Annotated in this window: 96 protein-coding genes and 6 pseudogenes (1 of these 102 running past the window's edge); 55 read left to right on the top strand and 47 right to left on the bottom strand. The window is 69.9% G+C overall.

Annotation, left to right across the window (positions count from 1 at the left end):
• Both ACN28I_RS45790 and ACN28I_RS45785 read right to left on the bottom strand, forming a co-directional pair.
• On the bottom strand, nt 1-99 hold the 5' portion of the coding sequence (locus tag ACN28I_RS45790) for a hypothetical protein (RefSeq protein WP_420948164.1). 381 nt of this gene lie to the left of the window's left edge; the window shows 99 of its 480 coding nt (coding positions 1-99); its start codon is at nt 97-99; its stop codon lies beyond the left edge, outside the window.
• Nucleotides 78-2,039: a PilZ domain-containing protein gene (locus ACN28I_RS45785; RefSeq protein ID WP_420948163.1), complete on the bottom strand. Its 1,962-nt coding sequence runs from the start codon at nt 2,037-2,039 to the stop codon at nt 78-80. The genes ACN28I_RS45790 and ACN28I_RS45785 overlap by 22 nt, the downstream gene beginning before the upstream one ends.
• A gap of 374 nt (nt 2,040-2,413) precedes the next feature.
• Between ACN28I_RS45785 and nadA the strand changes: the two genes are divergently transcribed.
• The 3 genes from nadA (at nt 2,414) to ACN28I_RS45770 (ending at nt 4,951) form a co-directional block, all read left to right on the top strand.
• Nucleotides 2,414-3,346, top strand: a complete 933-nt coding sequence (gene nadA, locus ACN28I_RS45780) for a quinolinate synthase NadA (protein WP_420948162.1) — start codon at nt 2,414-2,416, stop codon at nt 3,344-3,346.
• Nucleotides 3,347-3,446: 100 nt separating this feature from the next.
• Nucleotides 3,447-4,028, top strand: coding sequence for a hypothetical protein (locus ACN28I_RS45775; protein WP_420948161.1), 582 nt, complete (start codon nt 3,447-3,449; stop codon nt 4,026-4,028).
• Between the two features lie 122 nt (nt 4,029-4,150).
• A complete protein-coding gene (locus tag ACN28I_RS45770; RefSeq protein WP_420948160.1) occupies nt 4,151-4,951 on the top strand; it encodes a methyltransferase domain-containing protein in 801 nt (266 codons plus the stop codon).
• Here the strand turns inward: ACN28I_RS45770 and ACN28I_RS45765 are convergent.
• Nucleotides 4,944-5,312: a metallothionein gene (locus tag ACN28I_RS45765; protein WP_420948159.1), complete on the bottom strand. Its 369-nt coding sequence runs from the start codon at nt 5,310-5,312 to the stop codon at nt 4,944-4,946. The two genes, ACN28I_RS45770 and ACN28I_RS45765, sit on opposite strands and share 8 nt — an antisense overlap.
• A gap of 463 nt (nt 5,313-5,775) precedes the next feature.
• Here ACN28I_RS45765 and ACN28I_RS45760 point away from each other — a divergent pair, with 463 nt between their 5' ends.
• The gene (locus ACN28I_RS45760) at nt 5,776-7,062 is read left to right on the top strand and encodes a hypothetical protein (RefSeq protein WP_420948158.1); all 1,287 of its coding nucleotides are present in this window, start codon (nt 5,776-5,778) and stop codon (nt 7,060-7,062) included.
• Nucleotides 7,063-7,424: 362 nt separating this feature from the next.
• Here ACN28I_RS45760 and ACN28I_RS45755 read toward each other — a convergent pair whose 3' ends face one another.
• Nucleotides 7,425-7,607 (bottom strand): hypothetical protein, encoded by a 183-nt coding sequence (locus ACN28I_RS45755; RefSeq protein WP_420948157.1) that lies wholly within the window; start codon nt 7,605-7,607, stop codon nt 7,425-7,427.
• 107 nt (nt 7,608-7,714) lie between these two features.
• On the opposite strand from ACN28I_RS45755, the gene ACN28I_RS45750 reads away from it, so the two are divergent.
• A complete protein-coding gene (locus ACN28I_RS45750; protein WP_420948156.1) occupies nt 7,715-8,398 on the top strand; it encodes a hypothetical protein in 684 nt (227 codons plus the stop codon).
• Between the two features lie 31 nt (nt 8,399-8,429).
• Here the strand turns inward: ACN28I_RS45750 and ACN28I_RS45745 are convergent, their stop codons facing one another.
• The 3 genes from ACN28I_RS45745 to ACN28I_RS45735 all read right to left on the bottom strand — a co-directional run bounded on the left by ACN28I_RS45745 (nt 8,430) and on the right by ACN28I_RS45735 (nt 12,879).
• On the bottom strand, nt 8,430-9,113 hold the full coding sequence (locus tag ACN28I_RS45745; RefSeq protein WP_420948155.1) for a hypothetical protein: 684 nt from the start codon (nt 9,111-9,113) through the stop codon (nt 8,430-8,432).
• 278 nt (nt 9,114-9,391) lie between these two features.
• Nucleotides 9,392-11,569 carry a protein kinase domain-containing protein gene (locus ACN28I_RS45740; RefSeq protein WP_420948846.1) on the bottom strand — a complete coding sequence of 726 codons (2,178 nt, stop codon included), beginning with the start codon at nt 11,567-11,569 and terminating at the stop codon, nt 9,392-9,394.
• 245 nt (nt 11,570-11,814) lie between these two features.
• Nucleotides 11,815-12,879, bottom strand: a complete 1,065-nt coding sequence (locus tag ACN28I_RS45735; RefSeq protein ID WP_420948154.1) for a hypothetical protein — start codon at nt 12,877-12,879, stop codon at nt 11,815-11,817.
• Between the two features lie 100 nt (nt 12,880-12,979).
• Here ACN28I_RS45735 and ACN28I_RS45730 point away from each other — a divergent pair, with 100 nt between their 5' ends.
• From ACN28I_RS45730 to ACN28I_RS45715, 4 genes are all read left to right on the top strand, one after another.
• Nucleotides 12,980-13,801: a glycerophosphodiester phosphodiesterase gene (locus tag ACN28I_RS45730; RefSeq protein ID WP_420948153.1), complete on the top strand. Its 822-nt coding sequence runs from the start codon at nt 12,980-12,982 to the stop codon at nt 13,799-13,801.
• Nucleotides 13,802-13,814: 13 nt separating this feature from the next.
• Complete coding sequence (locus ACN28I_RS45725) at nt 13,815-14,588, top strand: deoxynucleoside kinase (RefSeq protein ID WP_420948152.1); 774 nt, start codon at nt 13,815-13,817, stop codon at nt 14,586-14,588.
• Between the two features lie 63 nt (nt 14,589-14,651).
• A complete protein-coding gene (locus tag ACN28I_RS45720; protein ID WP_420948845.1) occupies nt 14,652-15,125 on the top strand; it encodes an acyl-CoA thioesterase in 474 nt (157 codons plus the stop codon).
• Nucleotides 15,126-15,480: 355 nt separating this feature from the next.
• Complete coding sequence (locus ACN28I_RS45715; protein ID WP_420948151.1) at nt 15,481-17,358, top strand: ATP-binding protein; 1,878 nt, start codon at nt 15,481-15,483, stop codon at nt 17,356-17,358.
• Nucleotides 17,359-17,410: 52 nt separating this feature from the next.
• Here ACN28I_RS45715 and ACN28I_RS45710 read toward each other — a convergent pair whose 3' ends face one another.
• Nucleotides 17,411-17,797 carry a HesB/IscA family protein gene (locus ACN28I_RS45710; RefSeq protein ID WP_420948150.1) on the bottom strand — a complete coding sequence of 129 codons (387 nt, stop codon included), beginning with the start codon at nt 17,795-17,797 and terminating at the stop codon, nt 17,411-17,413.
• A gap of 217 nt (nt 17,798-18,014) precedes the next feature.
• On the opposite strand from ACN28I_RS45710, the gene moeB reads away from it, so the two are divergent.
• Both moeB and ACN28I_RS45700 read left to right on the top strand, forming a co-directional pair.
• Complete coding sequence (gene moeB, locus ACN28I_RS45705) at nt 18,015-19,175, top strand: molybdopterin-synthase adenylyltransferase MoeB (protein WP_420948149.1); 1,161 nt, start codon at nt 18,015-18,017, stop codon at nt 19,173-19,175.
• An 11-nt stretch (nt 19,176-19,186) separates the two neighbouring features.
• Nucleotides 19,187-19,519 (top strand): rhodanese-like domain-containing protein, encoded by a 333-nt coding sequence (locus ACN28I_RS45700; protein ID WP_420948148.1) that lies wholly within the window; start codon nt 19,187-19,189, stop codon nt 19,517-19,519.
• 6 nt (nt 19,520-19,525) lie between these two features.
• Here ACN28I_RS45700 and ACN28I_RS45695 read toward each other — a convergent pair whose 3' ends face one another.
• On the bottom strand, nt 19,526-21,889 hold the full coding sequence (locus tag ACN28I_RS45695) for a protein kinase domain-containing protein (protein ID WP_420948147.1): 2,364 nt from the start codon (nt 21,887-21,889) through the stop codon (nt 19,526-19,528).
• Nucleotides 21,890-22,006: 117 nt separating this feature from the next.
• On the opposite strand from ACN28I_RS45695, the gene ACN28I_RS45690 reads away from it, so the two are divergent.
• Nucleotides 22,007-22,720, top strand: a complete 714-nt coding sequence (locus ACN28I_RS45690) for a hypothetical protein (protein WP_420948146.1) — start codon at nt 22,007-22,009, stop codon at nt 22,718-22,720.
• Between the two features lie 66 nt (nt 22,721-22,786).
• On the opposite strand, the gene ACN28I_RS45685 is transcribed toward ACN28I_RS45690, so the two are convergent.
• The 10 genes from ACN28I_RS45685 to ACN28I_RS45640 form a co-directional block, all read right to left on the bottom strand.
• Nucleotides 22,787-23,590: a hypothetical protein gene (locus ACN28I_RS45685; protein WP_420948145.1), complete on the bottom strand. Its 804-nt coding sequence runs from the start codon at nt 23,588-23,590 to the stop codon at nt 22,787-22,789.
• Between the two features lie 91 nt (nt 23,591-23,681).
• The gene (locus tag ACN28I_RS45680; RefSeq protein WP_420948144.1) at nt 23,682-24,521 is read right to left on the bottom strand and encodes a hypothetical protein; all 840 of its coding nucleotides are present in this window, start codon (nt 24,519-24,521) and stop codon (nt 23,682-23,684) included.
• Nucleotides 24,518-25,018, bottom strand: a complete 501-nt coding sequence (locus tag ACN28I_RS45675) for a hypothetical protein (RefSeq protein WP_420948143.1) — start codon at nt 25,016-25,018, stop codon at nt 24,518-24,520. The genes ACN28I_RS45680 and ACN28I_RS45675 overlap by 4 nt, the downstream gene beginning before the upstream one ends.
• 211 nt (nt 25,019-25,229) lie before the next feature.
• Nucleotides 25,230-26,729 carry an N-6 DNA methylase gene (locus ACN28I_RS45670; protein WP_420948142.1) on the bottom strand — a complete coding sequence of 500 codons (1,500 nt, stop codon included), beginning with the start codon at nt 26,727-26,729 and terminating at the stop codon, nt 25,230-25,232.
• Entirely contained in the window at nt 26,726-28,291 is a 1,566-nt protein-coding gene (locus tag ACN28I_RS45665; RefSeq protein WP_420948141.1) for a restriction endonuclease subunit S, read from the bottom strand. The genes ACN28I_RS45670 and ACN28I_RS45665 overlap by 4 nt, the downstream gene beginning before the upstream one ends.
• Nucleotides 28,288-31,194 carry a type I restriction-modification enzyme R subunit C-terminal domain-containing protein gene (locus ACN28I_RS45660; RefSeq protein ID WP_420948140.1) on the bottom strand — a complete coding sequence of 969 codons (2,907 nt, stop codon included), beginning with the start codon at nt 31,192-31,194 and terminating at the stop codon, nt 28,288-28,290. Before ACN28I_RS45660 ends, ACN28I_RS45665 begins: the two co-directional genes overlap by 4 nt.
• 516 nt (nt 31,195-31,710) lie before the next feature.
• The gene (locus ACN28I_RS45655; RefSeq protein ID WP_420948139.1) at nt 31,711-32,364 is read right to left on the bottom strand and encodes a hypothetical protein; all 654 of its coding nucleotides are present in this window, start codon (nt 32,362-32,364) and stop codon (nt 31,711-31,713) included.
• A gap of 11 nt (nt 32,365-32,375) precedes the next feature.
• Nucleotides 32,376-34,034, bottom strand: coding sequence for a hypothetical protein (locus ACN28I_RS45650; RefSeq protein ID WP_420948138.1), 1,659 nt, complete (start codon nt 34,032-34,034; stop codon nt 32,376-32,378).
• A 136-nt stretch (nt 34,035-34,170) separates the two neighbouring features.
• Nucleotides 34,171-35,118 (bottom strand): DUF2381 family protein, encoded by a 948-nt coding sequence (locus tag ACN28I_RS45645; protein WP_420948137.1) that lies wholly within the window; start codon nt 35,116-35,118, stop codon nt 34,171-34,173.
• An 85-nt stretch (nt 35,119-35,203) separates the two neighbouring features.
• On the bottom strand, nt 35,204-37,240 hold the full coding sequence (locus ACN28I_RS45640; RefSeq protein ID WP_420948136.1) for a serine/threonine protein kinase: 2,037 nt from the start codon (nt 37,238-37,240) through the stop codon (nt 35,204-35,206).
• Nucleotides 37,241-37,664: 424 nt separating this feature from the next.
• Between ACN28I_RS45640 and ACN28I_RS45635 the strand changes: the two genes are divergently transcribed.
• The 8 genes and pseudogenes from ACN28I_RS45635 to ACN28I_RS45600 all read left to right on the top strand — a co-directional run bounded on the left by ACN28I_RS45635 (nt 37,665) and on the right by ACN28I_RS45600 (nt 47,910).
• Nucleotides 37,665-38,894 carry a hypothetical protein gene (locus ACN28I_RS45635; protein ID WP_420948135.1) on the top strand — a complete coding sequence of 410 codons (1,230 nt, stop codon included), beginning with the start codon at nt 37,665-37,667 and terminating at the stop codon, nt 38,892-38,894.
• A gap of 15 nt (nt 38,895-38,909) precedes the next feature.
• Nucleotides 38,910-39,623, top strand: a complete 714-nt coding sequence (locus ACN28I_RS45630; protein ID WP_420948134.1) for a VTC domain-containing protein — start codon at nt 38,910-38,912, stop codon at nt 39,621-39,623.
• Between the two features lie 6 nt (nt 39,624-39,629).
• On the top strand, nt 39,630-41,336 hold the full coding sequence (gene tmk / locus ACN28I_RS45625) for a dTMP kinase (RefSeq protein WP_420948133.1): 1,707 nt from the start codon (nt 39,630-39,632) through the stop codon (nt 41,334-41,336).
• Nucleotides 41,337-41,352: 16 nt separating this feature from the next.
• Nucleotides 41,353-42,064, top strand: a pseudogene (locus ACN28I_RS45620) (DUF4956 domain-containing protein).
• On the top strand, nt 42,061-42,828 hold the full coding sequence (locus tag ACN28I_RS45615) for a hypothetical protein (RefSeq protein ID WP_420948132.1): 768 nt from the start codon (nt 42,061-42,063) through the stop codon (nt 42,826-42,828). Before ACN28I_RS45620 ends, ACN28I_RS45615 begins: the two are co-directional and overlap by 4 nt.
• 268 nt (nt 42,829-43,096) lie before the next feature.
• Nucleotides 43,097-44,527 (top strand): metallophosphoesterase, encoded by a 1,431-nt coding sequence (locus ACN28I_RS45610; protein ID WP_420948131.1) that lies wholly within the window; start codon nt 43,097-43,099, stop codon nt 44,525-44,527.
• Between the two features lie 138 nt (nt 44,528-44,665).
• On the top strand, nt 44,666-46,072 hold the full coding sequence (locus ACN28I_RS45605) for an RsmB/NOP family class I SAM-dependent RNA methyltransferase (protein WP_420948130.1): 1,407 nt from the start codon (nt 44,666-44,668) through the stop codon (nt 46,070-46,072).
• A gap of 71 nt (nt 46,073-46,143) precedes the next feature.
• Nucleotides 46,144-47,910, top strand: coding sequence for a M61 family metallopeptidase (locus ACN28I_RS45600; RefSeq protein ID WP_420948129.1), 1,767 nt, complete (start codon nt 46,144-46,146; stop codon nt 47,908-47,910).
• Nucleotides 47,911-47,918: 8 nt separating this feature from the next.
• Here ACN28I_RS45600 and ACN28I_RS45595 read toward each other — a convergent pair whose 3' ends face one another.
• Nucleotides 47,919-48,284, bottom strand: coding sequence for a hypothetical protein (locus ACN28I_RS45595; protein ID WP_420948128.1), 366 nt, complete (start codon nt 48,282-48,284; stop codon nt 47,919-47,921).
• A 91-nt stretch (nt 48,285-48,375) separates the two neighbouring features.
• Here ACN28I_RS45595 and ACN28I_RS45590 point away from each other — a divergent pair, with 91 nt between their 5' ends.
• The 3 genes and pseudogenes from ACN28I_RS45590 to ACN28I_RS45580 form a co-directional block, all read left to right on the top strand.
• A complete protein-coding gene (locus tag ACN28I_RS45590) occupies nt 48,376-49,833 on the top strand; it encodes a hypothetical protein (RefSeq protein ID WP_420948127.1) in 1,458 nt (485 codons plus the stop codon).
• A 44-nt stretch (nt 49,834-49,877) separates the two neighbouring features.
• On the top strand, nt 49,878-50,261 hold the full coding sequence (locus tag ACN28I_RS45585) for a carboxypeptidase regulatory-like domain-containing protein (protein WP_420948126.1): 384 nt from the start codon (nt 49,878-49,880) through the stop codon (nt 50,259-50,261).
• Nucleotides 50,262-50,332: 71 nt separating this feature from the next.
• Nucleotides 50,333-51,130: pseudogene (locus ACN28I_RS45580) on the top strand (ribonuclease HII); the annotation flags it as partial.
• 714 nt (nt 51,131-51,844) lie between these two features.
• Here ACN28I_RS45580 and ACN28I_RS45575 read toward each other — a convergent pair.
• Nucleotides 51,845-52,363: a hypothetical protein gene (locus ACN28I_RS45575; protein ID WP_420948125.1), complete on the bottom strand. Its 519-nt coding sequence runs from the start codon at nt 52,361-52,363 to the stop codon at nt 51,845-51,847.
• A 74-nt stretch (nt 52,364-52,437) separates the two neighbouring features.
• Between ACN28I_RS45575 and ACN28I_RS45570 the strand changes: the two genes are divergently transcribed.
• From ACN28I_RS45570 to ACN28I_RS45560, 3 genes are all read left to right on the top strand, one after another.
• Entirely contained in the window at nt 52,438-52,860 is a 423-nt protein-coding gene (locus ACN28I_RS45570) for an NUDIX domain-containing protein (protein ID WP_420948124.1), read from the top strand.
• A 16-nt stretch (nt 52,861-52,876) separates the two neighbouring features.
• Nucleotides 52,877-54,004, top strand: a complete 1,128-nt coding sequence (locus ACN28I_RS45565; RefSeq protein ID WP_420948123.1) for a M50 family metallopeptidase — start codon at nt 52,877-52,879, stop codon at nt 54,002-54,004.
• Nucleotides 54,005-54,116: 112 nt separating this feature from the next.
• Nucleotides 54,117-54,770: a hypothetical protein gene (locus tag ACN28I_RS45560; protein ID WP_420948122.1), complete on the top strand. Its 654-nt coding sequence runs from the start codon at nt 54,117-54,119 to the stop codon at nt 54,768-54,770.
• 69 nt (nt 54,771-54,839) lie between these two features.
• Here the strand turns inward: ACN28I_RS45560 and ACN28I_RS45555 are convergent, their stop codons facing one another.
• From ACN28I_RS45555 to ACN28I_RS45540, 4 genes are all read right to left on the bottom strand, one after another.
• The gene (locus ACN28I_RS45555) at nt 54,840-55,508 is read right to left on the bottom strand and encodes a molybdenum cofactor biosynthesis protein (RefSeq protein ID WP_420948121.1); all 669 of its coding nucleotides are present in this window, start codon (nt 55,506-55,508) and stop codon (nt 54,840-54,842) included.
• Between the two features lie 6 nt (nt 55,509-55,514).
• Nucleotides 55,515-57,365, bottom strand: coding sequence for a PKD domain-containing protein (locus ACN28I_RS45550; RefSeq protein ID WP_420948120.1), 1,851 nt, complete (start codon nt 57,363-57,365; stop codon nt 55,515-55,517).
• Between the two features lie 7 nt (nt 57,366-57,372).
• Nucleotides 57,373-59,010: an MXAN_2561 family MXYO-CTERM-anchored protein gene (locus tag ACN28I_RS45545; RefSeq protein WP_420948119.1), complete on the bottom strand. Its 1,638-nt coding sequence runs from the start codon at nt 59,008-59,010 to the stop codon at nt 57,373-57,375.
• Between the two features lie 128 nt (nt 59,011-59,138).
• Nucleotides 59,139-60,167 carry an aspartate-semialdehyde dehydrogenase gene (locus ACN28I_RS45540; protein WP_420948118.1) on the bottom strand — a complete coding sequence of 343 codons (1,029 nt, stop codon included), beginning with the start codon at nt 60,165-60,167 and terminating at the stop codon, nt 59,139-59,141.
• A 252-nt stretch (nt 60,168-60,419) separates the two neighbouring features.
• Here ACN28I_RS45540 and ACN28I_RS45535 point away from each other — a divergent pair, with 252 nt between their 5' ends.
• The 6 genes from ACN28I_RS45535 to ACN28I_RS45510 all read left to right on the top strand — a co-directional run bounded on the left by ACN28I_RS45535 (nt 60,420) and on the right by ACN28I_RS45510 (nt 67,201).
• Nucleotides 60,420-60,965 (top strand): hypothetical protein, encoded by a 546-nt coding sequence (locus tag ACN28I_RS45535; protein WP_420948117.1) that lies wholly within the window; start codon nt 60,420-60,422, stop codon nt 60,963-60,965.
• A 4-nt stretch (nt 60,966-60,969) separates the two neighbouring features.
• Nucleotides 60,970-62,865, top strand: a complete 1,896-nt coding sequence (locus tag ACN28I_RS45530) for a methyl-accepting chemotaxis protein (RefSeq protein WP_420948116.1) — start codon at nt 60,970-60,972, stop codon at nt 62,863-62,865.
• A gap of 225 nt (nt 62,866-63,090) precedes the next feature.
• Nucleotides 63,091-63,672 (top strand): hypothetical protein, encoded by a 582-nt coding sequence (locus tag ACN28I_RS45525; protein ID WP_420948115.1) that lies wholly within the window; start codon nt 63,091-63,093, stop codon nt 63,670-63,672.
• Nucleotides 63,673-63,680: 8 nt separating this feature from the next.
• Nucleotides 63,681-64,703: a type VI immunity family protein gene (locus ACN28I_RS45520; protein ID WP_420948114.1), complete on the top strand. Its 1,023-nt coding sequence runs from the start codon at nt 63,681-63,683 to the stop codon at nt 64,701-64,703.
• Nucleotides 64,704-64,928: 225 nt separating this feature from the next.
• On the top strand, nt 64,929-66,098 hold the full coding sequence (locus tag ACN28I_RS45515) for a hypothetical protein (RefSeq protein WP_420948113.1): 1,170 nt from the start codon (nt 64,929-64,931) through the stop codon (nt 66,096-66,098).
• A gap of 38 nt (nt 66,099-66,136) precedes the next feature.
• Complete coding sequence (locus tag ACN28I_RS45510) at nt 66,137-67,201, top strand: peptidylprolyl isomerase (protein ID WP_420948112.1); 1,065 nt, start codon at nt 66,137-66,139, stop codon at nt 67,199-67,201.
• A gap of 21 nt (nt 67,202-67,222) precedes the next feature.
• Here ACN28I_RS45510 and ACN28I_RS45505 read toward each other — a convergent pair whose 3' ends face one another.
• From ACN28I_RS45505 to ACN28I_RS45475, 7 genes and pseudogenes are all read right to left on the bottom strand, one after another.
• On the bottom strand, nt 67,223-69,232 hold the full coding sequence (locus ACN28I_RS45505; protein WP_420948111.1) for a protein kinase domain-containing protein: 2,010 nt from the start codon (nt 69,230-69,232) through the stop codon (nt 67,223-67,225).
• A gap of 114 nt (nt 69,233-69,346) precedes the next feature.
• The gene (locus tag ACN28I_RS45500) at nt 69,347-71,593 is read right to left on the bottom strand and encodes a protein kinase domain-containing protein (protein ID WP_420948110.1); all 2,247 of its coding nucleotides are present in this window, start codon (nt 71,591-71,593) and stop codon (nt 69,347-69,349) included.
• Nucleotides 71,594-71,729: 136 nt separating this feature from the next.
• Nucleotides 71,730-72,464, bottom strand: a complete 735-nt coding sequence (gene tsaB, locus ACN28I_RS45495; RefSeq protein WP_420948109.1) for a tRNA (adenosine(37)-N6)-threonylcarbamoyltransferase complex dimerization subunit type 1 TsaB — start codon at nt 72,462-72,464, stop codon at nt 71,730-71,732.
• A 10-nt stretch (nt 72,465-72,474) separates the two neighbouring features.
• Nucleotides 72,475-72,882 (bottom strand): septal ring lytic transglycosylase RlpA family protein, encoded by a 408-nt coding sequence (locus ACN28I_RS45490; protein WP_420948108.1) that lies wholly within the window; start codon nt 72,880-72,882, stop codon nt 72,475-72,477.
• 9 nt (nt 72,883-72,891) lie between these two features.
• Nucleotides 72,892-74,523 (bottom strand): RIP metalloprotease RseP, encoded by a 1,632-nt coding sequence (gene rseP, locus ACN28I_RS45485; RefSeq protein WP_420948107.1) that lies wholly within the window; start codon nt 74,521-74,523, stop codon nt 72,892-72,894.
• 82 nt (nt 74,524-74,605) lie between these two features.
• Nucleotides 74,606-75,433, bottom strand: a complete 828-nt coding sequence (locus tag ACN28I_RS45480) for a phosphatidate cytidylyltransferase (RefSeq protein WP_420948106.1) — start codon at nt 75,431-75,433, stop codon at nt 74,606-74,608.
• Nucleotides 75,430-76,228 (bottom strand): annotated as a pseudogene (locus tag ACN28I_RS45475) (isoprenyl transferase). The gene ACN28I_RS45480 and the pseudogene ACN28I_RS45475 overlap by 4 nt, the downstream one beginning before the upstream one ends.
• A gap of 274 nt (nt 76,229-76,502) precedes the next feature.
• On the opposite strand from ACN28I_RS45475, the gene ACN28I_RS45470 reads away from it, so the two are divergent.
• From ACN28I_RS45470 to ACN28I_RS45460, 3 genes are read left to right on the top strand one after another with little or no spacing between them, the layout of a single operon-like run.
• The gene (locus ACN28I_RS45470; RefSeq protein WP_420948844.1) at nt 76,503-77,648 is read left to right on the top strand and encodes a serine/threonine-protein kinase; all 1,146 of its coding nucleotides are present in this window, start codon (nt 76,503-76,505) and stop codon (nt 77,646-77,648) included.
• Entirely contained in the window at nt 77,645-78,619 is a 975-nt protein-coding gene (locus tag ACN28I_RS45465) for an RluA family pseudouridine synthase (RefSeq protein ID WP_420948105.1), read from the top strand. The genes ACN28I_RS45470 and ACN28I_RS45465 overlap by 4 nt, the downstream gene beginning before the upstream one ends.
• 39 nt (nt 78,620-78,658) lie before the next feature.
• Nucleotides 78,659-79,873, top strand: coding sequence for a DNA polymerase IV (locus ACN28I_RS45460; RefSeq protein ID WP_420948843.1), 1,215 nt, complete (start codon nt 78,659-78,661; stop codon nt 79,871-79,873).
• A gap of 21 nt (nt 79,874-79,894) precedes the next feature.
• Here ACN28I_RS45460 and ACN28I_RS45455 read toward each other — a convergent pair whose 3' ends face one another.
• Nucleotides 79,895-80,887, bottom strand: coding sequence for a hypothetical protein (locus tag ACN28I_RS45455; protein ID WP_420948104.1), 993 nt, complete (start codon nt 80,885-80,887; stop codon nt 79,895-79,897).
• Nucleotides 80,888-81,033: 146 nt separating this feature from the next.
• Nucleotides 81,034-82,734 (bottom strand): polynucleotide adenylyltransferase PcnB, encoded by a 1,701-nt coding sequence (gene pcnB / locus ACN28I_RS45450; RefSeq protein WP_420948842.1) that lies wholly within the window; start codon nt 82,732-82,734, stop codon nt 81,034-81,036.
• A 75-nt stretch (nt 82,735-82,809) separates the two neighbouring features.
• On the opposite strand from pcnB, the gene ACN28I_RS45445 reads away from it, so the two are divergent.
• Both ACN28I_RS45445 and yjjX read left to right on the top strand, forming a co-directional pair.
• Nucleotides 82,810-83,829 carry an NAD-dependent epimerase/dehydratase family protein gene (locus ACN28I_RS45445; protein ID WP_420948103.1) on the top strand — a complete coding sequence of 340 codons (1,020 nt, stop codon included), beginning with the start codon at nt 82,810-82,812 and terminating at the stop codon, nt 83,827-83,829.
• Nucleotides 83,830-83,934: 105 nt separating this feature from the next.
• Nucleotides 83,935-84,471, top strand: coding sequence for an inosine/xanthosine triphosphatase (gene yjjX / locus ACN28I_RS45440; RefSeq protein WP_420948102.1), 537 nt, complete (start codon nt 83,935-83,937; stop codon nt 84,469-84,471).
• Between the two features lie 21 nt (nt 84,472-84,492).
• Here the strand turns inward: yjjX and ACN28I_RS45435 are convergent, their stop codons facing one another.
• On the bottom strand, nt 84,493-85,113 hold the full coding sequence (locus tag ACN28I_RS45435; RefSeq protein WP_420948101.1) for a hypothetical protein: 621 nt from the start codon (nt 85,111-85,113) through the stop codon (nt 84,493-84,495).
• A 135-nt stretch (nt 85,114-85,248) separates the two neighbouring features.
• Here ACN28I_RS45435 and ACN28I_RS45430 point away from each other — a divergent pair, with 135 nt between their 5' ends.
• From ACN28I_RS45430 to ACN28I_RS45420, 3 genes are all read left to right on the top strand, one after another.
• Nucleotides 85,249-85,677 (top strand): hypothetical protein, encoded by a 429-nt coding sequence (locus tag ACN28I_RS45430; RefSeq protein WP_420948100.1) that lies wholly within the window; start codon nt 85,249-85,251, stop codon nt 85,675-85,677.
• Nucleotides 85,674-86,009 (top strand): hypothetical protein, encoded by a 336-nt coding sequence (locus ACN28I_RS45425; RefSeq protein WP_420948099.1) that lies wholly within the window; start codon nt 85,674-85,676, stop codon nt 86,007-86,009. Before ACN28I_RS45430 ends, ACN28I_RS45425 begins: the two co-directional genes overlap by 4 nt.
• Before the next feature lie 130 nt (nt 86,010-86,139).
• Entirely contained in the window at nt 86,140-87,240 is a 1,101-nt protein-coding gene (locus tag ACN28I_RS45420) for a citrate synthase (protein ID WP_420948098.1), read from the top strand.
• Between the two features lie 54 nt (nt 87,241-87,294).
• Here ACN28I_RS45420 and ACN28I_RS45415 read toward each other — a convergent pair whose 3' ends face one another.
• From ACN28I_RS45415 to ACN28I_RS45395, 5 genes are read right to left on the bottom strand one after another with little or no spacing between them, the layout of a single operon-like run.
• Nucleotides 87,295-87,630 carry a hypothetical protein gene (locus tag ACN28I_RS45415; RefSeq protein ID WP_420948097.1) on the bottom strand — a complete coding sequence of 112 codons (336 nt, stop codon included), beginning with the start codon at nt 87,628-87,630 and terminating at the stop codon, nt 87,295-87,297.
• The gene (locus ACN28I_RS45410) at nt 87,627-88,067 is read right to left on the bottom strand and encodes a 4Fe-4S dicluster domain-containing protein (protein WP_420948096.1); all 441 of its coding nucleotides are present in this window, start codon (nt 88,065-88,067) and stop codon (nt 87,627-87,629) included. The genes ACN28I_RS45415 and ACN28I_RS45410 overlap by 4 nt, the downstream gene beginning before the upstream one ends.
• Nucleotides 88,064-88,852 carry a nitrate reductase cytochrome c-type subunit gene (locus ACN28I_RS45405; protein WP_420948095.1) on the bottom strand — a complete coding sequence of 263 codons (789 nt, stop codon included), beginning with the start codon at nt 88,850-88,852 and terminating at the stop codon, nt 88,064-88,066. The genes ACN28I_RS45410 and ACN28I_RS45405 overlap by 4 nt, the downstream gene beginning before the upstream one ends.
• Entirely contained in the window at nt 88,849-91,260 is a 2,412-nt protein-coding gene (locus tag ACN28I_RS45400; RefSeq protein WP_420948094.1) for a molybdopterin-dependent oxidoreductase, read from the bottom strand. The genes ACN28I_RS45405 and ACN28I_RS45400 overlap by 4 nt, the downstream gene beginning before the upstream one ends.
• A gap of 2 nt (nt 91,261-91,262) precedes the next feature.
• Nucleotides 91,263-91,508 (bottom strand): hypothetical protein, encoded by a 246-nt coding sequence (locus ACN28I_RS45395; RefSeq protein WP_047859129.1) that lies wholly within the window; start codon nt 91,506-91,508, stop codon nt 91,263-91,265.
• A 237-nt stretch (nt 91,509-91,745) separates the two neighbouring features.
• On the opposite strand from ACN28I_RS45395, the gene ACN28I_RS45390 reads away from it, so the two are divergent.
• The 9 genes and pseudogenes from ACN28I_RS45390 (at nt 91,746) to ACN28I_RS45350 (ending at nt 101,740) form a co-directional block, all read left to right on the top strand.
• Nucleotides 91,746-92,342, top strand: coding sequence for a hypothetical protein (locus tag ACN28I_RS45390; protein ID WP_420948093.1), 597 nt, complete (start codon nt 91,746-91,748; stop codon nt 92,340-92,342).
• Nucleotides 92,335-93,240, top strand: coding sequence for a 4Fe-4S dicluster domain-containing protein (locus ACN28I_RS45385; RefSeq protein WP_420948092.1), 906 nt, complete (start codon nt 92,335-92,337; stop codon nt 93,238-93,240). Before ACN28I_RS45390 ends, ACN28I_RS45385 begins: the two co-directional genes overlap by 8 nt.
• A 3-nt stretch (nt 93,241-93,243) precedes the next feature.
• The gene (gene dsrP, locus ACN28I_RS45380) at nt 93,244-94,521 is read left to right on the top strand and encodes a sulfate reduction electron transfer complex DsrMKJOP subunit DsrP (protein ID WP_420948091.1); all 1,278 of its coding nucleotides are present in this window, start codon (nt 93,244-93,246) and stop codon (nt 94,519-94,521) included.
• A gap of 155 nt (nt 94,522-94,676) precedes the next feature.
• The gene (locus ACN28I_RS45375) at nt 94,677-95,552 is read left to right on the top strand and encodes a hypothetical protein (RefSeq protein WP_420948090.1); all 876 of its coding nucleotides are present in this window, start codon (nt 94,677-94,679) and stop codon (nt 95,550-95,552) included.
• Between the two features lie 167 nt (nt 95,553-95,719).
• On the top strand, nt 95,720-97,570 hold the full coding sequence (locus ACN28I_RS45370; protein WP_420948089.1) for a M48 family metallopeptidase: 1,851 nt from the start codon (nt 95,720-95,722) through the stop codon (nt 97,568-97,570).
• Nucleotides 97,571-97,782: 212 nt separating this feature from the next.
• Nucleotides 97,783-99,990, top strand: a pseudogene (locus tag ACN28I_RS45365) (PAS domain-containing protein); the annotation flags it as partial.
• Between the two features lie 94 nt (nt 99,991-100,084).
• Nucleotides 100,085-100,204, top strand: coding sequence for a hypothetical protein (locus ACN28I_RS45360; RefSeq protein WP_420948841.1), 120 nt, complete (start codon nt 100,085-100,087; stop codon nt 100,202-100,204).
• Nucleotides 100,205-100,292: 88 nt separating this feature from the next.
• Nucleotides 100,293-100,841 carry a hypothetical protein gene (locus tag ACN28I_RS45355; RefSeq protein ID WP_420948088.1) on the top strand — a complete coding sequence of 183 codons (549 nt, stop codon included), beginning with the start codon at nt 100,293-100,295 and terminating at the stop codon, nt 100,839-100,841.
• Between the two features lie 137 nt (nt 100,842-100,978).
• The gene (locus ACN28I_RS45350) at nt 100,979-101,740 is read left to right on the top strand and encodes a hypothetical protein (RefSeq protein WP_420948087.1); all 762 of its coding nucleotides are present in this window, start codon (nt 100,979-100,981) and stop codon (nt 101,738-101,740) included.
• A gap of 32 nt (nt 101,741-101,772) precedes the next feature.
• Here ACN28I_RS45350 and ACN28I_RS45345 read toward each other — a convergent pair whose 3' ends face one another.
• From ACN28I_RS45345 to ACN28I_RS45315, 7 genes are all read right to left on the bottom strand, one after another.
• Entirely contained in the window at nt 101,773-102,555 is a 783-nt protein-coding gene (locus ACN28I_RS45345; RefSeq protein WP_420948086.1) for a sugar nucleotide-binding protein, read from the bottom strand.
• Nucleotides 102,552-103,589 (bottom strand): phosphatase domain-containing protein, encoded by a 1,038-nt coding sequence (locus ACN28I_RS45340; RefSeq protein ID WP_420948085.1) that lies wholly within the window; start codon nt 103,587-103,589, stop codon nt 102,552-102,554. Before ACN28I_RS45340 ends, ACN28I_RS45345 begins: the two co-directional genes overlap by 4 nt.
• Nucleotides 103,586-104,614: a phosphate acyltransferase PlsX gene (plsX, locus tag ACN28I_RS45335; protein WP_420948084.1), complete on the bottom strand. Its 1,029-nt coding sequence runs from the start codon at nt 104,612-104,614 to the stop codon at nt 103,586-103,588. Before plsX ends, ACN28I_RS45340 begins: the two co-directional genes overlap by 4 nt.
• 122 nt (nt 104,615-104,736) lie before the next feature.
• Nucleotides 104,737-106,722, bottom strand: a complete 1,986-nt coding sequence (gene gltC, locus ACN28I_RS45330) for an adventurous gliding motility protein GltC (protein ID WP_420948083.1) — start codon at nt 106,720-106,722, stop codon at nt 104,737-104,739.
• Nucleotides 106,719-106,877 (bottom strand): hypothetical protein, encoded by a 159-nt coding sequence (locus tag ACN28I_RS45325; RefSeq protein WP_420948082.1) that lies wholly within the window; start codon nt 106,875-106,877, stop codon nt 106,719-106,721. Before ACN28I_RS45325 ends, gltC begins: the two co-directional genes overlap by 4 nt.
• Nucleotides 106,850-107,518 (bottom strand): outer membrane beta-barrel domain-containing protein, encoded by a 669-nt coding sequence (locus tag ACN28I_RS45320; protein ID WP_420948081.1) that lies wholly within the window; start codon nt 107,516-107,518, stop codon nt 106,850-106,852. The genes ACN28I_RS45325 and ACN28I_RS45320 overlap by 28 nt, the downstream gene beginning before the upstream one ends.
• Entirely contained in the window at nt 107,515-108,357 is an 843-nt protein-coding gene (locus ACN28I_RS45315) for an outer membrane beta-barrel domain-containing protein (RefSeq protein WP_420948080.1), read from the bottom strand. Before ACN28I_RS45315 ends, ACN28I_RS45320 begins: the two co-directional genes overlap by 4 nt.
• Nucleotides 108,358-108,657: 300 nt before the next feature.
• Here ACN28I_RS45315 and cglC point away from each other — a divergent pair, with 300 nt between their 5' ends.
• The 6 genes and pseudogenes from cglC (at nt 108,658) to ybaK (ending at nt 112,911) form a co-directional block, all read left to right on the top strand.
• Nucleotides 108,658-109,134 (top strand): adventurous gliding motility lipoprotein CglC, encoded by a 477-nt coding sequence (cglC, locus tag ACN28I_RS45310; RefSeq protein ID WP_420948079.1) that lies wholly within the window; start codon nt 108,658-108,660, stop codon nt 109,132-109,134.
• Nucleotides 109,135-109,204: 70 nt separating this feature from the next.
• Nucleotides 109,205-110,605 carry a vWA domain-containing protein gene (locus tag ACN28I_RS45305; RefSeq protein ID WP_420948078.1) on the top strand — a complete coding sequence of 467 codons (1,401 nt, stop codon included), beginning with the start codon at nt 109,205-109,207 and terminating at the stop codon, nt 110,603-110,605.
• A 210-nt stretch (nt 110,606-110,815) separates the two neighbouring features.
• Nucleotides 110,816-111,278: pseudogene (gene purE / locus ACN28I_RS45300) on the top strand (5-(carboxyamino)imidazole ribonucleotide mutase).
• Nucleotides 111,275-111,928 (top strand): annotated as a pseudogene (locus ACN28I_RS45295) (ATP-grasp domain-containing protein); the annotation flags it as partial. The pseudogenes purE and ACN28I_RS45295, both read left to right, overlap by 4 nt.
• A 73-nt stretch (nt 111,929-112,001) precedes the next feature.
• On the top strand, nt 112,002-112,418 hold the full coding sequence (locus ACN28I_RS45290; RefSeq protein ID WP_420948077.1) for an ATP-grasp domain-containing protein: 417 nt from the start codon (nt 112,002-112,004) through the stop codon (nt 112,416-112,418).
• A 4-nt stretch (nt 112,419-112,422) separates the two neighbouring features.
• Nucleotides 112,423-112,911, top strand: a complete 489-nt coding sequence (gene ybaK, locus ACN28I_RS45285; protein ID WP_420948076.1) for a Cys-tRNA(Pro) deacylase — start codon at nt 112,423-112,425, stop codon at nt 112,909-112,911.
• Nucleotides 112,912-112,930 lie beyond the last annotated feature (19 nt).

Raw genomic sequence — 112,930 nt, 5'->3', positions numbered from 1 at the left:
GACGAAGACGCGGCGGCGGCGGTGCAGCCCGTGAGCGGCGTAGCGCGCGCTCAACCCGCTCAGGTCCACCTCGTCCGTCAGCAGATCCTCGCACAGCACCCGGACGAGCTGCCCCGGTCGCGCAGGTGCAGCTCGATCCACACGTAGTCGGTGCGCACCCCGTCGCGCACGCGCGGCAGCCCCTGGGGCGCCGGAGGTGTCTCGGGAGTCAGCGGCAGGCGCAGGTAGCTGAAGTGCCGCAGCATGCTCAGCCCCGGCGTCTCCATGGCGCGGGCCAGCCAGCCCATGCGGCGGCTCGGCCAGCGGTTGTCCTTGCGCCAGGAGTAGCGGATGAACTCGACGTCCTGCTGCACCTCGCCCAGCTCGACGACGAGGTTGCTCAAGTCGTAGGAGATCTGCTCGTTGCGGCGCACCCCGGGGCGTACGGCGAGGTGCTGGACGAGCCAGGTGCGCGAGTGGATGCGCAGGGCGGCGATGTTGCCCTGCATGCCCTTGGCGCCGGTGTAGACGAGGCTGCGGCCCAGGTCCCCCGAGCCGTACACCTTGCGGTGGGTGTCCTCCAGCATGGGCAGGGGCGAGTCATCGCCGAAGGGGTAGTCCGGGTGGAAGCGGTAGCGGGCCTCCTCCATGAGGCGCCAGATCTCCTGGAAGGGGACATGGCTGCCGTCGGAGATGGCCTCGCAGCGCGAGCGCATGAAGGCGCGGAGGATGGCGTCCCGGGCGGACTGGGCGAGGCCCGAGTAGCGGACCCCGGCGCGGAAGGGCCGCAGTCCCCCATCCGGCCGGCCATCCGAGGGCAGCGCATGGATGGAGCGCACCTCCATCTGGCACTGGGTGGAGGTGCCGTCCGGCAGCAGCAGCGTGGCGTCCAGCCGCGAGCCGGCGGGGATGATCTCGCTCGAGGCGTCGAAGGGGAAGGAGAGCCCGCCGACGCTCAGGTCCAACGGGGCCCGGGTGGTGGGCTGGCCGGTGACGGGGGACAGGAAGGAGAGGAGGAAGCGGTTGTCGGGACAGGGCTTGAAGCGCGGCAGGCTGCGCCAGTTGCGGATGACGAGCGCGCGGGGCACCCGCACCGACAGGCTCCCGTCCATGCCGTTGGCGAGCAACTGGCCCACCCCCGAGTAGCTCTGTCCTCCCATCTCGAAGAACAGGTCCACCTGATCCCCCACCGCGCACTCCAGCAGGCCGGTGGTGCGGCAGCGCAGGACGGCCACCCCGTCCACCATCTCCACGGAGGGCCCCTCCAGGCGAAGCTGGACGGAGTTGTCGTTGGCGCGCTGGAGCCAGATGACGGCCTCGCGCCGCAGCCCCTTGCGCAACGTGGCCACCACCTCGGACTGCTCCTCCATGGTGACGCCGGGCACCGGCGGCGGCGGGTGCATGGCCGTGGCCCAGGAGATGCCCACGCGCAGGTGCGCACCGTGCGCGTCCACCACCGGCTGCGCCCGCTGTACGTGCGCCCAGGTCGTCTTCAGGAGAAGCTGCCCCTCGCGCTCGATGCGGACGGCCTCGAGCGTGGCGCCCGGAGGAAAACCGGCGGCGGGCACGTCGCTGGGCAGCAGCAGCGTGGCTCCGAAGTTGCCGATCTCCAGGCACCGCGCCGAGTAGCTCTGCTCGTTGCACTCGAAGTGCACCGAGTACGAGCCGGGCGGCACCGTGGCGAAGGCGGAGCCCTGGTGCTGCAGCAGGTGGGAGATGGTGCGGCCCAGCTCCGGGCCCGAGAGCGCGTCGTCGAGCACGCTGAAGACGTGCCCCTTGGCGGCGCTCTGCATCAACTCCGCCAGCCCGGCGGGATCCGACTTGGAACAGATGAAGACCCGCAGAGCGTCCGGGGCCGTGTGGGCCACCTGGCGCAAGAAGAGCCGGGCATCGTCAGGCGGAGCGATGATCAGGGCCGGCGCCGCATCCGCCATCCGGAAGGCCGCCTCCGTCTTCGACTCCACCGCTACCACCCGATACGAGGGAAGAGCCGAGGCCAGCGCGGCCCGCCTGCCTGCGTTCGGATGTACCACCAGGACGTCTCGAATCGGGACACTCATGGACCCCTCCTCAGCAGGCAGGCCACTCAACCGTACCCGGCGCAATTCGATCGCTCTTCCGGGTACGGCCCACGTGCCCGTGCCGCCCCTCCCCCTTCCGCTCGTGCCACGAGAAAGCCTTTTCCAACGTCCAGCATCCAGGACACCAGGTGATCGGGCTTCATCCGCAGCCAATGCGGTCCCGGGAATATCTTAGCGGTTCCTGGGATGGTTGGCGTCAAGTGTCCTCAGGAGCCCTCGGGGCGGGGCTGTCCTGCGGACCAGGAAGGCGCCTCCCTGGCCGGACGTCACGGGGGCCGCCGCCTCCCACCCTCCGGGTATTCGTCCTTGGCCCCCATCCGGACCGCCGGTTAAATGAACCGGAAGGAGACTCGATGGGCGCCGAAGTCGACTACGAGCGGGAAATCCAGGAACTGAAGCGGAAACTCAACGCCGTCATCCTCGCGCACTACTACCAGGAGAGCGAGATCCAGGATGTGGCGGATTTCGTCGGGGACAGCCTCGCGCTCGCCCAGGCCGCGGCCCGGACGAAGGCGGACGTCATCGTCTTCTGCGGCGTCCACTTCATGGCCGAGACCGCGAAGATCCTCAATCCAGGGAAGTTGGTGCTGCTGCCGGACCTGAAGGCCGGCTGCTCGCTGTCCGACCGCTGCCCCCCGGCCGCCTTCAAGGCCTTCAAGGAGAAGCACCCGGAGCACTTCGTGGTGAGCTACGTCAACAGCTCCGCCGCCGTGAAGGCCATGAGCGACGTCATCTGTACGTCCTCCAACGCGGTGAAGATCGTCAACCAGGTGCCCAGGGACCGGCAGATCCTCTTCGCCCCGGACCAGCACCTGGGCCGCTATGTGATGAAGCAGACCGGCCGGGACATGGTGCTGTGGCCGGGCAGCTGCATCGTCCATGAGATTTTCAGCGAGAAGCGGCTGGTGCAGCTCAAGGTGCAGCACCCCGAAGCCGAGGTGGTGGCACACCCCGAGTGCGAGGAGGCCGTGCTGCGCCACGCCGACTACATCGGCTCGACCAAGGGCCTGCTGGACTACGTGCTCAAGAGCCCCAAGCGGGAGTTCATCGTCGTGACGGAGGCCGGCATCCTCCACCAGATGAAGCTCGGCGCGCCGGAGAAGACCTTCATCCCCGCCCCTCCGGACAATGGTTGTTCCTGCAACGAATGTCCCTACATGCGGCTGAACACGATGGAGAAGCTCTACCGGTGCATGAGGGACAAGACGCCGGAGCTGACCCTGCCCACGGATTTGCAGTCCGCGGCGCTGGCGCCGCTGCAGCGGATGCTCGAATGGTCACAGTGAGGGCGTGACGCAGCGCGCCGTCTGTCGCGGGCGCGGCAATTTCAGCATCGCACCGTATTCGTGCCTTGCACCGGACGCGTCACGGTGCGATCTCAACAGCGTGGGTTTCCGATTCGTCGCCATCCCTGGCCACCGCGTGGTGGCGCATCCCCAGTCGTTGCCCTCGGAAGAGCGGCTCGAGCCGGAGCTGCCACCGCTGCATGAAGCGGTGGAGCGAGCGTTCGCGAGCGCCGAATTCCGGGACGTGAAGGCGAAGGACCGCCTGCGCGCCCTCCTCAAGGGGGACAAGCCTCCCAACCTGGGCAGCCCCGGGTCGGGCTTCGGTCCGTCCGCCCTCTTCGCCCAGCCTCCGCAGGATCTGCCCGCGTTGCTGCGGCTGGCGGATGAGCTGGAGTCGCTGGCCCGGCGGGACGCGGGCGAGCGGGCGCTCGTCTGGAAGTGCGCCGAGTGCAGCGCCCGTTACGCCGTCCCCGTGGCGCTGGCGCGCTCCGTCTCCATCCGCTGCGAGCGCTGCGGCCACCCGGTGGAGCTCAACCCCGGGCGCAGCCTGGGTGAGGAGTCGCTCATCGACCCGTTCCTCGGCGCGGTGAACAGCGCCCGGCACGAGCTGGCCGGCTTCTTCCGCGAGGCCATGGCCCGCGGCTGGCCCATCCTCGTCTCCACCGAGGAGCTGGGTAGCTGAGCACCGGTCCGCTCCGTGCGACGCATGGGGCAGCGGAACGGTGACGGGCACCCTCACCCCCACCCTCTCCCGGTGGGAGAGGGAGTTCGCGTGGCCCTCATGGGGCCCGGCCTGAGACGTTCATGCATCGCGCCATCTTCCAGCTCCTGCGCTGCCCCCGGTGTCGGCGCGGCCGGTTGACGCCCGGCCAGGACACGCCCCAGCTCGTCTTCGGGCCCCTGCACTGCCCCGAGTGCCATGCGAGCTTCCCGGTCACGGAGGGCGTGGCGGACCTCGCGCTCCAACCGGCCACCTCGGCCCTCGCCCAGCGCGGAATGGAGCAGCGGCTCATCGCCCGCTCCTACGAGCGCTACGTGCGCCCCGCCCTGCAGCGCGCCCTCGCGGCGCCCGCGCTGGACCGCGACAGCGAATACCTGCTGTACCGCTCCCTGCTCGGCCACCCGGAAGCGCCCGTGCTGGACCTGGGCACCGGCACCGGACTCTTCGCCCGGCGCCTGGCCCGCGAGCCGGACCTGCCCGCCGTGGTGGGGATGGATTTGTCGCGGGCGATGCTCGAGGAGGCCGTGGCCCAGGGCCGCGAGACGGGCGTGCACGTGGACTTCCTCCGGGCCGAGGCGCCCTACCTGCCCTTCCAGGATGACTCGCTGGGCGCGGTGCTGCTGGCGCACTCGCTGCACTTCATCGCCGACGTGGGCCGGCTGCTGCTGGAGGTGGCCCGCGTGCTGCGTCCGGGCGGCCGCTTCGTGGCCAGCACCTGGATGCCACCGGGCAGGGCCTCGGCCTTCGTCCAGCGCCGCGCCGGCCTCCACCCTCGCGAGGAGGAGGAGCTCCGCGACGCCCTGTCCGCCGTGGGACTGGGGGGCTTCGCGCGGCTGCGGCTGCCTCCCCTGCTGGTAGTGAAGGCCGAGAAGCCGGCTAGATGAACATGCCCGCCGAGGCGTCCAGGCGCACCTTCCGCACCTCCTGCACGCTGCTCTCGGCCTCCAGCGGCGCCACCACGTCCTGACGGGGCTTCTTGCACTTGGGGCACTCGCACGAGCCCTTCTTGCACGTGCAGTCCGCCGCGCTCGAGCACCGGCACTTGGCGGCGTGCAGCTCGCCCGCCTTGTCCTGCTTCAGCGTGTCCTGCTTCGCCGGAGCCGCCGTCTCCTGCTTGCCGGGCGCCACCGGCGCGGGCACGGCCTCGGCCTTGGCGCGGTGACCCTCGCACGCCCCCGCCTGCCCCGCCGCGAGCAGCACGCTGCCCACCACCGCCGCCGCCAGCGTCATCCCGATGTGCTTCATCTCCACGGTCCTCCCGGGTGGCAGACCCGAATCCCTCCAGGCTATATCCCAGCGGTTTCCCTCTGTCCAAACCCGGAGGCCCGCGGTGTGCACCCCGCTCCAGCAGGCACGCCCCGCGAGCAGGCACCGCGGGCCGCTCGGAGCGCTCGCGACGCGCGAGGGGGCCACGTACAGTCCGCCCCACCCGTGTCCGCGCGAACCGATCGCCTCGTCTACGCCGCCGCCCTCGTGCTGGGCGCCCTGCCCCTGTGGGTGTCCTCGCACCTGCCCATGGTGGACCTGCCGCAGCACCTCCACCTCATCTCCGTCCTCCACCGGCTGGAGGACCCCACCACCCTCTACCCCCAGCTCTTCGCCGCGCGGCACGAGCTGACGCCCTACCTCGGCTACTACTACGCCGTCAGCCTCCTCAACTGGCTGCTCCCGTTGGAAGCTCGCCAACCGCCTCTTCCTCTCCGCCTACGTGGTGGGCCTCCCGCTGGCGCTCGCCTTCCTGCTGCGCGCCCTCGGACGTCCCACGTGGCCCTCGCTGCTCGCCCTGCCGCTGGCCTATGGCGACAGCTTCGGGTGGGGCTTCATCAACTACCTCACCGCGCTGCCGCTCGCCCTCCTGTGCTGCGGCCTCTTCGTCCGCGCGCTCACCGGTACGGGCCGGCGCCACCTCTGGGCCTCCGGGCTCGCCGCGTGCCTCATCGCCGTCCTCCTCTTCCACGTGCAGGCCTTCGCCTTCCTCGGGCTCGCCCTGCCCTGGCTGCTCCTCACCACGCCCGTCCCCGAGGATGCTGGCGCCCACGGCCTCCAGGCCCGGCTCCGGCCCCGGCTCCCCGCGCTCCTCGGCGTGACGCCCGGCGTCGCCCTCTTCCTCTCGTGGGTGGTGCTGCGCCTGGGCCAGCCCTCCGAGGTGGAGACGGGAGCCCCCTGGAAGGCCTGGGGCCCCATGCTGTCGCCGCAGAACCTCTCCTGGAAAAGCTTCGCGCAGAACCGCGCCGAGCTGCTCGAGGTGCTCGCCAATCTCCTCCGGGACGGCTCGGATCGCTGGCCCCTCTATGCCGTGGGTGCCGTGGCCGTGGGCGCCCTCGTGCTGGGTGTGGTGCGCGGCGACTCCAGCGGCGAGCGCCTCCTGGCCCGCTCGCGTCTGCCGGGGCTCGTGCTCATCGCGCTCGGCCTCTTCTTCCTGCTCCCCTTCGACATCCGCGGCTACATCTACTACCTGAACACGCGTTACGCGCAGCTCGCCGCCGTGCTCGCCGTGGCGAGCCTTCCCGTGACGCAACCCGCGCTCCGCCGCCCGCTGTTGTGGGCCAGCGCCGCCTGCGCCCTGCTGCTCGCGCTCGTGCTGGGCCGCGGCTTCCGCGCCTTCTCCCGCGAGGCCTCCGAATGGGATGCCCTCGCCGAGGCCACCGCGCCCCGCGCCCGGGTGATGGGGCTCATCTTCGACAGCGGCTCGCGCGTGGTGCGCCACCCCGTCTTCCTCCACGGCGCCGCCGAGCTGGCCCGTGCGCGCGGCGGCAGCACCAACTTCAGCTTCGCCCTCACCCCCCACTCGCCCCTGCGCTACCGCGGCACGCCCCCGCCCACCTTCCCCTCCGAGTGGCGGCCCCACGACTTCGACTACGCCTCCCAGGGCCCCGCCTACGACCATTTCCTCGTGCGCGGCGTCCACCCCTCGCGCATCTTCGGCGAGCGGCTCCAACGCGAGCTCGCCGTGGCCGCCGAGTCGGGCAATAGCTGGCTGGTGCGCCGCCGCTGAACGCTCGCGCCGGGCAAGTGTGGGCCAGTGGTCGCTGCCCGCCCCGCCCACCTCACCGCGCCGCGCGGGGCGCCTTACCTGTCAGCCATGTCCACCAAGAGTCCTCTGGCCGATCCGCGTCCGCTGCTGGACGCTCTGCGCGCCGGCACATCCCTGCCCGGCTTCCCCTCCGACGTGGTGGATCTCGCCCGCTCGCTCGCGGCCGAGCCCGGCTCCGCCTCGCCCTCCGACGTCGAGGCCCTCCCCGAGCCCCTCGCGCTCGCCCTGCTCGAGGGCTCCGTGCTCGACGGCAGGCCCGCCCTCGCCGAGGCGCTCGCGGGCTCCGGCAACAAGGGGCTCGCCAAGGCCGCCAGGAAGGCCCTCTACCGGCTGCGCTCCCGGGGCGTCGAGGTCTCCGCACCGGCCCGTCCCACCGCCTCCGAGGCCTCGCGCCCCATGGTGGCGGGCCCGGAGCCGCTGCCCGCCCTCCTCACCAGCATCGACGGCACCGGGGAGCGCGTGCTGGAGATCGCCCGCCCCTTGCGCGGCGGCGGCGTCGAGGCCATCCAGTTCCTCTATTCGGACGAGCAGGGCGTGCAGCGCCTGCAGGTGGTGGAGCTCAGCCGCGGCGAGTACCGGCGCGTGGTGAAGCAGGCGACCAGCCCCGGGGCCGATGCCGCCGTGGAGGCTCTCCCACGAGGAGGCCCTGGAGCGGCTGACGGCCGCGGCGGGCCTCAACCTGCGCCAGCGCACACCCTTCCCGCAGGGCCTCGACGCGGTGCTGCGCCACCTCGGCGTGCAGGCCCGGGACGTGCCCCTGGAGATTCCGCCGCCGGAGCCGGAGGACGAGCGGCTCGCCTACGAGGCCCACAAGCTCCACGACGAGCCGGAGATGCGCGGCTGGCTGCCCCCCGTCTCCGAGCTGGAGCGGCTGGCCCACACCGTGGACGAGCTGGAGGCGAGCCCGCTCGCCCTCACCCTGGCCCAGCGCAACGAGGAGATCATCCAGGCGGCCCACACGCAGGCCCATGCCTTCTTCGCCGCCCCGGCCATGCGCCAGCTCCACGCGGGCCGTCTGTGGGAGATGGCGCTCCACTTCGAGCGCATCGGCAAGGAGCACCCGGCCCAGGTGGCCCGCGCCGAGGCCCGCAGGCTCGCGCATGGCGTCACCGAGCCGCCCTCCCGCTACGCCGAGCGCCTCTTCGAGAAGGCCCTGCTCGTCACCATGGCACAGCGCGCCGCCCCGGGTTCGAGAGATCCCGCCGAGGCCCGGGCGAGGGCCCGCGCCGCCGAGCAGCAGCGGGCCCAGTCAGCCGAGGCCGAGCGGCGCAGCCCGGGCGGCATCATCCTCCCCTGAGACTCTCCTGAGCCTTCAAGAGAGGCCCTGCTCACGCCGACACCCGCGCCCGCAGCAACAGGTCCAGGTTCTCCATCTCCCAGGCCTGGGCGCGCGAGTAGTCGTGGAAGCGCTTCTCGTGCTCGAGGAACTCGGGCGGGTGGATGCAGCGCCGCCCGTCCTCGCCCCGGCGCGTCCGGTACACGTGGTGCAGCATCTCGTGGAAGACGATCCACTCCACGAAGTAGCGCGGCACCACCGGCTGATCCAACGCCGGGTGGATGCGGATGACGCGCGAGTCCGCCGAGTAGGAGCCCATCTTGATGCTCTTGCGCGGCCGGGTGACACGCGGCGCCGGTCCGAAGGTGATGGCCGCGTCGATGCGGCCCCGGAAGTAGCGCTCGTTCAGCCGCTCGTAGATGCGGCCGAGATCATGATGCTGCCCCACCGGCTCCATGCGCAGGCGCTTGCGCATCTGCGCGGGAGACACGCGACGGATGTAGGCCTTGTTGCGCTCGATGAACTTGTCGAGCAGCACGCTGGCCTCCGCGTCGCCGTTGCGCACGTACTCAGCGAGCGCTTGGATGACCTCGTCCGGCGCCGCCAGGAACATGTGGTGCAACCGCAGCCGCCACAACGCCCGGTGCCGCTGGAACGTGAGCATCGTGTGCGTGTTGTCGTGAACCTCCACCGCCACCGGAGCCCTCAGCCGTGTGCGCAGCCGGCGTTCGAGCACTCGACGCCATACCTTCAGCAACCGATTGGGCTCGGGTGCGATGGACTGCTGCTCACGGGCGATCCGCCCCGCCGGCGAGACTCCGCTTCTTCGCCAGGTTCTTCTTCTTCGCGCGCGCCATAGACAGGGCCGGATTCTAAAGACCCGTCTGACACGTGTAAACGAGATGAAGGAGTCAAATCCCCTGGAATTCCAACAGCTTATATCCACTCCCGCGTACCCTCGCCCACTTGTCCGCCGGAGGGGGAGCCCACCGCATATGTCCCCCCCGGCAACCCTTACCGTCGGGTCTTCTGGGGGGTGCAATCCCGCTTGCTCAGGGTGAAGACAACGGACCTGCGAGAATCCCCGGGAACCTCGAATTCCTTGGTACGCCAAGGGCCTCGATTGGCACAGCGGTAGCTCACCTCGACGGGGCCGGGGGGCAGGGGCAACACCCCGTTGGGGCGCACCGTCCGGTCCACCACCCTCATCACTGTCCGTGCGGGTGCCTTGAACTGCACGCGAACCTCGGCGGGCGGCGCGGGGGCCGGAGGCTCCACCGGTTTCTCGCCCACTGTCCCACCCGCCACCAGGGCGGCGCCCACCGGAGCCGTGCCGCCCAGATCAGCGGTGGATGTGGTCGTACCTGCCCCAGCGGAGGCGCCAGTCGCACCCATGTCCGCCGGGGGGGCACCCGTGCCGGACTCGGGGGTGGCGGACGCGCTGCCCGTCCCGGTCCCGGTCCCCGGCTCGGAAGCCGAGGCGCCAGGCGTGGCCGAAGCGGTTCCGGTCCCTGTTCCGGTGGAGGGAGCCGCCCCCTCCGGATCGCCCTCGGCGCCGGGTGGAGGCTCGTCGCGGGTGGACGTGGTGGGAGTCCTGCGCGCCGCGGGCTCGGGCTGCTGGGGCGGCATCAGGAACAGCCACGCGATGCCACCCGCGCTCACGAGGAGCAGCGTCACGAGCGCGGCCACCACCAGGCGCAGGCCCCGCGACTTGCCGGCGGGCGCCGGGTGCTGGGCCTCGGGGTCGGTGACGAAGCTGTGATCGTAGCCGGCGGTGGACTCGTCATCATCCTGATCCTCGCCGGCGCGGCGCGCACCGGGGCGCGGCGGCGGCAGATCATGCGTCTGCGAGAGCTCGGAGGTCTCCTCGTGCTGGGAGTCCTCGTCCTCCTCGTCGTACCCGGGCCCCCGCTCGTTCACGGTGGAGGACGTGACGGAGACGGAGTTGGAGCCCTCCTCCTCCTCCTCGTCGGGCACCGGCGGAGGCGCGCGGCGGCGATCCAACGCGGCCACGGAGCCGGAGATGGCGGGCTTGCGCACGGGCGTGGGACGCCGGGCCGCAGCGGCGGGAGTGCGCGCCGGCCGATCCTGCAAGGTGGACTCGCCCGTCACGGCGCGGGGGGCACCGGGGGCCTGCGAGCGCCTGGGCGCGGTGCTCAGCGCGGTGGGCTCGTCGTCCTCGTCATCGCCCAGGGCCGCGGCGAGCATGTCCTGCGGACGGGCCATCTCCGTGGCGGGATCGGCCTCATCGGGGTCCACCGCCGAGCGCACGTTCTGCGCGCTGGGCCGGCGCATGGGGAGCGCGGCGAGGCCCGCGGGGACCTGCGCCGAGGAGTCCTTGCGCGCGCCGGGCTTGGGAATGGGGACGTGGAGCATGGTGCGCTCCTCCTCCTCACCCAGCAGCCGCGCGATGTAGGCCGCCACGTCGTCGCTCTGCCGCAGCATGCCCGAGTTCAGCAGCCCCTCGAGGTCCGCCTGCACCTGCGCCGCCCGCTGGTAGCGCAGGTTGCGGTCCTTCACGAGGCACTTCATCACGATGCGCGACAGCTCCTGCGGATAGTCGTCCCGCAGGAGGTGGGGCGGCGAGGGGTTCTCGAAACGGATGGCGTAGAGGATGCCCTCCGTCGTCGGCCGCGCGTAGGGCGAGCGCCCGGTGGTGATCTCATAGAGCATCACCCCCAGCGCGAAGATGTCCGAGCGGTGATCCAACCGCTCCTGCATCACCTGCTCGGGCGAGAGGTAGAGGAACTTGCCCTTGATGACGCCCGGCTTGCTGCGCTCGGCGATGGCCTCGGCCTTGGCGATGCCGAAGTCCACCAGCTTCACCGAGCCGTTGTAGTTCACCATCACGTTCTGCGGGCTGACATCCCGGTGGATGAGCCCCAGCGGACGGCCGTCCACGCCCTTGGAGTTGTGGGCGTACTCGAGGCCCGCGGCCACCTGGGCGCAGATGCGCGAGGCCACCGCGTAGGGCACCGCGGCGGTGAACTTCGCCTCCTCCGCGAGGATGCGCCGGAGGTCCACGCCCTCCAGGTACTCCATGGCGATGAAGATGCTCTCGCCAATCTTCCCCAGTTCGAAGACCTGGACGATGTTGGGGTGATGGAGCTGCGCGGCGATGCGCGCCTCGTCCAGGAACATCTGGACGAACTCCGGCTCCTCCGAGAGGTACGGGAGGATGCGTTTGATCACCAACAGGTCCGCATCGGGGGGCTCCTGCGCGAGGAAGAGCTGCCGCCATTCCCCCCATCGCGAGCCGCTTGATGAGGAGGTACTTGCCAAAGGGGGTGGCAGTCTGTGGCGCGTTCTCAGGAATGGGAGCCCCCAGGAGTCGGTCGACGTGAGACGCTGAGCTTGTTTCCGAGCTTACCCGCAATCCCCACTTGTGTGGTGGGGCGGAAACCAGATGTGGGATAGCAGACCTGATGCCCGTTCGGCTACCTGCCCGAACTCGCACTCCCAGCGTCCCACCCACTCGCCAGGTCCCGGTCGCAACCGCGGGGATGAAGGATGTGGGTGAACCGGTTACCGGGCCCCCCGTCCGGCGACTCCGTCCCGGGCACCCGGCCGCCGTCCGGCTCCGGGGTACACGTCTCTCCGGTGCCCCCATCCAGGCAGGGCACGAAGGTGTAGGTATCCCACACCCCCCGGATGCCCAGGGGGAAGACGCCGGTGCCCCCATCGCCGAGGACGAAGGCCAGCCCCTCGCAACCCGCCGCGCCCCCGTCGGGAGAGCCGGGTCCGGAGAGGGAGCGGGTACTCACCAGGATTCCGCCCTCGAGCTCGAAACCGGAGGCGCCCAACGCCAGGGGCGAGGAGTCGGTCACGACGAGCGGCCCGGGCACGTACACCCGCGTGCCGAGCAGCTCCGGATTGGGACGGGCCCGGCCCCCATCGGCATTGCCGAAGCCCGGGGGCACGAGGTTGTCGGCGGGCACCGCCAGGGTTCCGAGGAGGCGGATTTCCACCTGCGCGAGGCCCGTCCGGTAGCCGATGAACTGTTCGAAACCAGACTCTGTCCGCATCACTCCGGTGAGGTCCACGCGCTGACCCACCTGGGGGACGAAGTCCGCGGGCAGGTCCATCCAGTCCTTGTGGACCCAGAGGCCCTGCGTGGGCCGGGCGGGATCCACCACCCAGAACCAGGCACGCACCTGCTCCTGAGCCCCCTCGGCGCGGCGCTCCACACGCTCGACAGTGTGGAGGACGACGCGCTCGAGCAGCACCCGCGTTCCACTGCCCGCGGGGAGCCGGCGGGCCTCGGAGATGGTCATCAGCACGGGAGCGGACGGCGCGCCCGCGTCGGCCTGGGAGCCTCCATCCGAGGGGAAGCCCGCATCCGGCGGGGGGCCGCCATCCGCGCTGCACACCCCGGTGCAACCCGGTGTGGTGCCCGAATCCTTCATGGGCAGGCTGTCCTGCAGCGCTCCGCAACCGGGAGCCAACACTGCCGCGGCCGTTACCAGGGCCGCCGCGCCGAAGATCTTGCGCAGAAGAATCACGGTGGCGTCTCCTCGGGATGGGCCTTCTTCAACCGGGCCTTATACCGGCGGGCCACGAACCCCGGCAAGGAAGGGGCCCGCCCCGGAGACCACCACCCCCATGCCGCACCCCAGGCATCCCTACTTCCGCGGCCTCTCCCCCACCCTGCACATCTCCCACCGGGGAGGCTCGCTGCTGGCCCCGGAGAACACCCTGCCCGCCTTCCGCATGGCGGTGGAGCGCTACCACACGCAGGTGCTGGAGACGGACGTCCACCTCACCCGCGACGGCGAGCTGGTGGTGTTCCACGACGACACCCTCCAGCGGTGCACCAACGGCCAGGGGGCCCTCGCGGACCACACGCTGGCCGAGCTGCGGCGCCTGGATGCCGGCTACCACTTCACCCCGGACGGAGGCCGCACCTTCCCCTTCCGGGGCCAGGGCGTGCACCTGTCCACCCTCGGCGAGCTGCTGCGCGCCTTCAAGGGCGTGCGCTTCAACATCGAGGTGAAGCCGGACGTGCCGGGCATCGAGGACGCCTTCTTCCAGGTGCTGCGCGAGGAGGGCGCGCTGGAACAGGCCTGTATCGGCAGCGAGCTGGACTCCGTGGGCGAGCGGCTCGCGCGGGTGATGCCGGACGCCTGCCACTTCTACCCGCGCGACGCGCTGGCCGCCCTGGTCCTCTCCGTGCGGGCGGGCGAGCAGCCGCCGGAGGACCCGCGCTACACCGTCCTGGACATGCCCCTGTACTTCGGAGACGTACGGCTGGTGGACGAGGCCCTCCTGCGCGAGGTGGAGGCGCGCGGCAAGTGGATCAACGTGTGGACGGTGGATGAGCCCGAGGAGATGCGCCGGCTCGCCGGCGAGGGCGTGGGAGGTATCATGACGGACAGGCCGGACCTTCTGCGCCGAGTCTTGGACGAGCACCAAAAGCCGCGTTAAGCCCATGGCCCGTATGCCCCGCTCCCCCCCGCGCAAGCGCGCCCCGAAGGCCGTGACAGCCGCTTCCAACACCGCACTGCCGCTGGCCGCCTCCGAGGCTCCGGCGCCCGTGCCTCCGTCCGAGACGTCCGGGCGCAACGCGGTGCGCCGCCTGCGCGCTCCACGGGCCAAGCGCTTCGTCGCCCTGGCCGGCAACATCGGCGCGGGCAAGACGACGGCCGCGAAGATCATCAGCCAGACCTTCGGCTTCGAGCTCTTCGACGAGCCCGTCATCGATAACCGCTTCCTCAAGGACTACTACGCCAACATGGGGCGGTGGTCCTTCACCCTCCAGCTCGAGTTCCTCATCCGCCGCGTCGAGCACCACGAGCTCATCCACTCGGTGAAGAAGAGCTGCGTGCAGGACCGCACGCTCTACGAGGATCCGGAAATCTTCGCCAAGTACCTGCACGGCCTGGGGCACATGACGAACGCGGAGCTGGACCTGTACTTCGAGTACTTCCAGCGGCTGACGCGCAACATCGTGCACCCGGACAAGGTCATCTACTTCGACGTGCCCACGGTGGACGTGCTGCTGGGCCGCATCCGCCAGCGCGGCCGCGAGGAGGAGAAGGGAATCGAAAAGGGCTTCCTGCGCGGGCTCAACGGCTACTACGCCACCTTCCCCATGGTGCTGCAGACCAAGTACGGCGTGGACTGCCTGGTGATGGACGTGACGAACCAGGACATCCGCACCGGCCGGGGACGCGAGGAGTTCCTCGACCGGGTCACCACCTTCCTCGCCTGAGGTTCCGCCGTGTCCGAGCAGTCCGAGCTCCCCGCCAAGAGCGCCCGCGAGTCCGAAGTGGTGATGACGCAGATGATCCTCCCCTCGGACGCCAACGCGGTGAACACCGCCTTCGGCGGCAAGGTGATGGAGTGGATCGACATCTGCTGCGCCGTGGCCGCCCAGCGTCACTGCCGGCAGGTGGTGGTCACCGCTTCCATGGACGATCTGCACTTCCACGCGCCCATCAAGGTGGGCTGGACGGTGACGCTGCACTCGCGCGTCATCGCCACGTTCCGCACGTCGATGGAGGTGGGCGTCACGGTGACGGCGGAGAATCCGCTCACCGGCGAGAAGCACATGGCCACGAGCGCCCTGCTCACCTTCGTGGCCGTGTCGGCCAACGGCCAGCGCATTCCGGTGCCCCCGCTCGCGCTGGAGACGGACGCGGAGCGCGAGGCCTTCCGCGAGGCCGAGCAGCGGCGCAAGGAGCGGCTCTCGCGCAAGCAGACGAGCCTCGCCTGGCAGAAGGTCATCCGGCCCGGCGCCGCGGGCTGAGGCCGGACGGGGCGAAAACAGCTCCCGCGAACCCCGTGCCTCTCCCAAAGCACGGGGCCCGCGGGTCCGCCGACGACCGTTACGCTCCGCTCCACGCGGAGGGGCCGACAACCCCGAGCTCCGATGGTCCGCCGAACATGGGGGCCCGTGGTGCGCCTGTCGAGCGACGGTGCCTCCGGTATACCTCCCGGGGCTGACATGCCCGCGGCTCCCCCCTGCGCCCGTGGTCGCTCCGGGACGCGTGCGGATGGAGGCCGCCGCGGGGGTGGAGCTGTTCAGAACCGGTCCCGGCGCTACGACTCCGGTGCAGTTGCCTTCCCGGTCTGTTACGCAACGTGACGTGATGGAAGGGCGAGTGTCACAGGTGGTGCGGCACGGCAGGCGGTGGGGTAGCTCCTCGCTGGCGGTCCATGGTTTCGCCGTGCTGGTCACGGCCGCGGCCCTGCTGCTTCAGCTCGTGCTGTACCCCTCTATGAGGGCCACGCCGTTCCTCCTCTTCTTCGGCGCGGTGATGCTCTCCGCCTGGAACGGGGGATGGGGCCCGGGGCTGTTGAGCACCGGCCTTTCCGCCGTGCTGGCCGACTACTTCTTCCTGTCCCCGAAGCACGCGTTCGCCCTGGACGCCCGGGACGTCCTGTCCGTCGTTCTCTTCGCCACCATCTCCACCCTCATCATCTGGCTCAACGTGCGCGAGCGGGCCTCCCAGGAGGCCGCCGAGGCGGAGCGCGCACGGCTCCACACCATCCTCATGAGGGCGCCGGCCATCATCGCCATCCACCGGGGGCCCGAGCACGTCTACGAGCTCAGCAACCCCGTCAACGCGCAGCTCCTCGGCGGCCGGGAGTTGCTGGGCAAGCCCGTGAGGCAGGCCCAGCCCGAACTGGAGGGCCAGGGCTTCTACGAGCTGCTGGACCGGGTGTACCAGACGGGTGAGTCCTATTCCGGCAAGGAGGCTCCCGCCCACGTGGGAGACCCGGACCATCCGCGCACGGGCTACTTCAACTTCGTCTACCAGCCCATGCCCGGGCCGGACGGAAAGCCGGACGGGGTGATGGTCTTCGGCTTCGAGGTGACCGAGCAGGTGCTGGCACGGCGGAGCCTCGAGAGCGCCGAGCGGCGCCTCGCCGCCGTCACCCACAACGCCACGCTGGGGCTCTTCATGATGGACGCCCAGCAGCAGTGCGTCTTCATGAACCCCGCGGCCGAGGAGATCACCGGCTTCACCCTGGACGAGCTGCGGGGCAAGCCCCTCCATGACTTCATCCACCACACCCGGCCCGATGGAACGCCCTACCCCATGGCGGAGTGCCCCATCGACCGGGCGCTGCCCACCCGGGCCCAGGAGCAGGGAGAGGACGTCTTCGTCCGCAGGGACGGCGGCTTCTACCCGGTCGCCTTCACCGCGAGCCCTCTCCTCGAGGACGGAAGAGCCACGGGCACCGTCATCGAGTTGAGGGACACCACGGAGGACAAGCGCAAGCAGGCCGAGCGCGAGCGGCTCCTGGCCGAGTTGCAAGAGGCGGTGCGCCTCCGGGACGAGTTCCTCTCCGTCGCCAGCCATGAGCTGAAGACGCCGCTGACCCCGCTGAGTCTCAGGCTGCAGGGGCTCGAGCGCAGCATCCGGGCCGAGCCGGGCTCCCTCCTGGCGACGCGCCTGGGCAAGGAGGTGGAGGTGATGCGCCGGCAGGTGAAGCGCCTGTCGGACCTGGTGAGCGATCTGCTGGATGTGTCGCGGATCAGCACCGGCCGCATGAAGTTGCTGCTCGAGGAGGTGGACCTCTCGGAGGTGGCACGCGAGGTCCTGGCGCGCTTCGTCCCCGAGGCGCAACGCGCCGGGTGCGAGCTCGTCCTCCACGCGGAGGGACCGGTCACCGGCCAGTGGGACCGGCTCCGGCTGGAGCAGGTCCTGACGAACCTGCTGTCCAACTCCCTCAAGTATGGGCCGGGCAAGCCCATCCACATCCGCGTCGAGCAGGAAGAGGACCGGGCCCGGCTCGTGGTCCGGGACGAGGGCATCGGCATCCAGCCCGAGGCCATGGGCCGCATCTTCAACCGCTTCGAACGCGCCGTGTCCGAGCGGCACTACGGCGGGTTCGGCCTGGGCCTGTACGTGACGCGGCAGATCCTCACCGCGATGAGCGGGACGGTGTCCGCCGAGAGCACGCCCGACCAGGGCGCCACCTTCACGGTGGAGCTGCCACGCCAGCCGCCCGGGCAGCAGGCGACTCCATGAAAAAGGGGTGAGGGGCGCCTCTCCCGGGGGGAGAGGGCCTCTCCACCGTGTCTCAGGTCGAGAACGAGGTCCCGCAGCCGCAGGAGGACTTCGCGTTCGGGTTGTTGAACTTGAACCCGGCGCCCGTCACGCTCGACACGAAGTCGATCTCCGTGCCCGACAGGTACTTGTTGCTCAGCGCGTCCGTCGCGATCTTCACCCCGTCCTGATCCCAGGTGAGATCGCCCGCCTTCAGCTCGCGCACCAGGTTCAGGTCGTAGCCCAGGCCGCTGCAGCCGGCCGGCACCACGCGGATGGAGAAGAAGTAGTCCTGGAAGCCCTGGTCCTGGATGACCTTCTTCACCTGGGCCACGGCGGCCTCGGTGAGCCGCACCGGGCTGGAAGGCTCGCCCTGGGGAACGGCGGGGGTGTTGGGAGCGGGGGTGGTGGTGGTGTCCATGTAGGTCGGTCTCCTTACAGGCGCCTTATAACGCCGGACGCCAGAATTGCCATCTGCTCCAAGGGTACGGACTCCTCCCACCGGGTGAATCCGTCCCGGGAAGACACTCCAGGGGCTGGCTCGCCGGTGCCCGCCCGGACGCTCGCCTCCACGCCGGGATGGCGAGCCCCCGCTTCTCGAAGGAAAACCCCGCCGGGCCCGGGTTATACGTGGCCCCATGCCCCCCACCTTCCGCGAGCTGCTGTCCGCCACGAAGAAGGAGATCCGCGAGGTCTCCATCGAGGACGTCAAGCGCCTGCTGGACGCGCGTAGCCCCGTGAAGCTCATCGACGTGCGCGAGGGCGATGAGTACGCGGGCGGGCGGCTGCCGGGCGCGGTCCACATCCCCCGCGGCTTCCTCGAGCTGCGCATCGAGGACAAGGCCTCCCGGGACGAGGAGCTCGTCCTCTATTGCGCCGGTGGCACCCGCTCGGCCCTGGCGGCCCACACCCTTCAGCACATGGGCTACACGCGCGTGACCTCGCTGGCCGGAGGCTTCAACCGCTGGAGCGACGCCCACTACCCGGTGGAGAAGCCGGTGGTGCTCACCCCCGCCCAGAAGGAGCGCTACCGCCGCCACCTCATCCTCCCGGAAGTCGGCGAGGAGGGTCAGGCGAAGCTGCTCAAGTCCAAGGTGCTGCTGCTGGGCGCGGGCGGACTGGGCTCGCCGGCCGCGCTCTACCTCGCCGCCGCGGGCGTGGGCACGCTGGGCATCGTCGACGCGGACGTGGTGGACCTGAGCAACCTCCAGCGCCAGGTGCTCCACACCCAGGAGCGCGCCGGCCAGCCCAAGGTGCAGAGCGCCCGCACCGCCATCGAGGCCCTCAACCCCGACGTGAAGGTGGTGCCCTTCCAGGAGCGCCTCACCTCGGAGAACGTCCTGCGCATCCTCGAGGGCTTCGATCTGGTGCTCGACGGCGGGGACAACTTCCCCACCCGCTACCTGCTCAACGACGCGTGCCTCATGCTGGGCAAGCCCAACCTCCACGGCTCCATCTTCCGCTTCGAGGGCCAGGTGACCACCTTCGTCCCCGGCCAGGGCCCCTGCTACCGCTGCCTCTACCCCGCCCCGCCGCCTCCCGAGCTCGCGCCCTCGTGCGCCGAGGCCGGCGTGCTCGGCGTGCTCCCCGGCATCATCGGCCTCTTCCAGGCCAACGAGGCCCTCAAGCTCCTGCTCGGCGTGGGCGAGCCCCTCGTGGGGCGTCTGCTCACCTTCGACGCGCTCGGCACCCGCTTCCAGGAGCTCAAGCTGCGCAAGGATCCCAAGTGCCCCGTGTGCGCGCCCGGGGCCCGGGTGGAGCTCATCGACTACGAGCAGTTCTGCGCCTCGTCCGCCTGAAGGAGCCCCGCGTGCCCATCCCGGAGATCGATCCCTCCACCCTCGCCCAGCAGCTCTCCGGCCCGCCCGAGTCCCGGCCCGTGCTGCTCGACGTGCGCTTCCCCGAGGAGCACGCCTACGTGGCCTTCCCGGGCTCGGTGCTCATCCCCCTGCCCGAGCTGGACGAGCACAACGAGGAGCTGGAGGCCTTCCGCGGCAAGCGCGTCGTCGTCTACTGCCACCACGGCGTGCGCAGCCTGGACGGCACGGCCTACCTGCGCTCGCGCGGCCTGGACGCGGTGTCCCTGCGCGGGGGGATCGATCTCTACTCCCGCGCGGTGGACCCGAGCCTGCCGCGCTACTGACGCGCGCTAACGGATGTAGGCCGACAGGTCCACCGTCTTGTCGGTGATGTCGCGGGCCTTCACCTCGACATCCACCTGCACCGGCTCCTTGAGCGACGTCCCCTGCAGCACGAGGTGGTGCGAGCCTTCCACCAGCTCCAGCTTCAACCCGGGCTGGTAGAGGCCGAGCTTCTGCCCGTCCCGGTAGATTTCGATGCCCGAGACGTTGCGCGGCACCAGCTTGGGACGGAAGTAGCCCATCTGGAAGTTCTGCTCGATGGACTTCGTCTCCTGGGGCTCGCCGAAGGGCACCTCGATCTCCTTGTAGATGCCCTGCTCCTTGTTCTCCAGGATGAGCGTGTCCTGCACGTGCGCGCCGCCCATGCGGCTGAGCGGCGTGAAGCCGAGCACGGTGATGGGCTCGGAGCTGCGGCACCGCATGCCGTGGCGCACCGACACCTGCACGCGCTGGTTGGACTCGACGTTGAGGTAGATGCCCTGGCCGTCCATGGCCGAGCTGCCGAGCATGTCCAGGATGGGCCCGCGGAAGATGATGGCCAGGCCCACCAGGGACAGCGCCATCAACACCCCGAGCAGGTTCTTCAGCGGCGGAAGCGATCGGCCGCGGGCGGGCTGGGCACCCGGCTTCGAGTGGAGGGTGTTGGCGCCCTCGTCCTCCTCCTCCTCCTTGTGCAGGAAGGAGGTGCGCCGGCGGGAAGGAGCCGCGGACGGCTCGGGCATCTCCGTGCGGCTGCTGGTGCGGCGCGGCTTCGGAGCCGGCTCGGCCTGCTGGGAGGACGGAGCCATCCCCGTGCGGCGGCGCACGGGCTCCGGCGGGCGCACGGGCTCCGGCGGCGGCGGCAACATCGTGCGCTCGGGATCCTCGTCGTCCTCCATGGGCGCGGGGCGCGGGTTGACGGCCACCGAGCCGCGCGAGAGCCGCGGCTGCGGCACGTCCTCGTCCGCGGGAGGCTCACCCGGCCGGATCCCCGAGCGCCGCAGGGCGGAGGATTCGGTGCCCCGCCTCGGAGCGGGGGCCTCGATGCTGGCCCGGGTCACGTCCTGACGGCTGGGCATGCGCGCCACGGACGTGGAGCCCACGTTGGTGCGGCGCGGCGCCTCGTTGCTGGTGCGGCGGCGGGGCACTTCCGTGGCGGGAGGCGCTTCCCACTCCTCCACCTCCGGCACGTCCCCCATCGGCTGGGTGCTCGACTCCGTGCGCTTGTTGACGACCCCTGCGCGCGTCCCCGTGCGCCGCTGCTGGGGCATCTCGCCCGGCGGCGCTTCCCAGTTCATGTCGGCGGCGCTCGTCTGGGTGCCGGTGGAGCGCGGATCCCCCCGCTGGCTGCTCCGGGACGGAGGCGGCGGAGGCGGCGGCTCCTCCTCGAGCGGAAGCTCCGGCACCGCCGGCATCGCCGACATCGACTCCTCGCTGCGAGGCTCCGGATTGCCGCTGCGCTTCTCCTCGTCCAGCCGGTCCGCGAAGAGCGTCTCCATCAGCTCGGAGATCTGCACCGAGCCGGCCACCCACCGCTGGCCAACGAGGAACTCCTCCAGCGCGAGCTGCAACTGGCGCGCGTCCCGGTACCGGTCATCCGCGGCCTTGGCCAGCGCGCGCATCACCACCGAGTCCAGCTCCGGAGGACAATCCGCCACCTGCGAGGGCGGGAGGATGTTGCACTCCATGGCCGCCTGCAGCGTGCCCAGCTCCGACTCCCGCTTGAGCGGGCGCGTGCCGGTGAGCAGCTCGTAGAGCACCAGGCCGATGGCGAAGATGTCCGCGCGGTGATCCAACGGCTTGCCCGCGGCCTGCTCCGGCGCCATGTAGGCGAACTTGCCCTTGATGGCGCCCGACTTCGTCGCCGTGGCCTGGTCCGCCGCCTTGGCGATGCCGAAGTCCACCAGCTTCACCGAGCCGTCGAAGCTGATGAGGATGTTCTGCGGCGAGATGTCGCGGTGCACCACCTTGAGGGGCTTGCCGTTGTCGTCCGTGCGCGTGTGGGCGTAGTAGAGGCCCTCGCACGCCGAGGCGACGATGCGGATGGCCAACGGCCGGGCGATCCACCCGCCCGCGTTGTACGCCTTGCGCATCACCCGGCCGAGATCCTCGCCATGGATGAACTCCATGGCGATGAAGTACGTGCCGTTGGCTTCGCCGAACTCGTACACCTGGGCGATGTTCGGGTGGTTGAAGCGCGCGGCGATGCGCGCCTCGTTGCCGAACATGCCCACGAACTCCTGATCCTCCGCCAGGTGCGGGAGGATGCGTTTCACCACGACGTTCTTGGCGAACCCCTCGATGCCCCGCTGACGCGCGAGCCACACCTCGGCCATGCCGCCGGTGGCGAGCTTCTTGAGGAGCTGATATTTCCCGAAGAGTTGAGGGTTCATCCCGGGTTGCTCGCCGGGGGGAGCAAGCGCGAAGTGGAAGACATCAGGGCGGCTCATCTTAGGCGAGGGGCCGGGGCGAGGCAAAGACGGCCCGCACGAAACCTGTGGTTCCCTCTGATGGCCGGCCTGTGGCTGGCCTCGGCGGCCATGGCCGGCCCCCTGCCCGGGGAGCCCACGGATCGGATCGAGCTCACGGCCCACGAGGACGCCCTGGCGCTCTCCTGGTCGGACACCGAGGAGCGGCTCAAGGGGAGCATCCGCCCCGCCGTCCCCCGGGCCGGAGAGCCCCTCCACCTCAGCCTCCAGGTGGGCAGCTTCGAGGGAGAGCCCTTCACGGGCCCCCTCATCATCACCCTGCGCGAGGAGGGGTCCTCCCATGGGCGGAGCGTCACCGTGAAACGGAGCGGGGAGCAGTGGCAGACCACCTTCACCCCCGAGCGCGAGGGCCCCTACCTGCTCGACGTGAGCTTCCGCACCACCCGGCACAAGGCGCTCCATGCCGCCCTCCAGGTGAGGCCGTCCCCCCTGCCCCAGCGGCTCGGGTTGGCCGTGCTCGGCCTGGGGGGCCTGGTGCTGGTCGGGTACACGATTCGCAGCCTCCTGAAGGGAGAGCGGGCAGAAGAGCGCCCCCTGCCCTCGTCCGCCGTGGAGCCCGTCCCCGCCGGGGACACTCCCCCGCTCCCGGCCCCTGCCGATCCCATCGCGGCACAATCCGCCCTTCCCGGGGCCGAGGCACCGCCCACCAGCGAACCTCCGGCCACGCCGGTTGATGCCGGGGAGCAACCTCCAGACTCCGCTCCGAAGACGTCCGAGGGGGAGCCGCCCTCCTGATCAACCTCTGGCCGTGAGCAGCAACAATCCTTCACGCCGCGCGCGCTGTCCGCGGGGTGCAGGGAGTCAATGACGCCCCAACTCCCTGTTCCAGGCCCACAATTGCCCGCTCACCGCGTATCTGTCGGCGCTGGAGACATCCTCGAACTTCTCCGGGGGAAGCGCGCGGAGGCGCTCGCGCAGGAAGTCCGGGTCGCTGAGCGCCTCGCGGTGCTTCAAGTCGGCGTCCATCTCCACCACGGCGGGCATCACCCGGAGCACGGCCTCCTCACACTCCTCGCGGGTGGCGCGAGCCATGCGCTCCACTGTCAGGGCCAGGTGCTCTCGGACCGACGCCGGGCCTCCGGGGCACCAGGCCTCCAGGGTCTTGCCGTAGATATCGTCCATGAGCTCGTCCAGCGTGTACTTCTGATCGAACGACCAGAACGCGTAGCGCGGGCCCTGGAGCACCTCCCAGAAGCGCAGCAGCGAGGCGAGCCGGTTCGCCATGCGCTCCGCGCTCCACAGCGGTGGCGGATACACGGTATATCTGAGGACGCCCCAAGGGGTGCTCAGGCAGAAGGACTCAAAGGCTTCCTTCATGCGTTGACGCTCCTCCTTCGACAAGCCTTCATTCAAGTCCTTGGAGACGGCGCCGAACATGTGCATCCGCCAGAGGGGGTCGCCCGTGTCGAAGTCGGCCGCGGAGTGCATCACCAGCACCTCGCCGGGCAGTACCTGGCGCATCTGCCGGGGCTGGGGAAAGGCACCGGTCTTGCGGTACTCCCGGGCCCACCAGTGGCCCTCGTCTCTCGCCTTGCGGAGGATGGCGGCTTTGGTGCCGTAGAGCCACGCTGGAAACTCGAGCACCGAGGAGGGTTCCGGGGTCATGGCTTTTCGCCCTACCACAGCGGTCAGATGCGCCTCAAGCGTCAGGCGCCCGCTCAGCGGCAGTCCACAGGCAGGTAGACCTGGCCCTGCGTCACTCCGGGCCCTGGCGTGCGCCAGGACAACTTCCAGAGTGCGCCCCCGTTCTCGACTTCTGCTCCCGCTCCCACTTCTCGAGCCTCTCGACGATGGAGACGGGATGGATGGCGCGGTGGTGGAGGTTCTCGTGGAAGACCGCGAGGTGGTACTCCCCGCCAATCAGGATGAAGGCATGCGTCGGTGGCGCGAGCTGCTTCGCCAGCCAGTCCTCCGCCTCCTCATGAGAGACAAAGGAGGCCACGGTGGCGGGAGGCCCCTCCTCCATCAATAGCCGGATGAGCATCTCCACGGTGAACTGCGGGAGGAGCCCCCGGCGGTTCAGCTCGCGGAAATAATAGAACTGATAGTACTCACCGGCGACCAACACCTGTCCTTGAGCTGGCGGCTCGGGCTGATGGTCGAGCCAGGCCTTCGCCTCCTCGCGCGTCCTGAACGATGCGAAGACGTGCGGCGGCCTGGGGGCAAGTGCATCGCGGCGAAACGCCTCGAACGCCGTGTGCTGACCGGTCGAGGCGATGAAGTGGAGTGCGTCGATGACGACCGACGCCAGCTCCTTCTCCTCCGGCAGGTGGAGCTCTCCTCGGATCCGGACCAGGAGCCCCGCCGCTTCACCCAGGAGCGTCTCGATGGAAGTCTTTCCCCCAGAGGGCGGGAGAGCGGCACCGGGGCTCCGGCGATAGTCCTCGAAGCGGTAGTCCTGACCCAACTCGGAGATGAACAACAAGGCATCTCTGGCCACCAGGAGCAGCTCGCTCTCCTCGGGAGAGGTCTGCTCCGTCCGGTACCTTCCAATGATCCGTGGAGCCTCGAAGCTGATGATCTCCCCTATCGTCATTGTGGCACCTCGGCGAAGAGCAGGACGGGAGCGAGCAGCACGATGCCTCCAGCGCAGACGGCAACATGGAAAGCCACCCCCGCGATGACGACAACGGCTCCGAGCGCGAGCTCATCCTGGTGGCGCTTGAGCCAATCGACTGCGGTGTCGATGGCTTCGAACCTCACAGGCTCACGGCCCGCCTCTCCCTGGCAGTTGGCGAGCTGTTTCATGCAAGCGCTCAGGCAGTAACTCTTCTTCCCGGTCCGCCAGGGACCGTACTGCTTGGAATCGTAGATGTATTTGTCGACCTGATGGATTCTCGTGCTGGCCTGGCATTCCGGAACGCAAATTTCATACTGGCGTTCGCATTCCGCCGCATTGAGTGAGACTCGGACGATGCGGCCCTCGCCGGCCGGGACGCTCGCCAGACTCCGGGACTCCGTCAGGTCGAAGTCCTTGGCGGGTTTCCAGGTGTGGGTCGCCTGCCCATCTGCCGTCTTCTCGATGACGAGCACGTACCTGGACAGGTCCCGCGGCCCGGATGGGCCTGCGACCATCGGCCCGGTGGCGCTACAGGAGCCAAGGAGAAGACTCAAGCTCAACTCCATGAGCTTCCGCACCATCGTTCTGATGTTCATATAGAAGTAGCTGTGTTCCCGTGGGGCCGAAGCCCATCAGCACTACTGGCTTGTCGCGCACTCAGGCGGCCCCCGTCAATGGCCCTCCTCAATCCCTCGGCGCCCCTCCCTTGCGCGAGAGGTCCGTCTGGATCGCCTCGAACTGCTCCAGGGCCGCGCGCAGGTCGTCCACGATCTCCCCGGCAATCACATCCGGAGCAGGCAGGTTCGCGGAGTCCTCCAATGACTCGTCCTTGAGCCAGAAGATGTCCAGGCTCACCTTGTCCCGCTGGAGCAGCTCCTCGTACCCGTACGAGCGCCAGCGCCCCTCCGGAGCCTTCTTCTCGGACCACGTCGCCTTGCGCTGGTGCCGGTTCTCCGGCAGGTAGCAGGCAACGAACTCGTCGAGATCCGCCCGCTTCAGCGGGTTCGTCTTCAGCGTGAAGTGCTTGTTCGTGCGCAGGTCATAGACCCAGAGCTTCTCGGTCCACGGCTTCTCCCGGCCCGGCTTCTTCTCGAAGAACAGCACGTTCGCCTTCACGCCCTGCGCGTAGAAGATGCCCGTCGGCAACCGCAGCAGCGTGTGCACGTCGCACTCGTGGAGCAGCTTGCGGCGAATCGTCTCCCCCGCTCCGCCCTCGAAGAGCACGTTGTCGGGCACCACCACCGCCGCCCGCCCGTTCACCTCCAGCAGCGTCTTGATGTGCTGCACGAAGTTGAGCTGCTTGTTGCTCGTGGAGGCCCAGAAGTCGTCGCGCACGACGGTGAGGGCCTCTTTCTCCTGCTCGCCCTCCTCGTTGATGACGGTGACGGAGGACTTGCGGCCAAAGGGCGGATTGGAGAGCGCGATCTTCCACCGCTTGCCCGGGTCGCCGCGAATGGCGTCATCCACCACGACGAGGGGCGTCTCATCCCCGCCAACGCCGTGGAGCAGCAGGTTCATCGTGCACAGGCGGGCGGGCGTATCGGCGATCTCCCACCCCCGCAGCGCCTCCAGCTTGAGGTGCTTCTTCTGGTCCTTGTCGAGCCTGTTGTTCCGGGCAATGTAGTCGTGGGCCACGAGCAGGAAGCCGCCAGTGCCCACGGCCGGGTCCACGATGGTCTCCCCCGGCTTGGGCTGCACCACGTCCACGATGGCGCGGATCAACGCTCTCGGGGTGAAGTACTGCCCGGCCCCGGACTGGCTGGCCGTCTTCTCCAGCAGGCCCTCGTAGGCGTCGCCCTTCACGTCGGCGTCGAGGCTCGACCACTGCTCGCGGTCCAGCAGATCCACGATGAGGCGGCGGAGCTTCGCCGGGTCTTGAATCTTGTTCTGGGCCTTGCGGAAGACCAGACCCAGCGTCCCCTTCGACTTGCCCAGCTTCTCCAGCAGATGGCGATAGTGGGTTTCGAGCGCGTCGCCCTCCTTGCTCATCAGGCTGGGCCAGTCGAAGCCCTTGGGTACAGGGGAGGGACGGTTCCACGGAGCCAGGGTCTGCTCGTGCGCCATCTTGAGGAAGAGCAGGAACGTGAGCTGCTCGATGTAGTCGCCGTAGGAGAGGCCATCGTCCCGGAGGACATCGCAGTAGTTCCAGAGCTTCTGGACGATCTGGGCCGAGTGGTTGCTCATCGTGTTGCCTTCATCTTGGGGACGGCGGTGGTCTGCTTGGCTCGGCCCTGTTTGGGTACGGACTTGTTCTCCACGGAGGCAGAGATGCGCTCAAGGAGCTTTGAGGCGGGTTCGTCTGTTGCCTCTTGCGGCATCAGTTTTCCTGCGAAAGCATGGGCAAGAACCGCGCTCCTCAACTGAGCGGCTAACGCGAGGTTCTTGACTACGGCAGCACCTGCAGCGTCAGCGACGGAGAGTTGTGCGTCGATCTCGGCAACGATTCGCCCCTGCTCGGCCAGTGGAGGGAGGGGCACCCATATCTCTCGAAAAAGGGGGATGGTGAGCCTGAGTCTTGTTGTTCCGAACGCGAGACCGCTTGCAACACTTCGCGCGCTGTCCGAATTGAGAAAGTGCATCAAGAACTTGGGAAGAACGAGTCGGTCATCTGCGCGCATGGCGATGACATCGGGAGTGACCATCGCTGGACCGAGTGTCGATGGGAAAAGCGCCGCGACCCCCGGAGGCTCACCCAGTTTTGTGACCAGCAACTCCCCACCCCATACTGAGTACTCGTCCCTGAATCGCTCCTCCCAAATCTTGCGGTCCATGAAGCCCGGCTTGTGGGTCAAGTACCTGCCGGGCGCTACGTGACGTAGAAAGATGATGGGTATGCCCTCATCTCGAAAATCGCGCGCTTTGAAAATCGTCCCGAAGGGCCCTGCGAAGATCCCGCCTCGCCCGGCGATCGATAGGTCTTCCATCCTCGCCCACGCCCACCCATCCGGAAGGGTAGGACGGCTCGACACGTCTGCAGAAGTTGGCTTAGCCAAGCCAGTCTTCGTGTCGTTGCCCTTGGGGGGCTTCCCGGCCGCCTTCATCATGGCGAGCTGATCGGCCTCCCAACGGCCGCGGCGCTCCTTGAGGATGCGGGCGAGGAGTTTGTCGGCGGGCGCGTAGTCGCGCTTCTCGCGGCGGGCGAGTTCAGCCTCGGTCGGAACCAGCCGCCCCTCGCACGCGGCCTTCAGGACCGAGGCCCGGTAGCGCTTGAGCTGGGCCTGTACGCGCTTGAGGGCGGCGACACCGGCATCGAGACGGGTGAACTGCTTTTCGATTTCTTCGGCTATACGCGCTTGCTCGAGTCTCGGCGGAACTGGAACGGGAAACTGAGCGAGTTGGTCGAAATCGACGCGAGGGCGATCACCCTCGTTTAAGTGCGACGCGAAGGATACGAAATCCGCCGAGTTAAGAAGATACGATAGGTAGCGCGATTCGAGGGCTGCTGAGGGCGGTAACACAATGAACTCTGCCGAGCAGAGCCCATCAACGTTGGCTAACCAAACCTTGTTCAGATACGGCCGAAGGCGACCATAGAGGATGTCGCCTCGATGGAATCGAACTCCTGAACTCTTCATGGTTCCAGCGGGGACGGTGCCCAGCAGGCGCATCGAATGCGCCTCGACATGCTCCATCCCAACGTACGGTAGCTCCGGCAATTCGCTGGGCAGAATTCGCGGGCGAGTAGGCGCGACTATACGCCCCAGTGGAACAACTGACCAATTCGACGGCAACCCAGGGTTGCTCATGCCACCAGCACCTCATTTAGCTCTTCGAGCAGCTCATCGAGCTTGCCCGCGAATACCTGATGGACCCGTCCGAGCCCGCCCTTCTGGTTGAAGGGCACGTCCTCGAAATCGTCTCTTTCTATCCTGAAGCTCGCGGCGACGTGGTCCTTGATGAGCGCCAGCCACTGGCGCTGCTCCTCTGAGAACTTCCGCCCCCGGTTCTCCTGCTGGGCGAGCCAGTTCTGGAACCGCTCCTCCACCTGATCCGTGAAGGGCACCAACTGCCGGTCCTTGTGGAGCGCGAAGCGCACCAGCGACACGATGTCCGTGAGCAGCCGCTGGCCCCCGGCCCCGCGCACCTTCGACTTGTCGAGCGTCTCGTACGCACGCCAGAGCGCCTCGGGCGTCCACGTCCGGGGCGGGGCCTTGATGTCCTCGGCCAGCGCCTTGATGTCCGTGAACGTGAGCCGCTTCGCGTACGGCTGCGCGTACAGCACCTGGATGGCGGTGAGCTCGTCCTTGTGCTCCTCGATGTACTGCTCGAAGGATTGCACCAGCCCGCGCGCCTTCTCGGTGGCGGCGGCGTCGAAGCCCGCTCCCAGCACCGTGTCCACGCTGACCGTGTCGAGCGTCTGCTCGAACCCGCGCTTGATGAAGGCGAGCTCGTTGCGCAAGTCCGGGTTCGCCGCCAGCGGAGCCACCGCCGCCCGGATCACCGCCTCCGCTGCCTTGGCGACCTGCGCCGCCGTGGGCTCTTCTCCGGTGAGCAGCTTGTTGGCCACCCGCGCCTCCTCGACGTGCCTGTCCGGATCCAGCGCCTCCACCAACCCACCCACCAGCTCTTCCAGCGACTTGCCCTGCGCCAACCGGGCGAGCCGCTCCTTCTCGGGCTTGCCCAGCCGCTGATTCATCCGGGCCAGGCGGCTGGCCAGCGAGGAGATGACCGCGCGGTCCGTGCCGCCGGCGGCCACCACCTGGAGCAGCTTGTCGAAGGCCACGGCGGGCTGCTTCTCCAGCGGGCGGGTATCGACGAAGTCGCTCTCACACATGCCCACGCAGTCCACGAGGATGAAGTGCGTCTTGGCGGGGGCGTCGGGCGTCACCGACTGGAGGTCGCTCGGGCTGATGACGCGGACCCCGCGCCCCTTCATCTGCTCGAAGAAGTTTCGGCTCTTCACCGTGCGCATGAACATCACGATTTCCAGCGGCTTGATGTCGGTGCCGGTGGCGACCATGTCCACCGTCACGGCGATGCGCGGGTGGTAGGAGTTGCGGAACGAGGAGAGCAGATCCTCGGGCTTGATGCCGGTGGACTTGTAGGAGACCTCCTCGACTTCCTTGCCGCCGGGCCCCTTCTTCTTCGTGACGATGCGAGCGGTGCCCGTGCGGTAGGTGATCTTCTCGCAGAACGCGTTGCCCTTGCCGAACTCCTCGCGGACGACGCGGACGATGTCGTCGGCGTGGGAGTCGTCCTTGGCGAAGATGAGCGTCTTGGGGACTTCCTTGCGGCCGGGGAAGATCTCGGTGAAGAGCCGGTCCTTGAAGGTGCGGATGACGGTGCGCAGCTGGTCCTCCGCCACCACGTCCCGGTCGAGCTGGTTGGCGGAGTAGGTCAGGTCCTCATCGAGCTTCTGCCACCGGACGGCCCGGGACTCGCGGTCGCGCTTGTCCACGAAGAGGCCCGCCTCCACCTTCGAGCCGCTCTCGGTGATGCGGGTGCGGATGCGGTACACGTCGAAGGGCACGTTCACGCCGTGGCCGACGGCGGCCTCGTGGCCGTACTCCATGACGAGGTTCTGGTGGAAGAAGCCGAGGGTCTGCTTGGAGGGCGTCGCGGTGAGGCCGATGAGGGACGCGTCGAAGTACTCCAGCACCTGGCGCCACAGGTTGTAGATGGAGCGGTGGGCCTCGTCGGTCCACAGGAAGTCGAAGAACTCGACGGGGATGCTGGGGTTGTAGGAGACCGGGTGCGGCTGGGTGCTCAAGTCGGTGAGCCGGGTGAAGGCGGAGATTTCCTCGTCCTCTTCCTTCAGCTCCTTGCCCGAGAGCATGGCGTAGACGCGCTGAATGGTCGCGATGCAGACCTTGGCCACCGGGTCGAGCTTGTTCGAGGTGAGGTGCTGGACGTTGTACAGCTCGTGGAACTTCCGGCCGTCGTCTGGGGTGACGTACTGCTGGAACTCCTTGAGCGTCTGGCGGCCGAGGTTGGCGCGGTCCACGAGGAACAGGACTCTCCTGGCTCCACCGAACTTGATGAGCCGGTAGATGGAGCTGACCGCGGTGAAGGTCTTCCCGGAGCCGGTGGCCATCTGGATGAGGGCGCGCGGCTTGCCGTCGTACAGGGAGGCTTCGAGGTTGCGCACGGCCTTGAGCTGGGCGGGCCAGAGGCCCTTGGGCTCGACGTCCGGCATCTGGCGGAGGCGCAGCCGCAGGGTGGAGGGCAGGAGACTGCGCGGCGCGGGCTTGCCGTTCTCGAGGGGGAGCAGCGGGGGTGGGTTCTGCTCCGGGTCGAGCCACTCGGCCAGGGTCTCGGGCTTGTGGAAGTGGAAGAGGCGGCGGCTGCGGGGGTCCGGATCCAGGCGGTTGGTGAACTGCGTCTCCACGCCCGTGCTCTCGTAGAGGAAGGGCAGCGGGACGGAGTGGGCGGGGTAGAGGGGGGGCACGCCGCGCGCGTACTTCTCCGACTGCACCTCGATGCCGGTGAGGCGGGTGCCCTCTTTCTTGGCTTCGATGACACCGGCCAGCTTCCCGGCGACGTAGAGGACGTAGTCGGCCTTGCCATGGCCGGGAGCCAGGGGGAACTCGCGGACGGCCACCCCGAGCCCGGCGGTGAGGTTGAGCCTGGCGAAGTCCTGGACGTGCCAACCCGCGCTCTGGAGCGCGGCATCAATGTTCTCGCGGGCAACAGCTTCGGGCGTTGGCATCGGGCGCCGATGTTCGCTGAAAGCCCCGCCCACGGCGATCTCGAAACTTCCAGCCCTCCGGGTGCCCGGTCAGGGGCGACGACTTTTCGGGCACGAGGGGGAAATCGGCCGTCACTTGTAGTCGACTACAAGTGTAGAATCATAAATATGTAGGATAAATATTACTTCACTTGTAGTCGACTACAAGTGACGGGCGCTTGGGGCCATCCACCCGCTTGGGCAGCGAATCACTCCAAGCTGACGACAGGGTGCGTACTCGTCAGGCCGTAGCCCGGCAGCGCGCGCACCCGGGCGGCCACCTCCCCCAGTGTGCGCCCGGTGAGCGCCCCCACCGCCAGGATCATCGCCCGCGCCGCGTCCGTGCCCAGACGCGGGCGAAGCCCTCGCCCGCCTCGCGCAGCTCGCCGAAGGTGCTGGCCCCATGCGCCCGGGTGGCCATGAGGGCCCAGCCGTCCATTGGACTCGTGGCATTTCGCTCGACGCTGACAGGCCACCGCACGTGTTCCTCGCCGTGTATCAGTAGACGATGAAGTCGCACTTCTCGAGAGCAGCCTTGAATGCCTCTTCCGTGATGTCCAACCGCTTGGCCTCAGCGGGAGCGTAGTAGCTCAAGGCAATCGTGGAGCGCGGGTGCTTGTAACGGTTTTCTGGACTCTGATCCAACATGGAGGTCAGCCTGCGGCCAAACACTTTGGGCCACGGCAGGTCGCGCAGTTCGTCGGCGCGACGGATAGGGTCCAGGAGGGTGAAGCAGGGCCACTTGGGAAACTGGAGGCTGCGGGGGTCATCTCCATGGAAGCGGCAGGCATCCAGGCGGGCCTCGGAGAAGTCACAGTCCTCGATGGAGCCCCGCTGATACTCCGGCTCCTTCCCATATTCGGGCCAGTGCCCGAAGTCGCACCCCGACAGCCGCCCCTTGAACCGGCAGCCCTTGAGGGAGGCAGTTATCCATTGCTGGTAGTTCTTCAGCTCCTGTTTCACCTCGAAGGTGCAGTTGATGAACCGAGCCCGATTGAGGCTCAGGCCCCGAGCGGACACCTTCAGCACGAGGGTACAGTTATTCAGCGTCAGGTTGGGACCAAGGATGTAGTTGGCCTCTTTGTCCGTCAGCTCCAGCCGCTCGTTCTCGATTTCCCGGTCCTCGAAGATGACGTTCCCGAGCCAATCCATCGCCGCCCCTTTCAGAAGGTGAGCATCCGGTAGAACTCGCCCGCCATGCGCCTGCCATGGCGTGCGAGGTTCGACGCCGTCCCGGAGAGAATCTCGTACTTGTATCCTCCGGGCGAGGGGTCCACCACATCGACTCCCTGCTGCTTGAACCGGTAGAGCCGCTCGAACTGTTTTTTCACCGTCTCGTGCACGAAGCGGCCCCGGGCCTCGCGCTCCAGCAGGTGCGCCAGCCAGTATTCGCCCTGGTCCAAGGCTTCCTTGATGGCGTCTGCCTCTCTCGGCGAGAGCCGGTGGGGCCCCCATTGCTGGGCGGCCTCGGTCACGGCCTTCTGGAGCCTGTCACCCACCTCGTCCCGGACGGGGATGTCGTGGAGGGAATAGCCAGGAGGCAGGTGCCAGCGCTGGCCGTTGGGGAGAATCACCTGCAGGTTGCCGCCCCGGTGACGGATGGCCACGATGGCCGAGGAGCCGCCCCCGGAGGACGCCCCGCCGCCCTGCCCCTTCTTGAGCATCACCACCGCCAGGGGGCCATGCGGGGTGGCCGCGACCGTCTCCACCGCCACCACCGCCCGGGCCAACGCCCCCTCCTGGGCCGCCATCACTTCCAACCGCCCCAGCACCGCGGCCCCACCGCCCTGCGCCTGCCACTGCGCACTCGCCAGGCCGTAGCCCGGGAGCGTGCGCACCCTCGCCGCCACCTCCCCCAGCGTGCGCCCGGTGAGTGCGCCCACCGCCAGAATCATCGCCCGCGCCGCGTCCGTGCCCAGCACCCGGCCAAAGCCCTCGCCTGCCTCGCGCAGCTCGCCGAAGGTGCTGGCCCCATGCGCCCGGGTGGCCATGCGCGCCCAGCCGTCCATCAGCCCCCAGAGCGTGTCCACGCCCAGCCACGCCACCAGCACGACGGACAGCCCGGCGGCCAGCAGCTTGGTGGTTGGCTCGGGCACCAGCCAGAGGGCCAGGTACGTGCCCAGCGTCCACATGCACGAGGCCATCAGTACCTGGGGGCTCAACTCCCGCCCCAGCGCCGCCTTCGTCTCCTCCAGCACCGAGCCGAAGGCCAGGGCCAGCGCCAGCGTGCGCCGGTCGTCCGTGCGCAGAAAGGGCCCATCGTCGAACAGGCGCAGGCAGTCGCCTCCGCCCCAGGCCCGGGTGCACCACAGCAGGTACGTGTCACGCAGCGCCGCGTCCGCCTCGGGCACCAGCCGGCCGTCCTCCTCCACCGGCACCAGGGAGAGCACCTCGCCCTTGTACACCTCGGCCACCCACGTCCCGCTCAACTGCCACGCTTCCGGGTGCTGCTCCACCTGGCCCTTCAGCCACTCGCGCGCCGCCTCGCGCGGGCTCTTGCCGTGGTGTTGCACCTCGCGGGCGATACGCTGCACGGCGCGCTGGAAGTCCACCCGGGCCACCGGTACGGGCCGCGTGGTGCCACGGCCCGGCTCCAGCACCACCACCTCGTACACCACCGCCCCCTCCAGGCCGGGCTCCGAGGCGGGCGCCTCCCGGGGCGCCGGGGGCGGCGTGAGCGACGCGGGGCGCATGCTCCCCATCAGCGTGCCGCCCGGAGGATGGCCCGTCGCGCACGCCGAGACGAGGCACAGCACGAGCCACACCCACCCGCGGCGCGGCGGCACACCGGCCGGGGGGGACTGCTTCAGACGGGGGGACATGCCGCACCGCTCCCTCCAGCCCTGGAGGCTGGTGTCGGGGTTTCCGGGAGTACACGGAAACGCGGGTGCGGTCGTCAAGGCACCGGGTAGGGAGGGTGGTGCAGGACGTAGATGGTTGTCCGGGGAGGCGCGGGCGCTAGGGGAAGGTGACGTGGCCGAGAGTCACGGTGCGCTTCTGCTCCGCGTCCCAGAGCACGAGGGTGTACGTGCCCCGGACTTCCTTCTCGGAAGCGGGTACCTCCACCACCACGCGGTGCTCTCCCGGCTCGCCCTTCGCGGCAGCGACTGCTTCACCCGGGATGACGGGCTCCGGCTGCCAGAGGGGCAGCGGTTTCAGCACCTCGCCCTTGGGGCCGCGCAGCACCGCGCCCGCCGCCACCCACGGCAGCGTCCCGGAATTGTCCAGCTTCAGCTCCACCGCCACCCGGCCCTCCGCGCGGTAGCTGCGGGCTTCCTGAAGGCGCAGGGCATTGCCCCTGGCCTGCGTGACGCTCTCCGTCAGGATCTTGAAGAGGATGCCTCCTTTCCCCAGCAACCCGGAGGCCAGCACGCCCCTCAGTCCCTCGGGGGCGCCGCGCCCCTCGCGCAACTGGCGCACCTCCTCCTGGCACTGCCGGGCCTCGGCCTGGGCCGCCTTCTCCCCCTCCCGGAAGGATTCCACCGGGCGGGGCGCGCGGAACACCTTCACCTGCGACAGGCCCAGCGCCGGGTGAGCCCGCAGGTGGAAGCTGGCGCACGCGGGGGCCGCGCCGTCCGCGAAGCACACCTCCAGGTTGAACTGCTCCCCGGCCTCCATCTGCTCCGGCGGCACCAGGAAGAGGCTCTGCTGCCCGGGGGCCACGTCCCCGAAGCGCCCCCGTTCCTCCAGCCGCAAGGACTCGGGCTGGAGCGGGGTGTCGAAGCGCAGCGTGAGGGGCACGTCCGGGCTGATACACACCACGGACGGCTGTGCGGGCGGCTCGGCCAACAAGTCGAGGCGGGGGCTCGCCGCTTCACACCCGTCCGGAGGGGACGGCAGGGCGGCCTGGGGGGAGGAGGCGAGGAGGGCCAGCGCGAGCAGGCCCACGGGGGACGCGAGGGGCACGGAGTCAACCTCCAGGGGAAGGCGGGGCGGGGTGACGCGAGGCGTTGGCCTCTACCACACCGCGCCGGGCCCGTGCCGCCCGCGCCTACTCGAAGCGCTCCACCGCCCGCACGTACTGGGTGGAGAAGACGACGGCGTCGTCCGCGGGCCCACCGACATCCTTCCGCTCCACGCCCGGGGGCTCCCCCCACCGGGTGTACCCCCCGATAAGCTCCAGGCAGACGGGGTACGTCTCGCCGGTGCGCGTCCGGGCCTGGGTGAAGCGGCCGTACACGCGCTCGGGCCCGAGGTAGAGCCGCCCGGTGAGCTCGCTCCCGGCCAGCGGCCCGAAGTTTGTTTCCGTCGTAAAAACCCGCATGGGCGTGGACTCGCGCACGGTGACGCGCTGGGCGCTGCCGTCCACGGGGAACTGCGCAGAGGCCGTTTGACTGATGCGAATGCCCAACTCCTCCATCGTCTTCACGGCACCCGGAGGACAGTCGGCGGGCTGGGGCGGAGGGCGCACCACCTGGGGCGTGCTGGTGCAGCCGGAGAGCAGCACGGTGCACAGGCCCACCACGCACGTCTCCTGGCGGGTGGGGACGCAGCGCGGGTCCTTGCGCTGCGGCCGGGCGGCGGGCTTCGGGCGGGTGTCGTTGTCGCGGGGCATGGGGGCGGGAGTGGGCGCGGGGGAAGAGTCGGCGGAAGCAACCGCGCCCCCTCCAGCTTCAGACGACGCGTCCGGCGCCGCCACTTCGCGGACAAGCCCGGGGTGAGGTGTCGGGGAGCCCGCCCCCACCCCAGGAGGTAGCGGTGCCGCCAAAGGGGCGGAGGCCGGTGGGCGCTCCGCCCCGGACTCCGGGCGGAAGCGGAGGGCCCACGTGCCTGCCAACACCAGTACACCCACCAGCAACGCGAGGGGCAGCGCACGCGCTCGCGGACCCGGAGGCGCACGGCCCGCCGGGGTGGACGGCGGGAGCACCACGAGCGCGGCGGCGCCCTCCACCTCGTCCACCGGGGCCCGGGGCGCGGGGGGCTCCCTCGGCGCCTCCTGCTGCGCTGGCACCAGGGCAGCGGCTGGCACCTCCTGCTGCGCTGGCTGGCGCCGGACCTTGCGCACCCGTCCGCGCCGGGGCATCGCCGCCACGACATGCCGCAGGAAGCGCTCGTGCGAGTCGCGCTCCCCCACCTGGCCGGGTATTTCCTCCGTGGTGCGCACCTCTGGGGCGTAGGGGTCCATCAGCGGCACGTCCCAGTCCTCCCCCGCCCCCGCCAGCGCCGCCTCCAGCGCCGCGGCCACCGCCTCCATGTCCGCCAGCCTCGCTTGGGGCTCCTTCTCCAGCAGCCGCAGGCACACCCGGCCCAGCGCCTCCGGCACGCGCGGGTTGTCCTCGTGCGGCGCCACGGGCGTCCGGGTGCGGAGGTCCTTCACCATGTGCGGGTTGCCCATGCGCGAGCCGAAGGGCAGCCTGTCGGTGAGCAGCTCGTACAGGGTGACGCCCAGGGCCCACACCTCGTCGGCCACGCCCGGCCGGTAGCGCGCGGTGTCCTCCGGGTGCTCCGCGAGGAAGCGGTACGCCTCGGGGCTGGTGTACTCGGGCGTGCCCGGTGGCAGCCGCCACAGCCGCGGCAGCGTGGGGCGGCCCTCCAGGTGCCCCACCCCGAAGTCCACCCACACGGGCCTGCCGTCCGCCCCCCTCACCAGCAGGTTGTCCGGTTTGATGTCCCGGTGCAGCACGCCCTGGCGGTGCACCACCCCGAGCGCCTGTGCCGCCTCGCGCATCAGCGTGGCGGCCTTGCGCGCCGAGGGGTTGTGCTCCAGGGCATGCCTCAGCAGCGGCAGTCCCTCCACGTACTCCATGACGAGGTAGAGGTAACCCTCGTCCGGGTAGGGCCAGCGCCCATGGCCCAGCACCCGCACCACGTTGGGGTGCTGGACGTGGCGCAGAATGTCCATCTCCAGCTCGCCCCAGGGGTTGTCCGGGTGCTCGCGGAAGAACTTGAGGACACAGGAGCGCCCGGAACACTCGGCGAGGAAGACATGCCCCTGGCCGCCCTGGCCCAGCGGGCCCACCACCCGGTACTGGCCCACCCACTCCCCGGGCTCGGGCAGCCTGTACACCCGCGCGCTGACTCTCAGCATAGGTGACCTCCCAAGTCCGGAGGCTAACATGACGCGGCGGATTCTCCGTGGCGCCGCCCTCCGTCACCCGGCCAGGACGTGCCAGGACGCTTCGAGCGCTCCGGCCCGCCAACGGGAGGCTCCTCCACCCAGGTGGAGACGTCTCCACCTGAACCACTCGAATGGGTACCCAGACACGAAGGGTTCATCTCCTTCCCGGCACCGGAAAGCGAGGCGTGCCCCGCCCTGATCGCACGAGAACCAGTAACTTCGACAGGCGCTCCATCTCCCTGGGGTGGAAGTTTCCTTCCCTGTCACGGCCACGTGACGCCCTGGTGCCGGTGGCTTTCGAACGCCGAGACGAGGCGGCTGTCGGCTCCCGGACAGCATCCCCTTGGGCACCCGGGTTGCAGTCCTCCCCCACGGACCGGGCGAGGAGGAGTGCATGGGCGAGGGGCGAGGGGTCGGGAAGGGAAGGCGGGGGCTTCTCGCCACGGTCCTCCTTTTGGGCACGCCGGTGTTGGCGGCGGAGCCGGCACCGGATGCGGAGGCGTGGCAGCCCGAGGTGGACGCCTCGCAGCCCGAGGTGGACACGGCGCGGCCGGAGGAAGTGGCCGCGCTGACGCCCGACGAGCTGGACGCGCCCACGCCATCGCCGGTGGAAGCGCCCACGTCGGCGCAGGTGGAAGTGCCCAAGCCGGCCAAGGCCAAGGAGCCGAAGCCCAAGCGGGAGGAGCCCCTCTCGGAGGGGGGCGAGGGCACGTCGGCCAACGCGGAGGAGCAGCCGGGACTGCGGGTGGTTCCCTTCGGCCGCGTCTTCGCCCGGGTGAGCGCGGATGAGCGCGAGCAGTACGCGCGCTCGCTGTCCATTGCCTCGGCGCGCGTGGGCCTGGCCGCGTCGCTGCCCCATCTGGAGGCGGAAGTCACCGCGGACCTGTCCTCCAAGTCGCTGCTCAAGGACGCCTTCGTGCGGGTGGCCGATGGGAAGAAGCGGCTGCGCCTCTACGGCGGCCAGTTCAAGGCGCCCTTCCTGGCGCGCGAGCTCGAGTCGGCCTGGCGGCTGCCCGTCATCCGCCGCGGACTGGTGGCGGACTACCTGGAGGACACGCACAACCTGGGGGGCCGCCGGATGGGGTTGATGGGCGAGGTGAGCCTCAAGGAGGCCTGGAAGCTGAAGGTGTCCGGCGGCGTCTTCCAGGGCACCAAGGACGACGACACCGGCATCCGCGCCAGCGAGGACGCCGCGCTGCGGGCGAGCGTGCGTCCCTTCAAGGCCCTCACCCTGGGGGCGAGCACCTACTTCGCGCAGGCCTTCGAGGGCGCGCGCACCTACGCGCTGGCTGCGGACGCGGTGCTGAGGCTGGGCGGGCTGGCGGTGACGGGCGAGTACGTCAACGGCCACCTCCCCACCGGGCCCTTCGCCGCGCAGATGGGGCTGGCCAGCTACACGCTGCCCCTGCCCCTGGTGGAGGGACTGGCGCTGCAGCCGGTGGCGGGCGCCGAGATGATGCAGCTCATGGGCCCGCTGAAGGCCCGCGGCTACGCCTTCGTGGGCGGCTTCAACGTCCTCTACTCCGAGCACTTCAAGGCCCAGTTGCAGGCCGAGCACGCGCTGCGTCCCGGCGACGAGGCCGCGGGCTTCGAGTACTCGCTGCAGCTCGCCACCCGCTTCTAGGAACGGAGATCGACCATGCTCCAGTTCGCGGAAGGAGAAGTCACCAAGCTGCGCCGGGAGTTCAAGCTGGTCCTGGGAAGGGACGAGGCGATGGCGCTGTGCTCGCGGCTGTCCGCGTCGCTGGGCGGATACCTGTCGCCGCCCACGAGCATCACCTCCGTCTACTTCGACAAGCCGGGCTACCCGCTGGCGCTGCGCTCGCTGGGCACGCCGAATGACTGCCTCAAGGTGCGCACCAAGGAGTACTCGCCGGACCTGGGTGCCGGAGGCGTGCAGCGCGTGGTGCTGGAGGTGAAGCGCGAGCGCAACGGCCTCACCCAGAAGCGCCGGGTGTGGGTGCCCCGCGCGCAGTTGGGGAACGTGCTGCGGGGCGGCGTGCGGCTGCTGCCGCTCATCGCCGGGGGCAGCCTCATTCCGGTGCTGGGGGTGACGTACCGGCGGCACGTGTACCAGTGCTCGCAGGCGTGGCGGGTGACGGTGGATCGGGACATCGGCTTCTACCGGATGACGCAGGAGCTGGCGCTCTCCGAGACGACGCTGAGCGCGGAGCGGCTGGGCGAGCCGCTGGCGATGGATGAACGGGTGGTGGTGGAGGTGAAGCACCTGGGGGAGGAGCTGCCCGAGTGGCTGGCGGCGCTCAACCCCGGGAGGAAGCCGGCGTACAGCAAGTTCGCCGAGGGGATGGCGAGGGTCCACGACTTCGTCGCGGACGGGATTCTGGGGGGCTGAGCAACCGTGTTCATCGACTTCGAAGGCATTGACGGCAGCGGCAAGACGACCCTGTCCAACCTCCTGGCCGAGCGCCTGAGGCGGATGGGCTACCGGGTGGCGCACGCGCGCGAAGGAGGAGAGCTGCGCTCGCCCATCGCCCGGCGCATCCGCGAGCTCACCCGTGACTCGAAGCTGCTGGAGATGTCTCCGCGCACCGAGTTCTTCCTCAACCTCGCCCGGGACGCGCAGCAGCTCGAGGAGGTCATCGCCCCCGCCCTGGCGCGCGGCGAGGTGTGCATCAGCGACCGCTACCTGTACTCGCAGCTCGCCCTGAGCGGCGGCGGACGCGGGCTGCCCGGGGCGGCGCTCGAGCCGGCGTGCGAGCTGGCCTCGCAGGGCCTGTGGCCGGACCTCGTCATCCTGGTGGACGTGGAGCCGGACCTGGCGCGGCTGCGCAAGCGGCTGGGGAAGAGCAAGGGCGAGCGGGTGCCGGACTCGGACAGCCGCAAGGGGCTGGCCGGCGCGGGCCTGGCGGTGCGGATGCGGGAGTCCTTCCTCGCCCTGGCGCGGAAGGATCCCTCACGCTGGCTCATCATCGAGAACAATGATCAGCCGCTGCACGTGCTGGAGCAGCGGCTGGTGGAGGCGGTGGTGGCGCGGCTGGAGGGCCGGGAGCTGCCGGCGCAGCGGACGACGCCGCCGAGCCCCCAGCCGGTGCAGGTGCCGTCGACGATGGACGAGGTGGAGGAGCACTTCTTCCGCGTGCTGGACGGGCTGGAGGTGCGCGAGCCGCAGCTCGCGGTGTGGCTGCTGGGCGGCATTCCCGGCTTCCCCGCGCACCAGCGGCGGCTGGGCTTCGTGGAGCGCTTCCCGGGACTGACGGTGCGCAGCCTCACCGGCCTGGACGACGAGCCGGCCCGGGCCCTGCGCGAGCTGCTGGCGGAGGTGGTGCCCCAGGACGTGGCCATGAGCCTGGGCGCCAACCCGTCACCGCAGGCCATGGCCCTGCGCGAGCGCCTGTACGCCCACGCACCGGCGGACGTGCTCGGTGGCCTCAAGGACAACGACTCGCCCGAGGCGTGGGCCCTGCGCGAGCACGCGCTGCGCGAGGGGCGCCTGAGCGAGGTGCTCCGCGGGCTGGCCGGGGTGGACGACGAGCCGGCCTGGGCGGCACGGGAGCTGGGCGTGCGGCGGGGGCTGTACGCGGACGTGGCGCGCAGCCTCGCCGGCCTGGACTCGGCCCGGGCGGATGCCCTGCGCGAGAGCCTGCTCGGCCATGACAGGCTGGCGGTGCTGCGCAGCGTCAACGGCCTGGATACGCCCTTCGCCCGGCAGTTGCGCGTGACGCTGGAGGACAAGGCGCTGAAGCTGGTGCTGCGCTCGCTCTCCGGGCTCTCCACCGATGATGCCTACGCCCTGCGCGAGCGCGGCGCTCCGCTGACGAAGGAGGCCCTCGACTCGCTGGACGGGCTGGACGATTCGCGCGCCTGGCGGCTGCGTGAGGCCTTCGTCTCGCGCTGGCCGGCCACGGTGGTGTCCTCGCTGGAGGGGCTGCCCCTGACGGATCGGGCCGAGGCCCTCGTGCTGCGCGCGCTGGAGGTGACGAGCGGCCGCCTGCCGGTGCTGCGCAACGCCTACCGCCTCGTGGCCGCCTCGCACATGGCCGCGCTCCCCTCGGAGCGGACGGCTTCACGGGTTGCCGGGGACGAAGCCCCACAGCCGACGCTCTGAATCGAAAGGACGGGCCATGGACGGGTTGTTCTCGGGACTCTTCAATCATGATGTGGCGTCCGGGGCTTCCCATCCCGGAGCGGGGGTGATGTTGCCCCGCCTGCTGGCGGCGGTGCTCATCGGCACGGTGCTCGCGCTGCGGCCGTGGCGTCTGCTGACACGCAGGGCGCTGCCCAAGGCGGAGATGATGCAGGCCCAGGTGCTGCTGTGCACCGCGGCCGCCGTCATCACCGCCGTCATCGGCGACAGCACGGCCAAGGCCTTCGGGCTGGTGGGCCTGGGGAGCTTCGTGCGCTTCCGCTCGGGACTGAAGGATCCGCGCGACGCGGCCATCCTCTTCCTGATGATCGGCCTGGGCATGGCGTGCGGACATGGCAGCCTGGAGCTGGCCGGCGTGGGCACCGCCTTCGTCGCCGCGCTGCTGCTGGTGCTGGACCTCTTCGACAAGAAGGAGCCCGTGGCGGCGAAGCAGCGGATGCTGGTGTCGGCCCAGGCGGATGACCTGGCGGGCGCGGAGGCCTGGCTGAGACAGCATCTCGGCGAGCGCAACGTGCTGGTACGAAGCTGCGCGCTGGACTTCGACGGGCGGCGGCTGGAAGCTCGAGGTGGAGGAGAAGGAGCCGGGGATGCTCGCGTCGGCGCTGGGCCGCTCGGCGGGGGGACCGCTCCGGGGATTGAGGTGGTCGGAGATGCCCTCGAACAAGGGGAGTTGGGAGGAGCGGGGATGAGGCACTGGAGGTGGGCCGCGGTGGTGGCGGCGATGTGTTGGGTGGGGTGCGGCGAGGGCGGGAGCCTGCCCTCGGGTGATTCGAAGACGCCGCCCATGACGAACCAGGATGGGACGGTGGATCTGCCGGACATTCCACCTGGCACGGGGGGAGAGACGAATCCGCCGGACCCGGAGCAACCCGCCCCGTTCACGAGCCTCTGGCCGCTCACGGCGGGCTCCACGTGGACGTACCGCATCACGGATCCGGTGCGAGGCACCTTCGAGAAGCGGGTGGAGGTGCTGGGCGAGCAGACGGTGCCGGAGACGAGCATGCGGGCCGTCGCGGTGCGCAGCACGCAGCCGCATCTGAACGAGCTGTCCTGGCAACTGGACGTGAACGGGGTGGTGGTGCGCCTGCGCGAGGAGGACCGCAAGGGCGACACGCTGGCGCGGGTGACGACGTGGAATCCCGCGACGGTGAAGTCGCTGTCCACGGAGCGGCCCGTGGGGTGGCGTTACGACTCGGACATCCGTGAGCTGACGCGCCTGGGTGACGGCTCGACGGAGGACAAGGACAAGACGTACATCTGGCGCGTGGAGGCGGTGAACGAGACCGTCGTCACGCCCGCGGGCACCTTCACGAATGTCATCCGCGTCAAGCGCGAGCGCGGGGACAAGGAGAACCAGGTGCGCACGTACTGGCTGGCGCCCGGCATCGGCAAGGTGAAGGAGGACGGCGAGCGGCTGGAGGAGCTCATCTCCTACGATGTGAAGAAGCCCTGAGGGGTGGCCGTATTCGTGGGCGGGGGATGGGAGGGCGAGTGTCCCCTTCGACATCCTCCGCCCCTCGACCAGGAGCAACCCCGCCAAGGCGTCCCTGTCGAAGAGACAGTTCGCCGCTGGGAGCGGCGCTTCCTCGACTGACACGGGCAATGCCTGACAAGCCCTCGTCCCCTCGCCGCTGTGCAGGCGGGCAGGCCCCTAGAATTGGATGGATGTCCAACGGTGGATGGTTGCACTCCCGGTCCGAATGGCTCGGACAGGAGGCAACATGCACCGACTGTATTCCCTGGCGTTCGGCGCAGTGGCCGCGGCGCTCACCCTCACCGCGAGCACCGCCAGCGCCGCGAGCCTGACCCGCCAGCCCTATCTCCAGCGCGTGGGCCCGGACACCGCCACCATCGCCTTCCGGCTCGATGGCAACTGTGTCCCCTCGGTGCGCTACGGCACCAGCGGCTCCACGGACCAGTCCGCCCAGTCCGCGGCCGCCGGCCGCACCCACGCCGTCGTCCTCTCCGGCCTCCAGCCCGGCACCGAGTACACCTACCTCGTCGAGGCCTGCGGCGCGCGCACCACCCCCGTGCGCTTCTCCACCGCCCCCGTGCCCGGCACCCGCAGCGTCCACTTTTCCGCCGTGGGCGACTTCGGCATGAACAACGCCGACCAGCGCGCCGTGGCCAACGCCATGCTCGGCCGCAAGCCGGAGCTCTTCCTCATGCTCGGCGACAACGCCTACGAATCGGGCACCGAGGCCGAGTTCCAGAGCAACCTCTTCGTCCCCATGGCCCCGCTGCTCGCGCAGGTGCCCTCCGTCGCCGTCCCGGGCAACCACGAGTACGTCACCAACCGCGCCCAGCCCTACTTCGACAACCTCTACCTGCCCACCAGCCCCACCGGGGGCGAGCACTACTACTCCTTCGACTGGGGCCACGTGCACTTCGTGGCGCTCGACGCCAACTGCGCCATGGGCATGGCCTCGCAGGACCGCTGCTCGCTGGCCGCGCAGCGCAAGTGGTTGGATCAGGACCTCGCCGCCAGCGACGCGCCCTGGAAGGTCGTCTTCCTCCACTACCCGCCCTGGAGCAGCGGCGATCACGGCTCGCAGCTGATGATCCGCCGCGAGTTCTCCCCCCTCTTCGAGAAGTACGGGGTGGACCTCGTCCTCACCGGGCATGATCACCACTACGAGCGCAGCTACCCCATGAAGGGCAACGGGGTGGGGCCCTCGGGCGAGCGCAACCCCACCTACCTCGTGGTGGGCGGCGGCGGCGCCTCCATACGTCCCTTCGAGACCGGCAAGCCCTCGTGGACCGCGGTGCGCAATGACCGGGACCATGGCTACCTCGATGTGAAGGTGGAGGAGGGCACCCTCACCGCCCAGGCGCTGACGCCCTCGGGCCAGGTGATCGACAGCTTCACCCTCACCAAGGACCTCCCTCCCGCCGCGGAGCCGGAGCCGGTGCCGGTGCCCACGCCGGGCGATCCCTCGTCGCCCCCGTCCGCCGAGCAGCCGGGCCCCCTGCAGCCCAATACCCCCGCGCCCGGCCCCGTCACCGGCAACCCCGGACTGCCCGGCAGCTCCGAGGACCCGGACGACCTGGGCCCCAACGCCCCGGGCTGCTCGACCGTCCCGGTGATGGCGCTGCTCCCCACGGGCGTGCTGGTGCTCGCCGGGGCCCTGCGCCGGCGCCGCCGCCGCTAGCTGGCAGGCCGGGGGAGGGGGCGGAGGCACCCTGGAAACGGGACGAAGTGCCTCCACCCTTGTCATTGAGCGCCCGGGATGCGATTCGCCTGCCTGCCGATAGAGCAGGCCCGCCTCCCGGGCCCCCCGGAGTCTTTCATGAAGAAGAACCCTCGCCCGCCCCCCCGGGCGCCCCAGTCCCGACGTGAGCCGCCCTCCTCCGAGTCCGAGGCGGTGCGTGCGGCCCGCCCGCTGCGCGAGGACCTCGTCCTCCAGGCGAGCCTCGAGGCCTACGGCTTCATCCGCCACGAAGGCCGCCTGTCCGACCGGGCCCTGGACTTCACCCTGCGCCACAAGCGCAACCTCTACTCCAACGAGCGCCGCGCCGTGGCCGAGCGGGTGTACGCCCTGCTGCGCCGCCAGCTCACGGTGGACTTCCTCCTCGAGCGCGCCCACAAGGGCTTCACCCGCCTGGACAAGACGCGCCAGGACGTGCTGCGCCTGGCCGCCTCGCGCGTCCTCCACGGCGAGCCCATGGACGTGGTGTCCCGCACCTCGGCGCTGACGGGCCTGAATGCCGACGCGCTCGCCGCCCTGCCCGAGGCCGCCCGGGCGCTGGAGGCCCTCCCCCGGGACAAGCGCTTCCCCATCGCCGCCTCGCTGCCGGACTTCCTCGCCAGACACTTCCGCGAGGTCTTCGGCGACGACGCCGAGCGCGCCGCCGAGGCGATGAACGAGCGCGGGCCCCTCACCGCCCGCCTCAACGGCTTCAAGGGCACCCGGGAGCAACTGCGCACGATGCTGGCGCGGGAGGGCGTGGAGTCCACCCCCACCCCGCTCTCGCCGCTCGGCCTCTTCCTGGACACGCGCACCAACGCCTTCTCGCTGGAGGCCTTCCGCGAGGGCTGGTTCGAGCTGCAGGACGAGGGCAGCCAGTTGCTCGGCATACTGGTGGACGCGCCGCCCACGAAGGTGGTGGACGCGTGCGCGGGCGCGGGCGGCAAGACGTTGCAGCTCGCCGTGCAGATGAAGAACCGGGGAGACCTGCACGCGCTGGACGTCGAGGAGTGGCGCATTGACGAGCTGCGCAAGCGCGCGCGCCGGGCCGGGGTGCACAACGTGCGCACCCAGGTCATCCCCCCCGAGGGCCCCGAGGCCGACGAGGCCATTTCCTCCCTCAAGGGCAAGGCGGACCGGGTGCTGGTGGACGCTCCGTGCAGTGGGACGGGAACCTTCCGCCGCAAGCCGGATGCGCGCTACCGCCTCACGCCCGAGATGATTCTGGACCACGTGGCGAAGCAGAAGCGGCTGCTGGAGCGCTTCTGCCAGATGGTGAAGCCGGGAGGCCGGCTCATCTACGGCACGTGCAGCGTGCTGCGCGAGGAGAACGAGCAGGTGGTGGAGGACTTCCTCGCGAAGCACCCGGACTACTCGGTGCGGCCGGTGGCCGAGGAGCTCGGGCCGGAGCTGGGCGCGAAGGTGGGGCCGGGGCCCTTCCTGCGGCTCGCCCCGCACCTGCATGGCACGGATGGATTCTTCGGAGCCATCCTCGTGCGCACGAAGTAGCCTGACCCCGGGGGGCGGCGGCCCCGTCCCCTGGCGATGCTGTCCCCCTCTCGCCCCCTGGAGGGCTCGGAATGCCGGAAGCGGTCCACTATCGCGTCTCGATGCTCCGCCCGCACTCGCACCTCTTCGAGGTGGAGGCCACCTTCCCCGCGGGCCCGGACGTGCTCGATGCCGTGCTGCCGGTGTGGACGCCCGGCAGCTACCTCGTGCGCGAGTTCGCGCGCCACGTGCAGGACATGAGCGCCTCGGGCCCGGGAGGCGAGCCCCTCGCGGTGCGGCGCGTGGACAAGCGCACCTGGCGTGTCCAGGCGCGGGGGCGCGCGGTGACGCTGCGCTACCGCGTCTACGCCAACGAGCTCACCGTGCGCACCAGCCACCTGGATGGCAGCCACGGCTACTTCAACGGCGCCACCCTCTTCCTCTACACCGAGGCCACGCGCGGCCTGGAGCACCTCGTCACCGTGGAGGCCCCGGCGGACTGGAAGGCCTTCGCCGCGCTGGAGCGCCGGGGCGAGGCCTTCGTCGCGAAGGACTACGACGAGCTGGTGGACAGCCCCTTCGAGGTGGGGCCCCACACGCCGCTCACCTTCACCGCCGCGGACGTGCCGCACGAGGTGGTGGTGTGGGGGGACGCGGTGCCGGACGCGGGCCGGCTGTGCTCGGACCTGCAGCGCATCATCGAGGCCCAGGCGAAGCTCTTCGGCGGCCTCCCGCTGAAGCGTTACCTCTTCCTCCTCTACCTCACGGACAAGGGCCGCGGAGGGCTGGAGCACAAGGCGTCCACCGCGCTCCTCTTCCCTCGCGCGGGGCTGCAGAACTCGCGGGGCTGGGAGGATCTGCTCACCCTGGCCGCCCACGAGTACTTCCACCTGTGGAACATCAAGCGGGTGAAGCCGCGGGCGCTGGTGCCCTTCGACTACTCGCAGGAGAACTACACCTCGCTGCTGTGGGCCTTCGAGGGGGCCACGTCCTACTACGACAACGTCTTCGTGCTGCGCGCGGGGCTGATGAGCGACAACCGCTACCTCACGCGGCTGGGCGAGACGCTCTCCACGCTGCACGCCCTCCCGGGCCGCAAGGTGCAGACGCTGGCCGAGGCCTCGCTGGCGTGCTGGGTGAAGCACTACCGCCCGGACGAGCACTCGCCCAACAGCGCCATCTCCTACTACCTCAAGGGCGAGGTGGTGGCGGCGCTGCTGGACCTGGAAATCCGCCGCGCCACGGACAACGCGCGGGGCCTGGACGACCTGATGCGTCTGTTGTGGCAGCGCTACGGGGACGAGTCCGGGGTGCCCGAGGACGGCGTGGAGGCGGCGGCCTCGGAGGTGGCGGGCAAGGACCTGGGTGCCTTCTTCGACCGGGCGGTGCGCACCACGGAGGAGCTGGACTACTCCGTCTTCTCGCACGTGGGCCTGGAGGTGCGCTTCCGTCCGCGCGAGTCCCCGAGCGACAAGGGCGGCACGCCCCCACCGCGGGTGAAGGGCGAGCCCAAGCCGAAGGGCTGGCTGGGTGTCACCACCAAGGGGAGCGCCACCCTCGCCACGGTGCTGGACGGCTCGCCCGCGCAGGAGGCGGGGCTGTACGTGGAGGACGAGCTCGTGGCGCTCGACGGCTGGCGGGTGGATGCGGCGGGGTTGCTGTCGCGCACCGAGGACAAGGCCCCGGGAGACACGGTGCGGCTCACGGTGTTCCGCCGGGACAGGCTCGTGGAGATACCGGTGACGCTCGGCCAGAAGCCCGCGGACGCGGTGTGGCTGGCCCGGGTGGACAAGCCCACCGATGCACAGAAGGCGGCCTACCAGGCGTGGCTGGGTTCGCCCTGGGAGGAGCCTGGGTAGCTCCCTGCCTAGGACCCCAGACCCAACAGCCAGCTCCCCAGCAGGAGCAGGAGGATCACCGCGGGGACCGAGAGAACCACCGCCGCTACGTGCATCCCGAAGACGGCGGTCACACTTCTCCAGCAGATGACCCCGAGGCTGGAGATCACCGCGTACACCGCGAAGCTGAGCCCCAGCATCCCGAAGGACGCGTCACTCATGGGGAGCATGGACGACGCGGAGCCTCGGGAGAGGCCCACCGCGGTAGACGCCGCCACCACGGCGACCACGCCCAACAACAGCAGGTGCACCACGATGGCGAGCATCCGGTGCTGATTCTCGGAGTCCTCGTCGGACTCCTCTGGCTGTGCGCCCTTCGAGGTGTTCTCGAACATGGTGGGACGGAGTCTACGCGAACCCGTGCACGCCCCCAACCGGTACACCCCCGCCAGCCGACCGGATAGGCTCCCGCTCCAGAGGAGCATCATGCCGCCGAAACGCCTCGCCCGCTGCAAACGCCACCCCACCGCCACCGCCGGCTGGCGCTGTGACGGCTGTGGCGCCCCGTGCTGCCCCGAGTGCGTGGAAGCCCGGCGCATGCAGACGGTGGATCTGCTCTTCTGCCGCGAGTGCGGCGGCCGGGCCGAGACCCTCGTCCTCCACCGCTCGGAGCAGGCCTCCTTCGCCGACCGGCTGGGCCAGGTGTGGCGCTATCCCTTCACCAAGCAGGGGCTGATGGTGGCGGTGGGGCTCGGGGCCGCCATGCTCGTCGCCGGCTTCATGACGCAGGTCACGCTCATCGTGGCGCGGCTGGCCCCGGCGGCGATCAGCGCGGGCATCTTCTGGGGCGCCTTCTTCTCCCTCATGCGCTCCACCCTGCGCGGGGAGAGCGAGGTGCCCATCCCGGACTACAGCGACGTCTTCGCCGACTGGCTCGTCCCGGCCCTGCGCGGCGTGGTGGCCAGCAGCGTGGTGTGGCTCCCGCTCCCGCTCTACCTCGTGCTCACCGGCGGCTGGGACGTCTCGCAGTACATGGAGAGCCTGCTGAGCGACCCGATGTTCTACATGACGGGCAGGTTCCACTCGATTTCGGGGGAGCATCTGCTGAGCGATCCCATCGCGTGGCTGCTGGCCCTCACCGGCCTCGCCTGGCTGCCGATGACGCTGATGATGGCGATGACGGGTGCCGGCCTGCTGGAGATCCTCAACCCGCTGAAAAGCCTGCAACGCATCCTGCGCCTCGGCCGGGACTACGCGATGGCCCTGGGCGCCCTGCTCACCCTGGGCCTCGTCTACCTCGTCGTCCACCTCGTCAGCTCCAGCCTGCGGGAGATCCCCTTCGAAATCATCCTCTCGCGCTGGCTCGCCCAGGTGCTCGAGTGCCTGGTGTTCTTCGTGATGGCGCGTGTGCTCGGGCTGCTGCTCTACACGCGGGGAGATGCCATCGGCTATGGCGCTCCGAGCGACTACGTCACCCCGGTGCTGCCGGCGGACGCGGCGCCGCGCACCTCGCTGCGCGTGGAGCCCGCCCCGCTCGCGGCCCAGACGCCCAGCCCGGCGGAAGCCGCCCCCTCCCCCGAGGCCCGGTTGCAGGAGCTCGACGCGGCGGTACGGGCCCGTGACATTCCCCAGGCGCTCGCGCTCTACACCGCGCTGAGCTTCCTGCCGAAGGCCACCATCCCCCCGGCGGTGCACCTCTTCGTCGGGCAGGCCTCGGCCGCGCAGGGGGACAACGCCCTCGCGGTGCGCGCCCTGGAGGCCGCGGCGGACTCGGCGCCGGATGATCCGCTGGCCCCGCGCGCCCTCGTCCTGCTGGCCCGCGTGCTGGGTGAGCGCATGCAGGAGCAGACCCGCGCCGAGGGCGTCTACCGCTACATCGTTGACCGGTACCCGGATACGGAGGCCTCCCGCTTCGCCCAGGGCCGCCTTCCGCCCACAAGCTGACATCCGGCATTGCCTCCCGGGGGAGCCGTGCGCAATCCCTCCGCATGCATCGGGCACGTCAGCTTCTGCTCCTCCTGGGCCTCACCCCTCTTGTCTCCTGTGACGGGGGCGTGCGGGTGAACCGGCAGGGAGACCCCTGCACCGAGAAGCTCATCACCCTGCGGGTGGAGGTGGTGAACGCACAGGGGACTCCGGTGGAGGATGCCATCGTCACGGCCACGCACGTGGCCACGGGACGCACCATCACCGGCACCACGGGGGACCGGGGCGTCACCACGGCGGTGAACGAGGACATCGGCGAGGGCACCGTGCGGCTGACGGCCACCGCCGGCTCCAAGGTGAGCGCTCCGGCCGAGGTGGCCTGGACGTGCGACGAGTGCCACTGCCACCCCGAGCCCTCCACGGTGCAGCTCCAGTTGAACCCGTAAGCCCCTCCGGGCGGCTGCCCCCTCACTCGGCGTTTGTCCCGCGCGTCCCGACTCGCTAGGTTGAGGACGCCATGTCGAGTGTGGAAGACCTCCTCCGGTGCTCCTTGACGGAGCTGACCGAGCGCTTCGTGACCCAGTCCCGCTCCGTGCCCACGGGCCTGCTGGAGGCGCTGGAAGCGGATCCGCGCCAGGGCGCCAAGGCGCTCGCCCGCCGCATCCGGGGCCTGAAGGGGAAGAACCGCGCCGAGGGCCAGCGCCTGCGCCACCTGCTGCGCTTCGAGTGCGAGCTGTGGGAGCAGGGCCACACGCACATCGCCGGGGTGGACGAGGCAGGCAGGGGCCCGCTCGCCGGGCCGGTCGTCGCGGCGGCGGCCATCCTCCCCAAGGGCTGGAAGCTGGAGGGGCTGGACGACTCGAAGAAGATCGCCGACGAGGCGCGCCGCGATGAGATGGCCGAGGCCATCAAGCGCGGGGCGGTGGCGTGGGCGGTGGGCCAGGCGGACTCGGAGGAGATCGACCGGCTCAACATCCGCCGGGCGAGCCTGCTGGCCATGCACCGTGCGGTGCAGGGGCTGGGGATACAGCCGGACTACGTGCTGCTGGACGCCTTCACGATTCCCGAGTGCACCCTGCCCCAGCGCGGCATCATCAAGGGCGACTCGCTCTCGCTGAGCATCGCCGCGGCGTCGGTGCTGGCGAAGACGACGCGGGACAGGCTGATGCGGGAGCTGGACGCGCAGTACCCGGGCTATGGCCTCGCCGAGCACAAGGGCTACCCGACGGCCGAGCACGTGCAGAGCATCCGGGAGAAGGGCGTGCTGCCCATCCACCGCCGCAGCTTCGGGCCGGTGCGGGAGGCGCTCGGGGTCTCCGAGCCCGCGCAGGCGGCCGGGCCCATCCAGGGAGAAGCTCTTCACGGGGAACGGCCAGCGGTGAGCGCGGACAAGGATATCGACGGGTGGCTCGGAGAAAGGGGCATCACCGGGTCGGAGTCGCGGACACGCGCCCGGGTGGCGCTGGAGGAGGCGGGACTCACGAGCGCGCGCAAGGTGCGCATCAGCGAGCCCAAGCTGCCGCGGGCCGAGCAGGTGTTGGCGGAGCGCTTCTACCGGGTGTGCGCCGCGTCCGCGTGCCAGCAGGTGGCGAAGGCGAGCGGGCGGGAGCCGCTGCCGGTGGAGCCGCGCAGCCACTGTGAGCACTGCGGAGGCTCGAACAACCGGCGCGCGGAGACGGCCTTCCTGGAGGCGTGCCTGCGCCACGGGGTGCGGAAGGTGGTGGTGGTGGGCGGCTCGCCGGCGGTGCGCGAGGAGCTGGAGGACAAGCTCGGCGGACGCATCGAGCTGCGCATGGTGGACGGCACCGAGCGGCGCACGGCCGTCAAGGCGCAAAGCGATTTGGAGTGGGGAGACCTGGTGCTCGTCTGGGGCGCCACGGAGCTGCACCACAAGGTGAGCAGCCACTACACGCAGCCGGGCACGCCCCACCGTCACAAGGTGGTGCACGTGGCCCGGCGAGGCGTGGCCGCGCTGCTCGACGCGGGCATCTCCCACCTGGAGCGGTGAGGACGCGGCGCCCGGCCCGCCTCAAGGAACGAGGGGTCCGCAGGGCTGCCCATTCTGGACGGCCTGGTAGCGCATCCACACCTGGCAGGCGCACTCGGGCTGCTGGATGCGCGGCTCGTAGCGCACGCGCAGCACGCCTTCGAACTGCGTGGGGCACAGGGTGGTGGCCTCCAGGTGCACCGTCACCTGCTCCACCGTGCACTGCGTCCCCTTGGCGGTGAGCGGCGCATTGGCCGCGCTCCCATCGAGCATGAAGCCATCGTTGTCCAACGAGCCCCCCTCGAGGAAGGAGCCCACGAGCTGCATGTCCATCAGCTCGTAATCCATCCGGACGACCTCTCCGGTGATGATGAGCTCTCCGGTGTCCCAGCTATCCTGGACCGAGGACGCGGAGAGCAGTCCGCAGTCATCGAGGATCACCTCCGTGGCCTTGAGCTCATAGGGGCCCTCGTTCTGGAGGTAGGCGTTGGTGCAGCCCGCGCCGAGCGAGAGGGCCAGGGCGGACATCAGGAGCGAGCGGAACAGTCGGTTGGCGGCCACGGGGTGCAGGCTAGCGCAGCCGGAGCGCACGTGCAGGGTGCAATGGCGGCACCAGCGGCTAGACTGGCCGCTCCATGGCCCCGTACAAGAACCCCATCCCCACGGTGGACTGCATCATCGAGCTGCCAGGGGAGCGTCTCGTGCTGATCCGCCGCAAGAACCCGCCCCTCGGTTGGGCCCTGCCCGGCGGCTTCGTGGACGAGGGCGAGCGGCTGGACAAGGCCGCCGCGCGCGAGGCCAAGGAGGAGACGGGCCTGGACGTGGAGGTGGTGGAGCAGTTCTTCACCTACTCGGACCCGTCCCGAGATCCACGCAAGCACACCGTCTCCACCGTCTACCTCTGCCGGGCCACGGGAGAGCCGGTGGGCTCGGACGACGCCGCCGAGGCCCGCTCCTTCCCGGTGGATGGCCTGCCAGCGGAGCTGTGTTTCGACCACGGCACCATCCTCGCCGACTACCTGGCCTACAAGCGGACAGGCCAGCGGCGGAAGCTCTGAGGCTCGGCACTCCCGGATGCACTACCTCCCCCTTCTCTTCGCCCTCGGCCTGCTCGTGGCTCTGCACGAGTTGGGACACCTCGTGGCCGCCCGGCTGCTCGGCGTGCGGGTGGACCGCTACACGTTCGGCTTCGGTCCGGCCGTCTTCACCTGGAAGTTCCGAGGAACGGAGTATGTGCTCGGGGCCGTCCCGCTGGGCGGCTCCACCCGCATCCACGGGATGAACCCCCACCAGCCCGGGGTGGACCCGGCGGACCCCACGAGTTTCCCGGCACAAAGCCCCGTGAAGCGGCTGCTGGTGCTGCTCGCGGGCCCGCTGACCAACTGGCTCTTCGCGCTGGGCATCCTCCTCGCGCTCTACACCTCGGGCACGCACGTGGTGGTGCCGCTCACGGTGGGCACCATCAACCCCGGCTCGGAGGCGGCGCGCGCCCAGTTGCTGCCGGGGGACCGGCTCGTCAGCGTGGACGGCCAGCCGCTGGAGAGCTGGAGCGGCTTCGTGGAGCTCATCGCCCAGAACTCCGGCCGCGAGCTGAAGCTCGGCGTCGAGCGCCAGGGCGAGCCGCGCGAGGTGAAGGTGCGCCCGCGTCCCGATGAGCGGGGAGCGGGCCGCATCGGGGTGAGCCAGCAGTACGTGTACCGCACCCATGGCCCGGGCCAGGCGCTGCTGCAGGCCGTGGCGCACACGGGCAACCTGGTGATCGAGGGCACGCGGATGCTCGGCGGCCTGCTCCAGGGGCAGCGGAGCATGGCGGACGCCAACCCCGTGGGACTGGTGAAGCAGTCCTCGGGCGCTGCGGGCAGTGGCCTGGGCTCCTTCCTGCGCGTGGTGGTGAGCCTCTCGTTGGCGCTCGCCCTCTTCCACCTGCTGCCCCTGCCCTCGCTGGATGGGGGGCGGATGCTCTTCGTCCTCGTCGAGGCGGTGAGCCGCCGCCGCGTACCGCCCCGGGTGGAGACGGTGGTGCACGCGGTGGGTTTCCTCGTGCTGCTGGGCGTGGTGCTGACGGTGGCACTCGCGGACCTGCGGCAACATTTGAGGCGCACCCGCACCGCCGCCGTGGCCCCGCCCGCCGCGGCCCCCCTCCCCGCCGCGGCGGCCTCCGATGGCGGAGTGCCCCTGCGGGCGGACGGCCTCGGCAACTGAGCACCCTCGCCCGGCCAGCCGCTGTCCACCCGGCCGGAAGTGCCCCCCGGACGACGCTCCCTCACCTGAAGGAGGCGCCAGGGCCCCGGGAAGGCTCTATGCTCCTCCGTCTATGAGCACCGAGGCGAAGCACGACGGCCTGTTCTGCGAGCTCTTCTGGGGCACCACCCGTAACGAGGTGTGGAGCTTCGGCCCCGAGCAGGCGCGCGTGCTCGCCGCGCAAGACGAGAAGACGGCCCTGCCCCTCTACGGCTTCACCCTGCCGGAGGAGCCCTTCCTGCTCGCCGAGCGCACCGCGCAGGGCTACCGCGTCTTCGTCCCTCCCGCCGCGCGCGTCGAGCGCAGCCGGCGCGGCGAGGCCTTCCGCCCGGTGCCGGAGGCGGAGCTGCAGCGGACCGGGGACCGTGTCTCGGTGGAGCTCACCCGGGAGGATCTGCTGCGCCTGCGCGAGGGAGACCTCGCCCTGCACCTCACCTACTCCGTCGCGGGCAAGCGCGAGGCGAGCGTGCACCTGCGCGATCTCGGCTGGGTGGCGATGGGCGCGGCCCTCTTCCTCAGCCTGCCGATAGGCTTCCTCTTCGCGGGGCCCTCTCCCGAGAGGATGGCCGAGTCCAACGCCCGCGCCATCAAGGCGGCGCGCGATCGCGAGCAGGCCGAGCGCAAGCGGCTCGGGGTGGACTCACCCGCCCGGCCCATCGCCCCGGACGCGCAGCAGCAGCCGGACGCGGGCGTGAAGACGCTGCCCGCCAACCTCGGCGTCAACTAACCCCCTTCCCGGCCATTTCCCCTCTCCCTTCGGGAGAGGGGGCAGTGGCACCACGGGCACATACGAGGATCAGGGCCCCAGGCCCACCCAGACCTCGCCGTCCTCGAAGAATTCCTTCTTCCAGATGGGGACGTCCTGCTTGAGCCGCTCGATGGCGTGCTCGCACCCGAGGAACGCCTCCTTGCGGTGGGGCGCGGCGGCGGCGATGACCACGGCCAGCTCGCCCGGCGTCAACGTCCCCACCCGGTGCACGATGGCCAGCCGCGTGCCGTTGAACTTCCCGGCCACCTCGGCGCCAATCTCCGCCAGCTTCTTCTCGGCCATGGGCGGATAAGCCTCGTACTCCAGCCTCAGCACGCGCCGGCCGCGCGTCTGGTTGCGCACCGAGCCGGAGAAGGTGACGAGCCCTCCATACGCCTCGCCGGACACCGCCTCCACCACCTCCTCCAGCCGCAGCGGCCGGTCCACCACGCGGAACAGGCCCCCACTGCCTCCGGCCACCGGAGGAATGAGGGCCAGCTCCGCGCCGGCGGGAACCTCGGCCTCCGCGTTGGAGAACTCCTGGTTCACCGCCACCCGCAGGTGGGGCAGCAGGGGCGCCAGCGCGGGGTGACGCGTGGCGAGCAGGCGTAGCACGTCCGTCACGCGTGCGCCCGGAGGCAGCTCCAGCGACTCATGGGGCAACCCCACGCGCTCGCGCGCCGCGGCGAAGTACAGGATGGTGATGGTGTTGGACACGGCTCCCTACCTGGTCCGCTCCCGAAGCGCGGCACGCGCCCGGAAACGGCCGCCGCCCTCCTCGGGTGCGAAGTCGATGAAGATGTTCTCCACGGGCGGCAGCTGATCCAACAGCGTGCCCACCAACGAGCGGGCCACGGGGAGCTGCTGCGGTGACACGCCGGGGACCTCCTTGGGTGCATCCAGCTCGGCGCGCAGCCGGCCCACGTCCACCATGGCGGACAGGTGGCCGGGCTCGAAGGCATTGGCGCCGAAGCGCTCGCGCAGGGCCACGCCCACGTCCCCGGCGGGACGGGCGCCCAACGACTCGCCGCCATTCACCGTCAACCGGTCCGCCGAGACCGTGAGCTCCACCGGCTGATCCATCACCCGCGTGCGCAGGCGCGTGGCGTCCGCGCCCTTCACCACCTCGTAGGGCTGCCCGCGCGCCTTGAGCCGCCCGGTGAGCCACTCCAGCACCGGCCCGGAGCGGACGAGCCCCGCCTGGAAGAGCAGCGTGCCGCGCGGCTCCGGCCGCCGGTTGCCCAGGAAGAAGTTGCGGTAGAAGGCCACCGCGTCGAAGTACGCCAGCAGCGTCATGTCTCCGCGCAGCGCGCCCAGCAGGTTCTCCGCACCGGCCGCGTCGAAGCCCTCCGCCTGCAGCCGCTGCAACGTCCGCTCGCGGCGGCCCGAGCCCGGCGCTCCGAAGACGAGCTTCGTCATCTCCTCCGGCGGCATGGACACCATCAGCGCGGCGATCGGGTTCGCGGGCGCCTTGCCCAGCAGCTCCGAGCCCGGTCCGCTCTTGCCCGCGAACAGCGACTTGTCCGTGGCCACCCAGCCCTCCAGGTCCGCCTTCCCCTCGTCCACCTTCAGCGCCGCCCAGAGGCCCCGGATGCCGTCGGAAGTGTCCCCCTCCTCCGCCCGCGCGAAGAGGTGCACGTTGCCCGCGCCCACCTTCGGCTTCAGCTCGGCGAGCAGCGGCTGCTCGGACAGCCCCGGGCCGCTCATCCCGGTGATCCGCGCGCGAATCGCCTCCTCCTCCCCGGCCTCCGTCCCGCCCTCCTGGGCCAGCACCTTCTCGAGGCGCCCGCTCGCCTGTTCCTCCCCGTCCGCCTCGCCCGCCTCCTCCGGCGAGTCCGGCACCACCAGGTAGAGGTAGCCCCTGTCCGGGAAGAGCAGCATCGACGTCCCGCTCTCGCGCTGGAAGCGCACGGTGCCCCCGGGCTCACGGCCCACGACGCGCGCGCCCCCGGAGCGCAGCTCCTCCACCACCGCCTCCAGCGCGGCCTCGGTGTCCGTCACGCCCAGCAGCGCCACGGTGCCCTCGAAGCCGGGCAGCGAGAAGAAGCCCACGCCCTCCTCCGGATCCACCATCCGGGGCTCGCCCCGCAGCTCGCGCAGCACCAGCGACAGCAGCGGCGCCTCCTCCAGCGCCTGGCGTGCCTGCGCCTGGCCCAGCATCCGCGAGAAGAAGTCCACCAGCGGCTCCACGTTGCCGCGGAGCTGGGGGAAGAAGATGGCCACCTCCGCGTCGGCGGGGATGGCGCGCAGCACCGGCCTCGGCACCACCGTCACCGTGGCCGTGGCCAGTACCTCGTCCTTCTCCAGCGCGCGCACCTGGTAGCTGCCCGCGCGCGGGAAGGCGTGGGACACCCGCGCGCCCTGCTGGGGCGGCGTGTCGTCTCCGAAGTCCCACTTCACCTCCGGCGCGTCCCGACCCTCGGAGCCGAAGGCCACCGGCACGCCGGCCTCCACCGTGCGATCTCCCCCCGCCTCCGGTTTCACCGCCCTCCGGCAGCCGGGACCCACCAGGGCCACGGCCACCAACACGAGGGCTGTCAGGGCTCGAAAGGAGGCTCGCACATGCGCTTTCATGTACGGGCTAGTAATCCAGCGCCAGACCGAACATCCAGTACCCGTCCGAGAGATCGAATCCCTTGCCGCCAAAGTTGTTCACTTTCGCGTAGGTGTACTCGGCGAAGAGATAGCTGTGATTCACCCCGAGGTCCGAGTCGAAGTCGCGCGCCAGCCGCGGCTCCAGCACGTCCAGCAGGAAGGCCACGCCTCCGGCCACTTCCCAGCCGAACTTGCCACCGCGCCCCGAGCCGCCGACGGCCGGCGCCTCGGTCTGTCCGCCCTTGGTGGACCACCACGGGATGAAGACGAGGCCGGGCTTGACGTAGGGCACCAGCGGAAAGCCCCAGCGGAACGCCGGGTAGTCGAACCGGTAGACGCCCCGCACGCGGATGGGCAGCACGTGGAAGCCGGTGCGCTCCGCGGACGGCGTGCCCGCCTCCGTCAGGGCGGCGCCATACTTCTCCGCGTACCCCAGCGACACGCTCACGCCCGCCGTGCCGATGTCCTGGTAGAAGAAGCGCTGCATCTCCACTTCGAAGAGCAGCATGTTGGAGCCGCCGAACAGCTCCGAGTAGGGGCGCACCCCATTGAGCGCCTCCTCCGAGTCGAGGGCCGGCTTGTAGCCACCGAGCCGGAACTCCACGGCACCGCTGCGGGGCGTCTGGTTGGGCGCTCCGGACATCTGCTGCGCCTCGCCTGGGAGCGCGGTGAGCACCACCGCGACGCCGAGGGCCACTGCTCGAGTCATGAACGATTTCTCCTTGAGAACAGCCAGAACCCCAGGGCGGCCAGCATCCCTCCGCCCGCGAAACCTCCGCCCGTGGCACCGCACCCCGTCTCCTCGCCGCCCGCCTCCCGGTACCTCTCGTAGAAGCCCACCGCCCGGGTGGGCGTGCCTTCCTCGGCGGCCGACGCCGGGCTTCTGGTTGCCCGCCGCGTCGATGGCGTAGGCCTCGATTTGATACGCCACGTCGTTCTGCAGGTTCTCCACCCGCACCGCCCCCACGTCCACGCCCTGCTGCTTCTTGGAGACCTCGACGCCCGCCAGCGTCGCCACCACCCGCACCTGGGCGGCGTCCTCCGGCGCGGCCACCGTCACCCGCAGCGCCTTGTCCAACGACGCCACCTGCGAGATGGCGGGCGCATTGGGCCGCTTCGTGTCGTAGGAGATCTCCAGCGGCGTCGCCGCCTCGATCCAGGTGGAGGCACACGACGACCCGAACGTATCGAACGTCCTCGCCGCCGCGCACAGCAGCATCGTGTCCTCGAGCTCCACGTCGGCGCTGCACGTCGGCGCCGTTCCACCGTCCGTGGCGGTGGCGTTGAAGATGGGGAGACTGGACACCGGGAAGGTCGCCGTCCCGCGGCCACCCGCCGTGGTGATGTTGGTGCGCGAGATGGAGGGCAGCTCGAACACCGAGCCCGCCGACTGGGCGTTCGCCGTCTCCTTGCAGTCGTTGTCGGTGGTGATCCAGAGGGAGAGGTCGGAACAGGGAGTACCGACCACCTGCCAATTGAAGGAGCTCGTCTGTCCACAGAGGGTCGGGCCGACGCTCAGGTTGTCCGTGCCAGTCAGGGACTGCACCGAGATCTGGAGCGACCCGAACTGTCCGAACGCCGCGGACGAGAGGAGGACCGTTGCGGTGAGGAGGAGGTTACGCATGGGCGGGACGAAGGGTAGCAAGCCGGGGGCCAGGGGGCACCCAGCCGTCCTCCCTGGGGCTCATCGAGGAAGCCGGGCCCCGCCCCCGGTCAAATGGGCAGGGGCGCTCCGGCGGCGTTGCCAAATTGTCAGGCGTGCGGGTCGGCGAGCCGCAGACCGGCCTCGACCAGGTTGAGGGCGGCGCCCCGGCCGGCGTTGTCCACGGTGGCGAAGAGGGTGAGCCACTCGGGGGCCTGGGGGAAGGAGCGCAGGCGGCCCACATGGATGGTGGGGTCCGCCGTGATGAGGCTGGGCAAGGGGTAGACCTTCTCCGTGGGGGAATCCAGCAGCTTGAGCGCGGGCGAGTCCTTGAGGACGGCGCGGGTCTGCTCCACCGGGGCGGGCTTCTTCAGCCGCACGTGGAGGCTCAGCCCATGGCCGAAGAAGGTGGGCACCTGCACGGCGGTCCCGGCCACCACGGGCACCTCGCCCTTGCTGGCGAAGAGGCGGGCGCACTCCAGCGTCCAGCCGGCCTCCTCCTCCGTCCAGGGGGAGTTGGCCATGAAGGGGCCCACCTGGGGCACCAGGTTGAAGCCCACGCGGTGGGGGAAGACGTGCGCCTCGGGCTCGCGGCCGGACAGCAGCGCCGACGTCTGCTGCTCCAGCTCCTTGAGGCCCCGCTGGCCCGAGGAGGACACGCCCATGAGGGCCGTCACCTGCACCTGGGCCACGCCGAAGGCCTGGCGCAGCGGCTCGACGATGGAGGCCACGGCCGTCGTCACCGCCGAGGGCAATGACACGATGCGTCCCTTGAAGGGGGTGCCCAACGCCTCGGAGTTGAAGCCGGGGAGCACCAGCGGCACGGTGCCATCGGCACGGAAGGCGGAGCTCACGTCCACCACCCAGGCGCCCGCGGCCTGGGCCAGGGGGGCCAGCGTGCGCGAGGCGTCCGCCGGCGTGGCCAGCAGCACCAGGCCCATGCCCCGGAGCGTCTCGGCGGAGACGGGCTCCACCTCCAGCGTCTCCTCGCCGTACGCCAGCTCCTCGCCCTCGGAGCGCTCCGAGCCCAGCACGGAGAGCTGCTCGGCGGGGAAGTCCCGCAGCAGGAGGGTGGAGAGCACCTCGGTGCCCACCACGCCCGTGGCGCCCACCACGGCGATTCGCAGGTTCTCGTTCATGGCGGTCCCTTTACCCCAGCCCCTCGCCCGGCGCACGGACCGCGCTCGCCCTCGGTGCTTCCTCCCCACCGGCCTCAGGCGGCCCCAGTGGTAAGCGCTTACCACTGAGGTGGGATGAAATACGACATCACTGGTAAGCGCTTACCACTGAAGCGCCCGCCCGGAGGCTTTCTCGCCGCGTCCGCATGGAGAGGGAGCAGGAGCCCGGGCCCCGAAGAGATCCACGAGCCCCCTCCGGTAGACTGGGGCGGCATGTCGATGTGGACCCTCGTCTCGTTCCTGCTGCTCGCGAACGTGCCACCGGATGGCGCGGCGCAATTGAAGAAGGTGGACGGGCTGATGCCCGAGCTGCGGCGCATCGCCACGGACCCGGCGCTGGTGCGGGAGGTGAAGCGGCAGAACGCGCGGCGCGTGCCCCTGGACACCGTGCGGAAGCGGGATGAGGAGTGGCGAGCGGCTCCCGCCCTCACCCCCTTCAAGCGCCAGGTGCTGGGCAGCCCGTGCGCGCGCTCGCTCGGGCGTTACCAGGAGCGGCTGGGCCGGGTGATGGCCGAGGCCTTCGTCATGGACAACCAGGGCGCGCTGGTGGGCGCCACGCGGCGCACGTCCGACTACTGGCAGGGCGACGAGCCCAAGTGGCGCGAGTCCTTCAACGGCGGCCGGGGCGCGGAGCTGCGCGAGAAGCCCTTCTTCGACGAGTCCTCCCAGTCCTATGTCCTCCAGGTCTCCCTGCCGGTGAAGGACGGCGCCCGTGTCATCGGCGCCCTCACCGTGTCCATCTCCCTGCTCGAGCTCTGAAACCATGACCCTCCCCTTCCTGGGTGGCCTCAAGCTGCGCGGCCGCATCACCCTGTCCGTGGCGCTGCTGGCGGCGCTCTCCATCCTGTCCATCACGGCCGTGGGCCTGTCCTTCACCCGGCGCACGCTGTCCAAGCAGATCCACGCCACGCTGAGGGCGGAGGCCGAGGGCCTGAAGGATCTGGTGGAGCGGACCCTGGCCGAGCGCGAGGCCAGCGTGCGGAGCTGGTCCGAGGACACCATCCTGCGCGGCGCGCTGCTCTTCGACACCTTCGAGAAGAGCGACGCGGTGCTGGCGGGGCTGGCGAAGAACCACACCTCCATCAGCGGCTTCGTCCTCTTCGACGAGCAGGGCCGCGCCGTGTCGGCCAGCTCGGAGGCGTTGCGCAAGACGTTCCAAGGCCGCGAGCGCGAGGTGCGCGAGACAGCGTGGTACCGGGCGGCGCTCGAGGAGCGATTCACCGCCGACGGGCTCGGGGAGAAGGACGCGGCCTTCGGCAAGCGGGTGCTGCCGCTGGCCGCGCCGGTGAAGAGCCCGCTGAGTGGCAAGCGCCTCGGCGTGCTGCTGGCCGCGTATGACTGGAGCCAGGTGCGGGACGTGGTGAGGGCCGCGGTGAAGCGGGCCCACGAGCGCTCCCAGGGCAGCTTCGCCGTGCAGGTGCGGCGCGCGGATGGCTCGGTGCTCTTCGACTCGCGTCCCGCCGAGGACGGGCCCCTGGAGCACGCCGTGTCCGAGGAGGCCATCAACGGCACGGACGTGCGGGACGTGGGGGATGGCTGGCACTTCGTGGCCCGGATGGACGCGCCGGAGGCCTATGCCCCGCTGGCGCAGGCGGCCACGGCGGCGCTCGGGATGTTGGGGTTCTTCCTGGCGCTGACCGTCGCGGGGGCTTGGTGGCTGGCGCGGGGCATCGCCCGTCCCATCTCCGCGCTGAGCCAGGCGGTGACGCATGTGCTCGAGGAGGGAGACCTCTCGCACCGCGTGCAGGTGAACAGCCAGGACGAGGTGGGCGAGCTGGCCACCGCCTTCTCCCGGATGATGGAGCAGCTTCGCCAGACGACGCTGGGCCTCCAGCAGGGCACGCGCGTGCTCACCGGGGCCGTGACCGAGCTGAGCGCGGCGGCCGCGCAGCAGGAGCGCAACCTCTCGCGCCAGGCGGCGGCCATCCAGGAGACGCAGGTCACCGCGCAGGAGATTCAACAGACGTCGAAGATGGCGGCGGACCGCTCGCAGGCCGTGCTGGAAGTCACGGCGCGGGCCGAGGAGGTGGGCAGCGTGGGCGAGGCGACCCTGGGCGCCAGCCTCGAGGGACTCCAGGAGCTGCACGAGAAGGTGGGCAAGCTGGCCACCACCATCGTGTCGCTGGGCAACCGCACGCAGCAGATTGGAGAGATCGCCCAGACGGTGAAGGATCTGGCGGACCAGTCCAACATGCTGGCGCTCAACGCGGCCATCGAGGCGGTGCGCTCGGGCGAGCACGGCAAGGGCTTCGGCGTGGTGGCGCGGGAGATCCGCGCCCTGGCCGATCAGTCCATCGAGTCGACGGACCGGGTGCGCGAGCTGCTGGATGACATCGGCCGGTCCATCCAGGCCACGGTGACGATGACGGAGAAGGGGCAGCATCAGATGCAGGACGGGCTGGCGCAGATCAAGGCCAGCGGCGAGAGCCTGCGGGAGCTGACCTCCATCGTGCGGGACAACGCGGGAGCGGCCCGGCAGATCGCCGTCGCGGTGAATCAGCAGAACGCGGGCATCTCGCAGATCTTCTCGGCGGTGACGGACCTGTCCTCGTTGATGGACGAGACGATGCAGGGAGTGCAGGCCACCACGCGCGCCACGAGCACACTGCGCGAGGCGGCCGAGCGAATGGAAACGGTGGCGCGCACCTACCGGGCGTAGCAGGTGTCCTCTCGTCACCCCTCGCCCACGCAGCTCCTCGCCGCCGTCTCGGTGGCGACGCTTCTCTGTCTTTCCTGCGCCACTGTCCCGCCCCAGGCTTCCTGGGGCGGGCAGCACACCAACACCCGGTCTCGATTCAACCAGTCGTGTGGTGCAGCCTGCGGAGCCCCGGTCAATGCAAGTACCGGGGAGATCCTCGCACCGGCAGCATCCCGAGCCGGTCAGATGCTCGAGAAGGCGGTCCAGGCCGCCGAGATCCTCCAGGGGTTCATCCACGTCACCAGATTCCTCGATGAAGCCCAGAAGGGTGTCGTCGAGGACGTCCTGAAGGAGTGCGTTCAAGCAGCCAACAGGGAGGTGGATGACGAGCTCTTCGGCAAGGATCGCTCCCTGCCGGACTCGGAGTGCGAGAAGGAGCCAACCGTGAAGGACAAGCTCGCTCCCTCATGGGCACGGCACCTTGGGAAGCTGAAGCACGCGGTCGCCTTCGCGTGTATTCAGAGGCGCCTCGCGGAGAAGTTCCCCAACAACTTCACCGTGGAGCCGCGCTACCGGAAGGACGAATTCACAAGAGACGTGATGCTCACCGACAGGCGGGCGGGGTCGCTCCGGCCCGACATCGTCATCCACTTCACCCGCAATGCCACCCGGATTCAGTGCATCTACGACCTCAAGTTCCCTTGCGGCTACGAAGTGGGCAACCCTTGGAACACGGACGTCGTGAGACAGATGAAGTCGTACGCGGGACTCGGGGGGCAGTGCAAACCCGCCCTCGTCACCCCTCAATTTGGCGTTGATCGCCGGTAGAGACGCCGATGGCCAACCCCTCCCCTCGCATCCGCATCTCGGGTCCCGTCAGGTCCAAGACCTGGACGAGTGAGACGGGCGTAGTCGAGCGCCTCGAGGACCGTCTCCTCATCCGGGACCTGGTCCGCATCGTCTTCTTCATCCCCTCCGATCACTTCCAGATCGCCGCGGGAGTGTCCCATGCGCTCGACAGCTACCTCCGCGCCGTCGAAGGACATCCCGAGGCGCTCTCTCGCTACACCTGCTGCTACTGGGAGCCGCGCGGACTGAGCGAGAGGGGCTGGGAGCTCATCCGCGAAACCCTGCAACCCAAGGAGCGCAGGTACTTCGACGACTACACGCCCGACGAGGCCTTCCATCCCGAGAAGGAAGGTGCGGAGCCTCATTTCAGCATCTACGCCGATGACGAGCGCGGCTATGCCTTCCGCTATCACGCGCGGCTTCCCTGGCGTGAGCCGCCACGACACAGCGTCAGTGTCCTCCAAGTCACCCTGCCGACGGAGTATCTCGAGGAGCGTGGGGCGGACGCCGTGCGCGCTCTGGCCCTCGACATGGCCTCCCGGCTGCCCTTCTCCTCAGGACATGCCGGCCTTGCTCTCGCCTCCTGGTTCCCCGTGGACGAGCAGTGGGACCGGCTTCGCCCGGTGATACTCCGGCACCCCGGCTTCGACATCCGCGACGCCAGCATTCACGACAACCTGGGTACCCGGGTGGACGGTATCCATTGGCTGAACTTCCTCGGGCAGCCGGTGCTGAGCGAGCTGGGAGGAGCCTCAGTCCTTCGTGCACGGCTCCCATGCCCCCCGGTCACCGTGCAGGAACTGGAAGAGGAGCGCGTCGTCGTGACCCTGGGCCCCTGCCCCGAAGCAGGAGACCTGGATCAAGGCCAGAGCCTCCCGGCCTACCGCGAGCTCGCGAGGGTGCTGGAACCCTGGCTGGAGCCATTCCCCTGGCGCCTCACCGATTTCACGGACCCTTCCGTCAAGGAAGAGCTGTGGCGCTGGTGGAGGCGCTTCCTCGAGTGCTCCTGAGTCCTCCAGGTGGTGACAGCAGTCACCAGGAGGAACTGGAGTCACCAGGGTCCGGTCATCAGTCCGTCCCCGAAAACCCTCGGCGTTCGAGCCTCTCCCGAGGGAAGCGGGCCTCCAACACGGTCCTGTCGGGCCGCGTAGGCGTTGGCACACCTCCTGCTCTGTGTGGCGTACATCAACGGCGAACAGCCGCCGCCACCCACACCCACCTCGCAGGAGCCTTCCATGACCACGCCCGTCGCCGCCAACCGCCCCTCGCTGCAGCGCTCCAACTCCGCTCCCGTGCTCGGCGCCACCGAGAAGCCGACGCTGACCCGGACGAACTCCGCGCCCACGCTCCCCACGCCTCCCAAGAGCACCCCGGCGGCTCCCGCGGCCACCAGGCCCCAGTCGATCCACACGACGGACTCCATGGACTCCGCGGCCAAGACGTCGGGCGCGGCCGCGAAGCAGAACCTGCTCGGCAAGTACGTGCAGAACGCCACCGACGCCGCTCACGCCAATGGCGCCGCGGGCGCGTTCGGCAAGCTGAAGACGGGCGGAGGCCTGGCCTCTGGTGTCGCCGGCATCGGTCTCAATGCCGCGGGCCTCGCCAACGCCATCAAGAACGGTGAGGGGGGCCAGGCCATCTCCGACAGCGCCCTCCTGCTGGGCAAGAGCGTGCTGAACACCGTCAAGGGCGGGCTCGACGTGGCCTCCATGGTGCAGTCGGGCAAGGAGTTCAAGAACCTGAAGGACGCGGCCCAGGCGGCGCTCGGCGCCAACGGCCAGGTGGGCAAGAACATCGCCGGCAAGGTCGCCGAGTCCGTGCTCTCCGGCAAGCCGCTGCGCGACGTGGACGTGCTGGGCGAGCTCGCGAAGTCGAAGGGCGCCGGAGCCAACCTTGGCACCACCCTGAAGCAGGGCGCCGCCGACGTGTTCCGCGGCCTCGGTGGCGAGAAGCTGGCCGGGAAGATCGAGGGCGGCATCTCCAAGGCCGGCCAGAAGATCGCCACGGGCGGCGCCGCGGGCTTCAAGACGGCGGATGCCGCCATCGACGCCGCCAAGGGCGCCGAGGCCGCGGCGAAGCTGGGCGCCAAGGGCGCGGGCACGGCGGCGAAGGCGGCCGGCCGGTTCGCTCCGGGCCTCAACGTCGGCATCGCCGCCATCGACACGGCCATCGCCGCCAAGACGATCGCGGACCCCAAGGCGAGCGTCGCCTCCAAAGTGACGTCCGGCATCACCGCCGCCGGCTCCATCGTCGCCGCCACCAACATCCCCATCGTCTCGCAGGTGGGCGCGGCCGTCTCCACCGCCTCCACCGTGGCCGGCGCGGTCGTCGAGAACTTCGGTGCCATCAAGGAAGGCGCCAAGAAGGCCGCCGAGGGCGTCAAGAACTTCTTCAGCGGCTGGTAGTCCCCACCCCCGGTCTCCCCTTCGCAGAGGCACGCCCCATGAACTCCTACTCCTCCAATCCCCAGTCCTTTGGATTGCCCCGGAACTTCTCCTCCACCTGGAGGGACGAGCGGAGTCACCCGGTGGTGCTGCCCCAGGTGGAGGCCCCCTCCCTGGAGGGGCTGTCCGTCACCCTCCCCGCCCCCCAGGGCTTCACCGCCGAGCAGGTCCAGGAGCGCTTCCTGGAGCTGGCGCGGCCCCACGCCACCGAGCGCTACCGCTACCCCACCGAGCAGACCGCCTGGGGAGACGAGGTGCTGCTCAACCTCGCGGGCTACTCCCAGGGCCACCTCATCCCCTTCAGCCTGCGCACCGACGTGTGGCTCCCCGTGCAACCGGATCCGATGCTGCCCGGCCTGTATGAGGCGCTCGTGGGCCGCTCGCCCGGCAAGGGGCTGGTGGTGGACCTCACCCTGCCCGTGGAGTACCCGGTCGAGTCGCTGCGCGGGACGCAGGCCCGCTTCGTCATCCAGCTCCAGGCGGCGCGCGAGGTGAAGTACCCCAGCCTGGAGAGCCAGGAGTTCCTCATGGCCTTCGGCCGCGGCCACACGCTCCAGGAGGCCATGCGCGACGTGGTGCGGCAGATGGAGGACGAGGCCGCGCAGCTCCTGCTGCTCCAGGCCCAGCAGCACGTGCTCAACCAGGTGGCGGCGCGCACCCGGGTGGAGATTCCCTCGGAGCTCGTGGACGAGGAGATCCGCCGCCGCTGGAGCGCCAGCGAGGGCCGCTCCGCCAACGAGCTCCAGTTCAACGGCCCCGAGCAGGAGGAATCGCTCGCCACGTGGCTGCGTGACGCGGACACCCGCGCCGAGGTGGAGCAGCGGCTGCGGATCAGCCTCGCGCTGGGCGCCATCTGCAAGCGCGATGGCCTCATGCTCACGCCGCAGGCGGTGGAGAAGGTCCTCCGGGACGAGGCCCACGCCTCGGGGTTGACGATCGGCCAGGTGGCGGATGCCCTGCGCGCCGAGCCGCGCAATCTGGCCCGGATCGATCAGGTGGCCTGGCACCTCCTGGCGGTGGACCACGTGATGAGCCGGGCACAAATCCACATCGAAGGCGCCTGAGCCCGGAGCCCCGCGCACCGCTCACTCCCGTGCCGTGTTGTCCCTCACGCGCTGCACGGTGCGCGTCTCCCAGTCGATCCGGAACTTCACGAGGGGCATGTCGCGCGATCCGCCGACTCCCAGGAAGGCGAACTGCCCCCCCTTGGGCAGCGTGAAGTCCTTGCGGACGTGCTCCACCCCACCGCGCTCCCTCCGGATGTGGAGATAGTCGGTGCCCCGCTGTACCCCCTCGTCTTCCAGGAGGAGGGGGAGGCTCACACTGCACCGCGTGCGGGAGTGGAAGGAGAAGGTGGCGGAGAGGTGCACCTTCTCGTCCGTGAAGAACTCCATGCCGTCCAGTTGGAGCCGTGCGTCACCAATGCAGCCGTCCGAGCCCATGCCCCACACGTTGTGCCCGGAGAGCGAGATGTCCTCGGACGCCTCCATCCGCAGCTTCACGGAGGGAGCAGAGCCGCGCCCGGGCCCCATGAGGTCCCGGGCCTCGAGCGCCCAGGTCTCGGACGGCAGGGGGCCGGAGCGCAGGCGCACCTCATCCAGGGCCATCGCCGGAGCCAGCGCTCCAGGCTCCCGTGAATCCCAGCCGATGCGGAGCCCCTCACCGGACTCGCCATCCGGCACGGGAGCCGCGTCCTCCGCCACGCGCTCTCCATCCACCCAGAGGCGCATGCCGGTGGCGCCCCACTCCAGCGCGACGTGCACGAAGCGGCCGAGTTCCAAGGGCTGCGGCGACGTCAGCCCGCGCGGGCCCCATCCGAAGTACAGCCGTCCCGACTCGTCCAGCCGGAGCTGGAGCACGCGCCGCGCCCCCGCGTACGTCGTCACCACGGGGCCCTCCCCCGGCCGCTCGGGGCTGAGCCACAGGGACAGCGCTCCCTCGGACGGAATCCTCAACCCCGGGTTGCCATCCTCCGCCGGCTTCACCATGAGCGAGCCCTTGCCGCCCAGGAGCACGGCCTGGCCCCGCACGCCCAGCACCTGGTCCACCTCCGAATGCCGCAACGCGGGCCCTCCCCCCGCGCTCTTGAACAGGGGCTCCCGGCTGGAGTCCTCGAAGGACCAGTGGGCCTGCTCCTTCACGGCCGGCGTGACGGGAGGCGGTGACTCCTGTGCGGGCGGCGCTGGTGGCTCCGGAGACTCCTGGGGATTCGCCGGCTCCGGTGGAGCGGCCACCACGGCCGGGGCGGGCGCGGGCTCGCGTCCCGAGGACACGAAGGCCACGGCGCCCACGACCAGCGCGGCTCCGGCGGCGACCAGGGGCCAGCGCGGAGCGGGTCTCGGGAGGGGCGCATCGAGTGACAGCAGGGCATCGGCGGCCGTGGGGAAACGGTCCTCGGGCCTGCGCGCCACGAGCTTCCGGAGGAAGGCCCGGAAGTGCTCGGACACGTGGATCTCCCGCGTGAAGGCCAGCTCCCAGTCTCCACTGAGCAGCGTCTCCGGGGGGCGCCGGCTGAGCAGGTGCAGCAGCGAGGCCCCGAGCGCGTACAGATCGCTTACCGGCGAGACGCTGCCACCGAGCTGCTCGGGAGCCATGTAGCCGAAGGTGCCGTTGAGCGTGGCCTCGTGCGTGCGGCCGTCCCGGAGCGCCCGGGCCGAGCCGAAATCCACCAGCACGATGTGGCCGTCCTCGCGCCGCAGGAGGTTGGCCGGCTTGACGTCGCGGTGCAGCACGGGCGGCTGGCGCGAGTGCAGGAAGCCGAGGATCCGCAGCACCTCGCGGGCGATCTTCCGCACCTCGGTCTCATTGAAGCGGTGGTGCTCCAGGCGGGCCGCCAGCGACTCGCCGGAGACGTAGTCCTGCACCAGGTAGAAGCGGACCTGGGCCCCCTCGCCCTCGGAGAAGGAGGCATGGAGCCGGGGGATGTTCGGATGGGAGAGCGCCTCGAGCAGGCGGGACTCGCGCTGGAAGGCCTCCACGCGCTCCGCGTCCGGCGCGTGCGCGAAGACGAGCTCCTTGATGGCCACGGGCCTGCCCGCGGCATCGGCGGCCAGGTACAGCCGGCCATGCACGCTCTGCGAGAGGACCCGCTGCACCCGCAGCCCACCCGGAGCCTGCGCGGCACCACAGAAGGAGCAACGAGGCTCCGTGCAAGGACGGGCACACGCCACGCACGTGCCGGGGGAAACGCCAACCGGAGAGCCCACGGCCTACTCCTCCACCAGGGTGAGATTGTCGATGGCGCCCTCGACGTTCGAGCCATACCCGAGGATCGCGATGTTCTTCACGGCCCGGATGGACCCCGCCTTGAACGGGACGAGCAGCTCGTTGAACTCCACCCTCACGTGCTGCCACTTGCCCGGGAGCACCGGCACCAGGTGCACGGCGGTGTCATTCCACGGGGGACCCTGCTCCGGGGGGGAGCCGATATCCACGGAGACGGCCTTCTTCCCAGGGCTGGACTCCATATGGAAATCCATCCAGATGGACAGGCCGGACCCGGGCGCGTTTCGCGTCAGCTTCACGTCCAGCTCGAGCCACACGCGGCTCGCCCGGTACACCCCGTGCTCCCGGGGCTGCGTCCGCAGGAAGACGCCCCGTTTTCCCTTGGGGCCCGCATGGAAGAGCGACAGGTGCGGGTTCCCCGCCTCCTCGACGAGCCTGAACTCCTGCTCCACGGCCTCGGGGAGCGGCTGCGGCTCCCACCTGCGGAGCCCGCGGGAGAAGTCCTCGGAGAAGAGAGGTGGCGCCGGTGCGTAGTCCCCCGCCGCGCCTGGACTGCCCTGCTCCAGGGCCGCGAGCGCCGTCACCGCCACCTCGGGCAGCACGCCACGATAGAGCGTCAGGTCATCGAGTGACACCCGGGGCGACGCGCCCAGGCTCAGGTCCGCCGCGCTCCTGCCAATCCAGAGCGTCTGGCCCTGGCGCGAGGCGAGGACGGGCGTGGGCTCCTCGGCCACGAGCTGGCCTCCGACGTACAGGCGCGTCCCCTCCTTCCCCCAGGTGGCCACGACATGGTGGAAGACGTCCGGCGCGAGGCGCACGCGAGGCCGGAGCCACCGGGAGCCCTCCGCGCTGAATTCCAGGTGACCGCCGTTGATGACGAGCGCGAGCGGGGCGCCAGCGGAGTCCCCGGAAGCGTTCCTCGAGGCGAGCACCGTGCCCAACGTGTCCAGCAACGCATCGCGGCGCAGCCAGAGGGAGAGCGAACCTTCCTCGAGCCCCTCCAGCACGGAGGGTTGGCCAGCGCCCGCGCTCGTGGAGTCACGCACCACCTCCACCGGGAGCGGCTGCCCGAGCCGGAGTGCGCTGCCACGCAGGCCGGTGTCCCGCATGCCCGCGGGCGTGGTGAGGTCGAAGCGCCGCTGGTCGTCACGCGCCAGGCGCGTCAGGGCGGGGTCCTCGCCCTGCGTCTTGCGCAGCACGGCGTCGTCCTCGTCGAAGCGCCAGCGCGCGTGGGGAGGAAAGTCCGGCAGCAGGGGGAGGTGGGGCTCCCACGGGGGCGGACGGGCGGGCGCCTCGACCTTCTCGGGCGCGGTGGCCGTGGGGCTCTCCTCGGGAGGAGGAGTGGGCGCGGGGGCACTGGCGGACGGACGCACCACCCACGCGGCGACCGCCACCAGGGCGCCCAGGACGAGCACCGGGACCGTGGCGCGGCGCCAGAGGGGCACCGGCTGGTTGTCCCCCGTGGACGACTCCAGCGCGAGCTGCGCGTCGAGCGCGGAGCGGAAGCGCGCGGCCGGGTCGCGGGCGATGAGGAGGAGGAGGAAGCGCTCCATCCGGGCAGAGACGAAGGCATGGGCCGCGACGTCCAGCGAGAGGTCCGACGCGAGCATCTCCTCGGGAGACCTGCCGCTGAGCAGGTGCAGCAGCGAGGCCCCCAGCGCATAGAGGTCGCACGTCTCGTCGAGCGTCCCGCCGAGCTGCTCCGGGGGCATGTACCCGAAGGTGCCCACCATGGTGGCGCCCGCCGTGCCCGAGCCGAACAGGTCCCTCGCGGCGCCGAAGTCGACGAGGAACACGGCCCCATCGTCGCGCCGCACGAGGTTGGCCGGCTTCACGTCGCGGTGGACGATGCGCGGCGACAGCTCGTGCAGGTAGCGCAGGACGTCGAGCACCTGCCGGGCCACCTCGAAGGCCTCCTCATCGCGCAGGCGGCGCTTGCGGAGCAGCTCTCTCAGGGAGGTGCCCTGGATGAGCTCCTGGGCGAGGTAGAGGCGCGTGTGGACGCCGTTGCCCTCCTGGAAGGAGTCCACGAAGCGGGGGATGCGCGGATGGGACACCTGGCGCAACAGCCGGGCCTCGCGCTCGAAGGCCTCGAGCTGCCGCGCCTCGGGCACCAGCGAGAAGACGAGTTCCTTGAGCGCCACCTGTCCGCCGCCGGGCGCCTGCGCGACGTAGAGGCGGCCATGAGGGCTCTGCGAGAGAAGACGCAGCACCCGGTAGCCCCCGGGCATGGCCGCGGCGTTACAGAGGACACACCGCCCTTCCGCCAGCGCCCCTTCACAGAGCGGACACCGGGAGGGAGGAGACGCTTCGGAGGCGGGGCGGGGAACGGAGGAGCTCACGGCCGGGGCAGTCTACCCCAGTCCGTCAGTCCTCCTTGAGGCGCGCGGTGGGCGGAGGCCCGGGCAGCGGGGGGAACTTCGGGTTGCGCTCGGGCTCGGAGGCGCGGACGTAGTGCGGCTCCAGGGCGAAGAGCGCCTCCAGCGTCTGCGACTCGGGGAAGCGCACCAGCGAGGCCAGGGCCACCGCCGAGGGGAAGGTGGGCGCGCTCAGCAGCCGCGAGGGCGCCACGCCCCGGGCTTCCAGTGCGGCGCGGTACTCGGGCAGTGCGGGCCCCAGGGCGAGCGCCTCCGGCTCGGCGGCCATGCGCGCGGCCACCTCTTCCGGGCTCATCGCCTCCTCGGGCCCCAGGGCCTCCACGCGCTGGCCCACGCGCCGGTAGGGCCCCAGGTAGAGGTCATCCTTGCGCGCCACGGCGAGGGCGAAGAGGGGCGGCCCCTCGGGTCCCTCCAGGGCCACGGCCGCGAGTGAGGAGGCCCCGGCCACCTTGAGTCCCGCCGCGTACGCCAGCCCCTTGAGGCAGGACAGGCCGATGCGCAGGCCGGTGAAGGAGCCCGGGCCCAGCCCGATGGCCATGCCCTCCAGCGACTTCAGCGCCACCCCGTGCCGCGCGAGCAGCTCGCCGACGAGGCCGGGCAGCGCCTCGCTCTGCTTCTTCGGAGGGCCCACCACCACGTGCTCGAGGACGCGCACGCCCTCCCCTTCCCGCTCCACGAGGGCCAGCGACAGCGTGAGGGTGGAGGTATCGAGCGCGAGGAACATGGGGAGGCTTCTACCCGGTCTTGTCCGCGCAGCGGTAGAGGCGAACCCGGGCCAGCCCCTTGTCCATCATGCCGAGCTGCTTCGCCGCGGCGGTGGACACGTCCACCACGCGCCCTTTGACGAAGGGCCCGCGGTCGTTGACGCGCACCTCCACCGAGCGCCCGTTCTCCATGTTCACCACCCGGAGGCACGAGCCGAAGGGCAGCTTCTTATGGGCGGCGGTGAGCTTCTGCGGGTTGAACTTCTCGCCGCTGGCGGTGGGCCGGCCAGCGAAGCCCGGGCCGTAGTACGAGGCGATCCCTTCCTCCAGCCAGGCCCGTGCCGGGGGCGGCTTCTCTGGCCGCACCACCTCGCGGCCCGGCGCACAGCCCGCCAACGCGCCCAGCCCCACCATCCACCCCACGAGCAACCGCCGCATCGCACCTCTCTAGCGAGTGATGTCGTTGATGAGCGCCATTCCCATCAGGGCCATCAGCAGGACGAGGCCCACCACGTTGGCCACCTCGCGCACCCGCACCGGAATGGGGCGGCGGCGGATGCCCTCCCAGAAGGCCGCCAGCAGGTGGAAGCCATCGAGGATGGGGATGGGCAGCAGGTTCATCACGCCCAGGTTGATGGAGATGATGGCCATGAGGTTGAGGAAGTAATCCAACCCCTGGTCCACGCTCTTGGAGGCGAGCTGGTACATCATCACCGGCCCGCCCAGCGTCTTGTGGGACACCTGGCCGGTGACGAGTCCGCCGATCACCTTCACCATCTGCCCGACAATCTTGGGCACCACGGTGGCGGCCTCGCGCAGCGCCTCACCCACCCCGAGCGTCACCGTCACCTTGTCGGGCGGCAGCAGCTCCGCCGAGGAGGGCATCCAGGGCCGCAGGCCCAGCTCGAGCCGGGAGGACTCCTGGCCCATCTCGTCCTTGCTGGTGCGGGAGGCCTGGGCGACCACCTCCGTGCGCTCGCGGCCATCCGCCGAGAGCCAGCTCAGCTTGAAGGTCTGATCCTTCAGGGTGCTGAGCTTGCCCGACAAGACGTTGAAGGAGTTGAGCCGCTGATCGTTGAGGGAGACGAGCCGATCGCCCACCCGCAGACCCGCCTTCTCCGCCGCGCTGCCCGGGAACACGATGCCCACGTAGGTGTCCGAGGGCTCCGCCCCCAGGGCCGCGAAGCCCTCGGCGTCCGGCTGCTTCTGCACCGTCACCGTCTTCACGGTGGGCGAGTGCCCCGACACCACCCCGGCCGTCACCGGCTCCAGGCGCTGGATGGTGAGCTCCAGCGGGCCCTCCATCTTCGCGAGCTGCTCGTGGAGGGCGGCCTCGTCCGGGATGGCCACCCCGTTGATGGACAGGATGCGGTCGAAGGTCTTCAGCCCGGCCTCGGCCGCCGGAGAGCCCGCGGGCACGCCCAGCATGGCGGGCCGGTTGGTGGGCGCCACGCCAATCAACCCGCGCTCCACGGAGTCCACGGGCGAGGACTCGACGAGGCGCTCGGGGGTCAGATTGACGATCTGCTGCTTGCCATCCCGCTCGATGGTGATGGGGATGGAGCGCTCGAAGCGGCCGACGAAGGCCTCGCGCATCTCCTCGAAGGTCCGCACCTTCTCCCCGTCCACCGCGACGATGCGGTCTCCGGCGCGGATGCCGGCGGCGGCCGCGGGCATGGCCGGGTCCACGTACCCCACGCGGGTGGAGATGGTCTCGTGCGGCCCGAAGAAGACGAAGAAGTAGATGAGGACGGGGAAGACGAGGTTGAAGACGGGCCCGGCCACCACGATGAGGGCGCGCTTCCAGGGCGCGGCGTTGAGGAAGCCGCGCTGGGCGTCCTCGGGACTCAGCTCCTCGTGGGGCGAGTCCCCGGCCATCTTCACGTAGCCGCCCAGGGGCAGCAGGGCCACCTGATACTCCGTCTCCCCCTTGGTGAAGCCGAAGAGCTTCGGCCCGAACCCGATGGAGAAGCGGATGACCTTCACCCCGCAGGCCTTGGCCACGAGGAAGTGGCCCAGCTCATGAACCGTGATGAGCACGCCGAGCAGGACGATGAACAGACCGGGACCTTGAAGCATGGTGCCAACACTAACCGTGGGAACCATGCCCGACAATGCGCATCGCGGCTCGTGGGCCTGGCAACCGGACAATCGGCGGGCGCTACGGGAGCAGCCCGCGCACGAAGGTCACGTAGACGAACACCAGGGGCGCGTTGAAGAGCAGCGCGTCGATGCGGTCCAGGATGCCGCCATGCCCCGGGATGGCCACGCCGGAATCCTTCACCCCGTAGGCCCGCTTGAGCATGGACTCGCACAGGTCCCCGATGGGTCCGAGGATTCCGCCGAATATTCCCAGCACCAGACAGTCCGTCACCGTGAGCATGGGGTAGAAGAAACCCCGGGTGATGAACATGCCCACCACCGAGCCCACCATGCCGCCGAAGAAGCCCTCCCAGGTCTTGTTGGGGCTCACCTCGGGGTAGAGCTTGTGGCGGCCCAGGAAGCGGCCGGCGAAGTAGGCGGAGGTGTCGTTGGACCAGGTGATGACGAGCGCGGAGATGGACCACGCCATGCCGTCCGGCATCAGCCGCAGGGCGGCCACGGCGGTGAGGCCCACCGAGCCGTACAGCATGCCCGTCACCAGGTGGGCCACCCGCGTGGGGGCGTCCTGCAGGGGCCCCCGGATGAGGTGGTAGGTGAAGGCGAAGAAGAAATAGAAGGCGAGGATCCAGAAGGCCGCCGCCCCGGTGCGCGCCGGATCCCTCAGCGCCAGCACGGGCAACAGGCCCGAGAGCACGATCCCCACCCAGGCCGCCGGTGAGAGCGTCTTCTGGGTGATGAGGTAGTACTCACTGGTGCAGATGGCGGCGGCCACGCTGAGCAACGCCGCGCTGTACAGGCCCCCCTTGAACAACAGGAAGACGACCAGCGGCAGCAGGGTGAGCGCCGATACAGTCCGGATGACGAGGTTCTTGTTCTTCTCGTTCACGCCTTGGCCCGGTGGGAATCCTCTCGCTTCACTTGCGCGGAGGTGAGACCGAAGCGCCGCTCGCGTTGCTGGTATTGAGCCAGGCAGCGCAGGAAGGCCTCGGTCCTGAAGTCCGGCCAGAGGACGTCGCTGAAGCAGAAGCTCCGCGTACGCCATCTGCCAGAGCAGGAAGTTGGAGATGCGCTGCTCGCCGCTGGTACGAACCACCAGGTCCAGCGGCGGCAGGCCGTTCGTCCAGAGGTACGACTCGAAAGTCTGGTTATCCAGGTGCGCCGGCGTCAGCTCGCCCTTGCTGGCGGCCTCGGCCACCCGGCGCGCCGCCTGCACCATCTCCTCGCGGCCGCCGTAGGACAGCGCCAGCGTCAGCACCATCCCCGTGTTGTTCGCCGAGTCCGCCCGCAGCCGGTCCAGCGGCTCCTTCACGAAGCGCGGCAGCTTGTCCACCTCGCCAATGGCGTTGAGCCGGATGCCGTTCTCCAGAATCTCCGCGCGCTCGCTCTCGAGGTACTCGCGCAGCAGATCCATGAGGGCGGCCACCTCCTCGGCGGGGCGGGCCCAGTTCTGGGAGGAGAAGGCGTAGAGGGTGAGGGCCTCGACGCCCACCCGGCGGGCGCAGCGCGTCACCTCGCGCACGCTGGTGGAGCCCTCGCGGTGGCCCTCCACCCGGGGCAGGCCGCGCATCTCCGCCCACCGGCCGTTGCCATCCATGATGATACCCACATGGCGCGGCAGGGGCCGTTCCTGGACGAGTCGCTCGAGAGCAGCCACAGAGGGAGGTGACACAGGGCGTTCCATGAGGCTGCGCAATGTAGAGGCACCACCCCTCCACGTCCACGGGCGTGTGCAGGAGTGGTCGCACCGCACGCCCGAGCGGTCGCGCCGTGGGGTGGAACGGCATCGGCCCGCCCGGCCACAACCCCCCGGAATTCAGTGAGTGCCGGACCTACCCCATCCCCGCTACCCGGCTCCATGAGGAGATGGAATGCCCGGATGACCGCCATCCGACACCCCTCTTCTCCAGACAGGCGTTTGACCCCGACGCAACAGGGTATCTAGGATCTCCGACTTGATGCGTCCCAAGCTCATCGGTCCCTATCGCGTCCTCGAGACCCTCGGAAGTGGTGGAATCGGGACCGTTTTCCGGGCCCTGGATGACAGGACGAACGAGGCGGTGGCCCTGAAGCTGCTGTCGGGCGGCCCGGCCATGGACTCGCGGGCGGCGAAGCGGCTGGTGCGCGAGTTCGAGGCCCTGGAAGACCTGTCCCACCCCAACGTGGTGAAGGTGTACGACACGGGGGTGTACCAGAGCTCGCCCTACCTGGTGATGGAGCTCATCGAGGGGCTGACGCTGCGCGACTACCTGTCGCTGCGGGGCGAGCAGTTGCTGTCGGCCGCCAGCGCGTCCTCGGGCTCGTTCCCGCGCGCCGCGGGCGGGGCGTCGGCGAGCCGGGAGGCGGGCTCGGAGGAAGGGGGCCCCTCTCCGTTCGATCTCTCGGCCTTCGCCGAGGAGGCCCCGAGCGAGGAGATGATCTCGGGCGGGGGGATGCGCTTTGGCACGTCCGGCTCGGCGGCGCGGCTGCCCGTGCCGGTGGACCCGTGGCTGGACTCGGAAGAGGTGGATCCACTGGAGTTCGAGCTGCCCTACGAGATGGGGGGCTCGGAGGTGGTGACGGTGAAGCGGGAGACGGCGGCGCGGCTGGAGGAGCTGAACCGGCCGGAGCGGGTGGGCCGCCTGAAGGACGCGCTGCTGCAGGTGTGCGAGGCGCTGGCGTACATCCATGCGCACGGGCTGGTGCACCGGGACCTGAAGCCGTCCAACATCATGGTGGACGAGGACCGGCAGGTGCGGCTGATGGACTTCGGGCTGGCGAAGTTCCTGGCGGACGACGCGGGGATGACGCTGGACGGGAGGATGGTGGGGACGTTCCGCTACATGCCGCCGGAGCAGATCCTGGGCGAGCCCCTGGACGGACGGGCGGACCTCTACAGCCTGGGCGTCATCCTCTACGAGCTGATGACGGGCCGGCCGCCTTTTGACGCGAAGTCGCCGGTCGACTTGTGGCACAAGGTGTTGGAAACCGAGCCCCCGCCCGTGCTGGCCATCAACCAGTGGGGAGATCCCCAGCTGGCGCGGGTGGCCCATCGCCTCATCCGGAAGGAACCGGACGATCGGATCCAGACGGCGGAGGAAGTCTACGAGGCACTGTCCGAGTGAACGAGACCGGGACGACGCACACGCTGGTGGTGGAGGAAGGCAAGGCGGGGCAGCGGGTGGACCTCTTCATCGGAGAGGCGCTGGGGCTGTCGCGAGCGAAGCTGAAGAAGCTCTTCGACGCGGGCGCGGTGAAGGTGGGAGGCCGTGCGGCGAAGAAGGGACTGCTGGTGGCCGTGGGGCAGCGGATCACCGTGGTGGTGCCGGAGGAGCGGCGCGAGGTGGTGCCGGAGCCGGAGGCGCCGCTGACGGTGCTGCACACGGACGAGGCGCTGGTGTTCGTGGACAAGCCCGCGAGCAAGCCCTCGCACCCGCTGCAGCCGGGAGAGACGGGCACGGTGGCCAACGCGCTGATCGCGCGCCATCCCGAGTGCGCGGAGGCCTCGGAGGACGAGCGCGAGGGCGGGCTGTGCCACCGGCTGGACATCGAGACGTCCGGGGTGATGGTGGCGGCGCGCACGCGCGAGGCGTGGAGCGCGGTGCGGGAGGCCTTCGGTGGGCGGGAGATCGACAAGCGCTACTGGGCGCTGGTGACGGGGCCGCTGGCGGACGAGGGGGAGATCGACCTGCCGCTGAGACACCACCCGAGACACCCGGACCGGGTGGAGCCGGCGCTGGACGGAGGCGAGGGCGCGCGGGAGGCGAGCTCGGAGTTCCGGGTGCTGGGGCGCGCGGGGGAGTACAGCCTGGTGGAGGTGCGGATCCACACGGGGGTGCTGCACCAGGTGAGAGCCCACCTGGCGGCGGTGGGAGCGCCCATCGTGGGAGACACCCTCTACGGAGGGAGGGAGGAGCCGGGACTGAGCCGCTTCTTCCTGCACGCGAAGGCGCTGGGCCTCACCCACCCCGTGACGAAGCAGCCACTCCGGGTCGAGAGCCCCCTGCCCCAGGAACTCCTCGAGGTTCTCGGGAGCCATCACCTCCCTCTCCCCCCGGGAGAGGGACGGGGTGAGGGTGCCCGTCCCCCGGGTTGAACCGAGCGAGCGTCAGAGGGGTCCACTACAGTGAATCCAATGAGGGCCATCATCCACGTGGACATGGACGCCTTCTATGCGTCCGTGGAGCAGCGGGACAACCCGGAGCTGCGGGGCAAGCCGCTGATCGTCGGCGGAGACGCACGGCGCGGGGTGGTGGTGGCGGCCTCGTACGAGGTGCGCAAGTACGGGGTGCGCAGCGCGATGCCCATGGCGAGGGCGATGAAGATGGCGCCGCACGCGCTCGTGGTGAAGCCGCGCTTCAACGCGTACAGCGAGGCGAGCGAGCAGGTGTTCTCCATCTTCGAGCGCTACACGCCGCTGATCGAGCCGCTGTCGCTGGACGAGGCCTTCCTGGACGTGACGGCGTCGGTGGGGCTGTTCGGAGCGCCGGCGGACATGGCGAGGCGGATCCGCAAGGAGATCGCCGCGGAGACGGGCCTGCCGTCGTCGGCGGGGATCGCCTCGGTGAAGTTCGTGGCGAAGATCGCCTCGGACGTGGCGAAGCCGAACGGCCAGCGCGAGGTGCGGGCAGAGGAGACGGTGGCGTTCCTCGCGGGGCTGCCGGTGGGGCGGCTGTGGGGAGTGGGGCCCAAGACGGAGGAGGCGCTGAAGCGCTCGGGGCTGGAGACGATCGGCGACGTCGCGAAGCGGGACGTGTCGTGGATGGAGGCGAAGTGGGGCGCGAGCGGACGCCACCTGTGGGAGCTGGCGCAGGGAATCGACCCCCGCGAGGTGGTGCCGGACCGCGAGGCGAAGAGCGTGGGCGCCGAGGACACGTTCGACGAGGATCTCACGGGCCTGGAGGCCCTGAGCCCGCATGTGCACTCGCAGGCGCTGCGGGTGGGCCGCCGGCTGCGGCGCGCGGGGGTGAAGGGCCGGGTGGTGCAGCTCAAGCTGAAGTTCTCGGACTTCACGCTCATCACCCGGAGGATCACCCTGCCCTCCGCGACGGATGATGGGCAGACGCTCTACCGGGTGGCGCGGGAGCTGCTGGAGAAGGCGCACGAGGACAAGCCGGTGCGGCTGACCGGCGTCTCGATGCAGGAGCTGGGGACGGGCGGAGGCGAGACGAGACAGCTCGGGCTGTTCACGGAGCCGGAGAAGCCGAAGAAAAGCGACAAGCTGAACGCGGCGCTGGACCGGATCGCCGAGCGCTTCGGAACGAAGGCGGTGACGACGGCGGACATCGCGGGCAACGACGAGACCGATCCGGACCCCGTCCGCCCGCAGAAGCCGAAGCGCCCCAACTGAGCCCACGCCCTCGGGGAGGGCTCAGAACGCGCCCATGCCCACCAGGCCGAAGGTGTGCGACACGTTGCCCTGGATGCCCATGAAGAGCCCGGACAACACCGGGCCGGTGCGCAGCGTGGCCATGGCCACGGAGCGGAAGCGTGCCGTCTCCCACTGGCGGCTGAACACGGCCCGGACGCTGAAACGCTCGCGCTGCACACTCGTCTCGAAGTCCGTCCAGAGTTGCGGCTCGGCGTGGTTGGAGTGGACGCCCATGGACAGCTCGAGCCAGGACAGCCGGCCCCGCAGGGTCGCCCACCGCGTATCGAGCAGGAGCCCCTCGGGGGTGCGTGCGGCCGCGCCCCCCACTTCCACCTGCTCGAAGCGGATGCCGGGCAGCGGCAGCTCCGGCAACCGGAAGCGCGCCGACATGTCCGCGCGAGCGTTGTGGAAGCGGGGCTCGGAGTGCAACTGGACGGACGTATTCAGCTTCCCCCCGAACGTGGTGACGCTCAATGAGGTGGGCAGCCCAAGCTCGTTGGCCTGCACGGTGCCGAACTGGTGGACGAGCCCGAGCACCGCCACGCCCGCGGAGACCATGGCCGCCGGTTTGGGAACGTGGAGGAAGTCGAGCGCCGATTGGAAGCCCTTCTGCAGCGGGCTGTCCGGCCCGCGCAGCCTCGGGCCCAGGTCTCGCACCCGGAGGTGCTCGCCATCAGGTCCGAGGGCGAGCAGGGAGGCGAGGCGACGTCCCGCTGGCAGCTCGGACAGGGTCAGGTCCTGCGCCGGTTGAGCGAGCGAATCCAGGGCATCCCGCTGCTCGTACTTCCGGGTCGGCATGAAGGCCCAGGCCCGCGCGCGGATGGCGAGAGAGAGCGAGGGGACGAGGAAGCCCCCCTGCAGGGCACGATCCGGGTCCGCGAAGGAGAACAGCAACTCCTCGAAGGCGGGACGCTCCGGCATGCTTGGAGGGGGAGCGAGCGGGCGATGCAGCTCGAGGACCTGCGCGCCCGACGGGAGCGCCCAGAGTGCCACGGTGAACAGCACCGCCCATGCGAAGGCGCCTCGGCCCATTGCAGGCAAAGGTGGTCAGACCTCCGCTCGCCCGCAAGCAAGGCGCGGGGGCCCGGCTGGCCGACCGTTCAGCCCTTCACTCCCGCCAGCCCCCGTCTAGCAGCGGCTCAACCCTCGTCGGACTCGGAATCGCCGTCGGAGTCCGCGCCGGAATCGGCGTCGTCCCCCGAGTCCTCGGAGTCACCCGAGTCACCGGCCTCCGAGGCGTCACCCCCCGAGGCTCCGGCACTCCCGGCCGCGGAGGCGGAAGCACCCTCCCCCGCCCCCACCTTGCGCCCACCCCGGCGACGGCGACGGCGGCGCTTGCGCGGGGCCTCGCCCCCCTCGGGGGAGGAGCCCTCGGCGGGCTTGAGGGGCGGCAGCTCGCCCCGCTTCCACGCCTCGAGGGCCTCGCGGTACTGGCCGGTGGCCTCGACGGAGATCTCGAAGACGATGAGCGCGTCGTTGAAGAGCGGGTGGCGGCGGAAGGCGCCGGTGCGGCGGCGGCGCTCGCCGGTGAGGGTGCGCTGGGAGATGAGCAGCAACCGGCACCGCTCGGCGATGCGGCGCGGCAGGCGCGCGCTCTGGACGAACTCGGCGAGCAGATCCTCGATGGCCTGGGCCACGGAGGGACGCTCGGCGGGATCCTGGCTCTCCACGACGGGGGCCGTCTGCGCGATGGGGACGAGCAGCGCGGCGAGCAGGATGGCGTCATCCAGCGGCTCGCCGGAGGAGACGCGCCGGTCGAGCGCCTCGGCGTAGGCGTAGAAGGTGTCCTGGCCGCGGCGGCCATTCTCCTTGAAGTACGCGGCCACGGGCGGCAGCAGCACCTTGAGGGCATCCAGGGCGGAGAGCAGCCGCAGGGTGGGAGCGGCCACACCGCCGCGGATGAGGCGGAAGGTCTCCTCCAGCAGGCGCGCGGGGGCGCAGCGGGGGAGATCCTCGACGGCGCCCTCCATGGCCGCGTAGGTGCGCGACTCGATGTCCAGGCCCAGCTTGGCGGCGAAGCGCACGGCGCGGAGGATGCGGACGGGGTCCTCGCGCATGCGGATTTCGGGGTCGCCGATGGTCCGGATGTAGCGCTCGTCGATGTCGCGGCGGCCCCGGACGTAGTCGATCACCTGGCCCTCGGCGACGTCGTAGAACAGGCCGTTCATGGTGAAGTCGCGGCGGCGCGCGTCCTGCTCGGCGGTCCCGAAAACGTTGTCGTGGGTGATGAGGAGATCCTGCGACTCCTCGGCCTCGCTGCCCTCCTCACCGTTCTCGGCGCCGGTATCGGCCTCGGCCACGACGTTGGAGGCGTCGAGCTCGGTGGGGTTGGCGCGGAAGGTGGAGACCTCGATGATCTTCCCGCCCTTGAAGTAGATGTGGGCGAGCCGGAAGCGCCGGCCGATGAGGCGGCAGTTGCGGAAGATGGCGCGCACCTCGCCCGGGTGGGCGCTGGTGGCGATGTCGAAGTCCTTGGGCTTGCGGCCCAGCATCAGGTCCCGCACACAGCCGCCCACGAGGTAGGCCTGGTGGCCATGGGAGAGCAGGCGGTGGATGACCTTGAGGGCATCCGGGTCGAGCTTGTCGGGGTCGATCTCCGCGGGCCTGCCGGAGGGGGTGGAGTGGGAGAGGAACTCGGTCTCGGGGAGGGTGTCCTCGGGAAGTGTCTCCGTGAAAGCGGACATGGCTATGGGGTTCTCCTCCGCGGCTTCGGGGACCGGCAGCAGCTCGAGGGGGTCCAGGGACCCGTCCTCGGAGGCAGCAACCTCGCGCGCGTCATCGGGCGCAGGCTGGAGCGTCGGTCCGCCGGCTGGCGGTGTTTCAGTGGAGTCTCGCGTCATCTCGCGGTTGACGCCCCTTGGGGGGCGCATCTAAGGGGCGACCTATACCGCATCCGCCCCGGAAGGGAGTAGCGCATGAAGACATTGTTGACCGGAGGGACGGGGCTGGTGGGGGCCAATCTCGCCCACCTGCTGTGTGAGCAGGGGGAGCGCCCCCGGCTGCTCGTCCGGGAGCAGAGTGACCGCCGGGGGTTGCGCGGGCTGAGCTATGACGAGGTGCTCGGCGACGTACTGGACGCAGATTCGCTCCGGGGGGCGCTGAAAGGCGTAATTCAGGTCTACCACGTCGCGGGCATCGTCCGGTTCGATCCCTTCACGCGGGAGGACGTTTCCCGCATCAACGCCCAGGGGACGAAGAACGTTCTGGAGGCGGCGCTGGCGGCCGGAGTGCGGCGGGTCGTGGTGGTGTCGAGCGTGGCGGCGGTCGGCCATGGGACGCTGGCCGAGCCGGCGACCGAGGACAGCGCGTACAACTACGCGGGAGACAACCCGTATCACGAGTCCAAGCGGGAGGCCGAGCGGCTGGCGCTGGAGGCCTCGGGCCGGGGCCTGGAGGTGCTGGCGGGCAACCCGGGCTTCGTGGTGGGCCCCTACGACGTGAGGCCCTCGACGGGGGAGCTGCTGCTCCTGGTGGCGAAGGGGATTGTGGCGGCGTACCCGAGCGGCGGCATCAACGTGGTGAACGCGCAGGACGTGGCGCGCGGGCTGAAGCTCATCATGGAGAAGGGCCGCCCGGGAGAGCGCTACATCCTGGGGGGAGAGAACCTCACCTACCGCGAGTTCCTGACGATCTGCGCGGAAGAGGCGGGGGTATCGCCGCCGAGACTTCCGCTGCCGGACGAGGTGGTGAAGGCGGTGGGGCGGCTGGGGGACGTGGTGGGCCGACTGTCCCCGGACATCTTCAAGCACGTGAACACGGCGTTCCTGCAGGCGCTGCCGTTGCCGGCCTACCAGTCGTCGGCGAAGGCGATGCGGGAGCTGGGCTATCAACCGAGGCCGGTGCGGCTCGGCATCCGCGAGGCGCTGAGGTGGTTCCAGGAGGAAGGAATGCTCCCGAGGGACCGGCCCCTCACGCCCCGAGGCGTCGTGGGCTGAACCCATCGCCTTTCCCCCTGACAACAACATCCCCTCTCCCCCCCGGGAGAGGGACGGGGTGAGGGTGCCCGTCCCCGTATTCCCCTCTGTGGAGAACCGAGTCCCATGTCCTTCATCATCGCCGTAGGCTCGACGAACCCGGCCAAGACGACGGCAGCGAAAACCATCTGCGAGCGAGCCTTCCCCGGCTGCACGGTGACTGGAGTCGACGTCCCCAGCGGAGTGCCCGAGCAACCCATCGGCCCGGACCAGACCTCGACGGGAGCGCGCAACCGGGCGCGGGCGGCGCTCGCGGCGGTGCCAGGGGCGCGGCTGGGGATGGGGCTCGAAGGGGGTGTGGACGCGGAAGGCAACCTCATCAACTGCGTGGCCGTGGTGGAAGCCGGGGGCCGGGAGAACCTCACCTGGGGCGTGCGCTTCCCCCTCCCCCCCGCCGTCGTGGCCCGGGTGCTGAAGGGCGAGGAACTGAGCCGGGTGATGGACGAGGTCACCGGCCGCACCGAGAGCAAGAAGCAGCAGGGAGCGGTGGGAATCCTGACCAACGGCCTCTTCACACGGGCCGAGATGTGGCAGGGGCCGCTGGCCTGCGCGCTGATGCCCTTCCTGCACCCGGAACTCTACCCCGCTCCCATCACCCCCTGAGCGAAGTGCGCGACGACCCGCCTACGGCGTGAAGATCGACACGCCGATTCCGTCACCGGCGCCCACCATCCCGACCATGACCCAGCGGTCGCCGACCTTGCGAAGCGTACCGGGCGCCCCCTTGAAGGCCCAGGCACCGTCCTTCTTCTCCATGGGGTGATTGGCGCTCTTCGACCAACCAGAGAGCCCGGCGCGGAGGTACTCGGGCAGCACCACGGTCGCCTTTCGTCCCGAGAGGAAGGCCTCGTAGTCCTTCGCGAGCCGGGTGAGCAGCTTCTTCTCCTCTGCATTCTCGGGAGTGATGTCGGTGATCGCCCCCAGGACGCCGACGCCGCTCTCGTTGAGCGCCAGCGCGGAGAGTCTCGGTGCGCTCACGACGATCTTCCCGGCCTTCCCGCGCGTCACGAGCCAGGACACCCCCACCATTGCTTTCTGTCCGCGAATGTCCGCGGCGGTGCCACGCTTTTCCGACAGAGCGGCATCGCACAACGGCTCCCGCTTCCCGCGGGGTTTCTCGCAGGCGTACTTCGCGGCCATGGCCTGGAGCACGACGGGGCGCTCCTGTTCGAACCGTTGAAGGAGCTCGGCGGGGATGGCGGGTGGGGTCTGTGACAGGATGAGCGTGAGCGTTAGAGCGAGCATTCACGGAATCTAGAAACATCCACGGTGGGACGCATAGAACGAATGGGGGCCCTGTCGAGGCGAGGGGGCGGACTGATTTCAGAGGGATTGCCCCCCTGGCTTCATGTCAGTGGGCTCGAATATAGAAGCGGACCCATGCGACGCCTCCTGCTCCTCGCCACCCTTGCCCTGGCCGCCAGCGGCTGTGTCTACACCCGCTCGAGCGCCGTTCCCTCCTCCACGGCTTCCGGACTCGCGCCCCAGTCCGTGGGCGCCGTGCAGGTCCGCGCCACGGCCGCGCCCGAGGGCGCCCGGGAGCTCGGTTTCGTCGAGGCCAATGGCACGGGCCTGGCCGAGCTGCCGGACATCGTGGAGGAGTTCCGCCAGCGCGTGGCCGGCCTCGGCGGCAACTACGCCCAGGTGGATCGCATCGCCACGAAGTTCGAGATGCAGACCCAGACGTACACGTACACCTGTGGCAAGTCGACCTGCACCGGGACCCGGGCCGTGGAGGTCAGCACCACGAGCATCCTGGGCCGCGCCTTCCTCATCGAGAAGTCCACCGCCACGAGGTCCGCACCATGAAGCGCATCGTCCTGCTGTCCGTCCTCTCGCTGTTCACCGTTGCCTGTGGCACCACCCGGACGAGCCGTGTGGTGACGGGCAAGGAGTCCGCCCCCTACTCGGGTGAGGTGAAGATCCTCATGGACGGCACGCCCGTGCCCGAGGGGATGCAGGAGGTCGCGCTGGTGCAGGCCATCGGCCACGGCCTCCACGCGGACCTCGAGCACGTCATCCAGGGCCTGCGCGCGGAGGCCGCGGCGCTGGGCTGCGATGCCGTCGTCCGGGTGAGGGTGGACCAGGGCTCCGCCCAGGCGTCCGCCAACGGCGTCTGCATGCGCACCGCCTCGCGCTGAGCCGTTGCCGCCCGAGCGGGCAGCGCGTGCCCGGCGTCGTGCACCCTGCCCGTTTCGGGCCATGTCGATTGTCGAATCGAGTTTTGGGCCCGTGGGCGGGTCATTACAGCTTGCGTCGGAGGGCACCAACATGGGCACGACGCAAACGGCTGTGCATGCGGGACTCGAAGGCGTGGTGGTAGCCGAGACACGGTTGAGCGAAGTGGACGGTGAGCGCGGGCGGCTGGTGATTGCCGGCGGCGACGTGGAGTCACTCGCCGGAGCCAGCTCGTTCGAGGACGTGTGCGCACGGCTCTGGGCACCCTACGCGAAGCAGGCGCTCCCGGACTCGCTCCAGGCGGCGCTGGGCGAGGCCCGGGTGCGTGCCTTCGGGCTGCTCGACGGGTTGGGGGATGCGCTCTCGGCGGAGGACGGGATGGACGCACTGCGGGCCGCGGCGGCCCATGTGCCGGAGCACCCCGAGGGAGAGCTGGCGACGCACCTCCTGTTGACGGGGGCCCTCGCCGTGTTCGCGGGAGCGTGGGCGCGGCGCCGACGCGGACTGGCGCCGGTGCGCCCGGACCCGACGCTGTCCCACGCGGCGGACCTGCTGCGCATGGTGACCGGGGAGCTCCATCCCGAGCGCGCCGCCGGGCTCGACGCCTATCTGGTCACCGTCTCCGACCACGGGCTGAATGCCTCCACGTTCACCGCACGGGTGATTGCCTCGACGGGCTCGGATGCCGTGTCGGCGGTGGTGGGGGCCATCGGCGCGTTGAAGGGGCCACTGCACGGCGGCGCACCCGGGCCGGTGCTGGACATGCTCGACGGCATTGCCCGTCCGGAGCGGGCCACGTCCTGGCTCGAGGAGGAGCTGCGGGCCGGACGCCGCATCATGGGCATGGGCCATCGCATCTACCGCGTGAGGGATCCACGCGCGGCGGTGCTGGAGCGCGCCCTCGAACGGCTCGAACGCGGCGGGCTGCGGACCGAGCGGCTCGCCCTCGCGCGAGCGGTGGAGCGCGCGGCGGAGGACCTCCTGCGCCAGCGCTACCCGGACCGGCCCCTGCGCGCGAACGTGGAGTTCTACACGGCCGTGCTGCTCGACGCGGTGGGCCTCGACCGCACGATGTTCTCGCCCGCCTTCGCCTGTGGCCGCGTCGCTGGGTGGCTCGGGCACATCTCCGAGCAGCGGGTGACTGGACGTCTCATCCGGCCCGCGTCGCGCTACGTGGGGCCGATGCCGGGATGAGGCTCCGGTGCGAGCCCGGGAGCCGTCCGCATCGGCACTGGCGAGGAGGGCGCCCTACTCGCCGAGCCGGTGCTCGATGCGGATCAACCGGACACCCCGAGGCGTGTGCATCAGGGTGTCCCACCAGTTCGCGCCCTCGTACCAGTAGCGGATCTGCACACCCACCACCCGCCTCTCGCGGAGCGCCTGCTCGGCCTCGTCGAGCGGGACGGACCTCTCGGAGGCCATCAACGCGGCGCTCCCCTTGAGCAGCACCTCGTCCACCACGGCACAGCGCTGGATGTCACGGAAGAGCTGCGCCAGGGTCTCCGGTTCGAGGATCGCGTCCTGCAACTGAGGAAGCGCGGCGTTCTCGGGGGCGACGTTCGCGAGACGGATACCTGTGGTCATGAGCCTGGGGCCTGCTGGCGGGGAGGAATGAGTTCGAAGGCGTTGATCGGGGCCGGGCACACCTGGACGCAGAGGCCGCAGCCGTTGCAGCTCGCCTCCACGACGCGCGGATGACCCGACTCGACGGCGATGGCGCCCTCGATGGGGCAACGCTCGGAGCAGGTGCTGCAGAAAGAACCCTGCCAGGCGAGGCAGAGCTGGGGACGCACCCGCACGCTCATGCGCCCCTCACGCGGGGAGAACACCGGGAGACCACGGCCGGCCACCTCGCCCGACTTCGCACGGGAGGAATAGAACGCCTCGAGCGAGAAGCCGGGCTCGGACGCGATGGGAGCGGGCACGGGAGCAGGAGCGGGCTCCACCGGAGGCCTGGGCTCCTCCTTGCGCCGGAGGAACCCGAGGAACGCACGGCGGCTGAGCGTGGCCTGGGAGCTCACGGCCGCGCCTCCCTGGGCAGACCGGGCTCCCCTGCCCCACTGACACGCTGGTCGAGCCGCGCCGAGGACCCATGGCACTGCTGGCAGTTCTGCCGCTCCGGGTGCGAGGTGCGCAGCCCGGGGAGCGCCCGGGGTCCGTGACAGCTCGTGCAATCGTCCCGCATGAGCGTCGGGTGGGGCATGGTCGGAGGAGCCCCCGGCCAGGCCCGCTCGCCATTTCCGGCCGAGGCCAGCCCGACGAAGCGATTCCCCGGAGTGTCCTTGTACTGGGCCAGCGGGCGCGGCGAGTCCCCCACCACGTGGCACTGCGTGCAGCTCTGGTACGGCGGATGGCTGATCTTCGGAGCCACCCGGTTGCCCAGCTTCATCCCCTCGCCATGGCACGCCAGACAGCCGGGAACCTCGCGCTGGTCGATCTCATGCGGAATGGTGGGCGGCGCCCCGTCATAGGCGCGGTGGCCCTGACGCTGAGCCAGGGCCTGCGCACGCTGCTCCGCAGTGCCCACGGGCAGGGGCTTCACCGGGAACGGCGCCTCCGCCAGCGCCTCGATGGCCCCCTCGTACATGCGCGCATTGTCCCCCCGCCGCTGCTCGCGCAGCTCGCTGTAGCCCGGGGCGCGCTCCGCCCGTTGCGCGTGAGGATCCGAGGCGGCCGGACGCTCCGGCATCTCCGGCGCGCGGAGGCCGGCGAAGTAGCCGGTGGCCGCGAACGCCACCGCCACGGCGGCCCCCACGTGGAGCCAGCGCGTCCCGAGACCACCGCCCTGTCCGCCCTCGGGGCTCATCCCTGCTTCTCCGCGACGAGCTCGCGCCGGCGCACGCGCGCCGCGCACTTCTTGTAGTCCGGCTGCTTGGAGAACGGGTCATGCTCGTCGAGGGTGAGCCCGTTGATGAGCAGCTTCTCGTCGAAGAACGGTACGAAGAGCGAGCCCTCGGGCGGCTCACCGCGGCCGCCGACCCACACGGGGAGATCCAACTTCCCGCGCCGCGTCTCCACCGTCACCTGGTCCCCATTGCCCACCCCGAGCCGCCGAGCGTCGGCGCGGTTCATCTCCACATAGGCCTGGGGCATGGCGCGCTGGAGCTGCGGAATCCGCATGGTCATCGTGCCCGAGTGCCAGTGCTCGATGACGCGGCCGGTGCACAGCCAGAAGGGGAAGTCGGTGTCGGGGGACTCGGGAGGAGGCTCGTAGGGGCTGAACCAGATCTGCGCCCGGTCGTCGTGCGTGGTCGAGTGGTAGAACTGGATTTCCCTCCCCTTCTTCACGTAGGGGTCGTCGAAGCCGGAGAAGCGGAAGCGCGTCTCGCGCCAGCTCCCGTCCTGCTGCTGCACCACGGGCCAGCGCAGGCCGCGCGCCTTCACGTATTCCTGATAGGGCGCCAGGTCCTTGTGCTTGATGCGGGTCGTCTTCCGGTACTCCTCGAAGAGGTGCTCGTCGACGTTGACGTCGTAGTAGTGGGCGAAGTCCCAGAGGGGCACGGGCTTGCCGTCCTTGCCCTTCACCTCGAAGAGGAAGCGGCCGTCCTTGTCCTTCATGCCCTCGAAGCCGAGTTCGAGGAGCCGGTGGGCCACGGCGATGAGCTGCCAGGCATCGTCACGGGCCTGGCCGGGAGGCTTCACCATCTTGAACCACTGCTGGGTGCGCCGCTCGGAGTTGCCCGTCATGCCGTTCTTCTCCACCCACATGGCCGAGGGAAGGATGAGGTCGGCGATGCGCGCGGTGGCCGAGGGATAGACGTCCGAGACGATGAGGAACTTGTCGGCGAGCTTGCGGCTGGGGTCCACCAGCTTGTGCGTGTTGGGCAGGGTCTGCGCGGGGTTGGTGACCTGGACCCAGATGGTGTGGATGTCGCCGCCCTCCCCGGTGGGCGTGGAGAAGCGCTTCCACATCTCCAGGGTGTGGTAGCCGGGCTTGTCGTGGAGACGGCCCTTGGGGACGTTCCAGATCTCCTCCATCTGGGCGCGGTGCTCGGCCTTGGCCACCACGCGGCCGCCGGGGAGCGCATGGGCGAGCGTGCCCACCTCTCGCACGGTGCCACACGCGGAGGGCTGGCCGGTGAGGCTGGTGGGCGCGTCCCCCGGCTTGCCGAAGTGCCCGCTGAGCAGGTGGAGCCCGTGGACCAGGTTGTTGATGGCCGTGCCCCGGGTGTGCTGGTTCATCCCCATGCACCACAGGCTGGTGATGCGCACGTCGCGCCGGCCGAACAGGTCCGCGAGCATCCGCAGGTCCTTCGCCGGAACGCCGGAGATCTCCTCCACCTTCTCCGGGGTGTAGGGCTTCAGCAGCTCGCGGTACTCGTCGAAGGTGATGGCCTTGCCCTCGAGCGTGGCGGGCGAGTTGGGGGCCCGGAAGGCGCAGTTGGCCTCGACGAAGGCCTTGTCGTAGGTGCCGTTCTCCACCAGCAGGTGGGCGATGCCACACGCGATGGCCAGGTCCGTGTTCGGCTTGAAGCGCAGCGAGTGGTCGCAGAACCCGCTGGTGCGCGTCTTGCGCGTGCCGATGTCGATGAGCGTCACCTTCTCCCCGCGTGAGCGGCGGTCGATGACACGCGAGAACAGGACGGGGTGCATCTCCGCGGGGTTGTTGCCCCACATGATGAGCACGTCGCAGGCGTCGAGGTCGTCGTAACAACCGGCGGGCTCGTCCACACCATAGGTGGCGAGGAAACCCGTCACCGCCGAGGACATGCACAACCGCGCGTTGGCATCCAGTTGGTTGGTCCCCAGGCCGCCCTTGATGAACTTCGAGGCGGCATAGCCCTCGGGGATGGTCCACTGGCCGCTGCCGTAGATGCCGAAGCCCTTGGGGTCCTTCAGCACGCGGCGGGCGACGATGTCGATCGCCTCCTCCCAACTGATGGGCACGTGCTTGTCGCCCTTCTTGAGGAGCGGCGTCGTGAGCCGGTCGCTTCCATAGAGGGCGAGCCCCACATGGTAGCCCTTCACGCACAACAGGCCCTTGTTCACCGGCGCCTGCTGATCACCCGCGATGGCCACCACCTTGCCGTTCTGCACGCCCACCTGCACGTGACAGCCGGTGCCGCAGAAGCGGCAGGGCGCCTTGTTCCACTGCACGCCCGGGCCACCCGGGGCAGGCGCCACGGCCGCCTTGTCCTGGCCATACGCGAGGCGGCTCGCCGCCAGCGTCGCCGCGGTCATGGCCGTGCTCTTGAGAAAGTCCCGGCGATCCATGGTCAGCGCTCCTCCTCGGAGAAATCCACCATCACGACGTCCACGAAGCTCACTCCGGGGAGATCCCTCAACGACTCGGCGAGCGCCTCACCCTCGGGGAGGCTGCCGGTCTCCGTCACCACGGGCAGCCAGCGCTCCTCCAAAGGAGGGCCCAGGGTGATGCGCGGATCGCGGGCGACTTCGCGAAGCACGCTCGCCCTCAGTTCGGGAGAGGCATCGAGGGTGAGCACCAGACTGCTGATGGGCATACAGGCTCCGTCCATTCGGGCATGGCCCCCAGGAGCAAGAGACGGACCACCCCGGCGCCCGGGAGGAAGCCGCGGGCGCGGCGCAAACCCTGCGCTCAAATCTGGCTCCTCGATGCAGCTTTTTCGCGGGCAAGCGGGCGGACCGGCACCCCTTCACAGCGGGCGCACAGGGACGAGCCGTGCTGGCACGGACACTGCTTTGCGCAGAGCCCCGTGGAGATCCCTCTCGACAGATGGATGCGCCCGGCCCTCGCGGCCGTGTTGCTCGCCCTCGGCGGCTGCGGGAAGGACCAGCCCGCTCGCTTCCAACCGCCCCCGGGGGCGCCCACCGGCAAGGAGACGCTCCACCAGCCGGCGAAGCTCACCTCCGTGGAGAGCGATCAAAAGGACGCGCTGGGCCGGCCCCTTCGCGTGTCGTGCGAGAGCTGCCACTCGCTGCGTGAGACGAAGCCCATGCCCTCGCGGCCCGAGGAGCTGAAGGAGTTCCACCAGGGCCTCCAGTTCCGCCACGGCGAGCTCGCCTGCACCTCGTGCCACCAGGTCACCCAGCCGCGCTCGCTGCACCTGGCCACGGGCGAGCCGCTGCCCATGACGGAGGTGGTGACCCTGTGCGCGCAGTGCCACGGGCCGCAGTACCGCGACTTCAAGGCGGGGGCGCACGGCGGCATGACGGGCTACTGGGACTTGTCGAGGGGAGACCGCACGCGGAACAACTGCGTGAGCTGCCACGACCCGCACAGCCCGAAGTACGCGGGCGGGCATCCGGTGATGCCTCCGCGCAACCCGTCCGCCCATGGCGAGCCGGATACGAAAGAGGCCCAAGGCCATGAGTGACACCGTCTCCCGCCGCACCGTGATGAAGGGTGCCGGAGCCACGCTCGGCGCCGCGGCCTTCGCGCACGCGATGGCGCCGCTCACCGAGTGGACGAAGGACCTCAGCGTCGATGAGTTCCTCCAGAAGCACTACAAGGAGCTGACGCGCGACGAGATGACCCGCATCCTCGTCCACCTGAAGGTGGAGGCGAAACAGAAGTACGGCCGCGACGTGGACATCCGGGACCTGCCCCCGCAAGAGGGGGTGTCCTTCGGCTACGCGTTGAACCTGAGCGTGTGCATCGGCTGCCGCAAGTGCGCCGAGGCGTGCCACCAGGAGAACAACCACGATCGGAAGACGGGGAACTCGTACATCCGGGTGCTGGAGATGCAGCAGGGCAGCCTGGACCTGGAGCACGGCAACGCGAACTACGACCATCCGGTGCCGGCCGAGGGGAAGTACTACATGCCGGTGCAGTGCCACCAGTGCGACAACGCGCCGTGCGTGAAGGTGTGCCCGGTGCAGGCGACCTGGAAGGAGGCGGACGGCATCGTGGTGGTGGACTACAACTGGTGCATCGGCTGCCGGTACTGCGAGGCGGCGTGCCCCTACCACGCGCGGCGCTTCAACTGGACGAAGCCGGAGATTCCGCCCGAGGAGATCAACCCCGACCAGGGCTACCTCTCCAACCGCGTGCGCCCGCAGGGCGTGGTGGAGAAGTGCACCTTCTGCCTGCACCGCACGAGGGCCGGGAGGCTGCCGGCGTGCCTGGAGGCGTGCCCCACGGGGGCGCGGGTGTTCGGCAACCTGTTGGATCCCAAGAGCCCCATCCGCTGGGTGCTCGAGAACAAACGCGTCTTCGTGCTCAAGGAAGAGCTCGGGACGCGGCCCCGCTTCTTCTACTTCTTCGACAAGTGAGCCATGGCCGCTACCCGTCACCTGCTCGACTACCCGCGGTTCCTGGGACGGCTCCTGTGGATGAGCACAGACGGGAGCTGGCGTTTCTATACGTGGATGACGGTGCTCACCGCGATCGCGCTGGTGGGCGCCAATGCCTGGGCGCACCAGATGGTCGAGGGCATGGCCATCACGGCGATGAGCGACCACGTGTCCTGGGGCCTGTACATCGCCAACTTCACCTTCGGGGTGGGACTGGCGGCGGGCGCGGTGATGATGGTCATCCCCGCGTACCTGTACCATGACCACGAGATGCACGATGTGACGCTGATCGGCGAGCTGCTGGCGATCGCGGCCATCTTCATGTGCCTGCTGTTCATCGTGGTGGACATGGGGCGGCCGGACCGCTTCTGGCACATCATGCCTGGGATTGGCCGGTTCAACTGGCCGGTGTCGATGCTCTCCTGGGACGTGGTGGTGCTCAATGGCTACCTGTTCATCAACCTGCACATCTGCGGCTACCTGCTCTACATGAGGTTCCTGGGCCGCAAGCCGCGCAAGCAGTGGTACCTGCCGTTCGTCTTCCTCTCCATCTTCTGGGCCATCAGCATCCACAGCGTGACGGCGTTCCTCTACAGCGGACTCGGGGGGAGGCCGTTCTGGAACTCGGCATTGCTGGCGCCGCGGTTCATCGCGTCGGCGTTCGTCACGGGTCCGGCGTTCGTCATCGTGCTGCTCCAGGTCATCCGCCGCTTCACGGGGCTGCCCATCGGCGAGGGCCCGCTGCGCACGCTGACGTCGGTGATGCGGGTGACGGTGCTCCTCAACCTGTTCATGCTGGGCTCGGAGCTGTTCACGGCGTTCTACACGGGCGGCTCGCACGCCACGGCGGTGCGCTACCTGTTCTTCGGCTCACACGGGAAATACGCGCTGGTGCCATGGATCTGGACGGCGGTGGCACTCAACATCGCCTCGGCGGTGCTGGTGCACCTGCCGGCCACGCGGCGCCGCGTGGGGCTGCTCAACCTGGCGTGCGCGTTGGCCTTCGTGGGTGTGTGGATCGAAAAGGGAATGGGCCTCATCATCCCCGGCTTCGTCCCGAGCACCCTCCACGAGGTGGTGGAGTACGTGCCCACCCTCACCGAGTGGAAGGTCACCGCGGGCATCTGGGCCTTCGGGCTGATGGTGCTGACGGTGGCGGTGAAGGTGGCGCTGCCCGTGCTGAGTGGGCAGATCGCCGCCTCGCACGCCGCGCCCCCCTCCCGTGAATCGGAAAACAACACACCCGCCCTCGAATCGTAGCGCTCCAGGCAACAAGGAGAGAGCCGGCTTCACTGCTTTCAGAGGGAAACACGTTTTTGGCCCGGTTCCTGCTCTGGGTCGGGGCACGCTCAGCGAGCTCGCCGAGCCACCGTGAAGCTCCGGCTTCGCGGTCCCCCCCAAGCAGAGGACCCATCATGATTCGCACCCTGATCCGCCCATCCCTTCTTCTCGCCTGCGTCCTCGCATCGGGTTGTGGCCCCGCCCCGGTGGAGCCTGCTCCCTCCCCCCAGGGAACCCACACCCAGGCCCTCCGGTGGCCGAGGTGGATCCGCATCGCCGCCGCGGACATCAAGGGTGCCGCCCAAGGGGCTGAACTGGGCGGTGCGATTGGCGGCATCGCCGGCCCCGAGGGCGCCGTCATCGGCTCCGTCGTGGGTGCGGTCGTCCTCGGGGCCCAGGCCTCCATTGAAGCCGCCTCCCGGCAGACCACCACCGATGGTGTGATCTCTGGCAGCCGGGCGACGATCGATCCGTCCAACGCCCGCAACCCGTTCGATCACGTCGGGCAGCACCACAACGAGGTGCTGGACCAGCAGGTGTCCATCATCGGCCCGGGTGGCTGCATCCCCAACCCCTTCCCCTTCCCCTTCCCGCGCGATCGGACCCAGGGCCCCCTCTGGGATTATGCCCTCAAGACGTTGAACAGCCCGCCGGAAGCCCTGAAGGATCCCAAGTTCGAGGAGGGCTGGCACGACTCGCTCGACTTCGTCGCCGCGGCCGAGGAGGAGGAAATCGAGGCCTCCATCCAGAATCGCGTGAAGAGCGGAAAGATGGCGCCTGCCGTGGGCGAGCAGCTCATCAGCTACTTCACCGCCGTCGCGCCCCTCGACACGGACAGGCTGATCGAGACCACGAAGTCCTTCGAGGAGAAAACGTTGACGGCCAAGGAGCTGGCGGAAGAAGACCGCCGGACCCTGCTGAGCGCCTTCTCCGTCGCTCGTTACAGCGCGGTGTACTGGGCTGAGCAGGCCGCCCTGAAGGACGCCTCGCCCTGGTGCGGCTGCAAGTAACCCCACCGCCGCACTCCGGGCCTGCCTCTACACCGGGGGCGGGCCCGGTCACTTCCCAGCTCCCGCCTTGGCTACGTGAGTGCGATGGGCAGCGCCATGCGGGGGGCTCTCCCCAGGGGCCCATCCCACGCGCTAGGGTCCGGCTTCTCTCCCGCCCTCTGCCCGCCATGCGCTCGACCCTGACACTCCCTGGCTTCCTCCGCGTCTACGCGCTGCCCGCGCTCTGGCTCTTCGCCCTCCCGCTCTTCGCCCTGTGGTTCGCCGGCCACGCCACCAACCGGTTCGACGGGGAGGTGCTCGCCACCGTCGAGCGGCAGATCGCGCAGGACGCCGAGCTCGATGAGGCGCGGCGGCAGCAGTTGCTGGAGTTCTTCCGCGCCGTTCCGGCCTCGGCCGCCTGCCTCTCCACGGACGAGGAGCTGGCGGGGTTCCGCGACAGCCTCGGCGAGGGGTGCTCGAACGTGCGGCATTTCGAGGGGATTGGCCTCGTGTCGCTCGGCGCGGCCTTGCTGGGGCTCGTCTCCGCGGTAATCGCCCTGCTGTGCACCCTCGCGGCGTTCGTCTCGCGGCCCTTCCAGTACCGCAGCTTCGTGGTGGGCTGGAATGTGCTCCGGGTCACCAGCGCGCTGCAGGCGCTCGCGCAGGGAGGCCTCGCCGTGTGGCTGTCCTACTGGATGACCGCGGTGTGGTTCCACAGCTACTACCCGAAGCTCATCATCCTGGTCGGCATCCTGGTAGCCGTTGGCCTCCTCACCGTGGTGGTCGCCATCTTCCGCCCCCCCTCCATGGACTTCGAGGTGGAGGCGGAGGTGCTCGAGCAGGCGCACGCGCCGGAGCTCTGGACCCACGTGCGCGAGCTGTGCGAGAAGCTGCAGACGCCGCCGCCGGACCACATCCTCGCCGGCATCGACGCCAACTTCTTCGTCACCGAGAGCGAGGTGCGCGTCGGAGAGCGGACGCTCACCGGCCGGACCCTCTTCGTGAGCTTGTCCCTGCTGCGCCTGCTCGAGCGCTCCGAGGCGGACGCGGTGCTCGCGCACGAGATGGGGCACCTGCTCGGAGGGGACACGGGCCACAGCAAGCGGCTCGCGCCCATGCTCGCGCACTTCGGGCACTACCTCGATGCGCTCCGGAACGGCCTGCTCACGCGGCCCATCTACCACTTCATGCTGGCCTACCGCGGGCTGTTCGAGCTGTCCCTCGGCCGCAGCCGGCGCGCCAGCGAGCTCGCGGCGGACGATCTCGCCGCGGCGATGACGTCGGGCCGGGACATCGCCCGCTCGCTCGTCAAGGTCGGTGCGTACGCGAGCTTCCGCGACCGCGTGGAGGCCAACCTCTTCGCCAGCACGGAGCAGCAGCAGAGCGTGGCCATCGCTCAGCGGGTCGCGCTCGGCTTCGCGGATTACGCCAGCTCCGAGGCCGTGCACGGAGACCTGCACGGCGTGGTGACGCCGCACCCGTTCGACTCCCACCCGCCGCTCGCCGCGCGCCTGGAGAACGTGGGCGAGGCGCTGGAGCCGGCCGACGTGGCGCGGGTGCTGCTCGAGCCCACCCGCACCTCGTGGACGAGCGCCATCCTGGAGGCGGACGCCATCGAGGCGCGGCTGTGGGCCGCGTACGAGGCGCGCTTCGCGCAGGCGCACGACGTGGCGCTCGCCTACCGCTACGAGCCGGCCAACGAGGCGGAGCGGCGGCACGTGGAGAAGTACTTCCCGCCCCTCACCTTCGCGGGCAAGGAGGACGGCCTGGAGGTCCATCTGGACTTCGCGCAGGTGAGCTGCTCGGAGTGGGACGAGCCCGTCCGGCTCGAGCAGGTGAAGTCCGCCACCACCGAGGACCGGATGTTCAAGAAGTACCTGGACCTGCAGCTCGAGGGGGGCGGCCTGTTCAAGGGCAAGCGCTCCATCTGCCTGAGCAAGCTGCAGGACGCGGACGGGCTGCTCAACGCGTTCGGGAACTACCTCGGGCGCCACAGGACCATGGAGGAGCACCGCAAGAGCTCACGCCAGGCGGCGTGAGCGGGCGTCCGGCATGCCCTGGGCACCCGCTCGCCTGCCCTTCCCTGCCTGTCCCCCTGGAAGCCCTATTCCTCCTGGGGTCCACGAGCTAAAATGAGGACCGCCCGCCACGGCCCGCCTTCGCGGACCCGGGATGCTTGGATGCCTGCCCAGCGCGAGCACATGAAACGGGGGGATGGGAGCAGCCGGGGCGCCCTCCCGCGGCGCTCACCATGAACCTGCTCCTCGTCAGTCCACAAGCCGGGTGCTCGGTGAGCCAACTCCTCGCGGACTGGGGACACGAGGTGCGCCACGCCCCGGGAGTCGAGCAGGCGGGGGCCTTCATCCAGGGCGTGGAGGGGGTGCTGGTGGTGGGCACCGGCCCCGCGGTGGCCGCGGACATGGCCCGGCTGAGCACCGCGGAGGTGCAGCCCCGGCCCTTCCTCCTGGCGATCGTGCCCACCTCGGCCGAGCAGGTGCCCCTGGATGCGCTGCTGGCCGCGGCGGTGGATGACTTCCTGCTCATGCCCTTCGAGCCCGCCCAGCTCCAGACCCGGCTCGAGTGGCTCGCCCGGCGCCGGAGGGCCGGGATGCAAGCCACCCCGGAGGCGCCCCGTTCGCGGGGGGTGCAGGAGCGGCTCTCGGCCATCATCCAGACGCAGAGCGACATCGCGAACGCCGGGCTCGAGCTGGACAAGGTGATGTCGCTCATCGCCGAGCGTGCCATGCGGCTGTGCGGTGCGTCCGGGACGGCGGTGGCCCTGGCCGAGGGCGACGAGCTCGTCTACCAGGTGACGCACGGCAACTCGATGCCGCACCGCGGCTTCCGGCTGAAGCTCTCCCACAGCATCACGGGGATGAGCATCCTGCGCGGCGAGGTGCTCCACACCCGGGACACCGAGGACGATCCGCGGGTGAACGTGGCCGCCACGCGCGCCACCGGCATCCGCTCGATGATCATCGTCCCGCTGCACCGGGTGGGCAGCGCCGTGGGGGCCATCAACGTCAGCTACCCCGAGCCCAACGCCTACGATGATCTCGACGTCCGGACGCTCGAGATGATGGGCCGGCTGCTGGGTGCGGCGCTGAGCAACGCCGCCGAGTTCGAGGCCAAGCAGTCCCTGGTGGACAAGCTCGCCGCCACGCTCGCCGCGCTCCAGCAGAGCCAGGACCTGTTCCACTCGTTCATGAACCACAGCCCGGTGCTGGCCTTCATGAAGGACGAGGAGGGCCGGCGGGTGTGGGTGAACGAGACCTGCGCCCGCTTCTTCCAACGCGATGTGGAGTCGATGCGAGGGCTCGACGACGCCGAGCTGCTGCCGGCGATGACGGCCGCGCGGCTGCGGCGGGAGGACCTGGCCGTGCTCGCCAGCGGGGAGCCCCTCCAGTCCGAGCAGGTGATGCCCTCGCCGGATGGCACGCTGCACCACTGGCTCAACCACAAGTTCACGTTGAGCGATGCGAACGGCCGCCGGCTGCTGGGCGGCGTGTCCATCGACATCACCGCGCGCAAGCACGCCGAGAAGGCGTTGCGCCGCTCCGAGGAGAGCTTCCGCGCGCTCATCGAGGGGATGCCGGAGGCCATCTTCGCGCACCGGGGTGGCAACCTGCTCTACATCAACCCGGCGGGCCTCTCCTTCCTGGATCAACGCTCGGTGGAGGAGCTCTCCGGCAAGTCGCTGCTCGAGCTCATCCACCCGGATGACCGGGGCGAGGCGGCGAACGTGCTCGAGGGCTCGCTGGAGAAGGGCCCCGCAACCACGCGCGAGGTGCGCTTCCTCCGGGCGGGCGGCCAGGTGATGACGGCGGAGCTGAGCGCCATGCGGCTGCTCTTCGATGGCGAGCCGGCCACGGTGGTGAACGCGCGCAACATCACCGAGCGCAAGCAGATGCAGGCGCGCCTGCTGCTCGCCGACCGGTTGGCGAGCGTGGGCACCCTGGCGGCCGGCGTGGCGCATGAGATCAACAACCCGCTCGCCTTCGTGCTCTCCAACCTCGGCTTCCTCGAGGAGGAGTGCCAGTTGCTCCGGGACGAGCTCCCGCGGGAGCGGCTGGGCGAGATGGAGGACGTGCTGCGCGAGACGAAGCAGGGCGCGGAGCGGGTGCGGCACATCGTGCGCGACCTGCGGACGCTCTCACGCGACGAAGGAGAGCTGCTCTCCGACGTGGACGTGCGCGCGGTGATCGAGTCGAGCCTGGGCCTGGTGCGCAATGAGCTGCGCCACCGCGCGCGGCTGGTGAAGGACTTGGAGCCGGTGCCGATGGTGCGGGCGAGCGAGGGACGGCTGGGGCAGGTGCTGCTCAACCTGCTCATCAATGCCGCGCACGCGGTTCCGGACGGAAAGCCCGGCCAGAACGAGGTGCGCGTGCGGCTGCGCGCCATCGCCGGGCGTGTCGTCGTCGAAGTGATGGACACGGGGTGTGGCATCGCCCCCGAGCCTCTGCGAGCGGATCTTCGATCCCTTCTTCACCACCAAGCCGGTGGGGCAAGGCACGGGGCTGGGGCTCTCCATCTGCCACGGCATCGTGACGGGCATGGGGGGCGAAATCACGGTGGAGAGCGAAGTGGGCCGGGGCAGCACCTTCCGCATCACCCTGCCCATCCCCCAGGCCTCTCCGGGGGACGTCGATCCGGGGGACGCGGTACTGGCTTGAGGGCCCTGCTGGGGGTTTGACACCCGGTGAATCGGGCAGCTATGGGAAGCCCCACGTTCACGTTCCACGTGAGCGTGAGGGGGATTTCATGGCACTTGTGATCAAATCATGGACCGCGACCGAAACGCCGGGCGCGGATGGCATCTACGTCTCCATCGTGGGCCGGCAGGAGGGCTTCTTCTCCTGGCTGCTGTCGGTGCTGGGGATCGACGCGACCACGACGCTCCGGGTCGATCGCGACACGGTCTACTTCGAGGCGGGCTCGCTGGCGGGCTTCCAGCAGCGCGTGATTCCGCTGGCCAACCTGAGCTCCGCGTACTTCGGCTACGCCAAGCCGTGGCAGGTCGCGCTGGTGCTCGGCATGATGCTCATGCCGTTGATGGGCCTCGGCCTCATCGTCGGTCCGCTCTACTACTTCCTCAACAAGACGCTCAGCCTCGGCATCATCGAGAATGCCGGAGTGCTCAGTGGCATCGAGTTCAAGCGCTCGGTCATCGAGGGCCAGAACATCAACGAGCAGGAGGGCCGTCGCGTCTGCAACATCATCAAGCATCTGATGATGGAAGCGCAGGGCCGGCCCCAGCAGCAGCTCAGCCGCTCCACCAACATCGCCTCGCTGCCACACACTGGTACCTGAGCGCATGCGCTCCCCAGTGACGTGAAGGTCACGTTTCTGGGAAGATCTGGAACACCAGGAAGTCTTGTCAGCCCTCCATGGTAGGAGCAGGACCCCCCCATGGAGGGCCTCTCGGGGCCCTCGACAAGGAGTCCCCCATGAAGTCCAAGTCCCTGAAGTCGCTCGTTGGAGCCCTGGTGTTCGTCGCGGCGCCCGTGGCCGTCGCGGGACTCAGCACCTCCCAGCCCCTCTTCGAGTCGAGGATGAGCACCGCGCGCGCGGCCACCAGCCCCGAGGGCGCGACCGTCAACCGCTCGGAGCTCCGTGGCGCGCTGGGCAGCTTCCTCCATGACGACAGCAAGGTGGACACCAGCGAGCGCGCCTACCTGACCCCCAAGCTCAACGACGCGGCCTTCCTCACCGGCGTCACCCCGGACGCGCGGACGTACTTCTCCAGCTTCTACGAGCTGAATGACGCGGCCACCTCGTCCGCGCCGCTGTACGTCGGCGAGGTGGACGAGACGCCCGCGCAAGCGTTCGGCGTCAGCGGCGTCCTCGCCAACAGCGCCGCCATCCAGGAGGGCTTCATTGCCTACAACCAGGGCGTGGCCAACCAGTACACGCTGTATTGGACGTACTACACCTCCTTCGACAGCACGAACATCGGCACGTTCGACCCCATCTCGGAGGCCGAGCTGCGCAGCGCGCTGGCGCTGCCCGGCGCCACGGCGGCGGAGATCAACGGCGCGGTGGCCTACATCAACCAGATCGCCGGTAACAGCAAGCGCATCTACAAGGCGAGCTGGCGGAACGACTACGGCCGCCAGTACCCGGGCGGCCTGGGGGGCTTCGTGATCGCCGCCGTCAGCACGGACCGCCGCTTCGTGCGCTACGTCGAGTTCCTCACCTGGTCGGAGTAGCCGTCCCCGGGTGACTCAGCGCTCGCCGGGCCTCACCGCAGGCCCGGCAGCCGGGCCTTGAGCGAGGGCAGCACCACCCGGTCGTCCATCATCCGCTGGTCGAACACGAAGCTCTCGGTGGGCTCCACCTGCCACCGGCCTCCGTGCCGCTCGTTCAGCGCGAGGACGATCTCGTAGTACGTCCACCGCTCGTTGGCGTCGAGCAGGTAGAGCCCCGGCTCGGCCCACGCGAGCGCCTGCAGCGCCCTCACGGTGTCATCCAGGAAGGAGCAGGCGGGAAACCACCGGGTGCTCGCCTCCACCCTGCCCCGCTCGCGTATCTGCGACTCCAGCGAGGCCAGCATGTTGTTGCCCGAGGGCCGGTCATCGATCTGCCACCCCAGCCGCACCACACGCGCCTCGGGGTTCTGCTCGAAGGCCCTCGCCTCCGCGCGCCGCTTCTCGTACCCGTAGCCCTCGGGGGCTTCCGGCTCCGAGTCCACCGTGAAGGGCCCGCGGGCGTGGTCCGAGAACACCATCGCCGTGCTGGAGAACACGAAGCGCACACCCAACTGGCGGGTGATCCACGCCAGCTCGCTCGTCCACTCGTAGTTGACGAGCCAGGACTCGTTGCTCCGCCCCGTGGGACGTGACGCCGTGGCCAGGTGGAAGAGCACGTCCGGCGCCACCGAGCGCACGAAGCGCTCCATGGCCCAGTAGTCATCCACCGGGACGCTGTCCCGATCCCAGCAGAACACCTCGACGCCGTGGCGCCGCAGGTCCTCGCACAGCCGTGAGCCGACGGTGCCATTGGCACCCGTGACGATGGCCCTCATTGCGTCTTGCGTCCCTTGTGCGTGCGCGGGAGCGCGTGGTGGATGAGCTCCAGGTAGTCCACCGCCTGCACCGGGGGCGGCGGCGGCGGAGTGCCCAGCGCGGCCAACCGCTTGGTGAACGCCGAGATGATGTCCGGCACGGGCCGCAGCGCCTGGATGAGCGCGTTGGGCCCCTCCAGCGCCTGCACCAGCGCCGCCGCCGCCTGCTGCAGCGGCAGGCCCCGGCGCAGCAGATCCTGGAACGAGTTGGACAGCGTGATGATGTTGTGCCCCGCCGTCTGCACCATCTCCACGGCGATCTTGATGACCTGCGGGGCCGTCAGGTGTCCGTCGGCCAGCAGCACCAACGCGGCCTGGAAGTAGTTGAAGACGGGCACCACGCGCGGGCCGTAGTTGGCGAAGTGCGCCGGCGGCGTCAGCCGGTCCAGGTGGATGAAGATGCGCCGCACCGGGTCCGACACCGGCGTCTTCTTCCACGCGGTGAGCACCCGTTTGGCCTCGTCCGGGTACACCGCGGCCGCATCGAGAATCTGCTGCAGCACCCGCTCGTCCACGCGCCCGGCGATCATGTCCGCGTAGAGCGAGTAGATGAAGGCATCCGCCTCGGCGTCATCCCCGAAGAGCACTTCCTCGGCTTCCACGGGCGCGTTGGCGCGGCTCTCCAGGATGGCGGGCAGCTTGTAGCCCACCTGCCCGCGCAGGGCCCGGAATCGCCCGCGCATCAGGTTGCCCACGTTGTCCTTGAGGATGAACTCGTCCCACACCACCCCGTCCAGCTTGAGCTTCTCCTCCAGCACGGAGCGAAGCTGCTTGGGGCTTCCGGAGACGATGCACAGCCGCGAGTCCCCGTTGGAGGCCAGCTCGCGGATGAGCGCGGATGCGCCCGGCACGGCCTGCTTCTCGTGGGCCTTCTGGAAGGCCGTGCGCAACAAGTCCCGGAGCGAGTCGAACTCCGTCTGCAGGTACGTCTTGTCCAGGTCCCAGCGGTAGATGCGCCGCGGGGGCCTGGGATCGATGCGGTCCGGAAGGCTCACCGCGCCAGACCCTGCTGGATGGCCTTGCCCAGGTCATGGGCCACCGCCTTGGCGGCCACCTTGCCGGCGTTGGCGATGGCCCGCGCCTTCGAGCGGCCATGAGCCTTGATGAAGATGCGATCGAACCCGAGCACCGGTGCGCCCCCGTACTGTTCCCAGTCGGTGATGTCCTTGATGCGCTGGATGCCCCCGGACAGCATCGCCAGGCCGGCCCGCCAGCGCAGGCTCTCCTTGTAGGCGTACTGGGCCAGTTCCACCACCGTGTCGTGCACGCCCTCGAGCATCTTCAGGCACACGTTGCCGACGAAGCCGTCCGTCACCACCACGTCGGCGGTGCCCTTGGGGATGTCCACGCCCTCCACGTTCCCGATGAACTGCAGCCCCTGCATGGCCGAGAGCGCCGCGTGCGCCTCCACCACCTGGCGCGGGCCCTTGTTGGCCTCGGTGCCGTTGGAGAGCAGCGCCACCTTGGGATTCTCGTTGCGCGAGATGATGCGCGCGTACGCCGCCCCCATCACCGCGAACGTGACCAGGTCCTCCGCGGTGGCCTCCACCGTGGCCCCCACGTCCAGGATGAGCGAGAACGGGTCCGCCTTCTGCCCGTGCCTGTCGCGCGTGGGGTACACGGCCGCCAGCGCCGCGCGCCGCACGCCCGGGAGGAGCTGGAAATGACGGGCGCACGAGAGCACGCAGGCCCCCGTGTTGCCGGCGGACACGAGCGCATCCGCCTCGCCCTCGGCCACCAGCCGCGCCGCCACCGACACGGACGCGTCCGGCTTGCGCACCAGCGCCTCGCCGGGCTTCTCGTCCATGCCGATGAACTCGGAGGCGTGCTGCACCGAGATGCGCTCCCCGCTGTGCTTGGTCTCAGCGAGCGCGTCGTCAATGAGGGCTCTGTCCCCCACCAACAACGTGTGGATGTGTGGTGACTCCAGCGAGAGCTGCGCGGCGCCCCTGACAACCTCCGCGGGGCCGTGGTCGCTCCCCATCACGTCGAACGCAATGGTGATGAGCTTGGTGGCCATGACGTCACCATCTTACACGTTCGTGGCAAACGGAAAGGGGCCGGATCCACTCGGATCCAGCCCCTGGGGAAGGACGGTGCCAGCAGGCGCCCCCCTCAGGGGGCGTCACTGGGAGTCCGGGCTCAGTTGCTCTCGCTCGCCTGGATGGTCCGGTTGGCGGTGTCGCGCTGGATGCAGCCCTTCGTCATCGTGTACTGGTAGGTGCCCAGCTCGTCGCGCCAGTACTCGCCCTCGTACGGCCAGTAGAGCTGGTCGTCCGCCACTGCCACCGAGAACCTGTACTTCTTGACGACGGCCGTCTTGCCGCCGGCCTTGAGCTGCTCCTCCAGGAACTCCTTCTCCTTGGTGACGGTCTCGAACTTGATGCGCAGACCGTTGGCCAGGAGCTGCTTGAGCGCCACCAGCTCCGTCTCCAGCTTGCCCTTGGCCATGATGCCGGCCTTCTCGATGAGGCCGGTGCGCTGCACCTTCAGGCCCTCGAGGAGCTGCTTGGACAGCTCGGAGTAGCGGAAGGTGTCACCCTTCTCGCCGAAGGTGTCCATCTCCGTCTCCAGCTCGAGGATGGACTCGTTCGTCTTCTTCAGGTCCTGGTCCGTGAGGGCCAGCCGGAGGATGCGCTCGAGGATGACGTCCGTCTGCCCCTTCTCCAGCCCCTCCTTGTTCTTCTTCTGCACGTCGGAGAGCACGCCGTAGTACTCGCTGGCCGCCATCTGCTTCTTGGTGATCAGCTCGAGCTGATCATGCACCGGCAGGTAGGTGCGCTCGAAGTCCTGGAGGATGAGGCTGGACTCCCGGTAGCGGCAGTTCTCGTAATAGATGACCGCCTTGAGGATCATCGCCTCGGGGAAGTACTCCTCGCGGAAGAAGGGCGAGGACAGGGTGATGAGGTTGCCCAGCGCCTGCTCGTACTGGCCCACGCGGTAGTTGGCCCAGCTCGACTCGAACATGGACTCCAGCCACTGCGACGTGCCGCGCTCCACCTTGTTGAAATAGAAGAGGGCGTAGCGGTTCTGCTGCATGCCGTAGTGGGTACGGCCGAGCTGCATGAAGGCCAGCTCGCGCAGCTTCTGGTTGGCCGTGGCCTGCTCGGCATCCAGGCCCGCGCCGGAGCGGGTGACGCGGACGATCTCCTTCATGGCCTCGATGGCGCCCAGGGTGTTGAGGTCCGTGCGCCGGGCGGCCGCGCTGGGGGCGCGGTTGCCGAAGCGGAAGAACGTCAGGCCCTCGAGGTACTTGGCGCGCGGGTAGAAGGAGTCCGTCTTGGGGATGAGCAGCGTGAGCCGCTTCACCTCGTTGAAGCTCTTGTCGGCGTCCTCGCCGCGGCCCACCTGGTCCAGGGCCTTGCCACGCACGAAGTGGTAGCGGGCCAGCAGGTAGTGGAACTCGCTGCGGAAACGCTCGGGGAACTCCTGGTTCGCGTAGCGGGCGATCTCATCCAGGATGACGGTCTCGTTCTTCGTCTTGCGGCTGATGAAGAAGAGCCACTCCAGGCTGGTGCGGAAGAACTTCGTCTCGGGACCGACGGCGAGGATCTTCGAGAACTCGCCCAGCGACGAGTGGTAGAGGCCCATGCGGTAGAGGGCCTTGGCCATCACGTAGCGCGCCTCCAGGTGGAGGCCGGCGAGCTTGGCGTCCTGGAGCATCTCGAAGGAGCTCATCGCCGCCTTCTCGTACTCCTCGTTCTTGAAGAGCGCGATGGCCACGTCCAGGCGCTGGCGATCACCGCTCTTGCCGGACACGTCCACCGCGTCGAAGGACATGGTGGGCGCGGCCTTGGGCGCGCTGGGCGTCTCCGCCGTCAGATCCAACCCCATGGACGGAGCGGCCGTCGGGTCCGCCGCCATGGGAGCCGCGGGAGTGGACGCCGCCGAGCCGGTGTCGGCCGGGGTGGTGGCGGAGGTGTCCTCCGAGTCCGAGTCGGATTCGTCCTCGGCGGGCTGGGCGGCCGTGGGCTTCTTGCCCCGCGGCGGCTTGCGGGTGGACTTCTTCTTCTTCTTGGAGGGCTGGGAGAGATCCAATCCCTCGAAGCTCTGAGCGGGCGAGGGCGTCGCCCACGTCAGCGAGAGCCCGAGGGTAGCGAGACAAAGGGGCCGGAGCAGACGTTTCATGACTCGGGATGGGCGGAGGGGAAGAAGAAGGACACGCCCAGCTCGAACAGGAGCTGGTTACGCAGCGTGGTGGCCGGGTTGAGGGCCTTTTCGACGTAGATGAGGTCGCGGAACTCGGTCCGCACCGTCACCCAGCGGTTGAGGAAGAAGCGCATGCCGACGCCGACGTTGCCGCCAGCGGTGAGCCCGCCGTCTTGGCGGGCCCGCGGTACTGCACCGCCGTGGCACCCGCCACTCCGTACAGATCGAAGTGGAGGAAGTGCTCGGCCAGCAGGGAGATCTTCCCGTAGATGGGGGCCCACTGGACGTCGACGCCCCCCATCAGGGAGAGCTGCCCGGGGGCGTCCCCATCCAGCTCCTCATAGGTGGGCCTGCGGCAGCCGCGGGTGGTGCCCCCGTCGCCGCCGGTGAAGGTGCAGATCTGCGCCGCGCTGGCCACCGTGTTGAGCGAGTAGCCGGCGCGCAGGCTCAACCCCAACGTCTCGGTGGGGTGGTAGGTGAGCGTGCCACCCAGGATGTACTTCGAGAAGAAGGCATCCTTGATGGAGAGCGTGGCCGACGGGCTGAACTCGAAGCGGCCCTTCTTGAGGAAGAGGTGGCCGGAGACGGGACTGACGCGCTCGCGCAGGGGGCCGAGACGATCCTTGTCCACCTCCGACACGTCGCCGGCTTCCTGCTCGGAGGAACCGGACGAGGAAGGGGCGGGCCTGGCCGGGGCGGCGGGAGCCGCGTCCTGGGCCAGGGCGGGCACGGGCGCCAGACAGAGCGCGATCAGCAGACGGATGGCGGGCTTCATTCGGACTCCCGACCGGTCGACTTCATCGGGAAGAAGAAGGAGATGCCGGCATTGAGGGTCATGAGGTTCTGGGTGGCGCCCTTGCTGGTGTTGAGGGGCTGATCCACGTAGGACGTGTTGATGAGCGCCACGTTCACCGCGAGGTAGTCACGGGCCACGAAGCGCAGGCCCAGGCCGAGGTCCGCGGCGAAGCTGGGACCGCGGCTCACCCCGTCGGACACCAGCACCTTGGAGGTCTCGGTGTTCACCACGCCGAGGCCGCCCAGGAGGTAGGCATCGAAGTGGAGGATGTCGTTGAGGAAGGCCACCTTGCCGTAGAGCGGGCTCCACTCCACGTTGCCCATGGCCGACCACTGGGGCACCGAGTAGAAGATGCGGCTGTCGAAGGTGCGCTTGGCGATGCGCACGTCATCCTCGGGCAGCACCTGCATCATGGAGAAGCGCCCGGCCACCGCCAGCGTGTCCGCCAGGTAGTAGGCCCCGCGCACCGCGGCGCCCAGCTTGGTGTAGTACGGGTCGTTCACCGACAAGGTGATGGCGGGCGCCACCTCGAAGCGGCCCTTCTTCAGGTACACCTTGCGCTGCACGCTCTTGACGCGGTCGTCGAGCGTGACATCACGCTCGGCCGGCGAGAGCGGCTCGGCAGGGGGTGCCTCGGCCACCGTGGAGGGCAACGGGGGTAGCTCCTCCGTCGGCGACTCCGAGGTGGGGTCCTCTTCCTGGGGCTTCTGCTCACCGCTGCTCAGATCGAGTCCGAGCCCCGTGTCTTCCTGGTTCTGGGCAAATGCCGATGCTGGCGCGATGCACAGCGCGAGCACGATGGCCTGGAGGCGATTCACTTCCGGGAGCTCCGTGTCATGGGGGCGTCCGCCCACCGATACACCTTCGAAATCGGAGGCTGAGGCCAGCGCATCCTATCCGTCACGCGCACAAGCCATCAACCTAACTCCGCTCGCCTGCTCCCTGTGTTGCATGCCGAGCGCGGTTGGGGACCCGCTTTGTGTATCCACCCGGTACAGTTGCAGGGGGAGTGTCCGGCGTTCTCGCAGAGGGGGCATCCATGCGACCAAGGTACGGTTGGCACGGGGAGGCACTGTGTTACGGTGGCCGCCCACATGCGTCTCATGAGGTGCACTTCGATGTCTTCGCGTCTGGCCCTGCTGGTGAGCGCCGTGCTGCTGTGCGGCGGGTGCAAGGTCAATTCCGATATTGGAAAGTCGTGCCAGTTGGTGAAGAAGAGCACGGACCCCAACCGGGAGTCGGATCCCATCTATCCGGATGAACTGACGGCGGGTCAGGACTTCATCTCCTTTGGCGCGCTGGATTGTGAGGATCTGGTCTGCGTGAAGGACGCGGACATGCCCCTCGAGACCGCCGAGGACGGACGCGTCCTGGGCTACTGCAGCAAGGCCTGCGTGCCGGACGAGCTCGTGGATCCCTGCGCCGTCACCGATCCCCTGGCGATCGAATCGGTGAAGGACCGCATGAGCTGCCGCGCCCTCCTGCTGGATCAGCAGGCGCTGGACAACCTGCGCCAGAAGGACCCGGCGACGTACCGCTCCTATTTCGGCGACAACAATTCGCCCTACTTCTGCGCGGGCAACTCCACCAATTAGGGGGAGCTGACAGAACTTTTCCGCGCGCCGTACGTCGACAGAGGGCCCTCGCCGCAAGGAGCCCTCTGTCATGAACAAGACGGTCGCCTTCGTTTCCCTGACCGCCGGACTCGCCCTCACCGCCCTGGTGCTGGGCCTGCCCCACGTGGCGCCGCCGCATCCCGCCACCCCGGTTCCCCCGTCCACGCCGGCCACCGCGTCCAACGGCTCGTTGACGATGACGAGCCGGCTGTCGCACCCCTACATCACCCCGGGCAGCTCGGATCTCTTCGTCACGGTGGACGTCACCGGCGTGGAGGTGCCGGGCTCCAAGCGCACGCCGGTGAACCTGGCGGTGGTCATCGACCGCTCGGGTTCCATGAGCGGCTACAAGCTGCAACAGGCCAAGCAGGCCGCGCGGCACCTCGTGGGGCTGTTGGGCCCGGAGGACCGGCTGGCCATCGTGCACTACGGCTCGGACGTGAAGAGCCTGCCGGGTCTGCCGGCCTCGCCCTCCAACCGTGAGCGGATGCTCCAGTACATCGAAGGCATCTGGGACGACGGCGGCACCAACATCGGCGCGGGGTTGCACACGGGCCGCTCGCTCGTGGCGGCCGTCCGGGGCGACTACACCGTCAACCGCATCATCCTGCTGAGCGATGGCCAGGCCACCGAGGGCATCACCGACGACGCGAGCCTCACCGAGGTGGTGAAGGGCATCCGCACCGAGGGCATCACCGTGAGCGCCATCGGCGTGGGCACGGACTTCAACGAGGACCTGATGCAGGGCTTCGCCGAGTACGGGGCGGGCGCGTACGGCTTCCTGGAGGACGCGGGGCAGTTGGCGTCGCTCTTCCAGAAGGATCTGCGGCAGGCCTCCACCAGCGTGGCGCGCAACGTGGAACTGACCTTCCAGTTGCCCGAGGGAGTGATGCTGGGTGAGGTGCTGGGCTACCGCGCGCACCAGGAGGGGCGCACGGTGCGGGTGCCGCTGCCGGACTTCTCCTCGGGCCAGGTGGAGCGCGTGGTGGCGAGGGTGACGGTGGTGGGCACGAGGGCGGGGAACGCGGTGGACGTCACCGGGCTGAAGCTGGCGTACGCGGACCTGCTCAAGGGCACCGGGGTGGAGAGCGCGGCGAGCCTGTCGGCGATGGTGACGGAGCGGCGCGAGGAGGTGCTCGCGCGGCAGGACAAGGACGCCACGGTGTACGCGACGCGGGCGATGAGCGCGAAGAACCTGAAGATGGCGGCGCAGGCCCTGCGGGACGGACGCAAGGAGGAGGCGAAGGGCTACGTGATGCAGAACCAGGCGCTCTTCCAGCAGGCGGGCGCGGTGGCGAGCCCGGCGGCGGTGGCGGCGGACCTGGAGGAGCAGCGGGCCGTCCTCCAGGAGTACGAGCAGGCGTCCGACGACGAGTCGGTGGGGGCGGCGGTCAAGCGGACGAAGAGCAAGGCCATGAAGAGCTTCGGCAAGCTCGGCTCCACCTACTGAGGGTGAGGGGCTCGAGGCCCCGGGTTGCCAGCCCGGGTCCCGAGAAGAGGGCCCTCGCCCCCCGGATTTCACCTCCTGGCCGTACGCTTCCGGTTGACCTGCGGAATCGCCCCACCCTATCTCGGCGTTCCCCGCACCTCCTGGGCACCACCAGGAGGGCGCACCGGAGGCGAGAGCTTGAGCGCGGACACACCGTGGGTGGGCGTCATCATGGGGGGCAAGAGCGACCTGGAGCACCTGCGCCCCGGAATCGACGTGCTGAAGGAGCTGGGCATCCCGCATGAGGTGCGGGTGGTGTCGGCCCATCGCACGCCGGACTGGATGATCGAGTACGCGGAGACGGCCGAGGGACGCGGGCTGTCGGTCATCATCGCGGCGGCGGGAGGCGCGGCCCACCTGCCGGGCATGGTGGCGAGCAAGACACTGCTGCCGGTGCTCGGCGTGCCCATCCCCGCCACGGTGCTCAACGGCTTCGACGCGCTGATGTCCATCGTGCAGATGCCCAAGGGCGTGCCGGTGGGGACCATGGCCATTGGCAAGCCGGGGGGCATCAACGCCGCGCTGTACGCCGCCTCCATCCTGTCGCTCAAGTACCCGGAAGCTCCGCGCGCGGCTCGCCGCCTGGCGGCAGGCCCGCACCGACGAGGTGCTCCGGGACAGGGAGCTCGCATGAACAAGAAGACGGTCCTGCCGGGCGGCACGCTCGGCATCCTCGGTGGTGGGCAGCTCGGCCGGATGATGGCGCTGTCCGCGCGCACCCTGGGCTATCAGGTGCAGGCGTTGGATCCGGACCCGGCGTGCTCGGCGCGCTTCGTGGTGGACCAGTGCTACACGGCCGACTTCAGCAACACGGCGGACGCCACCCGGCTGGGGCGCGCGTGCGACGTGGTGACGCTGGAGATCGAGAAGATTCCCATGGCCACCCTGCGCGCCGTGGCCCAGCACGCCCCCCTGCGGCCGGGCCCCGGGGTGCTCGAGGTGGTGCAGAACCGCGGGCGGCAACGGGCCTGGCTGGCGAAGCACGGCTTCCCCCAGGGTCCGTGGAAGCAGGCCGACCTGGAAGAGTCCCTCGCCACGGCGGCCACGGAGCTGGGCGGGCGCTGCTTCGTGAAGTCCTGCGAGGGCGGCTATGACGGCCGGGGCCAGTACCAGGTGAAGTCCGCCACCGAGGCTCCGGACGCCTGGCGCGAGCTGGGCCAGCGCCCGGTGGTGGTGGAGGCCGCGCTGGACCTGGAGGCCGAGCTGTCCGTGCTGGTGGCGCGCTCGCCCAACGGCGAGGTGGCGGTGTACCCGCCGGCCTACAACCACCACGAGGAGCGGATTCTCGACTGGTCCCTGCTGCCGGGCCAGGTCTCGCCCCAGGTGAGCGCCCAGGCCACGGAGGCTCGCCCGCGCCATGGCCACGGCGCTCGAGGTCGAGGGCCTGCTGGTGGTGGAGCTGTTCCTCTTGAAGGACGGCCGGCTCCTGGTGAACGAGCTGGCGCCCCGCCCGCACAACAGCTTCCACGCCACCGAGGTGGCGTGCCTCACCAGCCAGTTCGAGCAGGCGGTGCGCGCGGTGTGCAACCTGCCGCTGGGCTCGGTGGAGGTGGTGCGGCACGCGGCCATCGTCAACCTGCTGGGAGACCTGTGGCTGCACGAGGGCGGGCCGAAGTTCGAGTCCGTGCTGGCCATGCCGGGCGTGCGGCTGCACCTCTATGGCAAGCGCGAGGCGCGCAAGGGCCGGAAGATGGGGCACCTGTCCGCCGTGGGCACCACCCCCGAGGAAGCACTGGCCCGCATCAAGGCCGCCCGCCAGGCCCTGGGAGCGTGAGCACGTGAAGACGAACGCGGCACGGCTGCTGGACTCGCTCGGCGTCCGCTACGAGCTGCGTGACTACGACGTGGACCCGGAGGACCTGTCCGCCGAGACGGTGGCCGCCAAGGTGGGCATGCCTCCGGAGCAGGTCTTCAAGACGCTCGTGGCGCGCGGGGACCGGACTGGCGTGCTCATGGCCGTGGTGCCGGGCAACGGGGAGTTGGATCTCAAGGCGCTGGCTCGGCTGAGCGGGGACCGGAAGGTGGACACCGTGCCGCTCAAGGAGCTCCAGCCGCTCACGGGCTACATCCGCGGCGGCGTCACGGCCATCGGGGGCAAGAAGGAGTACCCTGTGTTCGTGGACGAGACGCTCGAGCTCTTCGACACCATCGCCGTGTCCGCGGGCGTGCGGGGCACGCAGATCGTGCTCTCGCCCGCGGACTACCTGCGCGTCACTCGGGGCAAGGTGGGGCCCATCTCCCGCGAGAAGACGCAGCCCCACGGATAGACCCTCACCCCTGCCCTCG

Origin of the sequence: Archangium gephyra (genome assembly GCF_049060025.1) — a bacterium.
Taxonomy (GTDB): domain Bacteria; phylum Myxococcota; class Myxococcia; order Myxococcales; family Myxococcaceae; genus Archangium; species Archangium gephyra_A.
The sequence above is the reverse complement of the archived record's forward strand: the minus strand, read 5'-3'. Positions and strand labels throughout refer to the sequence as shown.

Coding starts and splice junctions, on each gene's coding strand:
- gltC (WP_420948083.1), bottom strand. CDS start 106,722: ATGAAACGTCTGCTCCGGCCCCTTTGTCTCGCTACCCTCGGGCTCTCG.
- ACN28I_RS45695 (WP_420948147.1), bottom strand. CDS start 21,889: ATGAACCCTCAACTCTTCGGGAAATATCAGCTCCTCAAGAAGCTCGCC.
- ACN28I_RS45400 (WP_420948094.1), bottom strand. CDS start 91,260: ATGGATCGCCGGGACTTTCTCAAGAGCACGGCCATGACCGCGGCGACG.
- ACN28I_RS45385 (WP_420948092.1), top strand. CDS start 92,335: ATGAGTGACACCGTCTCCCGCCGCACCGTGATGAAGGGTGCCGGAGCC.
- ACN28I_RS45635 (WP_420948135.1), top strand. CDS start 37,665: ATGGGCGAGGGGCGAGGGGTCGGGAAGGGAAGGCGGGGGCTTCTCGCC.
- ACN28I_RS45430 (WP_420948100.1), top strand. CDS start 85,249: ATGCGACGCCTCCTGCTCCTCGCCACCCTTGCCCTGGCCGCCAGCGGC.
- ACN28I_RS45770 (WP_420948160.1), top strand. CDS start 4,151: ATGCATCGCGCCATCTTCCAGCTCCTGCGCTGCCCCCGGTGTCGGCGC.
- ACN28I_RS45630 (WP_420948134.1), top strand. CDS start 38,910: ATGCTCCAGTTCGCGGAAGGAGAAGTCACCAAGCTGCGCCGGGAGTTC.
- ACN28I_RS45765 (WP_420948159.1), bottom strand. CDS start 5,312: ATGAAGCACATCGGGATGACGCTGGCGGCGGCGGTGGTGGGCAGCGTG.
- ACN28I_RS45725 (WP_420948152.1), top strand. CDS start 13,815: ATGCCCCGCTCCCCCCCGCGCAAGCGCGCCCCGAAGGCCGTGACAGCC.
- ACN28I_RS45375 (WP_420948090.1), top strand. CDS start 94,677: ATGATTCGCACCCTGATCCGCCCATCCCTTCTTCTCGCCTGCGTCCTC.
- ACN28I_RS45520 (WP_420948114.1), top strand. CDS start 63,681: ATGGCCAACCCCTCCCCTCGCATCCGCATCTCGGGTCCCGTCAGGTCC.
- ACN28I_RS45320 (WP_420948081.1), bottom strand. CDS start 107,518: ATGAAGCCCGCCATCCGTCTGCTGATCGCGCTCTGTCTGGCGCCCGTG.
- ACN28I_RS45730 (WP_420948153.1), top strand. CDS start 12,980: ATGCCGCACCCCAGGCATCCCTACTTCCGCGGCCTCTCCCCCACCCTG.
- ACN28I_RS45545 (WP_420948119.1), bottom strand. CDS start 59,010: ATGCGTAACCTCCTCCTCACCGCAACGGTCCTCCTCTCGTCCGCGGCG.
- ACN28I_RS45370 (WP_420948089.1), top strand. CDS start 95,720: ATGCGCTCGACCCTGACACTCCCTGGCTTCCTCCGCGTCTACGCGCTG.
- ACN28I_RS45650 (WP_420948138.1), bottom strand. CDS start 34,034: ATGTCCCCCCGTCTGAAGCAGTCCCCCCCGGCCGGTGTGCCGCCGCGC.
- ACN28I_RS45655 (WP_420948139.1), bottom strand. CDS start 32,364: ATGGATTGGCTCGGGAACGTCATCTTCGAGGACCGGGAAATCGAGAAC.
- pcnB (WP_420948842.1), bottom strand. CDS start 82,734: ATGACGCGAGACTCCACTGAAACACCGCCAGCCGGCGGACCGACGCTC.
- ACN28I_RS45445 (WP_420948103.1), top strand. CDS start 82,810: ATGAAGACATTGTTGACCGGAGGGACGGGGCTGGTGGGGGCCAATCTC.
- ACN28I_RS45690 (WP_420948146.1), top strand. CDS start 22,007: ATGGCCGGCCTGTGGCTGGCCTCGGCGGCCATGGCCGGCCCCCTGCCC.
- ACN28I_RS45355 (WP_420948088.1), top strand. CDS start 100,293: ATGGCACTTGTGATCAAATCATGGACCGCGACCGAAACGCCGGGCGCG.
- rseP (WP_420948107.1), bottom strand. CDS start 74,523: ATGCTTCAAGGTCCCGGTCTGTTCATCGTCCTGCTCGGCGTGCTCATC.
- ACN28I_RS45510 (WP_420948112.1), top strand. CDS start 66,137: ATGAACTCCTACTCCTCCAATCCCCAGTCCTTTGGATTGCCCCGGAAC.
- ACN28I_RS45600 (WP_420948129.1), top strand. CDS start 46,144: ATGCCGGAAGCGGTCCACTATCGCGTCTCGATGCTCCGCCCGCACTCG.
- ACN28I_RS45640 (WP_420948136.1), bottom strand. CDS start 37,240: ATGCTGAGAGTCAGCGCGCGGGTGTACAGGCTGCCCGAGCCCGGGGAG.
- ACN28I_RS45785 (WP_420948163.1), bottom strand. CDS start 2,039: ATGAGTGTCCCGATTCGAGACGTCCTGGTGGTACATCCGAACGCAGGC.
- ACN28I_RS45530 (WP_420948116.1), top strand. CDS start 60,970: ATGACCCTCCCCTTCCTGGGTGGCCTCAAGCTGCGCGGCCGCATCACC.
- ACN28I_RS45390 (WP_420948093.1), top strand. CDS start 91,746: ATGCGCCCGGCCCTCGCGGCCGTGTTGCTCGCCCTCGGCGGCTGCGGG.
- ACN28I_RS45710 (WP_420948150.1), bottom strand. CDS start 17,797: ATGGACACCACCACCACCCCCGCTCCCAACACCCCCGCCGTTCCCCAG.
- ACN28I_RS45305 (WP_420948078.1), top strand. CDS start 109,205: ATGAACAAGACGGTCGCCTTCGTTTCCCTGACCGCCGGACTCGCCCTC.
- ACN28I_RS45460 (WP_420948843.1), top strand. CDS start 78,659: ATGAGGGCCATCATCCACGTGGACATGGACGCCTTCTATGCGTCCGTG.
- ACN28I_RS45420 (WP_420948098.1), top strand. CDS start 86,140: ATGGGCACGACGCAAACGGCTGTGCATGCGGGACTCGAAGGCGTGGTG.
- ACN28I_RS45685 (WP_420948145.1), bottom strand. CDS start 23,590: ATGACCCCGGAACCCTCCTCGGTGCTCGAGTTTCCAGCGTGGCTCTAC.
- moeB (WP_420948149.1), top strand. CDS start 18,015: ATGCCCCCCACCTTCCGCGAGCTGCTGTCCGCCACGAAGAAGGAGATC.
- ACN28I_RS45615 (WP_420948132.1), top strand. CDS start 42,061: ATGAGGCACTGGAGGTGGGCCGCGGTGGTGGCGGCGATGTGTTGGGTG.
- ACN28I_RS45590 (WP_420948127.1), top strand. CDS start 48,376: ATGCCGCCGAAACGCCTCGCCCGCTGCAAACGCCACCCCACCGCCACC.
- ACN28I_RS45660 (WP_420948140.1), bottom strand. CDS start 31,194: ATGCCAACGCCCGAAGCTGTTGCCCGCGAGAACATTGATGCCGCGCTC.
- ACN28I_RS45680 (WP_420948144.1), bottom strand. CDS start 24,521: ATGACGATAGGGGAGATCATCAGCTTCGAGGCTCCACGGATCATTGGA.
- ACN28I_RS45535 (WP_420948117.1), top strand. CDS start 60,420: ATGTCGATGTGGACCCTCGTCTCGTTCCTGCTGCTCGCGAACGTGCCA.
- ACN28I_RS45500 (WP_420948110.1), bottom strand. CDS start 71,593: ATGCCCGGGGGCTACCGGGTGCTGCGTCTTCTCTCGCAGAGCCCTCAT.
- dsrP (WP_420948091.1), top strand. CDS start 93,244: ATGGCCGCTACCCGTCACCTGCTCGACTACCCGCGGTTCCTGGGACGG.
- ACN28I_RS45595 (WP_420948128.1), bottom strand. CDS start 48,284: ATGTTCGAGAACACCTCGAAGGGCGCACAGCCAGAGGAGTCCGACGAG.
- ACN28I_RS45750 (WP_420948156.1), top strand. CDS start 7,715: ATGCCGCCGTGGAGGCTCTCCCACGAGGAGGCCCTGGAGCGGCTGACG.
- ACN28I_RS45585 (WP_420948126.1), top strand. CDS start 49,878: ATGCATCGGGCACGTCAGCTTCTGCTCCTCCTGGGCCTCACCCCTCTT.
- cglC (WP_420948079.1), top strand. CDS start 108,658: ATGTCTTCGCGTCTGGCCCTGCTGGTGAGCGCCGTGCTGCTGTGCGGC.
- ACN28I_RS45605 (WP_420948130.1), top strand. CDS start 44,666: ATGAAGAAGAACCCTCGCCCGCCCCCCCGGGCGCCCCAGTCCCGACGT.
- ACN28I_RS45570 (WP_420948124.1), top strand. CDS start 52,438: ATGGCCCCGTACAAGAACCCCATCCCCACGGTGGACTGCATCATCGAG.
- ACN28I_RS45350 (WP_420948087.1), top strand. CDS start 100,979: ATGAAGTCCAAGTCCCTGAAGTCGCTCGTTGGAGCCCTGGTGTTCGTC.
- ACN28I_RS45345 (WP_420948086.1), bottom strand. CDS start 102,555: ATGAGGGCCATCGTCACGGGTGCCAATGGCACCGTCGGCTCACGGCTG.
- ACN28I_RS45540 (WP_420948118.1), bottom strand. CDS start 60,167: ATGAACGAGAACCTGCGAATCGCCGTGGTGGGCGCCACGGGCGTGGTG.
- ACN28I_RS45395 (WP_047859129.1), bottom strand. CDS start 91,508: ATGCCCATCAGCAGTCTGGTGCTCACCCTCGATGCCTCTCCCGAACTG.
- ACN28I_RS45470 (WP_420948844.1), top strand. CDS start 76,503: ATGCGTCCCAAGCTCATCGGTCCCTATCGCGTCCTCGAGACCCTCGGA.
- ACN28I_RS45560 (WP_420948122.1), top strand. CDS start 54,117: ATGAGCACCGAGGCGAAGCACGACGGCCTGTTCTGCGAGCTCTTCTGG.
- nadA (WP_420948162.1), top strand. CDS start 2,414: ATGGGCGCCGAAGTCGACTACGAGCGGGAAATCCAGGAACTGAAGCGG.
- ACN28I_RS45490 (WP_420948108.1), bottom strand. CDS start 72,882: ATGCGGCGGTTGCTCGTGGGGTGGATGGTGGGGCTGGGCGCGTTGGCG.
- ACN28I_RS45670 (WP_420948142.1), bottom strand. CDS start 26,729: ATGAGCAACCACTCGGCCCAGATCGTCCAGAAGCTCTGGAACTACTGC.
- ACN28I_RS45610 (WP_420948131.1), top strand. CDS start 43,097: ATGCACCGACTGTATTCCCTGGCGTTCGGCGCAGTGGCCGCGGCGCTC.
- ACN28I_RS45435 (WP_420948101.1), bottom strand. CDS start 85,113: ATGCTCGCTCTAACGCTCACGCTCATCCTGTCACAGACCCCACCCGCC.
- ACN28I_RS45515 (WP_420948113.1), top strand. CDS start 64,929: ATGACCACGCCCGTCGCCGCCAACCGCCCCTCGCTGCAGCGCTCCAAC.
- ACN28I_RS45525 (WP_420948115.1), top strand. CDS start 63,091: ATGCTCGAGAAGGCGGTCCAGGCCGCCGAGATCCTCCAGGGGTTCATC.
- ACN28I_RS45425 (WP_420948099.1), top strand. CDS start 85,674: ATGAAGCGCATCGTCCTGCTGTCCGTCCTCTCGCTGTTCACCGTTGCC.
- ACN28I_RS45565 (WP_420948123.1), top strand. CDS start 52,877: ATGCACTACCTCCCCCTTCTCTTCGCCCTCGGCCTGCTCGTGGCTCTG.
- ACN28I_RS45415 (WP_420948097.1), bottom strand. CDS start 87,630: ATGACCACAGGTATCCGTCTCGCGAACGTCGCCCCCGAGAACGCCGCG.
- ACN28I_RS45290 (WP_420948077.1), top strand. CDS start 112,002: ATGGCCACGGCGCTCGAGGTCGAGGGCCTGCTGGTGGTGGAGCTGTTC.
- ACN28I_RS45755 (WP_420948157.1), bottom strand. CDS start 7,607: ATGGCCTCGACGCCGCCGCCGCGCAAGGGGCGGGCGATCTCCAGCACG.
- ACN28I_RS45360 (WP_420948841.1), top strand. CDS start 100,085: ATGGGGGGCGAAATCACGGTGGAGAGCGAAGTGGGCCGGGGCAGCACC.
- plsX (WP_420948084.1), bottom strand. CDS start 104,614: ATGGCCACCAAGCTCATCACCATTGCGTTCGACGTGATGGGGAGCGAC.
- ACN28I_RS45665 (WP_420948141.1), bottom strand. CDS start 28,291: ATGAGCAACCCTGGGTTGCCGTCGAATTGGTCAGTTGTTCCACTGGGG.
- ACN28I_RS45325 (WP_420948082.1), bottom strand. CDS start 106,877: ATGCGCTTCTTCCTCAACCGCTGGGTGACGGTGCGGACCGAGTTCCGC.
- tsaB (WP_420948109.1), bottom strand. CDS start 72,464: ATGTTCCTCGCGCTCGATACCTCCACCCTCACGCTGTCGCTGGCCCTC.
- ACN28I_RS45405 (WP_420948095.1), bottom strand. CDS start 88,852: ATGAGCCCCGAGGGCGGACAGGGCGGTGGTCTCGGGACGCGCTGGCTC.
- ACN28I_RS45550 (WP_420948120.1), bottom strand. CDS start 57,365: ATGAAAGCGCATGTGCGAGCCTCCTTTCGAGCCCTGACAGCCCTCGTG.
- ACN28I_RS45720 (WP_420948845.1), top strand. CDS start 14,652: ATGACGCAGATGATCCTCCCCTCGGACGCCAACGCGGTGAACACCGCC.
- yjjX (WP_420948102.1), top strand. CDS start 83,935: ATGTCCTTCATCATCGCCGTAGGCTCGACGAACCCGGCCAAGACGACG.